The organism is Streptomyces sp. NPDC004667, assembly GCF_040609475.1.
In the GTDB taxonomy this organism is placed as follows: domain Bacteria; phylum Actinomycetota; class Actinomycetes; order Streptomycetales; family Streptomycetaceae; genus Streptomyces.
This window is the reverse complement of sequence record NZ_JBEXKC010000022.1, coordinates 1-109,905: the sequence shown is the minus strand read 5'-3', so window position 1 is coordinate 109,905 and position 109,905 is coordinate 1. Positions and strand designations below refer to the sequence as shown.

95 protein-coding genes and 4 pseudogenes are annotated in these 109,905 nt (G+C 72.3%); 29 read left to right on the top strand and 70 right to left on the bottom strand.

Annotation, left to right across the window (positions count from 1 at the left end; genetic code table 11):
- The 6 genes and pseudogenes from ABZW32_RS15580 to ABZW32_RS15555 form a co-directional block, all read right to left on the bottom strand.
- Positions 1-1,208, bottom strand: a pseudogene (locus tag ABZW32_RS15580) (hypothetical protein); the annotation flags it as partial.
- Between the two features lie 248 nt (positions 1,209-1,456).
- Positions 1,457-2,686, bottom strand: a complete 1,230-nt coding sequence (cbiE, locus tag ABZW32_RS15575) for a precorrin-6y C5,15-methyltransferase (decarboxylating) subunit CbiE (RefSeq protein ID WP_356215722.1) — start codon at positions 2,684-2,686, stop codon at positions 1,457-1,459.
- 76 nt (positions 2,687-2,762) lie between these two features.
- Complete coding sequence (locus tag ABZW32_RS15570; protein WP_356215719.1) at positions 2,763-3,479, bottom strand: GNAT family N-acetyltransferase; 717 nt, start codon at positions 3,477-3,479, stop codon at positions 2,763-2,765.
- Between the two features lie 203 nt (positions 3,480-3,682).
- The gene (locus ABZW32_RS15565) at positions 3,683-4,549 is read right to left on the bottom strand and encodes a MetQ/NlpA family ABC transporter substrate-binding protein (protein ID WP_356215716.1); all 867 of its coding nucleotides are present in this window, start codon (positions 4,547-4,549) and stop codon (positions 3,683-3,685) included.
- A gap of 92 nt (positions 4,550-4,641) precedes the next feature.
- On the bottom strand, positions 4,642-5,310 hold the full coding sequence (locus tag ABZW32_RS15560) for a methionine ABC transporter permease (RefSeq protein ID WP_030233804.1): 669 nt from the start codon (positions 5,308-5,310) through the stop codon (positions 4,642-4,644).
- Positions 5,307-6,371, bottom strand: coding sequence for an ATP-binding cassette domain-containing protein (locus ABZW32_RS15555; RefSeq protein ID WP_356215713.1), 1,065 nt, complete (start codon positions 6,369-6,371; stop codon positions 5,307-5,309). Before ABZW32_RS15555 ends, ABZW32_RS15560 begins: the two co-directional genes overlap by 4 nt.
- A gap of 575 nt (positions 6,372-6,946) precedes the next feature.
- Here ABZW32_RS15555 and ABZW32_RS15550 point away from each other — a divergent pair.
- Both ABZW32_RS15550 and ABZW32_RS15545 read left to right on the top strand, forming a co-directional pair.
- Positions 6,947-7,315 carry a hypothetical protein gene (locus ABZW32_RS15550; RefSeq protein ID WP_266838036.1) on the top strand — a complete coding sequence of 123 codons (369 nt, stop codon included), beginning with the start codon at positions 6,947-6,949 and terminating at the stop codon, positions 7,313-7,315.
- The gene (locus tag ABZW32_RS15545; protein ID WP_356215711.1) at positions 7,308-7,742 is read left to right on the top strand and encodes a hypothetical protein; all 435 of its coding nucleotides are present in this window, start codon (positions 7,308-7,310) and stop codon (positions 7,740-7,742) included. The genes ABZW32_RS15550 and ABZW32_RS15545 overlap by 8 nt, the downstream gene beginning before the upstream one ends.
- A gap of 93 nt (positions 7,743-7,835) precedes the next feature.
- Here the strand turns inward: ABZW32_RS15545 and ABZW32_RS15540 are convergent, their stop codons facing one another.
- The 3 genes from ABZW32_RS15540 to ABZW32_RS15530 form a co-directional block, all read right to left on the bottom strand.
- On the bottom strand, positions 7,836-8,342 hold the full coding sequence (locus tag ABZW32_RS15540) for a GNAT family N-acetyltransferase (RefSeq protein WP_030233793.1): 507 nt from the start codon (positions 8,340-8,342) through the stop codon (positions 7,836-7,838).
- Between the two features lie 37 nt (positions 8,343-8,379).
- Positions 8,380-8,940, bottom strand: coding sequence for a sigma-70 family RNA polymerase sigma factor (locus ABZW32_RS15535; protein ID WP_356215709.1), 561 nt, complete (start codon positions 8,938-8,940; stop codon positions 8,380-8,382).
- A gap of 73 nt (positions 8,941-9,013) precedes the next feature.
- Entirely contained in the window at positions 9,014-10,180 is a 1,167-nt protein-coding gene (locus ABZW32_RS15530) for a glycerophosphodiester phosphodiesterase (RefSeq protein WP_356215707.1), read from the bottom strand.
- Between the two features lie 304 nt (positions 10,181-10,484).
- Here ABZW32_RS15530 and ABZW32_RS15525 point away from each other — a divergent pair, with 304 nt between their 5' ends.
- On the top strand, positions 10,485-11,114 hold the full coding sequence (locus ABZW32_RS15525; RefSeq protein WP_037687788.1) for a lysophospholipid acyltransferase family protein: 630 nt from the start codon (positions 10,485-10,487) through the stop codon (positions 11,112-11,114).
- A 5-nt stretch (positions 11,115-11,119) separates the two neighbouring features.
- Here ABZW32_RS15525 and ABZW32_RS15520 read toward each other — a convergent pair whose 3' ends face one another.
- The 3 genes from ABZW32_RS15520 to ABZW32_RS15510 form a co-directional block, all read right to left on the bottom strand.
- The gene (locus ABZW32_RS15520) at positions 11,120-12,592 is read right to left on the bottom strand and encodes a membrane-associated oxidoreductase (RefSeq protein ID WP_356215705.1); all 1,473 of its coding nucleotides are present in this window, start codon (positions 12,590-12,592) and stop codon (positions 11,120-11,122) included.
- Between the two features lie 69 nt (positions 12,593-12,661).
- The gene (locus ABZW32_RS15515; RefSeq protein ID WP_356215703.1) at positions 12,662-14,206 is read right to left on the bottom strand and encodes an MFS transporter; all 1,545 of its coding nucleotides are present in this window, start codon (positions 14,204-14,206) and stop codon (positions 12,662-12,664) included.
- A complete protein-coding gene (locus ABZW32_RS15510; RefSeq protein WP_356215701.1) occupies positions 14,203-14,754 on the bottom strand; it encodes a helix-turn-helix domain-containing protein in 552 nt (183 codons plus the stop codon). Before ABZW32_RS15510 ends, ABZW32_RS15515 begins: the two co-directional genes overlap by 4 nt.
- Before the next feature lie 90 nt (positions 14,755-14,844).
- On the opposite strand from ABZW32_RS15510, the pseudogene ABZW32_RS15505 reads away from it, so the two are divergent.
- Positions 14,845-15,348, top strand: a pseudogene (locus ABZW32_RS15505) (HAD domain-containing protein); the annotation flags it as partial.
- Between the two features lie 282 nt (positions 15,349-15,630).
- On the top strand, positions 15,631-16,050 hold the full coding sequence (locus ABZW32_RS15500; protein ID WP_356215699.1) for a hypothetical protein: 420 nt from the start codon (positions 15,631-15,633) through the stop codon (positions 16,048-16,050).
- A 65-nt stretch (positions 16,051-16,115) separates the two neighbouring features.
- On the opposite strand, the gene argH is transcribed toward ABZW32_RS15500, so the two are convergent.
- Positions 16,116-17,543 (bottom strand): argininosuccinate lyase, encoded by a 1,428-nt coding sequence (gene argH / locus ABZW32_RS15495; protein WP_356215698.1) that lies wholly within the window; start codon positions 17,541-17,543, stop codon positions 16,116-16,118.
- Between the two features lie 303 nt (positions 17,544-17,846).
- Here argH and ABZW32_RS15490 point away from each other — a divergent pair, with 303 nt between their 5' ends.
- Positions 17,847-19,280 carry a hypothetical protein gene (locus tag ABZW32_RS15490; RefSeq protein WP_356215696.1) on the top strand — a complete coding sequence of 478 codons (1,434 nt, stop codon included), beginning with the start codon at positions 17,847-17,849 and terminating at the stop codon, positions 19,278-19,280.
- Positions 19,281-19,374: 94 nt separating this feature from the next.
- The gene (locus ABZW32_RS15485; protein ID WP_356215736.1) at positions 19,375-20,061 is read left to right on the top strand and encodes a L,D-transpeptidase family protein; all 687 of its coding nucleotides are present in this window, start codon (positions 19,375-19,377) and stop codon (positions 20,059-20,061) included.
- A gap of 21 nt (positions 20,062-20,082) precedes the next feature.
- Here the strand turns inward: ABZW32_RS15485 and ABZW32_RS15480 are convergent, their stop codons facing one another.
- From ABZW32_RS15480 to ABZW32_RS15455, 6 genes are all read right to left on the bottom strand, one after another.
- Entirely contained in the window at positions 20,083-20,622 is a 540-nt protein-coding gene (locus ABZW32_RS15480) for an arginine repressor (protein ID WP_030233768.1), read from the bottom strand.
- A 7-nt stretch (positions 20,623-20,629) separates the two neighbouring features.
- Entirely contained in the window at positions 20,630-21,820 is a 1,191-nt protein-coding gene (locus ABZW32_RS15475) for an acetylornithine transaminase (protein ID WP_356215694.1), read from the bottom strand.
- Positions 21,817-22,725: an acetylglutamate kinase gene (gene argB / locus ABZW32_RS15470; protein ID WP_266838065.1), complete on the bottom strand. Its 909-nt coding sequence runs from the start codon at positions 22,723-22,725 to the stop codon at positions 21,817-21,819. Before argB ends, ABZW32_RS15475 begins: the two co-directional genes overlap by 4 nt.
- A complete protein-coding gene (gene argJ / locus ABZW32_RS15465; RefSeq protein ID WP_356215692.1) occupies positions 22,722-23,879 on the bottom strand; it encodes a bifunctional glutamate N-acetyltransferase/amino-acid acetyltransferase ArgJ in 1,158 nt (385 codons plus the stop codon). The genes argB and argJ overlap by 4 nt, the downstream gene beginning before the upstream one ends.
- Positions 23,876-24,904 (bottom strand): N-acetyl-gamma-glutamyl-phosphate reductase, encoded by a 1,029-nt coding sequence (gene argC / locus ABZW32_RS15460; protein WP_356215690.1) that lies wholly within the window; start codon positions 24,902-24,904, stop codon positions 23,876-23,878. Before argC ends, argJ begins: the two co-directional genes overlap by 4 nt.
- Before the next feature lie 611 nt (positions 24,905-25,515).
- Entirely contained in the window at positions 25,516-25,731 is a 216-nt protein-coding gene (locus ABZW32_RS15455) for a hypothetical protein (RefSeq protein WP_356215688.1), read from the bottom strand.
- A 479-nt stretch (positions 25,732-26,210) separates the two neighbouring features.
- Here ABZW32_RS15455 and ABZW32_RS15450 point away from each other — a divergent pair, with 479 nt between their 5' ends.
- The 3 genes from ABZW32_RS15450 to ABZW32_RS15440 all read left to right on the top strand — a co-directional run bounded on the left by ABZW32_RS15450 (position 26,211) and on the right by ABZW32_RS15440 (position 32,444).
- On the top strand, positions 26,211-29,504 hold the full coding sequence (locus ABZW32_RS15450; RefSeq protein WP_356215686.1) for a hypothetical protein: 3,294 nt from the start codon (positions 26,211-26,213) through the stop codon (positions 29,502-29,504).
- A gap of 94 nt (positions 29,505-29,598) precedes the next feature.
- Positions 29,599-31,530 (top strand): DNA/RNA non-specific endonuclease, encoded by a 1,932-nt coding sequence (locus ABZW32_RS15445; RefSeq protein WP_356215684.1) that lies wholly within the window; start codon positions 29,599-29,601, stop codon positions 31,528-31,530.
- A 32-nt stretch (positions 31,531-31,562) separates the two neighbouring features.
- Positions 31,563-32,444: a hypothetical protein gene (locus tag ABZW32_RS15440; RefSeq protein WP_356215682.1), complete on the top strand. Its 882-nt coding sequence runs from the start codon at positions 31,563-31,565 to the stop codon at positions 32,442-32,444.
- Positions 32,445-32,557: 113 nt separating this feature from the next.
- Here ABZW32_RS15440 and ABZW32_RS15435 read toward each other — a convergent pair whose 3' ends face one another.
- Complete coding sequence (locus tag ABZW32_RS15435) at positions 32,558-33,127, bottom strand: CGNR zinc finger domain-containing protein (RefSeq protein ID WP_356215680.1); 570 nt, start codon at positions 33,125-33,127, stop codon at positions 32,558-32,560.
- Between the two features lie 89 nt (positions 33,128-33,216).
- Here ABZW32_RS15435 and ABZW32_RS15430 point away from each other — a divergent pair, with 89 nt between their 5' ends.
- Positions 33,217-34,446 (top strand): MFS transporter, encoded by a 1,230-nt coding sequence (locus ABZW32_RS15430; protein ID WP_356215678.1) that lies wholly within the window; start codon positions 33,217-33,219, stop codon positions 34,444-34,446.
- A gap of 9 nt (positions 34,447-34,455) precedes the next feature.
- On the opposite strand, the gene ABZW32_RS15425 is transcribed toward ABZW32_RS15430, so the two are convergent.
- On the bottom strand, positions 34,456-35,211 hold the full coding sequence (locus tag ABZW32_RS15425) for an N-acetyltransferase (protein WP_356215676.1): 756 nt from the start codon (positions 35,209-35,211) through the stop codon (positions 34,456-34,458).
- Positions 35,212-35,221: 10 nt separating this feature from the next.
- A complete protein-coding gene (locus ABZW32_RS15420; protein WP_356215674.1) occupies positions 35,222-36,688 on the bottom strand; it encodes a PLP-dependent aminotransferase family protein in 1,467 nt (488 codons plus the stop codon).
- Here ABZW32_RS15420 and ABZW32_RS15415 point away from each other — a divergent pair.
- A complete protein-coding gene (locus ABZW32_RS15415) occupies positions 36,687-37,712 on the top strand; it encodes a DMT family transporter (RefSeq protein ID WP_356215672.1) in 1,026 nt (341 codons plus the stop codon). The genes ABZW32_RS15420 and ABZW32_RS15415 overlap by 2 nt on opposite strands.
- Before the next feature lie 57 nt (positions 37,713-37,769).
- Positions 37,770-37,967, top strand: coding sequence for a DUF1918 domain-containing protein (locus ABZW32_RS15410; RefSeq protein ID WP_030233742.1), 198 nt, complete (start codon positions 37,770-37,772; stop codon positions 37,965-37,967).
- Positions 37,968-37,985: 18 nt separating this feature from the next.
- On the opposite strand, the gene ABZW32_RS15405 is transcribed toward ABZW32_RS15410, so the two are convergent.
- Positions 37,986-39,233 carry a family 10 glycosylhydrolase gene (locus ABZW32_RS15405; protein WP_356215670.1) on the bottom strand — a complete coding sequence of 416 codons (1,248 nt, stop codon included), beginning with the start codon at positions 39,231-39,233 and terminating at the stop codon, positions 37,986-37,988.
- A 153-nt stretch (positions 39,234-39,386) separates the two neighbouring features.
- On the opposite strand from ABZW32_RS15405, the gene ABZW32_RS15400 reads away from it, so the two are divergent.
- Positions 39,387-40,289 carry a 3-hydroxybutyryl-CoA dehydrogenase gene (locus ABZW32_RS15400; protein WP_356215669.1) on the top strand — a complete coding sequence of 301 codons (903 nt, stop codon included), beginning with the start codon at positions 39,387-39,389 and terminating at the stop codon, positions 40,287-40,289.
- 42 nt (positions 40,290-40,331) lie between these two features.
- Here ABZW32_RS15400 and ABZW32_RS15395 read toward each other — a convergent pair whose 3' ends face one another.
- From ABZW32_RS15395 to infC, 10 genes are all read right to left on the bottom strand, one after another.
- Complete coding sequence (locus tag ABZW32_RS15395; RefSeq protein ID WP_280914984.1) at positions 40,332-40,862, bottom strand: NUDIX hydrolase; 531 nt, start codon at positions 40,860-40,862, stop codon at positions 40,332-40,334.
- Between the two features lie 53 nt (positions 40,863-40,915).
- Positions 40,916-42,253: a transcriptional regulator gene (locus tag ABZW32_RS15390; protein WP_356215667.1), complete on the bottom strand. Its 1,338-nt coding sequence runs from the start codon at positions 42,251-42,253 to the stop codon at positions 40,916-40,918.
- A gap of 454 nt (positions 42,254-42,707) precedes the next feature.
- Entirely contained in the window at positions 42,708-43,730 is a 1,023-nt protein-coding gene (locus ABZW32_RS15385; RefSeq protein WP_356215665.1) for a PP2C family protein-serine/threonine phosphatase, read from the bottom strand.
- Positions 43,731-43,883: 153 nt separating this feature from the next.
- Positions 43,884-46,412: a phenylalanine--tRNA ligase subunit beta gene (pheT, locus tag ABZW32_RS15380; protein WP_356215663.1), complete on the bottom strand. Its 2,529-nt coding sequence runs from the start codon at positions 46,410-46,412 to the stop codon at positions 43,884-43,886.
- Complete coding sequence (gene pheS, locus ABZW32_RS15375; RefSeq protein ID WP_356215661.1) at positions 46,412-47,539, bottom strand: phenylalanine--tRNA ligase subunit alpha; 1,128 nt, start codon at positions 47,537-47,539, stop codon at positions 46,412-46,414. Before pheS ends, pheT begins: the two co-directional genes overlap by 1 nt.
- A gap of 151 nt (positions 47,540-47,690) precedes the next feature.
- Complete coding sequence (locus ABZW32_RS15370) at positions 47,691-48,755, bottom strand: ATP-binding protein (protein WP_356215733.1); 1,065 nt, start codon at positions 48,753-48,755, stop codon at positions 47,691-47,693.
- A gap of 458 nt (positions 48,756-49,213) precedes the next feature.
- Positions 49,214-50,071, bottom strand: coding sequence for an RNA methyltransferase (locus tag ABZW32_RS15365; RefSeq protein WP_356215659.1), 858 nt, complete (start codon positions 50,069-50,071; stop codon positions 49,214-49,216).
- Between the two features lie 118 nt (positions 50,072-50,189).
- The gene (gene rplT, locus ABZW32_RS15360) at positions 50,190-50,576 is read right to left on the bottom strand and encodes a 50S ribosomal protein L20 (RefSeq protein WP_007263143.1); all 387 of its coding nucleotides are present in this window, start codon (positions 50,574-50,576) and stop codon (positions 50,190-50,192) included.
- 105 nt (positions 50,577-50,681) lie between these two features.
- Positions 50,682-50,876 carry a 50S ribosomal protein L35 gene (gene rpmI, locus ABZW32_RS15355; RefSeq protein ID WP_030012385.1) on the bottom strand — a complete coding sequence of 65 codons (195 nt, stop codon included), beginning with the start codon at positions 50,874-50,876 and terminating at the stop codon, positions 50,682-50,684.
- Between the two features lie 102 nt (positions 50,877-50,978).
- Positions 50,979-51,701, bottom strand: a complete 723-nt coding sequence (gene infC / locus ABZW32_RS15350; RefSeq protein ID WP_037687754.1) for a translation initiation factor IF-3 — start codon at positions 51,699-51,701, stop codon at positions 50,979-50,981.
- A 325-nt stretch (positions 51,702-52,026) separates the two neighbouring features.
- Between infC and ABZW32_RS15345 the strand changes: the two genes are divergently transcribed.
- Complete coding sequence (locus ABZW32_RS15345) at positions 52,027-52,407, top strand: DUF1844 domain-containing protein (protein ID WP_030233712.1); 381 nt, start codon at positions 52,027-52,029, stop codon at positions 52,405-52,407.
- Between the two features lie 101 nt (positions 52,408-52,508).
- On the opposite strand, the gene ABZW32_RS15340 is transcribed toward ABZW32_RS15345, so the two are convergent.
- From ABZW32_RS15340 to ABZW32_RS15330, 3 genes are read right to left on the bottom strand one after another with little or no spacing between them, the layout of a single operon-like run.
- Positions 52,509-53,249 carry an SseB family protein gene (locus ABZW32_RS15340; protein WP_356215656.1) on the bottom strand — a complete coding sequence of 247 codons (741 nt, stop codon included), beginning with the start codon at positions 53,247-53,249 and terminating at the stop codon, positions 52,509-52,511.
- Between the two features lie 2 nt (positions 53,250-53,251).
- A complete protein-coding gene (mycP, locus tag ABZW32_RS15335) occupies positions 53,252-54,448 on the bottom strand; it encodes a type VII secretion-associated serine protease mycosin (protein ID WP_356215654.1) in 1,197 nt (398 codons plus the stop codon).
- Positions 54,445-55,239, bottom strand: a complete 795-nt coding sequence (locus ABZW32_RS15330; RefSeq protein WP_356215652.1) for a hypothetical protein — start codon at positions 55,237-55,239, stop codon at positions 54,445-54,447. The genes mycP and ABZW32_RS15330 overlap by 4 nt, the downstream gene beginning before the upstream one ends.
- A gap of 437 nt (positions 55,240-55,676) precedes the next feature.
- Here ABZW32_RS15330 and ABZW32_RS15325 point away from each other — a divergent pair, with 437 nt between their 5' ends.
- Entirely contained in the window at positions 55,677-56,870 is a 1,194-nt protein-coding gene (locus tag ABZW32_RS15325) for an amino acid deaminase/aldolase (protein WP_356215650.1), read from the top strand.
- Position 56,871: 1 nt separating this feature from the next.
- Here the strand turns inward: ABZW32_RS15325 and ABZW32_RS15320 are convergent, their stop codons facing one another.
- The 4 genes from ABZW32_RS15320 to ABZW32_RS15305 all read right to left on the bottom strand — a co-directional run bounded on the left by ABZW32_RS15320 (position 56,872) and on the right by ABZW32_RS15305 (position 61,859).
- Entirely contained in the window at positions 56,872-58,176 is a 1,305-nt protein-coding gene (locus ABZW32_RS15320) for a haloacid dehalogenase-like hydrolase (protein ID WP_356215648.1), read from the bottom strand.
- 108 nt (positions 58,177-58,284) lie between these two features.
- Positions 58,285-59,070, bottom strand: a complete 786-nt coding sequence (locus ABZW32_RS15315) for a 3-oxoacyl-ACP reductase (RefSeq protein WP_030233697.1) — start codon at positions 59,068-59,070, stop codon at positions 58,285-58,287.
- Positions 59,071-59,075: 5 nt separating this feature from the next.
- Positions 59,076-60,440: an aldehyde dehydrogenase family protein gene (locus tag ABZW32_RS15310; RefSeq protein WP_356215646.1), complete on the bottom strand. Its 1,365-nt coding sequence runs from the start codon at positions 60,438-60,440 to the stop codon at positions 59,076-59,078.
- Between the two features lie 54 nt (positions 60,441-60,494).
- Complete coding sequence (locus ABZW32_RS15305) at positions 60,495-61,859, bottom strand: glutamine synthetase family protein (protein ID WP_356215644.1); 1,365 nt, start codon at positions 61,857-61,859, stop codon at positions 60,495-60,497.
- 77 nt (positions 61,860-61,936) lie between these two features.
- Here ABZW32_RS15305 and ABZW32_RS15300 point away from each other — a divergent pair, with 77 nt between their 5' ends.
- The 4 genes from ABZW32_RS15300 (at position 61,937) to ABZW32_RS15285 (ending at position 66,002) form a co-directional block, all read left to right on the top strand.
- Positions 61,937-62,683 (top strand): FCD domain-containing protein, encoded by a 747-nt coding sequence (locus ABZW32_RS15300; protein WP_356215642.1) that lies wholly within the window; start codon positions 61,937-61,939, stop codon positions 62,681-62,683.
- Between the two features lie 138 nt (positions 62,684-62,821).
- Positions 62,822-64,279 (top strand): ethanolamine permease, encoded by a 1,458-nt coding sequence (eat, locus tag ABZW32_RS15295; protein WP_356215640.1) that lies wholly within the window; start codon positions 62,822-62,824, stop codon positions 64,277-64,279.
- 48 nt (positions 64,280-64,327) lie between these two features.
- The gene (locus ABZW32_RS15290; protein ID WP_356215638.1) at positions 64,328-65,056 is read left to right on the top strand and encodes a gamma-glutamyl-gamma-aminobutyrate hydrolase family protein; all 729 of its coding nucleotides are present in this window, start codon (positions 64,328-64,330) and stop codon (positions 65,054-65,056) included.
- A gap of 127 nt (positions 65,057-65,183) precedes the next feature.
- A complete protein-coding gene (locus tag ABZW32_RS15285; protein WP_356215636.1) occupies positions 65,184-66,002 on the top strand; it encodes a hypothetical protein in 819 nt (272 codons plus the stop codon).
- Positions 66,003-66,062: 60 nt separating this feature from the next.
- Here ABZW32_RS15285 and ABZW32_RS15280 read toward each other — a convergent pair whose 3' ends face one another.
- Positions 66,063-66,980 (bottom strand): LysR family transcriptional regulator, encoded by a 918-nt coding sequence (locus ABZW32_RS15280; RefSeq protein WP_356215634.1) that lies wholly within the window; start codon positions 66,978-66,980, stop codon positions 66,063-66,065.
- A 70-nt stretch (positions 66,981-67,050) separates the two neighbouring features.
- Here ABZW32_RS15280 and ABZW32_RS15275 point away from each other — a divergent pair, with 70 nt between their 5' ends.
- A complete protein-coding gene (locus ABZW32_RS15275) occupies positions 67,051-68,175 on the top strand; it encodes a TDT family transporter (protein ID WP_356215632.1) in 1,125 nt (374 codons plus the stop codon).
- Here the strand turns inward: ABZW32_RS15275 and ABZW32_RS15270 are convergent.
- The 3 genes and pseudogenes from ABZW32_RS15270 to ABZW32_RS15260 all read right to left on the bottom strand — a co-directional run bounded on the left by ABZW32_RS15270 (position 68,144) and on the right by ABZW32_RS15260 (position 71,579).
- Positions 68,144-68,876: pseudogene (locus tag ABZW32_RS15270) on the bottom strand (helical backbone metal receptor). The gene ABZW32_RS15275 and the pseudogene ABZW32_RS15270 sit on opposite strands and share 32 nt — an antisense overlap.
- A gap of 4 nt (positions 68,877-68,880) precedes the next feature.
- Complete coding sequence (locus tag ABZW32_RS15265; protein WP_356215731.1) at positions 68,881-69,486, bottom strand: XRE family transcriptional regulator; 606 nt, start codon at positions 69,484-69,486, stop codon at positions 68,881-68,883.
- 128 nt (positions 69,487-69,614) lie between these two features.
- The gene (locus tag ABZW32_RS15260) at positions 69,615-71,579 is read right to left on the bottom strand and encodes a peroxidase (protein WP_356215630.1); all 1,965 of its coding nucleotides are present in this window, start codon (positions 71,577-71,579) and stop codon (positions 69,615-69,617) included.
- Between the two features lie 1,042 nt (positions 71,580-72,621).
- Here ABZW32_RS15260 and ABZW32_RS15255 point away from each other — a divergent pair.
- From ABZW32_RS15255 to ABZW32_RS15240, 4 genes are all read left to right on the top strand, one after another.
- A complete protein-coding gene (locus ABZW32_RS15255) occupies positions 72,622-73,527 on the top strand; it encodes a 5'-3' exonuclease (protein ID WP_356215728.1) in 906 nt (301 codons plus the stop codon).
- 48 nt (positions 73,528-73,575) lie between these two features.
- A complete protein-coding gene (locus ABZW32_RS15250) occupies positions 73,576-74,421 on the top strand; it encodes a siderophore-interacting protein (protein ID WP_356215628.1) in 846 nt (281 codons plus the stop codon).
- Positions 74,422-74,755: 334 nt separating this feature from the next.
- Entirely contained in the window at positions 74,756-76,342 is a 1,587-nt protein-coding gene (locus ABZW32_RS15245) for a serine hydrolase (protein ID WP_356215627.1), read from the top strand.
- Positions 76,343-76,360: 18 nt separating this feature from the next.
- On the top strand, positions 76,361-77,344 hold the full coding sequence (locus tag ABZW32_RS15240; protein ID WP_356215625.1) for a pseudouridine synthase: 984 nt from the start codon (positions 76,361-76,363) through the stop codon (positions 77,342-77,344).
- Here the strand turns inward: ABZW32_RS15240 and ABZW32_RS15235 are convergent.
- From ABZW32_RS15235 to ABZW32_RS15175, 13 genes and pseudogenes are all read right to left on the bottom strand, one after another.
- Positions 77,274-77,984: a helix-turn-helix domain-containing protein gene (locus tag ABZW32_RS15235; protein ID WP_356215623.1), complete on the bottom strand. Its 711-nt coding sequence runs from the start codon at positions 77,982-77,984 to the stop codon at positions 77,274-77,276. The genes ABZW32_RS15240 and ABZW32_RS15235 overlap by 71 nt on opposite strands.
- A gap of 90 nt (positions 77,985-78,074) precedes the next feature.
- Entirely contained in the window at positions 78,075-80,927 is a 2,853-nt protein-coding gene (locus ABZW32_RS15230) for a DEAD/DEAH box helicase (protein WP_356215621.1), read from the bottom strand.
- 46 nt (positions 80,928-80,973) lie between these two features.
- Complete coding sequence (locus ABZW32_RS15225; protein ID WP_356215619.1) at positions 80,974-81,861, bottom strand: diacylglycerol kinase; 888 nt, start codon at positions 81,859-81,861, stop codon at positions 80,974-80,976.
- 80 nt (positions 81,862-81,941) lie between these two features.
- The gene (tatC, locus tag ABZW32_RS15220; protein WP_356215617.1) at positions 81,942-82,904 is read right to left on the bottom strand and encodes a twin-arginine translocase subunit TatC; all 963 of its coding nucleotides are present in this window, start codon (positions 82,902-82,904) and stop codon (positions 81,942-81,944) included.
- A gap of 54 nt (positions 82,905-82,958) precedes the next feature.
- Positions 82,959-83,255, bottom strand: coding sequence for a Sec-independent protein translocase subunit TatA (gene tatA, locus ABZW32_RS15215; RefSeq protein WP_030233644.1), 297 nt, complete (start codon positions 83,253-83,255; stop codon positions 82,959-82,961).
- Positions 83,256-83,471: 216 nt separating this feature from the next.
- On the bottom strand, positions 83,472-83,672 hold the full coding sequence (locus tag ABZW32_RS15210; RefSeq protein ID WP_356215615.1) for a hypothetical protein: 201 nt from the start codon (positions 83,670-83,672) through the stop codon (positions 83,472-83,474).
- A gap of 23 nt (positions 83,673-83,695) precedes the next feature.
- Positions 83,696-83,923 carry a hypothetical protein gene (locus ABZW32_RS15205; protein ID WP_356215613.1) on the bottom strand — a complete coding sequence of 76 codons (228 nt, stop codon included), beginning with the start codon at positions 83,921-83,923 and terminating at the stop codon, positions 83,696-83,698.
- Between the two features lie 15 nt (positions 83,924-83,938).
- Positions 83,939-84,907, bottom strand: coding sequence for a WYL domain-containing protein (locus tag ABZW32_RS15200; RefSeq protein WP_356215611.1), 969 nt, complete (start codon positions 84,905-84,907; stop codon positions 83,939-83,941).
- Positions 84,908-84,951: 44 nt separating this feature from the next.
- The gene (locus ABZW32_RS15195) at positions 84,952-85,908 is read right to left on the bottom strand and encodes a WYL domain-containing protein (RefSeq protein ID WP_356215609.1); all 957 of its coding nucleotides are present in this window, start codon (positions 85,906-85,908) and stop codon (positions 84,952-84,954) included.
- 123 nt (positions 85,909-86,031) lie between these two features.
- A complete protein-coding gene (locus tag ABZW32_RS15190) occupies positions 86,032-86,424 on the bottom strand; it encodes an FKBP-type peptidyl-prolyl cis-trans isomerase (protein WP_266838160.1) in 393 nt (130 codons plus the stop codon).
- A gap of 28 nt (positions 86,425-86,452) precedes the next feature.
- Positions 86,453-87,460 carry an FKBP-type peptidyl-prolyl cis-trans isomerase gene (locus ABZW32_RS15185; RefSeq protein ID WP_356215607.1) on the bottom strand — a complete coding sequence of 336 codons (1,008 nt, stop codon included), beginning with the start codon at positions 87,458-87,460 and terminating at the stop codon, positions 86,453-86,455.
- 129 nt (positions 87,461-87,589) lie between these two features.
- The gene (gene pafA, locus ABZW32_RS15180; RefSeq protein WP_030233622.1) at positions 87,590-88,951 is read right to left on the bottom strand and encodes a Pup--protein ligase; all 1,362 of its coding nucleotides are present in this window, start codon (positions 88,949-88,951) and stop codon (positions 87,590-87,592) included.
- Between the two features lie 9 nt (positions 88,952-88,960).
- Positions 88,961-90,272 (bottom strand): annotated as a pseudogene (locus ABZW32_RS15175) (MFS transporter).
- A 136-nt stretch (positions 90,273-90,408) separates the two neighbouring features.
- Between ABZW32_RS15175 and ABZW32_RS15170 the strand changes: the two are divergent.
- Positions 90,409-91,407, top strand: a complete 999-nt coding sequence (locus tag ABZW32_RS15170) for a LacI family DNA-binding transcriptional regulator (RefSeq protein ID WP_356215605.1) — start codon at positions 90,409-90,411, stop codon at positions 91,405-91,407.
- Between the two features lie 59 nt (positions 91,408-91,466).
- Here ABZW32_RS15170 and prcA read toward each other — a convergent pair whose 3' ends face one another.
- The 6 genes from prcA to arc form a co-directional block, all read right to left on the bottom strand.
- Entirely contained in the window at positions 91,467-92,231 is a 765-nt protein-coding gene (gene prcA / locus ABZW32_RS15165; RefSeq protein WP_356215603.1) for a proteasome subunit alpha, read from the bottom strand.
- A gap of 40 nt (positions 92,232-92,271) precedes the next feature.
- Entirely contained in the window at positions 92,272-93,111 is an 840-nt protein-coding gene (gene prcB / locus ABZW32_RS15160; protein WP_356215601.1) for a proteasome subunit beta, read from the bottom strand.
- Entirely contained in the window at positions 93,063-93,653 is a 591-nt protein-coding gene (locus ABZW32_RS15155; protein ID WP_356215599.1) for an endonuclease VII domain-containing protein, read from the bottom strand. Before ABZW32_RS15155 ends, prcB begins: the two co-directional genes overlap by 49 nt.
- 46 nt (positions 93,654-93,699) lie before the next feature.
- A complete protein-coding gene (locus tag ABZW32_RS15150; RefSeq protein WP_030016348.1) occupies positions 93,700-93,912 on the bottom strand; it encodes a ubiquitin-like protein Pup in 213 nt (70 codons plus the stop codon).
- Between the two features lie 184 nt (positions 93,913-94,096).
- A complete protein-coding gene (gene dop, locus ABZW32_RS15145; RefSeq protein WP_356215597.1) occupies positions 94,097-95,608 on the bottom strand; it encodes a depupylase/deamidase Dop in 1,512 nt (503 codons plus the stop codon).
- Positions 95,609-95,871: 263 nt separating this feature from the next.
- Entirely contained in the window at positions 95,872-97,638 is a 1,767-nt protein-coding gene (gene arc / locus ABZW32_RS15140) for a proteasome ATPase (RefSeq protein ID WP_030233602.1), read from the bottom strand.
- Positions 97,639-97,902: 264 nt separating this feature from the next.
- On the opposite strand from arc, the gene ABZW32_RS15135 reads away from it, so the two are divergent.
- Positions 97,903-98,223 (top strand): ferredoxin, encoded by a 321-nt coding sequence (locus ABZW32_RS15135; RefSeq protein ID WP_356215595.1) that lies wholly within the window; start codon positions 97,903-97,905, stop codon positions 98,221-98,223.
- A 4-nt stretch (positions 98,224-98,227) separates the two neighbouring features.
- Here the strand turns inward: ABZW32_RS15135 and ABZW32_RS15130 are convergent, their stop codons facing one another.
- The 3 genes from ABZW32_RS15130 to ABZW32_RS15120 all read right to left on the bottom strand — a co-directional run bounded on the left by ABZW32_RS15130 (position 98,228) and on the right by ABZW32_RS15120 (position 101,061).
- Positions 98,228-98,830 carry a hypothetical protein gene (locus ABZW32_RS15130; protein ID WP_356215593.1) on the bottom strand — a complete coding sequence of 201 codons (603 nt, stop codon included), beginning with the start codon at positions 98,828-98,830 and terminating at the stop codon, positions 98,228-98,230.
- Between the two features lie 182 nt (positions 98,831-99,012).
- On the bottom strand, positions 99,013-99,909 hold the full coding sequence (locus ABZW32_RS15125) for a tRNA (adenine-N1)-methyltransferase (RefSeq protein WP_030233594.1): 897 nt from the start codon (positions 99,907-99,909) through the stop codon (positions 99,013-99,015).
- Between the two features lie 18 nt (positions 99,910-99,927).
- The gene (locus ABZW32_RS15120) at positions 99,928-101,061 is read right to left on the bottom strand and encodes a site-2 protease family protein (RefSeq protein ID WP_356215725.1); all 1,134 of its coding nucleotides are present in this window, start codon (positions 101,059-101,061) and stop codon (positions 99,928-99,930) included.
- 224 nt (positions 101,062-101,285) lie between these two features.
- Between ABZW32_RS15120 and ABZW32_RS15115 the strand changes: the two genes are divergently transcribed.
- Both ABZW32_RS15115 and ABZW32_RS15110 read left to right on the top strand, forming a co-directional pair.
- Positions 101,286-102,161 carry a RecB family exonuclease gene (locus tag ABZW32_RS15115; RefSeq protein WP_356215591.1) on the top strand — a complete coding sequence of 292 codons (876 nt, stop codon included), beginning with the start codon at positions 101,286-101,288 and terminating at the stop codon, positions 102,159-102,161.
- 65 nt (positions 102,162-102,226) lie between these two features.
- On the top strand, positions 102,227-102,898 hold the full coding sequence (locus ABZW32_RS15110) for a response regulator transcription factor (protein WP_030233586.1): 672 nt from the start codon (positions 102,227-102,229) through the stop codon (positions 102,896-102,898).
- A 69-nt stretch (positions 102,899-102,967) separates the two neighbouring features.
- On the opposite strand, the gene ABZW32_RS15105 is transcribed toward ABZW32_RS15110, so the two are convergent.
- The 4 genes from ABZW32_RS15105 to ABZW32_RS15090 all read right to left on the bottom strand — a co-directional run.
- On the bottom strand, positions 102,968-104,551 hold the full coding sequence (locus ABZW32_RS15105) for an ABC transporter substrate-binding protein (protein WP_356215589.1): 1,584 nt from the start codon (positions 104,549-104,551) through the stop codon (positions 102,968-102,970).
- Positions 104,552-104,622: 71 nt separating this feature from the next.
- Positions 104,623-106,227: an ABC transporter substrate-binding protein gene (locus tag ABZW32_RS15100; protein ID WP_356215587.1), complete on the bottom strand. Its 1,605-nt coding sequence runs from the start codon at positions 106,225-106,227 to the stop codon at positions 104,623-104,625.
- A 480-nt stretch (positions 106,228-106,707) separates the two neighbouring features.
- The gene (locus tag ABZW32_RS15095; RefSeq protein ID WP_356215585.1) at positions 106,708-107,409 is read right to left on the bottom strand and encodes an HAD family phosphatase; all 702 of its coding nucleotides are present in this window, start codon (positions 107,407-107,409) and stop codon (positions 106,708-106,710) included.
- A gap of 111 nt (positions 107,410-107,520) precedes the next feature.
- Positions 107,521-109,905, bottom strand: a 2,385-nt coding sequence (locus ABZW32_RS15090; protein WP_356215583.1) for a vitamin B12 dependent-methionine synthase activation domain-containing protein, incomplete at its 5' end; no start/stop codon positions are given.

Sequence of the window (109,905 nt, the reverse complement as noted above, 5' to 3'; positions counted from 1 at the left end):
GCGGCTTCCCCGGCCGCCTCGGCGGCGACGGGCACGGCGACGGGCACCGCGGCGGGCTCGGGGGCCTGGGCGGCGGCCTCGGCGGACGGCTCGGCCTCCGGCTGCGCCACGGGCTCCGCGGGCTGCTCCGCGGGAGCGGGCGCGGCAGCGGCGGGGGCGGCGGCCGGCACGGGAGCGGGAGCGGCGGCCGGAACGGGCTCGGCCGTCCACGGCTCCCCGGGCTGCGCCGGGATCTCGGCGGCCTGCGCCGACGGCTGCGGGGCGTCCAGGTACTCGGGACCCGCGACCGGCGCACCGGGCTGCTGCACCGGGACGGCGACCGGCTCCTGCGCCACCGGCGCACCGGCGGCGTCGGGTACGGCCACGGCCACGGGTACGGCGGCCGGCTCGGCGACGGCGGCGGGCTCCGCAGCCGCCTCCACCACCGGCTCCACCACGGGCTCGGCGACGGGCTGCTGCGGCAGGGGCAGCGGCGCCGGCTCGGCGACGGGCTGCGCCGCCGCCACGGGGACCGGCTCGGGGACGGGCACGGGGGCCGGGGCCGCCACGGGCGCCGGAGCGGCGGCGGGACCCCGGTCCGCGAGGGAACGTACGACTCCCCCGGCCTCGGGCATGGGCGGGCCCATGTGCAGCGGACGGCGTGCCGGGATCACGGGCGACGCGGGCGGCACCTGGGCGGCCTGCGGGGCCACGAGGCCGCCGAGGTCCAGCGAGCCGGTGTCACGGCCGCCGGTCTCGTGCGCGCCCGCGCTGTACGCGGCGGGGTCCGCGTAGCCGTCGGGGAAGCCCGCGCCCACGGGGTACGAGGGGTCGGGGAAGCCGGGCTGCGCGGGCTGCTGCGGCACCGGGTAGCCGGCGTCCTGGTAGCCCGGCTCCGGGAAGCCGAGGTGGCCGGGTTCGGGGTAGCCGGCCGCGGGGGCCTGCGGGTACTCGGTGTAGACGGGCTCGGCGGGGAACTCGGCCGGGAAGGCCGGCACCTGCGGGACCACCTGGGGGTCGCTCCAGGAGCCCTGGCCGCTCGGCATCAGCAGCAGTTCCTCGTCCTCCGCCTCGGCGGGGTCGTCCACGAGGTCCTGGAAGGCGTAGCCCGCCGGGGGCTGCGGCGGAAGCGGCGGGAGCGGCGCAACCGGAGCGGGGATGCCCTGCTGATCCACCATGCCCCCGTTGTCCGGGTGACCCTCGCCCGGGACCTGGCCGGTGTCAGTCATGCGTACCCCTCGCCCATCGGTGTTGCCTCTTCGATCGCCCGGTCGCCCACACGACCGCCGGGCGGTGATGTGTGCGGGGTCGCCGTGCGGTGCGACGCCTCGCGTACGCCCGCACAACAACTCCTGAGCATTGTCGCGCTCGTCGGCCGCCGTGTCGGCCACAAACCGGCACGGTCCGCTGTGGACTGCGCCACGTCGCGCGTCCTGAGGGCGCCACGACGATCGGCCAGCCTACCCCGGCCTGCGCGCTAGCGGCTCACGGGGCGCTCGGCTGCCAGCAGGAACACCACGGAACGCTCCTGTTCCGCCCAGGTCCGGGTGTCGAGGCCGACCGACTGGAGGAGTGCGCACTCGACGGCGTACCCGTGTTCGCCGAGGGTGCGTCCGATGGCCTCGGCGTCGTCGCGCGTGGAGGCGTGGCTGACGATCCGTTCGGGGCGCCGGTCGGCGACGGCCGCGACGACCTCGGCGCCGCCCCCGCCGACGCGGACGACGTCGGGCTCGGGGAGGTTCTCCAGGACGTGCGGCGCGCGGCCGGCCACGACCTGGATCTGGACACCGCGCCGACGGGCGGCGGCCGTTACCCGTTCGCAGGCGCGGGGGTCGGCGTCCACCGCGATGACGGCCGCGCCGAGGGCGGCGGCGTCCACGGCGAGGGCCCCGGAGCCGGCCCCGATGTCCCAGACCAGGTCGCCGGCGCGGGGGCCGAGACGGGCGAGCTGGGCCGCGCGCAGCTGTGCGGACTCCCCCTCCCCCGCGGGCCCCTCCCCCGGGGACCCGTCCCCTTCGGGCCGGGGCCGGGCCCAGCCGCGGGTGGCGGTGAGGTGGGGGGGCTGGCCGAACAGCCAGCCGGGCTCGGCGGCGGAGACCTGGCCCGCGCCTCCGATGACGATGACCACGTTCGGGTCGCGCCAGCTGTGGTCGGCGGCCTTGTCGGAGGTCAGGACGGTGACGCGCTCGCGGTCGGTGCCCAGTTCCTCGCAGATGACGAAGGTGCGGTGCACTCCGTCGAGCAGCAGGGCGAGTTCGGCGGGGCCGGCTCCGGGCGAGGTGAGGACGGCGACCTTGCTGTGGGCCCGGCAGACGTTGACGGCCCGGCGCAGGGTGCGGGGGTGGGCGACGACCACCTGGGCGTCGTCCCAGGGCATCCCGGCGCGGGCGAAGGCCGCGGCGACAGCGGAGACGGCGGGGACGACCTCCACCTCCAGGCCGTGTTCCGGGGCGCGCAGGGTGCGTACGACGCCGAAGAATCCGGGGTCCCCGTCGGCGAGAACGACGGCGGTGCCGCGGTGGCCAGCGATGCGGCGGGCGGCGAGGTGGAGGCTGCCGAGGCGGATGCGTTCCGCGGTGGGCGGGACCTCGGGGAGCGCGAGGTGGTGGGCGGCGCCGGCCACGAGGGTGGCGGCGGCGAGCGCGGACCGGGCGGCCGAGGTCAGGGGCGAGCCGTCCCAGCCGATCACCGTGACCCGGTCGGCCATCGTCGTCAGTCTCCTGGGGTGGGGGCGGGCGAGCTTCGTCGGGGATCGCGCATCGTGAGACTACCTGGTCATCGGGTCAGTTCCAGTCGGCGGCGACGGCGTAGCCGGAGGCGTCGGCGGGCCGGCCGTAGGCGTATCCGGAGTCCCGGGCCGGGTATCCGCGGGTGCCGTCGTAGCCGCTGTAGCCGTCGTAGCCCTCGTACTCCTCGGCCTCGTCGAGGTCCTCGGGGACCAGGCTCCAGACGATGAGGTCGGTGCGGGTCTCGGTCCAGCCGCCGTCGGCCGTCTGGGTGCGCACTATCCACGCGTTGCGCAGGACGCCTTCGCTGATGCAACCGATCTTCTGGGCGACCTGCTGGGAGGCGGTGTTGTCGGCGGCGGTGCGGATTTCGAGGCGTTCGAAGCCCTGGTCGCGGAAGAGCCACTGGGCGACGGCGAGGACGGACTCGCTGGCGTAGCCCTCGCCCCGGGCCCAGGGGGCGGTGACGTATCCGACCTCGGTGGTGCGGGTGCGCCAGTCGGTGTTCTGGAGGTGGACGATGCCGACGAGGCGCTGGGTGAGGAACTCGGTGACGGCGAGGACGATGCCGCGGCCGTCGGTGCGTTCCGCGTGGGACCGCCGGGTGGCCCAGCCGTGGGCGTCGGCGTGGGTGTAGGGGTGCGGTACCCGGGTCCAGGCGGTGACGTGCTCGTCGTTCATCATCTCGGCGAGCGCCGTGACGTCGTCCTCCTCGAAGGCGCGCAGCACCAGCCGGTCCGTGCTGATGGTGACGTCCGGGAAGGTGGTAGTCATGCGCAGCTCCATGCCTGAGACCGTGGTGCGACCGTGGTGCGGGACCGTTCGAGGGGGACCGTCGTGCGGGTCGTAGGCCACAGCATGCAGCATCGGCCGGGTGATGTGCAGGGCCGGGCTGCCCGGATGCGGGCAGACCGCGGCCCCGCGTCCCCCGGAGGGGGCGCGGGGCCGGGAATCCGGCGTCTACCAGGCGGTTTTCGTCAGGAAGTGGCCGGGGCACCGAAGGCGGGGATGACCGAGCCCTGGTACTTGTCCTGGATGAACTTCTTGACCTCGTCGGAGTTCAGGAGCTTGGCGAGCTTCTGGACGCGCGGGTCGGTCTGCTTGCCGTCCTTGACCGCGAGGAAGTTGGCGTAGGGGTTGCCCTCGGCCTTCTCCAGGATCAGGGCGTCCTTGGCCGGGGAGAGGTCGGCCTCGATGGCGTAGTTGCCGTTGATGACGGCGGCGTCCACGTCGTTCAGGGCGCGCGGGACCGTGGCGGCCTCCAGCTCCTTGAACTCCAGGCCCTTCTTGTCGGTGATGTCGGAGAGCTTGGCGTTGGTGCCGACGCCGTCCTTGAGGGTGATCAGCTTGTTCGCGGCGAGCAGCTGGAGCGCGCGGCCCTCGTTGGTGGTGTCGTTGGGGACGGCGACGGTCTGGCCGGCCTTGATGTCGGAGAGGGCCTTGACCTTCTTGGAGTAGAGGCCGAGGGGCTCCAGGTGCACGTTGACGACGGGCACGATGTGGGTGCCGTTCTTCTTGTTGAAGTCGTCGAGGTACGGCTTGTGCTGGAAGTAGTTGCCGTCGACCTGGCCCTGCTCGGTGGCGGTGTTGGGCAGGACGTAGTCCGTGAACTCCTTCACCTCCAGCTTGAGGCCTTCCTTGGCGGCGAGGTTGTCCTTGACGAACTTCAGGATGTCGGCGTGCGGGGTCGGGGACGCCGCGATGACGAGGGGCTTGCTCTCGTCGACCTTGCCGCCGTCGGCCTTGGCCGTGGACGGGTCCGAGGAGCTGCCGCAGGCGGTGAGGCCGAGGGCGAGCGCGGCGGAGGTGGCGGCGATGGCGGTGAGCTTGACGTTCTTACGCACGAAGAGTGCCTTTCTTGCGGTACGGGTCCGGGTGGGGACCCGCTGGTGGTGGCCCAAGCACGACAAGTGCGGGCTTTTCTGTGGGGGAAGGTTCAGGCGGTCCGGCCGCGGCGGGCGAGGACGCGGACCACTCCGTCGCCGATCAGCTGGATCACCGTGACGAGGGCGATCAGCACGACGACGGTGGCGACCATGAAGCCGGTCTCGAAGCGCTGGAAGCCGTACGTGATGGCCTTGGAGCCGAGTCCCTCGCCGCCGACCGCGCCGGCCATGGCCGAGTAGCCGACCAGGGTGATCACGGTGGTGGTGACGGCGGCGACCAGCGAGGGCAGGGACTGCGGGAGCAGCACCTTGCCGACGAGGGTGGGGATGCCGCCGCCCATGGACTCGACGGCCTCGATGAGGCCGTGGTCGACCTCGCGGACGGCCGTCTCGACGAGGCGGGCGAAGAAGGGGATGGCGCCGATGGCGAGCGGGACGATCATCGCGGTGGGGCCGATGAAGGTGCCGACGACGGCGGTCGTGACCGGGATCAGGGCGATCAGCAGGATGATGAAGGGCAGCGAGCGGCCCACGTTCACTATCGCGCCGAGGACCTTGTTGAGCGGCCGGTTCTGCAGGAGGCCGCCCTTGTCGGTCAGGACGAGGAGGATGCCGACGGGCAGTCCGCCGAGGACGGTCACCAGGGTGGACCACAGCACCATGTACAGGGTGTCGTAGGTGCCCTGGGTGAGCAGGGGCTGCATCTCGGACCAGGTCACTTGGCACCATCCTTGACCAGTGCGGCCAGTTCGTCGTCGATTTCGTCGGCCGCGGCGTCGGCGTCGACCACGTCCACCTGGAGGCCCTGCTCGCGCAGGAAGCCGACGGGCACGACGTTGTCCTCGTAGCGGCCGGGCAGTTCGATGCGCATCCGGCCGATCTGGCGGCCGGCGACGGTGTCCATCGCGGCCCCGAGGATCGAGATGTCGATGTTGTACGTGCGCGACAGCTGGGAGATGACCGGCTGGGTGGCGGCCTCTCCGTGGAAGGTGACGTCGACGACGGTGCGGTCGGGGCCGGTGGCGGCGCCGCTGACCGGGAAGAGTTCGGCGGCGAGCTCGGAGCCGGGGGTGGCGAGCAGTTCCGCGACGGTGCCCGATTCGATGATCCGGCCCCGCTTCATCAGCGCGGCGGAGTCGCAGACGGCCTTGACCACGTCCATCTCGTGGGTGATGAGCAGGACGGTCAGGCCGAGCTGGCGGTTGAGGTCGCGCAGCAGCTGGAGGATCGAGCGGGTGGTCTCGGGGTCCAGGGCGCTGGTGGCCTCGTCGGAGAGCAGCACCTTGGGGTCGCCGGCCAGGGCGCGGGCGATGCCGACGCGCTGCTTCTGGCCGCCGGAGAGCTGGGTGGGGTAGGCCTTGGCCTTGTCGGCGAGGCCGACGAGGTCGAGGAGTTCCAGGGCCTTGCGGGAGCGCTCGCGGCCGGAGACGCCGAGGATCTCCAGGGGCAGCTCGATGTTGGCCTGCACGGTGCGCGAGGACAGCAGGTTGAAGTGCTGGAACACCATGCCGATGCGGCTGCGGGCCTCGCGCAGTTCCTTGCCTGCGCGGCGGCCGCGGCCGGCCAGCGCGGTGAGGTCGACGCCGTCGACGGTGACCGTGCCGGTGGTGGGGCGCTCCAGCAGGTTCACGCAGCGGATCAGGGAGGACTTGCCGGCGCCGCTCTGGCCGATGACTCCGTATACCTCGCCCTCGCGGACGTGCAGGTCGACGCCGTCCAGGGCGGTGACCTCACGGCCACGGGACTGGTAGACCTTCGTGAGGCCCGATGTGGTGATCACAGGAATTCCGTCGCTGTCGAGTGCACGGCGTGCGGGTGCCGTGCACGGGGCAAACATCTGGGGACGCGATACGGGTCGAACCGTCGGAAAGGGGATGGCGTCGACGCGTGCGCGGGGCAGGAGCGGTCCGTACGGCCCGTCAGGTGGTGACGGCTGCGGCGGAGCGGCTCGGCCGGTCTCGCTTCGGGGCGCGAGACTGCAGTGAAGGGGCCCTCAGAAGGCGCGCATTCGACACATACAACGAGCACCGGGCGTCATCGTCGCCTCGGTCGCAAGGGTGCGGTTGCTCGTCGTGGTCATGGGCCCCAGTAAAGCAGACATGGCGACTCATCGATCCACAGTGTCCGCATACCGGACGGATTCCGGCCGCATTACGGACATCATCGGTCACCTCCGCTCCCCCGTCCCAAGCGGCACTCGGGCGGCCCCGACCAGCGCGGACACGGCCGGGAGGTCCCCGACGGCGACGTCCTCGTCGGGTCCGGCGGCGGGGTGCGCTGTGGCCAAGGCCACGGTCCGGGGCCCGGGCGAGGGGCGAGCGCACCGGGTGCGGCGGCCCGTAATACCCTCGCTGCATGCTCGACGCCCTGACGGCCGCCATCGGTGTGGCCGCCCTCGCCCTCGCCGCCTGGTGCGGTCACGCCGTGTGGCGGGACCAGCCGACCAAGGACTGGCATTTCATCGGCATGGCCGTGGTGACCCTCCTGGTCCTGGCCCAGCTGGTGGTCGGCCTGGTGCAGCTGGCCCGGGGCGAGAAGCCCGCACAGGGCACGGTGCTCTTCGTCGCCTATCTGGTGGGCGCCTTCGCGGCGGTCCCGGCCGCCGGGATGCTCTCGCTGAGCGAACGGACCAAATGGGGTTCGGTGACGGTGGCCGCGGGCGCGGTCGTCCTCGCCGTCCTCGAAGTACGGCTCTACGACATCTGGGGAACCGCCGGTGCCTGACGACACGAATACCGCGACGGCGGAGGCCTCCGGGACCACCGGGCGCAAGCGGCTGGTCTCCGGGCCGGGGCTGCTGCTGGTGTGGCTCTACGGGGTGATGGTGGTCGGCGCGGTCTCGCGCTCGGCCTACCAGATCTCCACCGAGTTCGACCGGGCCCCGCTGGCGTACGCGCTGTCCGGGGCCGCGGCGCTGGCCTACGCGTTCATCACGTACTCGCTGGTGCGCGGCGGGGAGAAGGCCCGCAAGGCGGCGCTGGTCTGCTGCGCAGCCGAACTGGCGGGCGTGCTGGCCGTCGGCACCTGGACCCTGGTGCGGCCCGAGTCCTTCCCCGACGCCACCGTGTGGTCGGACTTCGGGATGGGCTACCTGTTCATCCCCGTGATCCTGCCGGTGACCGGGATGATCTGGCTCCGCTCGAAGCGCTGACGCCCTCGGCCGGCCGGGCCGGGCCGCCACCCCCGGTGCGGCGACGACGCGGCCCGGGCGCCGCACGGGACGCCCGGGCGCAGCGGCCGGAACCTACGCGCTGACGGCGAAGTCGGTGGCCTCCGCGGCCTCCTTCTCCAGGATCACCAGGTGCACGCCGTCGGAGGCGGTGCGGTTGCCGACCTGCGCGTAACCGGCCTTGCGGTACAGGCGCAGGTTCGACTCGCTCTTGACGCCCGTGTGCAGCCGGAAGCGGGTCGCGGCGCCGTGGCCCGCGAGGGCCTCCTCGACTCCGCGCAGCAGCCGCGCGCCCAGTCCGTGGCCCTGCAGGCGCGGGTGCACGCACAGCTTGGCGATGCTCGCGGTGCCGTCCTCGCCGATGCTGCCGCGCACCGTGCCCACCACCTCGTCGCCCAGCCGGGCCACCAGCACGGTGTCCGAGGCGAGCTCCGCCTTCAGGGAGTCCAGGGACTGGGTGAGCGGCTGGATGAGGTAGTTGCCGTACAGCTCGGCCTCCCGCTGGAACGCCAGATACTGCAGCTTGAAAATCTGCTCGGCGTCTTCGGCGGCCGCCGCCGAAATGGTCACGCTCATGCCCATGTGCGCATGCCTCCCGCTCACCTGGTAGCTCTCCGGTCTACCGCTCCTTTCCCCAAGGGCCAGGAGCCGCAACCTCTGCAGCGAGCATTCTGCGCAGACATCCCAGGCAACGGGAACGGACGGGTCCTAAACTTCCTTGTGAGATACCCAACTCTCCTGCGATTTCACGGTAAGTGAGGTCTCTGGGCGAGAGAAGTGCGCCTATGAGCTGGGGACAGCGTCCGGGCAATCGGGCGACCGCCGATCGGAGGGCCCGGTTCTCCTCCCCGTGCAGCAGGGCGTCCTCGGGCTCGCCGGCCGCGACGGCGGGCGTGGGCGCGGCGCCGTAGGGGACCTCGCGCCGGGCCCGCCTGCGGGCGAGCCGCGCCTCCGCGCGCACCGCCCGCCGCAGCCAGCGGGCACGGCCGCCCGGGTCGGGGGCGCACGGGCCGCGTTCCAGCAGCCTGACCCAGACGGCTTGTTCCAGGTCCGCGGCCTCCACCCCGGCGGCCGGGGCCTCCGCGGCCGCCTCGGCGGAGAGCAGCGGGCCCAGTTCCCGGAGCAGTTCGCTCTCCGGCCGCCCGGTCTCGGGCAGGTGCGGTTGCTTCAGCAGGTCCATGCCGGGCGGGACGAGCGGACGGGTCCCGGCGGTTTCCCCGCCGGGAGGGGCACACCCGTACGGGGAAGCGGGCCTAGCGGTTGACGCCGCGTCCGGGCCGGAAGGCCTCCGCCGCGAGGAGACCGGTGTCGGGGTTGTCGGTGAAGATGCCGTCGACGCCCAGTTCGAAGTACCGCTTGAAGGCGCCGAAGGCGTCCCCGTACGCGGCCGGATCGGTGCCCTTGCGGAACTCGGCGGGCAGGAAGCTGTTCTCGTTGCGCGCGGTGTAGGGGTGCAGCACCAGGCCCCGCGCGTGCGCGTCCTTGACCAGGGTGGTCGGCTCGCCGAGGCGGCCGTCGGCGGTGCGCGGCACGATCAGGTCCAGGGTCGGGCCGATGCCCTGGGCGAAGCCGGCGATCCACCGCAGTCCCTCGGGCTTGACCAGGTCCGCGACGGTACGGGGGTCCTTGGCCACCTCGAAGTCCCAGGGCCGGGTGTTCGCCGCGCCGAGCAGCGCCACGCGCGGCGCGGACACCAGGCGGGAGAGCCGCTGGAGGCTGGAGGGTTCGAAGGACTGGAGGAAGACGGCGGCGTCCCGGCCGTCGCGGCCGTAGCGGCGCAGCAGCTTCGCGAGGGGCTCCTCCAGGCCGAGGCCGAGGCCCCGGAAGTAGGTGGGGTGCTTGGTCTCGACGTGGAGCCAGACCCGCTTGTCACGCCGGCGGCTCTCGCGGGCGGCCCAGCGCAGCACCTCTTCGAAGGTGGGGACGGCCCAGCGGCCGTCGTAGAGGGTGTTGCGCTGGCGGACGGCGGGGATGCGCTCCTTGGCGCGCAGGGTCTTCAGCTCGGCGAGGGTGAAGTCCTCGGTGAACCAGCCCGTGACGGAGACCCCGTCGACGGTCTTGGTGGTGCGCCGGGCGGCGAACTCGGGGTGGTCGCCGACGTCGGTGGTGCCGCCGATCTCGTTCTCGTGACGGCACACCAGGTGGCCGTCCTTGGTGGGGACGAGGTCCTGTTCGATGACGTCTGCCCCCAGGTCGAGGGCGAGCTGGTAGGAGCCGAGGGTGTGCTCGGGCCGGTATCCGCTGGAGCCCCGGTGGCCGATGACCGTCGGGACGGGGAGGTCCCGGTAGCCGCCCTCGTCGTGTCCGCCGTCGGTGGTGTCGGCGGAGGCGGTGCCCGCCGCCAGTCCGGTGATTCCGGTTCCGGCCGCCAGGACCGCCGCTCCCAGGACCGTGCGCCGTGCTGCCCCACCCTGCGTCATGAGTGCTTCTCCTCATCGTGAAGCGGGCCCGCGGCCCCCGGGATCTCCGGGGGGTGTGCGGCCCGCAATCGGCGTGCCGATCGTAGGCAAGGAGGGATGGCGGGAGGGTGGGCGTGGCGGGAACACGACGGAAACGTGCGTCAACACGATGTATCTACCACGTGAACCCGATGTGCGATCAGCCGTGAGCCGAGAGTATCGTCCTCACCTGCACTACCGCCGTGTGGTGCGAAAGCCGCTTTTCGATGCCGGAGGGCTCACGTTGTTCCGTACCGCGCTCATCAAAGCCACTGTCGGACCGGTCATGCGCCTGATCATCCGCACCAGGGTGGAGGGCATCGAGAACATTCCGGGCACCGGTCCGGTGATCCTGGCGGGCAATCACCTCACCTTCATCGACTCGATGATCCTGCCGCTGGTGTGCGACCGCACGGTCCACTTCATCGGCAAGGACGAGTACGTGACGGGCAAGGGCCTCAAGGGCCGCCTGATGGCCTGGTTCTTCACCGGCGCCGGCATGATCCCCGTGGACCGCGACGGCGCGAACGGCGGAGTCGCCGCGCTGATGACGGGCCGCAGGATCCTGGAGGAGGGCAAGATCTTCGGCATCTACCCCGAGGGCACCCGCTCCCCCGACGGCCGTCTGTACCGGGGCCGCACCGGCATCGCCCGCCTCACGCTGATGACGGGCGCCCCCGTGGTCCCCTTCGCGATGATCGGCACCGACAAGCTCCAGCCGGGCGGCGCCGGCATGCCGCGGCCGGGCCGGGTCACCGTCCGCTTCGGCGAGCCGATGGAGTTCTCCCGCTACGAGGGCATGGACCGCGACCGCTACGTCCTGCGCGCCGTCACCGACTCGGTGATGGCGGAGGTCATGCGCCTGTCGGGCCAGGAGTACGTGGACATGTACGCCACCAAGGCGAAGGCCGCGTAGCGCCCCTACTGCCGTTGGAGTGACCGGCTGACGCCCGCCGCCGTGGTGGTGGCGAGGACCCAGCCGGTCACGATCAGCAGGTACGACAGCCACTGGTACCAGCCGGCCGGCGCGTAGGCGGACTCCTGGCCGAAGCCGATGATCGGCAGCATCAGGTCGATCGTGTAGAACACGGCGTTGAAGTCCGGCGCCTCCCCCGCCTTCAGCGGCCGGGGCGCGTGCAGGGCGTAGGCGATCGAGCCCACGAGCAGCAGTGCCAGCAGCCAGCCCGCCGCGCGCAGCGGCCGGAAGCCGTAGCCGACGGTGATGTCCTGGAGTTGTCCCCACAGCCTCCCGTGCGGGGGCAGGGTGCGGCGGTGGCGCCGCAGCTTGGCGAGCTGGACGGTCCGGGCGGCCGCCTCGTCCCCCGCCGTGCGGTAGGCCGCGGCGAGCTGTTCGTAGGCGTACGGGAGGTAGCCCGACTCCTCCCGTTCCAGCGCGGGCAGCCGTTCCTCGGCGGGCAGGTGGGGGGCGAGGGTGCGGTAGCTGAGGCCGTCGATGCGGATCTTCTCCGGCCAGGTGGCGCTCGGCACGTGCAGCATGTCGAACTGGGAGCGGCGCAGGTTGACCATCCCCTCGACGGGCGGGCAGTTGCGCAGCCACATCTCGCCGATGGCGCAGCTGGAGGCGCGCAGGGCGACGCCGTCGGGGTTGACGAAGACGGCGTACGCGAAGTTGAGCTGGCCCGGTATACGGGAGCCGGTGAGGTTGACCATGCCGTGGGCCTCCATGCGCTGGGCCCGAAGGTCCGTCCCGACGGTCAGCGTCTCGGCGTGCAGCGCGATCCCGCCGGGGGCGAGCAGGCGGGCCCGGTCCATGCTGACCTGGCCCCCGACGGTGGCGCCGTTGAGGCGCAGCTGGCCGTGGACGGTCAGGTCGTTCGCGATGATGTCGGTGCCGACCTCGACGTGGTTGAGCTGGAGCGGGGGCTCGTCCGCCTCGTCGCCCGCCGTCGGCCCGATCACGGCCCCCTGGAGGAAGAGGGCGGAGAGTTTGGCGCCCTGGAGCCGTACGGGGCCGGTGATCCGGCAGCAGGAGAGCCGCAGGACCACGTCGACGCGGACGGTGGCGGCGGTGAGGCCGGGGAGGGTGGAGTAGCCCAGGACGAGCGCCTTCAGCTGGGCCCCGTACAGCAGGGGTTTGCGTTCGAACCAGCAGTCGCGCAGCCGGATGGGGTGGTCGACGACCGCGTACCTGAGGTCGAGACTGCCGACGATCCGCGCGCCCTTGATCTTCAGTCCGGCGACCCGGCCCTCCTCGGTGGGGCACGCGCCGAGCAGCAGGGCCCGCAGCACCTCGGCCCGGACGGTGCGCTCCGGGCCCCATCCGGCCCCGTCCACGGAGCTGTCCTCGGGGTGTTCCCGGAAGTCGACGCCGTCGCCGCGCGGGAAGGCTTCCCACACGCGGCGTTCGGCCGGGGTCAGATCGGTGATCTCCATCGCGGGGATGGTGTCCCGGCCGTCGATGTCATGTCAACCACGGCCGGAAACACACCCCCTGGCGGAACGTCAGTGCTCGACGCCGTCCTGCAGCTCCTGGCCCCTGAGCAGGAACCAGGCGGCAGCGGCGGTGGCGAGCAGGACGGCCGCGCCGACGCCCGAGGCGAGCCGCAGCCCGTCCACGAAGGCGTCCTGGGCGGCGTCGACCATCTGCGCGCCCGTCTGCGGGTCGAGGGCCTTGGCGGCCTCCACGGCCCCGCCGAGGGATTCGTGCGCCGCGCCGGCCAGCGGGGCGGGCACGGAGGCGGGGGCGGTGAAGGACTGGTAGACGCCGGTCACCACGGAGCCGAGCAGGGCGATGCCGAGGGCGGCGCCGAGTTCGTACGCGGTCTCGGAGACGGCCGAGGCGGAACCGGCCTGCTCCTTGGGGACGCTGGAGAGGATCACGTCGGCGGTGACGGTGAAGGAGAAGCCCGCACCGAGGCCGACGACGAGCAGGGCCGCGCCGAGCAGCGGGTAGCCGGTCTCCTTGTGGAGCACCGTGAGGGCGCCCAGGGCCAGGCCTATCGCGGCGAGGCCGCCGGTGACGATGACGCGTACGGAGTACCGGCGGGCGTAGCGGCCCGCGACCAGGCCGGTGGCCACCGCGCCGATGGCGGCGGGCAGTTCGGCCAGTCCGGCCTCCAGCGGGTCGCGGCCCTGCACGAGCTGGAGGAACTGGGAGAGGAAGAAGACCAGTCCGGAGAGCCCGAACACGGTGAGCAGGTCGGCGAGGACCGCGCCGGAGAAGCCGCGGTGCCGGAAGAGCCGCATGTCGAGCAGCGGCGACGGCAGGCTGAACTGGCGCCGCACGAACGCGTACAGGCAGGCTCCGCCGATGACGGCGGCGGCCCAGACGCCCCAGGTCAGGCCGTGGGTGGCGACGTCCTTGACGGCGTAGACCACGCCGATGACGCCGATGAGGGACAGGGCGACGCTGACCAGGTCCCAGGGGCCGGCGACCGGGTTCTTGGACTCGGGCAGCAGCTTGATGCCGACGAGGACCAGGGCGATCATCACGGGGAGGTTGATGAGGAACACCGAGCCCCACCAGAAGTGCTGGAGCAGGACTCCGCCGACGACCGGCCCGACGGCCGCGCCGGCCGAGGCGGTGGCGCCCCAGATGCCGATGGCGAGGCTGCGCTCGCGGGGGTCCTGGAAGATGTTGCGGATCAGCGCGAGGGTGGACGGCATCAGGGTCGCGCCGGCCACGCCGAGCAGGGCGCGGGCCACGATCATCATCTCGGGGCTGCTCGCGTACGCGTTGAGGACGGAGACGGCGCCGAAGGCCGTGGCGCCGGCGAGCAGCAGCTTCTTGCGGCCTATGCGGTCGCCGAGGGAGCCCATGGAGACGAGCAGACCGGCGATGACGAAGGAGTAGATGTCGCCGATCCACAGCAGCTGGGTGCCGGACGGCTTGAGGTCCTCGCTGAGGGAGGGGGTGGCGAGACCGAGTACGGTGGCGTCCACCGCGACCAGCAGCACGGCCAGGACGAGCACGGAGAGTGCCAGCCACCGCCCGCGGCTCTGCCCCTCCACCTCCGTCTGCCGGTTCAGCTGTTCGGTACGGCTCATTGCTCCACGCTCCGTCGTGCGCCACCGAGCAGCAGCTCGGTGATCATGTACTGGAAGTCCTTGGCGGCGACCCGGCCGTCCATCACGGCCCAGGCGCAGGTGCCGATGAGGCCGTAGAGGGCCTCGGTGAGCCAGGCGGGACTCAGGTCGATCCGGATGTCGCCCTCCTGCTGGCCGCGCCGGAAGAGCGCGCCGACCCGGGCGTCGAGGCGGGCCCAGCCCTGGTTGACCTGGTCGCCCTCGAAGAGCTGGTTCTCGGTGACGAGGAAGGCCAGCAGTTCGGCGTTCGGCTCCGCCTGGGCGACGAGCCGCTTGAGCGCCTCCACCGCCGTGCCCTCGTCGAGGCGGGCGTTGTCGAAGGCCACCTCGAACTCGCGGATGCCGAGTTCCTCCAGGGCCCGCACGAGGGCGTCGCGCCCGGCGAAGTGCCGGTGCAGGGTCGCGCGGCCGATTCCGGCGGCGCGGGCGACCTCGTCCATCGTGGCGGTCGACTTGCGGGAAAGCAGGGCGGCCGCGTCGCGGAGCACCTGGTCACGATCCATGGGCATGAGACAAGCATACCCCTAATGAGACGTCAGTGTCTCATTGAATCGGAAAACGGGCTGCCGATCCGGCAGCCGGAGAGGAAGGCTGAGGACATGAAGCCCCTGCTGCTGATCGACGTCGACGGCCCCCTGAACCCCTACGCCGCCAAGGCCCAGCGCCGCCCGGAGGGGTACGCCACCCACCGGATGCGACCGACGGGCTGGCGGGAGGCGGAGAGCGCGAAGCCGCTGCGGGTATGGCTGAATCCGGCCCACGGAGCGCGGCTGCTCGCACTCGCGGACCGCTACGAGCTCGTCTGGGCCACGACCTGGAAGGACGAGGCGAACGACTGGATAGGCCCGCACCTGGGACTGCCCCGGCTGCCCTTCGTCGACTGGCCGGTGATGCACGGCCGGGCGCCGCGCGGGACCTTCTGGAAGACCCAGTACCTCCTGGAGTACGCGGGCGCGCGCCCCTTCGCCTGGATCGACGACGACATCACGGCCCTGGACCACGAGTACGTCGACCAGCGCCACCCGGCACGAGCCCTGCTGCTCCGCATCGACCCGCGGATCGGCCTGGTCGGCAGCGACTTCGAGCTGCTGGCGGACTGGGCCCCGCCCGCGCCCGACGGCGCCCGACGGCGAGCGACGGCAACCGACGGTGATTCGACCGCCCCTACCCGTGACCGAGTGCGACCATGCGGCCCGTCAACGGGCACCCGGCACGTCTAGCCCGTCGAGCGAGCGTACGCACGCGGGGCGGGCTTGATCATTTGGAGTGACTGTCGCCGTGAGGCCTTCTGCCGCCGGCCGGAGAGGGTGGAGAGTCCTCCCCGGTGAGCCCTCACCCGGGGTGGGCCACCCGCACCGATCCATTTCTTCGGCAGGGAGAGAACCATGAACGGATCCAGGAAGCTGGCCCTCGGGGCCGCGGTGACGGCCCTCACCATCGGCGGCGCGGTCGCCGTGTCCTCGGCGTCGGCCGAACCGCGCCGGTCCGCGCAGGCCGCGGCGGTCACCACCGCCTGGGCCAGGGTCGCCGCGAACGGGCAGGTCCTGGGCGGGCAGGGCATCACCGGGATCAACAAGTTCGGCATCGGCCGCTACAACATCACCACGTCCGGCAGCCTCAACGGGTGCGCCCTGCTGGGCACCATCAACACCAACGGCGGGAACGACCCCGGGCCGGGCAGCTCGTCCATCCTGGTCGGCCAGGTGAACGGGAACACCCTCTTCATCCGCACGGCCACGCCGTCCTCGGGCGGCACCGCCGCCGTCGACAGCGACCGGCCGTTCTCGGTCAACGTCGTCTGCTGATCCCCGCGACACCGCGGGGGCGGGGGAACCGGCCGGCTCCCCCGCCCCCGCGGGCACGGCCGGGACTACTGCTTGTGGATCGCCCAGGCGTGCTGGATGACCAGGTCGGCCTTGAGCTCGGTGAGCTGGACCGCGACCGCGGACGGGGCGGTGCCGCCGCGGCCGTTGCGGGAGGCCAGGGCGCCCTTGACGTTGAGGACGGTGCGGACCTCGGGAGTCAGGTGCTCCGAGATCTTCACGAACTGGTCGTCGGTGAGCTCGTCGAGCTCGATGCCCTCGGCCTCGCAGACCTTGACGCACTCGCCGGCCACCTCGTGCGCCACCCGGAAGGGCACGCCCTGCTTGACCAGCCACTCCGCGATGTCGGTGGCGAGGGAGAAGCCCGCCGGCGCCAGCTCCTCCATCCGCTCCCGGTTGACGGTGAGCGTCGCCATCATCCCGGTGAAGGCCGGCAGCAGCACCTCGAGGGTGTCGCAGGAGTCGAAGACGGGCTCCTTGTCCTCCTGGAGGTCCCGGTTGTAGGCGAGCGGCAGGGCCTTGAGCGTGGCGAGCAGGCCGGTCAGGTTGCCGATGAGGCGGCCCGACTTGCCGCGCGCCAGCTCCGCGATGTCCGGGTTCTTCTTCTGCGGCATGATCGACGAGCCGGTGGAGAAGGCGTCGTGGAGGGTGACGAAGGAGAACTCCTTCGTGTTCCACAGGATGATCTCCTCCGCGATCCGGGACAGGTTGATCCCGATCATCGCGGTGACGAAGGCGAACTCGGCGACGAAGTCGCGGGAGGCCGTCCCGTCGATCGAGTTGCCGACCGAACCCCGCTCGAAGCCCAGGTCCGCGGCCACCTGCTCCGGGTCCAGGCCGAGGGAGGAGCCGGCCAGGGCGCCCGAGCCGTACGGGGAGACCGCGGTCCGGGTGTCCCACTGCCGCAGCCGCTCGGCGTCCCGGGACAGGGACTGCACGTGGGCCAGTACGTGGTGCGCGAACAGCACCGGCTGCGCGTGCTGGAGGTGGGTCCGGCCCGGCATCGCCACGTCCGCGTGCGCCTCGGCCAGGCCGACCAGGGCGTCCTGGAGGTCGGCGATCAGGCCGCCGATGGTCCGCGCGTGGTCGCGCAGGTACATCCGGAAGAGGGTGGCCACCTGGTCGTTGCGCGAGCGGCCGGCCCGCAGCTTGCCTCCGAGTTCGGCGCCGAGCCGCTCCAGCAGACCCCGTTCCAGGGCCGTGTGGACGTCCTCGTCGGCGATGGTGCCGACGAAGGAGCCGTCGGCCACGTCGGCCTCCAGCCGGTCCAGCCCGTCGATCATGCGGTCGAGTTCCTCGGCCGTGAGCAGACCCGCCTTGGCGAGCACGCGGGCGTGGGCGCGCGAGCCGGCGATGTCGTAGGGCGCCAGGCGCCAGTCGAAGTGGACCGAGGCGGACAGCTTCGCGAGGGCCTCGGAGGGCCCGTCGGCGAACCGGCCGCCCCAGAGCCGGACGTCACCGTTGTTGCTGCTCACTGCTGCTCCTCATGGGGTGGATGTACGAGGGCCTCCCCGCCGCGGAGGTCACGGGGAGGCCGTCCCGGCGGCGCGTGGCGCCGCCTGTGTGAACGACCGGGCTCAGGCCTGGTCGCGCCGGGCGGCGATCTCCGGCACGATGCGGTCACTGATTGGCATAACTATGCATTACTCCGTATGTTTCGTCAATCACGAGCCCGGCCACCCGGCGCCGAGGGCGTCCGAGCTGCGGGAATATTCGAAGGCGGCCCATCCGGCCCAGGCCTACGATCAGGGCCGACACCGCGAGGGAGGGGTCCGCGAATGAGTACGGGAACGGTCACCGGGACACAGCCGGGTGCGGGGCCGGGGACGCGCCCCGGGCGGGCCGCCGCCGAAGCACTGGTCAACGGGAAGGGCACCGGGTCAACGGCGGAGCTCGCCTTCGCCCGGCCCGGGGACTGGACGGAGTTCGACCGGACCGTGCGCCTCCTGCACCGCCACCCCCGGGACGCGCCCGGCGACGCCCGGATCGGGGTCCGCCTCTGCCACCCCGACGGCTGGATCCGGCAGGCCGCCCTCAGGGCGGCCGACGCACCGCTGCCGCTGATCGCCGTCCGGACCGCCGACTGGGTCCCGGCCGTACGGGTACGGGCCCGGGAGCTGCTGGAGCAGGCACTGGCCGCCGATCCTCCGGGCACGCTGCGCGCGCTGACGCCCCTCGTACTGCGGCTGGGCCGCCGCGGGCAGGGCGCGTGGGCGCTGGAGCGCTTCGAGGCCGCGCTGCACGCGGAGCCGTCCGTACTTCCCGGCCTGTGCGGGGACGCGGACCCGCTCACCCGCCGGTTCGCCGCCCGGCTCAGCCTGCGCCGCGCGGAGCCGGACCCGCGGGACGCGGCGCGGCGGGCCGCCGCCGAGACGGATCCCGCGACCGCCCGGCTCTGGGCGGACGCCGCCCTCGCGGCCATGGCGGCCGGGGGCCCCGACGGCGGGGCGGTGGACGCCCTGCTCGGCGCCCGGATCCCGATGGTGCGGGCCGCCGGGGTCACCTGCCTGCGCCGGGCCGGCCGCTCCGCGGAGGCGGACCGGTACCTCGCCGACCGGTCGGGCCTGGTCCGGGCCTGCGCCCGCTGGCTCGTCCGCCAGGACGGGGGCGACCCGTACGCCCGCTGCCGCGCGCTGCTCGCCGACCCGGAGCGCGTCGTCCGGTACGCGGTGACCGGCTTCGCCGAGTGCGCCGGGCGGGGGGACGTACCGCTGCTGCGGTCCCTGGTGGGCCACCCGCTGGACGCGGTCCGGGCCGAGGCCCTCGCGGGGCTGCGCCTGCTGGACGGTACCGATCCGGCCCTGCTGCGCCCGCTGCTCGACGACCCGTCACCGGCCGTGGCCCGTCAGGCCTCCCTGGGTCTGTGCGGATCGGCCGAGGGGCTGCCCGTGGGGCCGCTCCTCGAACTGATCGCGCCCGGCCGGCCCGCGCACACCCGCCGGGCCGCGTACCGGGTGCTGCACGCGCGGGGCGGGGTCACCGGGCTGCGGGCGTCCGTGGAGCTGCTGACGGACCGTGACCCGGCGCTGCGCCGCATCGCCGGGCAGCGGATCCAGAACACCCTGATGTCCCCGCGCGGGCAGGCGGGTCTGCCGCTGCGGGACCCGGAGGTCGCAGGCCTGCTGGACCGGTGCGCGGACCTGTTCAGCGGCTGGGTCCTGGACCGGATCCGCAGAGCGCTCGCGCTTCCCCCCGGGGCCGTCGTCCGCTGATCCGCTGATCCGCTCACGGGAACACGCCCGAACGGGTCCCGTCGGCCTGCCTGCGCCGCCCCGGCCCCGGTGGGCCCTTACCGTCTGACGTGTGTTGCGTACCGCTCTGCTCACGGGCTCGCTGATCCTCGCCGGGCTCTTCCCGTACGGCCCGGACCCGCTGCCCGCCCGCCTCGCCGACACCGGCGGCGGCAGCCAGCTGATCACCGCCGTCGCGCCCGCGCCAGGATCCACGACGGGCCGGCTCACCTGGTGGGACCGGCGCGCGGGCCACTGGTTCGAGGCGGGCAGCGCGCCCGCCCGCTTCGGCTCGAACGGCCTGACCGAGGGCGGGAGCCGGATCCAGGGCACGGACACCACCCCGACGGGCCTGTTCGAGCTGCCGTACGCCTTCGGCACCGCGCACGCCCCGGCCGGAACGGCGTACCGCTACCGGCGGGTGACGGACCGCTCCTGGTGGTGCCAGGACAACGCCTCCGCCGCCTACAACCGCTGGGCCGAGCCGCTGCCCGCCGACTGCGCGCCCGGCGAGGCGGAGCACCTGATCACGTACCGGACGCAGTACGCGCACGCGCTGGTCATCGCCTTCAACTACGACCGGCCCGTGCGCGGCCGGGGCGCGGGCATCTTCCTGCACGTGAACGGCAAGGGCGCCACCGCCGGCTGCGTCTCCGTGCCGGCCCGCGAGATGCGCGCCCTGCTGCGCTGGGCGGACCCCCGCCGCCACCCCCACATCGCGATCGGCACCGGGTCCGGCGCCCTCGCCGTGACCCGGTACTAGCCGCCCCGGCCGGGCCTGGGCCTAGCCCTCCTTCTGCGCCAGGCGCAGGAGGTGGTCGGCCAGGGCCTGGCCGCCCGCCGGGTCGCGGCTGATCAGCATCAGGGTGTCGTCGCCCGCGATGGTGCCGAGGATGGCCTGGAGTTCGGCCTGGTCGATCGCCGAGGCGAGGAACTGGGCCGCGCCCGGCGGGGTGCGCAGGACCACGAGGTTCGCGGAGGCCTCCGCCGAGATCAGCAGTTCGCCGGAGAGGCGCCGCATGCGCTCCTCCTTCGCGGACTCGCCGAGCGGGGCCTGCGGGGTGCGGAAGCCGCCCTCGCTGGGGACCGCGTAGATCAGCTCGCCCCCGGTGTTGCGGATCTTGACCGCGCCCAGCTCGTCGAGGTCGCGGGAGAGCGTCGCCTGGGTGACGCTCAGCCCGTCGTCGGCGAGCAGTTTGGCCAGCTGGCTCTGGGAGCGGACCGGCTGCCGGTTGAGGATGTCCACGATCCGGCGGTGGCGGGCGGTGCGCGTCTGCGGGACGGACGGCCCACCCCCGTGCTCGGGTTCCTGCGCCTGGCTCATCGTCGTCTCATTCTCCGGATCGTCCCGCTTCGTCGAGGATGCCGGGCAGCGCCCGGACGAACGCGTCGACCTCGGCCTCGGTGATGACGAACGGGGGCATCAGCCGTACGACGTCGGGGGCGGGCGCGTTGACCAGGAATCCGGCTTCCTGAGCCGCGAGCTGCGCCTTCGGCGCGAGCGGCTCCGTCAGCACGATACCCAGCAGAAGGCCGGACCCGCGGACGTGGGAGACCAGGGGATGACCGGAGGATTCAATTCCGGAGCGCAGCCGTTCCCCCCGCGCCTTGACCCGGTCGAGCAGGCCGTCGGCGGCGATGGTGTCGATCACCGCGAGGCCGGCCGCGCAGGCGACCGGGTTGCCGCCGAAGGTGGTGCCGTGCTGGCCGGGCTGGAGCAGCTCGGCCGCCGGGCCGAAAGCGGCCACCGCGCCGATCGGGAGACCGCCGCCGAGCCCCTTCGCGAGCGTGACGAGGTCGGGTTCGACGCCCTCGTGGGCCTGGTGCTCGAACCACTGGCCGCAGCGGCCGATGCCGGTCTGCACCTCGTCGAGGACCAGCAGGGTGCCGGTCGCGCGGGTGATCTCGCGGGCGGCGGTGAGGTACCCGGCGGGCGGGACGACGACCCCGTTCTCGCCCTGGACCGGCTCGATGACGACGATCGCCGTCTCCTCGGTGACGGCGGCCCGCAGGGCCTCCGCGTCGCCGTACGGGACGTGGGTGACCTCGCCCGGCAGGGGCAGGAAGGGGGCCTGCTTCTTCGGCTGGCCGGTGAGCGCGAGGGCCCCCATGGTCCGGCCGTGGAAGCCGCCGTCGGTGGCGACCATGTGGGTCCGCCCGGTCAGCCGGCCGATCTTGAAGGCCGCCTCGACCGCCTCGGCCCCGGAGTTGCAGAAGAAAACCCGGCCCTCGCGGCCGAAGAGCTGGAGCAGCCGCTCTCCGAGCGCGATGACGGGCTCGGAGGCGTAGAGGTTGGAGACGTGGCCGAGGGTGGAGATCTGGGCGGTGACGGCCTCGACGATCGCCGGGTGGGCGTGGCCGAGGGCGTTGACCGCGATCCCGCCGACGTAGTCGGTGTACTGCTTGCCGTCCGCGTCCCAGACCTGGGCGCCCTCGCCCCGTACGAGGGCCAGCGGCGGGGTGCCGTAGTTGTTGGTCAGCGCATGCTGCCAGCGGGTGGCGTAGTCCTGGTTGCCCGTCATGTCCGTGCCCCTCCCTGGGCGTCGGGCACGACCATGGTGCCGATGCCCTCGTCGGTGAAGATCTCCAGCAGGATCGAGTGCTGGACCCGTCCGTCGATCACGCGGGCCGTGCCGACCCCGCCGCGCACCGCGTGCAGGCAGCCCTCCATCTTGGGGACCATGCCGCTGGACAGCTCCGGCAGCAGTTTCTCCAGCTCGCTGACGGTGAGCCGGCTGATGACCTCGTCGCTGTTGGGCCAGTCCGCGTAGAGGCCCTCCACATCGGTGAGGACCATCAGCGTCTCGGCGCCCAGCGCGGCGGCGAGCGCCGCGGCGGCCGTGTCGGCGTTGACGTTGTACACGTGGTGGTCGTCGGCGCTGCGCGCGATGGAGGAGATGACCGGGATCCGGCCGTCCGCCAGCAGCGCCTCGATCGCGCCGGTGTCGATGGCGGTGATCTCGCCGACCCGGCCGATGTCCACGAGCTCGCCCTCGATCTCGGGGCTGTGCTTGGTCGCGGTGATGGTGTGCGCGTCCTCGCCGGTCATGCCGACGGCGAGCGGCCCGTGCTGGTTGAGCAGCCCGACGAGCTCGCGCTGGACCTGGCCGGCCAGGACCATCCGGACGACGTCCATGGCCTCGGGGGTGGTGACCCGCAGACCGGCCTTGAACTCGCTGACCAGGCCCTGCTTGTCCAGCTGGGCGTTGATCTGCGGGCCGCCGCCGTGGACGACGACCGGCTTGAGGCCGGCCTGGCGCAGGAAGACCACGTCCTGGGCGAAGGCGGCCTTCAGGTCCTCGTCGATCATGGCGTTGCCGCCGAACTTGATGACGACGATCTTGCCGTTGTGCCGGGTGAGCCACGGCAGGGCCTCGATGAGGATCTCGGCCTTGGGCAGCGCGGTGTGCCTCCTCGCCGTGCTCATGAGCTGTACGCGCTGTTCTCGTGGACGTACTCGGCGGTCAGGTCGTTGCCCCAGATCACGGCGGACTCGCCGCCGTTGGCCAGGTCGGCGGTGATGCGGACCTCCCGGTCCTTCATGGAGACCAGGTCGCGGTCCTCGCCCACGGAGCCGTTCTTGCAGACCCACACGTCGTTGATGGCGACGTTCAGCCGGTCGGGGTCGAAGGAGGCCTTGGTGGTGCCGATGGCGGCGAGCACCCGGCCCCAGTTGGGGTCCTCCCCGTGGATGGCGCACTTGAGGAGGTTGTTGCGGGCGATGGAGCGCCCGACCTCGACGGCGTCGTCCTCGGTGAGCGCGCCGATGACCTCGATGCGGATGTCCTTGCTGGCGCCCTCGGCGTCGCCGATGAGCTGGCGCGCGAGGTCGTCGCAGACGGTCCGTACGGCCTCGGCGAACTCCTCGTACGCCGGGACCTCGCCCGAGGCCCCGGAGGCCAGCAGCAGCACGGTGTCGTTGGTGGACATGCACCCGTCGGAGTCGACCCGGTCGAAGGTGGTCCGGGTGGCGGCGCGCAGCGCCCGGTCGAGGGTGGCGCTGTCCAGGTCGGCGTCGGTGGTGAGGACGACGAGCATGGTGGCCAGGCCCGGGGCGAGCATGCCGGCACCCTTGGCCATGCCGCCGACGGTCCAGCCGCCCTGCGTGACGGTGGCCGTCTTGTGCACGGTGTCGGTGGTCTTGATGGCGATGGCCGCGGCCTCGCCGCCGTCGGCGGTGAGGGCGGCCGCGGCGGTGTCGATGCCCGGCAGCAGCTTGTCCATGGGGAGCAGGACGCCGATCAGGCCGGTGGACGCGACGGCGATCTCCCCGGCGTTGTGCCCGCCGCCCAGGGCGGTGGCCACCTTCTCGGCGGTCGCGTGGGTGTCCTGGAAGCCCCGGGGGCCGGTGCAGGCGTTGGCGCCGCCGGAGTTCAGGACGACGGCGCTGACGGCACCGCCGCGCAGGACCTGCTCGGACCACAGGACGGGCGCGGCCTTGACCCGGTTGGAGGTGAACACGCCCGCGGCGGCCAGACGCGGCCCGTCGTTGACCACGAGGGCCAGGTCGGGATTGCCGTTCGCCTTGATCCCGGCGGCGATGCCCGCCGCCGTGAACCCCTGTGCAGCCGTAACGCTCACGGCGCGACTCCAATCGTGGAAAGACCCAGCGTCTCGGGGAGCCCGAGCGCGATGTTCATGCTCTGCACCGCGCCGCCGGCGGTGCCCTTGGTCAGGTTGTCGATGGCGCTGATCGCGATGATCCGGCCGGCGGACTCGTCGTGGGCGACCTGGAGGTGGACGGCGTTGGATCCGTACACGGACTTGGTGGTCGGCCACACGCCCTCGGGGAGCAGCCGGACGAAGACCTCGTCCGCGTACGCCTTCTCGTACGCCGCGCGCAGGGACTCCGCGGTGGTGCCGGGGAGGGCCTTCGCCGAGCAGGTGGCGAGGATGCCGCGCGGCATGGGGACGAGGTTCGCGGTGAAGGAGACGGACACCCGCTCCCCGGCGAACGGCGAGAGGTTCTGCACCATCTCCGGGGTGTGCCGGTGGATGCCGCCGACCCCGTACGGGGTCACGGTGCCCATCACCTCGGAGCCGAGCAGGTGCGGCTTGAGGGCCTTGCCGGCGCCGGAGGTGCCGGTGGCGGCGACGATCACGGCCTCGGGCTCCGCGAGCCCCGCCGCGTAGGCGGGGTAGAGCGCGAGCGAGACGGCGGTGGGGAAGCAGCCGGGGACGGCGATCCGCTTGGCGCCGGCCAGCGCGGTGCGGTGCCCGGGCAGCTCGGGCAGGCCGTACGGCCAGGTCCCGGCGTGCGGGGCGCCGTAGAAGCGGTCCCAGTCGGCGGAGTCCTTGAGCCGGTGGTCGGCGCCCATGTCGATGACGAGCACGTCGTCGCCCAGCTGGGCGGCGACGGCCGCGGACTGCCCGTGGGGCAGGGCGAGGAACACGACATCGTGGCCCGCGAGGGCCTCCGGCGTGGTGGCCTCCAGGGTCCGCCCGGCGAGGGGGACGAGGTGGGGCTGCAGGCCGCCGAGGAGCTGTCCGGCGTTGGAGTGGCCGGTCAGCGTGCCGATCTCGACCTCGGGGTGCGAGAGCAGCAGGCGCAGGACCTCACCGCCCGCGTACCCGCTCGCTCCGGCCACCGCTACACGTACCACCATCGGACCTCCTCCTCGATGGCATGACTATACGTAGGCCTGCACTTTTATGCAATCGCCTCGCGATCACCCCCCGCCCTCGCGTTGCGACCGTGCAGCCGACCTGGCGGGTCCGGTCCGCCCGGACGGCGGGCCGGGCAGCGGCCCCGCCTCTCCACTGTGCGGCCTTCACGTGAAGCCACGCCAGCGAGAGACGACTGCACCGCGCTGGATCCATGAGCCCTTCGACCTGTTCACCGGAAAGACGCGTTGACCGCGGTCGCGGCCGTAGACCCGGCCGCAGACCCGGCCGTGATGGTGGCGACCGCGACGAGAGGTGTGGTCGATCGTGCGGGGCGGGGACGAATTCCAGGCACGATCTTCCTTCGGAGCCGGAAAGGCGGCGATTTCCGGGCGCCCGCCACTTCGACGGCCTGATCTCCAGGAGCATGGAATCGCATCCCTGGTCGTCCGCGGCCTCCCCGGCGGCCGTCCCGGTGTTCTTTCCGACGGTGAAGGTCTTCCGCTCGGCACCGGCCGAGATCTCGACCTGCGCCGCGTGATCATTTTCCTTGACCATCGAAAACGGCCGGAATCTCCAGACCGGGGCATCCCTCGTCCCCGGCGACCCGGAACTAGACCTTCCAATTCGCGCGGGAGAAGGCCTCCACGAGTTCCGGGGCGCCCGCGCATTCAGCGAGGACCATGCGGCCGTTCCCGCTCTTCGGCTCGATCTTCCCCTCGGCAAGGATCTTGTCGGCGTTCAGGCAGGAGCCGTCCCCGATCGCGCGACCCGGACCGGAGCTCCGGCGCCCAGCGTCGCGCCGACGGTCCGCAGGGCCGTATTGCATGCCTTCACGTTCGCCCCCCATGTCGACTCAGGTCGTTCGCGACCGCGCGACCGCGGGCCGCGAGGGAAAAGCAATGACCAAAGGCGCGCACACGTGAAATTCCACGCCTCCTTCCGGCAGTCGACGATCCTCTACAAGAAACCAGGACGAACACCTTCCAGCCAACGGGATAAAGATCCCCAGACTGGCACATCCTCCCTCACCGTAGGTGTGACTTGCGCCACTCGATTGAATGGTTGTGGCGATTTTTCGAAAATCCGTGGTCGAGATCCGGACATCTTTCCACTTTATCGTCGGTTGGGTTCCGGCCAGCTGTGTTCAGGGCGCGCGCGTGCTGCATATGGTCGGATCATCTCCGCCAGTCGGAAAACCCGGGCGGGTTTCCTTCCCGGCCTGGGGAAATCGCTGATCAGAGAGGTTATTCCGTGCAGGAAACTTTTTGGAGCCGGCGCCGCTTCGCGACCGCCTTGGCAGCGGGCATGGCAGCTGTCTCGACCCCGCTGTTATGGACGACTCCGGTCCGTGCGGCGCCCCGCGCCGCCGCCCCGGACGGCGACGCGCCGGCGCTTCCGGATACGGACCGGGCCAAGGTCGTCAAGGCGTGGATTCTGGGCGGCCGTTCGGTCAGGGAGGCGGCCGCCTACGCTCTCGGCGGCACCGATCAGGAGATCACGGCCTTCCTCGCCGAGCAATTGCCGAGGGCGACGCGGATCGACAACCGGGTGGCCGCGGTCACCTACCTCGGATACGGGGGCAAGAGCATCCGAAGGGACGTGACCTCCGCCCTGAACGGCGGCGACGACGCGATATCCGCGTACGTCAAGGACGGTTTCCGCGCATCGGTGACCGAGGACATGCGGGTCGCCACCCTCAGCGTCATGGCCAACGGCGGCAAGAGCATCAAGCGGGAGGGAAACACCGCGCTGAACGCCGGCACGGACGCGGCGATGGAGCAGTTCCTGCTCACCGGCCAGTTCAAGGCCCGGCTGGAGGACGCGCGGGTCGAGATCGCCCGCAGCCTCGCCACAGCGGGCCCGGAGCTCAAGAAGTACGCCAACCGCGCCCTGAGCGGGACGGCCGACGACGTGCAGTGGTACCTCGACACCGGGCAGCACATCGCGCGGGCCCGGGACCAGGAGGCCGCCACCATCGGGCAGTTGCTCGCCATCGTCGAGCGCGAGAGCGCGCGTGCGCGGGAGCAGACCGATCTGGCAGTCGAGGCCTCGGCACGCGCGACAGCGGCCGCGAGCAAGGCCAAGGAATCAGCCGAGAAGGCCGCAGCCGAAGCCGAGAAGGCCAGGGACGACGTGCGCCGGTCCGCCGAGGCCGCTCAGCAGGCCGCCACCGCCGCGAGCGGCGCGGCTTCCGCCGCCCGTACGGCCATCAACGCCTCGTCCGCCGCGGTCCAGGCATCGCAGCGCGCTTCCTGGGCGGCGACGGCCGCCTCACAGGCGGCCGCCGCCGCCGGATCGGCCGCCACGCGCGCCTACAACGCCGCGATCGCCGCGTCGAAGGACGCGTCGAAGACGAGCGAGGCGAAGGACGCGGCCGTCGCCGCCCGCGACGCCGCCGCGAAGGCCAACTCCGCGGCCAAGGCGGCCGATGACGCGGCCGTCGCGTCCGAACAGTCCGCGAACGCCGGCCTCGCGGCCGCCGACGCGGCACGCGACGCGGCTGCCGCCGCCAGGGCCTCCGCCCAGGCGGCCGAGGCCTCCGGCGCCGCCCAGGGCGAGGCGGCCGAGGCCAAGCGCCAGGCCGAGATCGCTTCCAGCGCCGCCAACCAGGCGACCAACGCAGCCTCCACGGCACAGGCGCTGGCCTCGACCGCCGCAAGATCCGCGCGTACCGCCAACAGCGCTGCCAAGTCCGCGGCCGGGCATGCCGAGAAGGCTGCGGACGCCGCCGAGGAAGCGGTCGCGTACGCGGGTCAGGCCATCGACTTCGCGAACAGGTCCACCGCCTACGCGGACGAGGCGGTCAAGGCCGCCAACCTCGCGACCCAGGCCGTCGCGGACGCGATCCTCGTGGAGAAGAACGCCCGGGACGCCGAAGCCGCCGCGCTGGCGACCGACAAGCTGCAAGGCATGAAGGAGGCCGCGCAGCTCGCCCTGCTGGACAAGAGCGAACGCGCGGCCAACCTGAACAAGCGCACTCAGGCACAGCGGACCGCCCAGGCCACCAAGGAGCTGATAGCCAAGGCGGAGCAGGCCCTCGCGAACGACGACCTGACCGCTGCCGCCGCCCTCGGCCGCCAGGCAGCCGTCGCGCTGATCAACTCCAGCGGCACGTGGACCCGTGCGGCCGCCCGTTTCGCACTCGCCGGGTCCGACTACGACGTCCACTCCTGGATCGACCTGGAGCGGCAGCTCGCACAGTCCCAGGACGACCGCGAGACCATCCTCTTCATCGCTCAGGTCTCCGAGCCGGCCGTCGCCAAGGCGGCGTTCCAGGCCCTCTCGGGCGGCATCCCCGCGGAGGGTGATTTCAACACCGGCGGTGTCATCAAGTCGCGTGCCGAGGACAACAGGGTCAACATCCTGAAGATCCTGAACTCGAAGCCCGGCAACGCCGTCGTCAAGGCCGCCAACGACGCGCTCAACAAGGACACGCCGGAGGCCCTCCAGAAGTTCTTCGACGAGGACCTGCCCAAGGCCGTCGAAGAGGACGACGCCGTCAGGACCATGAAGGTCATGGCCAATGGTGACGCGTACTCCAAGGCCTACGCGGAGGTCGCCATGTCGGGCCCCGCGTACATGCGCCGCAACTTCGTGGAAGCCGTCCAGCACCGTGCGGCCCAGCTCGACTACGACTCGCTCAGTCACGCCGCCGCCATGCAGGCGAGCATCGCCGCGGCGGCCAAAATCGCCCAGGAGGCCCAGAAGGACGCGGCCCTCGCCTCCCAGGTCGCGGCAGTGGCCCGGGACGCCGGCCAGCAGGCTCAGGAGTGGGCCCAGAAGGCGATCGATTCGGCGAACCAGGCCCAGGGCTTCGCGGACAAGGCCCGCCAGCACGCCGACGCGGCGGACAAGTCCGCCGCCGACGCCCAGGCATCTGCGAACAAGGCCAAGGACGCCGCCGCCACCGCCCAGAGCGCCTCCCGCGCGGCCAACTACTCGGCGAACCGCGCCGTCGACGCGGCCCGCAGCGCCCTGGCCTCCTCGTACAGTGCCCAGACCTCCGCCGCCAACGCCCACCAGGCCGAGCTCGCCGCCGGCAGGGACGCCAAGAGCGCCGCCAACGCCGCCGCCGAGGCACGCCAGACCGCCGCGGACAAGCGGACGGCCGAGGTGCGGGAAGCCGCGCGTGTGGCTGCCGAGCAGGCGCAGAAGGACCGCGACGCCAACCGCAACCCCTCCGACACGACGAACAACGACACGGTCAACCCCAAGGGAAGCCAGCCCGGCAAGGACGAATGGTGGAACGACGCCAAGTGGTGGGCTGACACCGCCGACAAGGTGAGCACGGCCGCCGGGCTCCTGGCAGCGGGATTCGCCGTCTCCTGCGTGTTCTTCCCCGCCGCGCCCGTTCTCGGCAGCATCGCCGCGATCTGCCTCGGCGTCTCGGTGGTGGCCGCCGGGGTCAGCGTCATCGCCAGCGGCATCGAATACGGCTTCACCAGCGGTGAGTTCGTGTCATCCGCCGGTCGCGCCGCACTGGGGCTGGTCACCCGCGGCGGCGGGAAGGCCGCCACCGCCGTGGCCAAGCCGGTCGTCCGCACCGTGGAGAAGGCCGCCGGAGCCGCGTCCAAGCTGCTCTACGACCTCGTCTCCTGAGCCCTCCTCGTCATCGTGACCAGCAGTCAGTGACCGTGCACGCACGCATACGTGCACGACCCGCCGCGCGCGCGGCCTCCCACAGAGAGAAGACATGACCTCACCACCACGCTGGAGACGCGTACTTCCCGGTCTCCTCCTCGTTCTGAGCCTCACCACGGCCGGCACCGCCGCCGCCGACGACGACCGAATACCCACCCCGGCCGCGGCCGGCAAGGCGCCGGTGGCGGCGTCCCCCGGCAAGACCCGGTCCATCACGGTGCCCGCCGGGGAGAAGTGCGAGCCCACGCGCGCCGGCTCCGGCGAGCGCAAGGCGGGCGCAGTGCAGGCCTGCGTGACCACGATCGCCACACCGGTGACCCCGGACGGGCGACGGGCCGGCCCCGTCGCGCCGCCGGCGACCGCGGCAGCCGACACGGGCGGTTGCGCACTGACGTCCAGCGGGAAGTGGTACTTCAACCGCTTCACCTACTGTGTGCGTGGCGTGACCGTGCTGTACACGCTCAGGGACGGAAACGGGAAGGTGATCGGCACCGGAACGCTCGACGTTTCGACCAGCGCCGTCCTGCCCGCCAAGGGCACGGCGTGGACCGAACTCGTCTCGGTGACCATGACCGGTGCGACCGATGCCGTCAAAGCCCTGAACCTGCGGTGGAAGGCCGGCTGCTCGGCCGGTTGCAAGGTCACCAAGTCGCCCCGGTGGACGGGCAAGACCATCGTCAAGGACCAGGTCCTCAACGGCGATGTGGCCTACGAATCCACTCCTGCTCCGGGCGCGAAGCTCGACTTCACGACGTCGTACGAGCTGTTCGTCTCCTCTCCCGGTGCCCAGATCACGGACCCGAGCGCATCCTGGAGCAACCCGGAGAAGATCCGCTGCGACGACGCCGTCCGGGACACCGCCACCACCGGCGCGCCGGACCCCGGCTGCGTCGTGCCCGGCATCATGCCGGTCGTCAGGATGAGTGACCAGCAGAGCCCGTCGGGCGCGGGGGCCGCGGCCGCCGCCTACCTGTGGGCCCAGGGCAGCCTCCCCGACGGCTGGGGACGCGCCAAGCCGCTGACCCGGACGAGGGATGACACAGCGGGCCGGGCCGCGCGGACATGCGGAACGTTCCAGGCCCGCACGGACCTCGTCGCGACCGACAACTGCGCCGATTTCCCCTTCTCGGAGACCCGCGAGGGAGGGACCGACGGCGCGCAGTGCACCGAACTCCTGCCCCGCCACAGCCCCGGCGGGTGGGTGGTCGACGTACTGGACGGCGGCACCGGCAGCCCCTGTGCCCGGGCTCATGTCCCGCTCGCGGACAGGCAGGCCGCGGAGGGTCAGCTGTCCGAAGGCTTCACGAACCAGCGAGTGGTGGCGGACGAGCAGTTCAACCTGGAGGTCTCCGGTTCGATCACCGAGCCGCTGGCCGTCTGCCGTCAGAACGCTCCGGCCGGGTCCTTCACCTCCGGCAACGGATGGATCAAGAACACCACCCAACCGGTCGCGCACGTCAACAAGTTCACCAGCCCGCCCGGCCCGCCCGGTGTCCGCGCCGCCGCGGCCCAGGCCTGCCTGGGTACGAACACACCGGAAGGCAGCACCGCGTCGGGGAACATCACCGGGTGGGAGGACGCCGATCTGTTCCGCCAGGCCAACTCCTCCACGGCCGGTCTGGCACGCTGCCACCTGATCGCCAACATCCTCGGTGGGACGGGGGCGGTACTGGACGGCGGACAGATCAACCTCGTCCCCTGCTGGCAGGCGGGGATGAACACCGGATCGCCCAGCATGCGGACCTATGAGACCGTTGCGCAACTGGCGGTGAGGCCCGTGGTGAAGGGCGGCATCCTTGGGCCGAACGACGCGGTCTTCTACCAGGTGACGCCCGACTACCAGGACGGCGACAGCACGATTCCGCGGGGCGTCACGATGACCGCCAGGGTCGAGCGTTCCGACGGAACGACGCAGCCGCTGTTCCCCGACGTCTACATCCCCAACACGTACAAGAACACCAACCAGCTGAACCTCGGAAACTAACCCCCGCTTGATGCGCGCCATCGGGAGCCAGAATGAGCCGTACCACCCCGCCGCGGCCGGTCGACGTCGCCGCGGTCTTTCCTCAACTGGCCCCGCTGGCACGCACGGCGACCCGGTTGCATCCCCGCCCCGGGTCTCCGGCACCGCACGACAGCTCGGTCGGCGGGCCACTGCTGTGGCCCGCCGACGAGCCCTGGCCGCACTGCGACGAGGGTCACGAGGGGGGCGGTCCGGTCGCCATGGTGCCCGTGGCCCAGCTGTACGTGCGCGACGTTCCCCTGCTGCGGGCGCCGGGAGGGACGGATCTGCTCCAGGTGCTGTGGTGTCCCTTCGATCACGAGCCGGACAACACACCGCTCACCGCCCTGTTCTGGCGATCCGAGGCCGAGGTCACGGAGGTGCTCACCGCGCCGCCCGAGCCCTACGCGGTGGAGTACGACGGCTATGTACCGCAGCCGTGCCTGCTCGCGCCGGAGCGGATCACCGAGTACCCCAACCGTATGGAACTGAACAGGGAGTTGCAGCAGCAGCTGGCGAACGGGAGCAGGTGGGAGGGAACCGGAATGGACGACTACTACCTGCCCGCCCCGGACGAGTTCTACTGGAACGAGCTGTCCGTCGCCCCCGGCTGGAAGGCCGGTGGCTGGACCCGTTGGGGCCTCACCGATCCCGTCGCCCGGCTCTGCCGCACGTGCGGCGCCGGGATGGACCCGCTGCTGACCATCGCCTCGTCCGAATGGGGATCCAACACCCGTGGCTGGATCCCGTACGAGGACCAGCCGCTCTCCACGCCGTCCGTCGACAACCATCAGCCGTGGAACCCGACCGGGCTCGACCTCGCCCGGGGCTACGATCTGCAGCTGCACGTCTGCCCCGTCTCCCCGGACCACCCGCACCTCGGCCTGATCCAGTGAGTGCCTGATCCAGTGAGTGCCCGATCCATGCCCCTGATCTCGATGTGTCCGGGGCCGTAGCTTCCGGGCTTCGTGTGCTCGGTCCGCCAGACAGTCCGCCCGGTCTCAGCACCTCAGGCCCGGCGGGCCCGGAAGGCCGCGGCCTTGGTGCGGTTCTGGCACGCGGTGGAGCAGAACTGGCGGGCGGCGTTGCGCGAGGTGTCCACGTACACCCGGTCGCAGCGGTCGGCCCGGCACACGCCCAGCCGGCCCGCGAGGCCGCCGCCCACCGCCAGGGCCAGCGCGGTGGCACTGCCCGCGTTGACGCCCGCGGCGAAGGAGTCGTCGGGGCCGTGGAAGTGCATCTGCCACGGTTCACCCCCGGTCCGGTCCAGCCTCGGCCGGGCCCCGGTGTCGCGCAGCAGGTCGTTCACGGTCACGGCCGCGGCGTCCACATCCCCGTCCTGCATCGCCCGGAAGACCTCGCGCATGCGCCGGGCCGCGCCGACGAAGTACTCCGCCTGCGCGGCGTCGACCGCGCGCGGCAGCGAGGCCGCGACGTGCGGGACCGCCCCTTCGATCGCGTCGGCCAGCTCCGCCCCGTGCGGCGCCGTGTACGGGCGGCCGCGCGCCTCTCCGTCCGTCAACGCGTTCACGAGCGCCACCGCCTGCTCCAGCAGCACCGCCACGTGACTGTCGAACATCACTTGACCAGTCACTCCTTCGATCGCTAGCGTTCATCGAGTTCGTAACTGACATTACTCGATTCGACAGTCACGACAGGGGTGCGTTCATGCCGCGGACCGTATGGATGCTGGTGGCGGCGCGGGCGATCAACCGGCTCGGCGCCTTCTCCCTCCCCTTCCTGACCGTCCTGATCGGCACCGAGTTCGGCGCGGGCACCACGACGGCGGGCCTGGTCTCGGCGGGCTTCGGCCTCGCGACGATCCCCTCCCGGGTGGCGGGCGGCCGGCTCGCGGGCCGGATCGGGCGCCGCCGCACCATCGTGCTGGGACTCGTCGGCTGCGCCCTCGCCCAGCTGGGCATCGCCGCCGCCGGCTCCCTCGCCGCGGTGGCCGTCTTCGCGGTCCTGCTCGGCCTGTCCTTCGAGCTGTACGAACCGCCGAGCCAGGCGCTGATCGCCGACGCCGTCGGCCCGGCCGACCGGGTGCGCGCCTACGGCGCCCTCAACGCCGCGCTGGCCGTCGGCGGCACCGGGGCCGGCCTGATCGCGGCGGGGCTGGGCCGGTGGGACCTGCGCTGGCTGTTCGTCGTCGACGCACTCACCTGCCTGGCCTGCGCGCTGACCCTGCGCCTGGCCCTGCCGGCCGACGGCCCCCGGGGCCCGTACGCCGCACGGGGCGACGGAACCGGCGGCGGCGCGGGCGGCGACGGCACGGGCGACGGCGGCGGGCCCGTGCAGCCGTGGCGGGACCGCGGGCTCTGGGCGATGTTCACGTCCGGGACCGCGTTCGCGCTCGTGTCCCTGCAGATCGTGATGGCGCTCCCGCTCACCCTCGGCCACCGCGGCCTGCGACCCTCAGACGCCGGGCTGCTGTTCACCGCCTCGGCCGTGACCGTCGTCGCGGCCCAGCCGGCGCTGCGCCTGCGCCGCCTGGCCGCCCTGCCCGACCCCGCGGCCATGGCCCTCGGCTACGCCCTGCTGGCGGCCGGTCTGGCCGGCTACGCCATGGCGCGGGGCCTGCCCGCCTTCCTGGCCGCCACCGCCGTGTGGAGCGTGGGCGAGGTGCTGGTCCTGGGCCGGGTGCTCGGCGTCGTGGCCGCACTGGCGCCGCCGGGCGGCACCGACCGCTACCTCGCCGCGTACGGCATCAGCTGGGGCATCGCCACGGTCGCCGCCCCGGTCACCGCCACCCAGCTGCTGGAACGGGCCGGCGCCGGCGTCCTGTGGGCGGCCACCGCCGCCCTGTGCCTCGTGCTCGCCGCCGCGCAGCCCCTGGTGGTGGGGCCGCTCACCAAGGGCCTGCCGGTGCGGGCGGGGGCGGGCGGACCGGCGTCGTAGTCCGCGGCCTCAGGAGCCGTCCAGCCGGTGGCGGACCCACACGTTCGGTTCGACGTAGACCGCGAAATCGCGTTCCGGTTCGCAGTGGACCGGAACGAGCGCGCCGGGCACGAGGACCGGGCCCTGGGTGTCGAAGGGCAGCCCGGTCCACTCCCGCCACTGCGCGAGCGTGCCGTTGATGGTCATGGAGAGCGGCGCCACCCCCTCGATGACCGCCCCGGCGCACACGTGGACCCTCAGCCACGGGTCGTACGGGAGGCCGTCCTCGCGGGTCCGGTACGCGTACTCAGCCATCGGAGTACCGGGCTCGGCCGGCTTCCCGCTGGGCCGGACCGGGGCCACCAGCTCCGCGAACCCGGCTGCGCGGGCGCCCTCGCGCATGGCGGCCAGCATCCGGCCGGAGAGGCCCTCGCCCTGCCGGCCGGTGGCGACGGAGATCTCGACGGCACTGACCGTGTCGGGCCGGATCCCGCGCCGCTGGTCGGAGAAGGCCCACATGAGGACCGCGTCCCAGCCCTGCGCGGGCAGCACGCCCGCCCGCTCGGGGGTGTGCAGGGCGAACGGCAGGCTGAAGCCCCGGGCCACCACCGCGTCCCCGTCGGTCGCGATCCAGACGTACTCGGGAAATTCGGCGGCCATGCGCGGGTAGAGCAGCCAGGCCAGGGAGTCATGGCCGGCGAACTCCGGCCAGGAGTCCTCCATGTCCCAGAGCCTGGCCGCCAGCTCGGGGCGGCGGGCGAGGGAAGTGATCACTACGGCGGTCATGCCCGGCAGGCTAGAACGCCTCCCCACCCGCCTCAACAGGGTTTACGGGCACGGCGGACAGCCCGCCCCGCATCCGCCGCACCGCCTCCACCAGCTCTCCCGGACCCGAGACCCCGGCGAAGCCCAGCCGGACGAAGGCGGCGGGCGGCTCGGCGCAGAAGAACGGCCGGCCCGGCGCGACCGCGACCCCGGCGCGCAGGGCCTCGGCGACGAAGGCCGCGTCATCGCCGCCCTCGCCGAGCCGGGTCCACAGCTGGTACCCGCCGGTCGGCAGCCGGACGGGCTCCAGTCCCGGCAGCTCCCGCCGCAGCGCGCCCGCGAGCACGTCCCGCCGGTGGCGCAACTCGGCCGCGACGGCCCGCAGATGGCGCGGCCAGGCGGGCGCGCCGACCAGTTCGAGGGCGGCCTCCTGGAGCGGCCGGGGCACGAAGAAGCTGTCCACCACCTGGATCGCGCGCAGCCGGTCCAGCACCGGGCCCCGGGCGGCCAGCGCGCCCACCCGCAGGCTCGGGGAGGTGACCTTGGTCAGCGAACGGACGTGCACCACCACCCCGTCGGCGTCCTCGGCGGCCAGGGTGGGCGGCGGCGGACCGGCGTCCTCGTGGGCCAGGGCCCGCGCGTAGTCGTCCTCGATCACGAAGGCCCCGGCGGCCCGCGCGATCCTGAGCACCTCGGGCCTGCGGGCGGCGGACAGCACCGCGCCCGTCGGGTTCTGGAACAGCGGCTGGCACACGAACACCCGCGCCCCGGTGGCCTCGAAGGCGGCCGCGAGCAGCTCCGGCCGGACCCCGTCCGTGTCCACCGGTACGGGTACGGGCCGGCAGCCGGAGGCGCGGGCGATGGCGAGCAGCCCGGGATACGTCGGGGACTCCACCAGGACCGGCGCCCCGGGCGGGGCCAGTGCCCGCAGGGCCGTGGTCAGCGCGCTCTGCCCGCCGGCGGTGACCAGCACGTCGGCGGCCCCCACGGCCCCGCCGATCTCGCGGGCGAACCAGTCGCGCAGCTCGGGCAGCCCCTCCACCGGCGGCCGCCCCCACGCCCCCGGACGGCGTCCGGCCCGGGCCAGGGCGGCGGCCATGGCCCGCTCCGGCTGGAGGGAGGCGTGCAGGTAGCCGCTGTTGAGTCCGATCACCCCGGGCGGGGGCGTGGTGAGGCAGACCATCACCCCGGAGGCGTCCACCGAGCGGGGAACCACCTCACCGGTCCCCTCCGCGCTGAGGGAGACCTCCTGCCAGGAGGTGTCGCCGGAGGCGTCGGCCTCCGTCCGCGGCGGGGACCGGAACACCCCGGCGCCGGGCCGGGTGACCACGAGCCCTTCGGCGGCGAGCAGGGCGAGGGCCCGGGAAACGGTGACGGGGCTGACCCGGTAGCGCTCGACCAGAGCCCGACTGGACGGGAGCTTTCCACCCACCGGATAGCGGTCGAGCTCCGACCGCAGGCTTTCCGCCAGTTCCGCCACACTGCTACGCTCGTACATGACAGCACAGAATAGCGCTACTCCCTCCGGCCCGATAGCGGTTCGGCCGACCGGTCACCATCTCGGCGCGCACGCCGTCGCGGGCGGGGTCGCGGGCGGCACCGCCGGCGTCACGGGCGGCACCACCGGCAGCGCTACGGAGGCGACGGCCACCGCCGGCCGGGCCGGCGGCACCCGCACCGGCACGGTCATGGCCCTCCTCGGCGTCGTCGCCTTCTCGCTGACCTTCCCCGCCACCGCCTGGGGCCTGGAGAGCTTCGGCCCCTGGTCGCTCGTCGCCCTGCGCAGTGTCCTCGCCGCCCTCATCGCGGGGGCCTTCCTGCTGGCCGGGCGGGTCCCCCTGCCGGCCCGCGCGCACTGGGCGGGGCTCGCGGTCGTGGCCGGCGGCGTGGTGGCCGGCTTCCCGATGCTGACCACCCTCGCCCTGCAGACCTCCACCACCTCGCACGCCGCCGTCGTGGTCGGGCTGCTCCCGCTGACCACCGCCTCCTTCTCCGCCCTGCGTACGGGCGCCCGGCCGTCCCCCCGCTTCTGGGCGGCGGCCGTCGCCGGAGCGGCGGTCGTCCTCGGCTTCACGCTCGCCCAGAGCGGGGGCGCCCTCTCCACCGGGGACGCCTACCTGTTCGGGGCGCTCGTGGTGTGCGCCGCCGGATACACCGAGGGCGGGCGGCTGGCCCGGCTGATGCCGGGCTGGCAGGTGATCGGCTGGGCCCTGGTGCTGTGCCTGCCGCTCACCGTGGCCGGCTCCGCCCTCGGGCTCGCGTACGAGCCGGTGCACCTGACCGCCCACGGGGTGGCGGGCCTGGTGTGGGCGGCGGCCGGTTCCACCTTCCTGGGCCTGTACGTCTGGTACCGCGGGATGGCCGAGATCGGCGCCCCGCGGGCCAGCCAGCTGCAGCTCGCCCAGCCCCTCCTGACCCTGGTCTGGTCGGTGGCGCTGCTGGGCGAGCACCTCTCCCCGGCGGCGCCCGCCGCCGCCTGCGCGGTACTGGTCTGCATCGCCGTGACCCAACGGGTCAAATAGCCGGTAATCGCCCTAAACTGCTAACACCGGATCGGACCGCCACCGAGGAGGTCAGCTATGCGCGCTACTGAGGGCGACCAGCTGGTGCAGCACGGCCGGGTCGTGGGACAACACGACAAGGTCGGCGAGATCACCCAGGTACTGGGCGAGAACGGAACCCCTCCCTACCGGGTCCGCTTCACGGACGGCCACGAGGCGGTCATGTCCCCCGGCCCCGACTGCGTCGTCAAGCACCCGTCCGAGCACACCCCCTGACCCGGGTGGCAGCCCGGCTCAACGCGGCGCCACCGTCGTCGGATAGTGGTCGGCGACGACCCTGGCCATCGCACCGTTGGGGTCCGCGGCAACCTGCTTCGCCGAGAAGTAGACGTGTCCGCGGACCTCGGCGTGCCGCGCCGCGAGGGTCAGGTGCCTCGACAGCTCCGCCGGATCCCGCCAGGCGGGCGTGGAGCTGTCGGCGTCGCAGCGGTACAGCGCCTCGCCCACGTACAGGGCCGCCCGCGTGCCCCTGACGGTGCCCGCCCACCACTCCACGATCGCGGCGTAGTCGGCGGACGGGTGGCCGATCTGCCAGTACGCCTGCGGCACGATCGAGTCGATCCAGCCCTCGCGGACCCACTTGCGGGTGTCCGCGTAGAGGTCGTCGTACGTCTGCACGCCCGCCCGGGTCCGCGAGCCGAGCGGGTCCCGGTCGCTGTTGCGCCACACCGCGAAGGGGCTGACCCCGAAGCGGGCCGCCGGGCGGACGCCCTTCAGCCGGTCCGACATCTCCTTCACCAGGGTGTCGGTGTTGTGGCGGCGCCAGTCCGCACGGGAGGCGAAGGCCCCGCCGTACCGCTCGTAGGCCTCGTCGTCGTCGAACTCCTCGCCGGCGACCGGGTACGGATAGAAGTAGTCGTCCCAGTGCACCCCGTCGAGCGGGTAGCGGGCGACGGCGTCGAGCATCGCCTCCTGCACGAAGGCCCGCACCTCGGGCAGCCCCGGGTTGTAGTAGAGCTTGCCCCCGTACGGCACGGCCCAGGCGGGGTTGCGGCGGGCCGGGTGCGCCGCGACGAGCCGCTGCGGATCGGTGTGGTTGGCCACCCGGTACGGGTTGAACCAGGCGTGCAGCTCCAGCCCCCGCGCGTGCGCCTCGGCCACCGCGGTGCCCAGCGGGTCCCAGCCGGGATCCTGCCCCTGCACCCCCGTCAGCCACTGCGACCAGGGCTCCTTCGTCGAGGGCCACAGGGCGTCGGCCGTCGGCCTGACCTGGAGGAACACGGCGTTCAGCCGCCGCTCCACGGCCGTGTCGAGGAGCCCGGTCAGCTCCGCGCGCTGCTCCCGCGCGGAGAGCCCGGCCTCGGACGGCCAGTCGACGTTCTCCACGGTGGCGATCCACATCCCCCTGAGTGCCGCGGCCGGCGCCCGCCCCCCTCCGGACCCCCGCACCGCCCCGCCCTCCCCCACCGGGGCGGCCGCCGCCGTCGTGGCCAGCACCCCCGCGGCCCCCGCCAGCAGCCCCCGCCGTCCGATGTGCGTCATGTGACGACTCCGTTCCGTTCCGTGACATCGCTCCGCGTGCGCCCAGCATGCCCGCCCCACCCCGCCACCGGCTGCAAGGACGGGGGTAACGTCGGGGGGCGTGGCGGGCGCCGGACGCAGTTACCACTGCCGAGTACGGGGGACCCGCGATGGATGAGCAGCGAAAGGCACGATGTGACGGACCTCTCTACCCTCCCGACCGACATCGCACGGGTCGGCGTGGTGGGCTGCGGCCAGATGGGCGCGGGCATCGCCGAGGTGTGCGCCCGCAGCGGTCTTGAGGTGATGGTCGCCGAGACCACGGGCGAGGCCCTGGAGATCGGACGCACCCGGCTGCACAACTCCCTGACCAAGGCCGCCGAACGCGGCAAGATCAGCGAGGAGGAACGGGACGCCACCCTGGCCCGCCTCACCTTCACCACCGACCTCGGCGAGTTCGCCGACCGCGACCTCGTCATCGAGGCCGTCGTCGAGAACGAGCAGGTCAAGACGGAGATCTTCCAGGTCCTCGACCAGGTGATCACCCGCCCGGACGCGATCCTCGCCTCCAACACCTCCTCGATCCCGCTGGTCAAGCTGGCCGTCGCGACCTCGCGGCCCGACCAGGTCATCGGCATCCACTTCTTCAACCCGGCCCCGGTGCAGAAGCTCGTCGAGCTGATCCCGGCGCTGACCACGGGCGAGGAGACCGTGAAGCGGGCCGAGGCCCTGGTGCGGAACGTGCTCGGCAAGCACGCGGTCCGCGCCCAGGACCGCTCCGGCTTCGTCGTCAACGCGCTCCTCGTCCCGTACCTGCTGTCCGCGATCCGGATGTTCGAGTCCGGCATCGCGAGCCGTGAGGACATCGACAACGGCATGGAGCTGGGCTGCGCCCACCCGATGGGCCCGCTCAAGCTGTCCGACCTGATCGGCCTGGACACCATCGCGTCGATCGCCGACTCGATGTACGCCGAGTACAAGGAGCCGCTGTACGCCGCTCCCCCGCTGCTCCAGCGGATGGTCGACGCGGGCCGCCTCGGCCGCAAGACCGGCTCGGGCTTCTACCCGTACGGCTGACGCCCCGCGCGGTCGGGCGGGGGCGGAGGGCCACCGGCCGGCCTAGCCGAGGCGCAGATGGTGCAGCAGGAGCAGCCCGGCCGCCATGTTGGCGGCCGGGACCTCGCCCCGCGCGATCATGTCCGGCACGAGCTTGAGCGGGACCCACTCGCGGCGCGAGGACTCGAAGTCGTCCTCCGGGTGACCGACGTACGTGGCCCCCTCCGCCCAGTAGAGGTGGTGGCGGGCGTCGGTCAGCCCGTTGGACGGCTCCACCGTCATCAGGTGGTGCAGCGGCCCCGGCCGCCAGCCCGACTCCTCCTCCATCTCCCGCGCGGCCGCCGTCTCGACGGCCTCGCCGTCCTCGACCACCCCGGCGGGCAGTTCCCAGCCCCAGCTGTCGGTGATGAACCGGTGCCGCCACAGCAGCAGCACCTCGTTGGCCTCGTTGACGGCCGTGGCCACGGCCACCGGGCGCAGCCGGATCACGAAGTGGTCCAGGTGCCGGCCGTCGGGGAGTTCCACGTCCGCGAGGTTCACGTCGAACCATCGGTTCTTGTACACGGTCTGCTCACTCAGGTTCGTCCACTGCACGGTTGTGCCACCTTTCGCATCCGTCGGTGGCAACATGGCAGCAGTTCCTGCCGTCACAGGGGAACGCGCAGCGCCCCGTCGATGAGCTGCGCGGTCTCCTCCGCGCCCGCGTACCCGCTGGTCAGCAGCTGTTCCCGGACCGCCCGCAGCCGGTCGCGCAGCCGCAGCGACTCCATCCCCTTGGCCCGTTCGGCCATTTCGGCCGCCGAGGCCACCGCCCGGTCCGCCTCGCCCTGGCGCAGCTGGATCTCGCACAGCATCGCGAGCCGGTGCACCCGCCCCCGGTCGTGCGCGGGGGTCCCCACGGCCTCCGCGGCCTGGGCGTGCGCCGCGTCGAGGTCCCCCAGGCTCAGCAGCGCCTCCGCCACCTGGACGTTGACCAGTCCGGGCTGTACGTAGCCCGTCTCGTCGGGCTCCGCGCCCGGCCGGATCCGCTCGGCGGCCGCCTCCGCGCTGCGGATGCAGGCCAACGCGGCCACCGGATCGCCGAGTTGGGCGTAGGCCTTGGCCTGCATCGCGTACAGGTCCGCGGCCAGAGCCGGGGTGGTGTGCCGTCCGGCGGCGCGCAGCGCGGCCTCCGCGAAGGCGACGGCCTGGCGGTACTCCCGCAGGTGCAGCGACTGGTTGACCAGCAGGGCGATCACGTAGGCGCCGAGCCCCCGGTCCCCGCTGGCCTTGGCGAGCCGCAGCGCCTGGTGGAAGTAGCGCTGGGCGAGCCCGTGGGCGTCGGAGTCGTACGCGCAGATCCCGGCGACCGCCACCAGGGACCCGGTGGCCCGGTGCAGGAGCCGGCCGATCCCGTCCGGGTAGCTGCCGCGGAGCATCGGAGCGGTCTCGCTGCCGAGGAAGCGGACGATCCGGGCGCGGGTGGCCATCCCCCCGGCCCGCCGGTACATCAGCTCGTAGTGCGCGCGGGCCGCCCGCAGGATCTCGATGTGCTCGGGCCCGATCCGGTGGGGGCCGGTGCGGGAGACGTCGGCGTCCTCCGGCGGGTTCTCCCACTCCCACACCGGGATCACGGCCGGGGTCCCGGTGACGGCCTCGGCGGTGAGCAGCGCGGGCCGGCCCAGCTCGTCGGAGCGCCACAGGGCGGTGGCGCGGTCGACGAAGCCGCCGATCCGGGTCGTGTGCGGGCTGTGCTGTCCCGGGATCCCGAGCCCGATGTCCTCCAGTGCGACGGGCCGTCGCAGGCGTCCGCCGAGCACCTCGCAGATCAGGTCGGGCACTTGGCCGCGGGGGCGCTGCCCCTTCAGCCAGCGCGAGACCGCGGTGTGCTCGTAGCGCAGCGCGAGTCCGCGCGACCGGCCCGCCTGGTTGACGTGCGCGGCGAGTCCTGCGTGGGACATGCCCGCCTCGGCGAGGAGGGCGTCGAGCAGGGCGTTGGGCTGCATGGCCCCTCCAAGGGCTCGTCGGATCCAGGCTAGTGGCTGGGGGCCCCGCGCGGGGTGCGGTGCGCTCGATTCACACGGGGTGTGAATCGAGTACGCGCATAAATGCGATGCGCACCCTGCCGCGGAGGGGCCCCGCGGGGTTTCACTTAAGAGCCTCGCCAAGGAGGCCGCTCGGGTCGTCGGCTCCCCCTCGTACAGTGCGACGACCCGGCACCGCGCCGCCCGCCCTGCTGTCTGCCCGACACTCCATGGCAGGCGGGCGGCGCACCACGGCTCCGCCGGGGCCCGGTTGGTCGCCGGGCGCCCGCCAGGAGCCGGGCCGCACCCGCACCGGGCCCGTCCACCGGCCCGGTGCGGAGTGGCTCCGCCGGTGGCGCGGAGACGGCCGGACCGGTGCAGGGCCGGTCCGGCTCCGCCGCCGGCGCGCACCCGGCCCGGCCGCGGGAGCGGCCCGTCAGGGGCGCTCGCCCCGGTCGCCGCGGTCGTTGCGGAGCACCAGCAGGGTCACGTCGTCCGTGAGCCGTCCCCTGGTGTGGCGCAGCAGTGCGGCGTGCACGCCCGCGACCAGCCGCGCGGGCGTGGGCGCCGGCGCCCGCGCGAGGACGCCCCGCAGCGGGAAGAAGCGGCCCCGGCGGTCCCGGGCGTCCTCGGCGCCGTCGGTGTACAGCACGAGGACCTCGCCGGGGCCGATCTCCCCGCAGGGCAGGGATCTGAGGTCCGCAGGCAGGGGGAGCACGCCGAGCGGCGGCAGCGTCTCGCCGCCCGCGAGCGGCCGTACCGTGTGCGCCCGCGGGCCGGGCGGGGCGGTCGCCGGTGCCGGGTCGAAGCGGTAGGGCCAGGGGTGGCCGCAGTTCAGGGCCTCCACCGAACCGTCCGCCGCGATCTGGAGCAGCAGCACCGTGACGAACTCCTCCGCCACCGGGGACCGCGGCCGCTGCGGTGGGACCGACGGGGGCTCGGCGCGGGCGCGTTCGCGCAGGTGCCGCTCCAGGGAGCGTTCCATCCGCCTCAGGACCCCGGCGGGCTCGGGCTCGTCGTGGGCCGCCTCGCGGAACGAGCCCAGTACCGCGGCGGCCGCCCCCAGTGCCGGGAGGCCGTGGCCCCGTACGTCCCCGATCAGCACCCGTACGCCGTACGCCGTGGCCACCGCTTCGTACAGGTCCCCGCCCACGGCCGCGCCCCGGCTCGCCGACAGCTGGGCCGCCGCGAGCGCCAGGCCGTCCATCCGCCCGGGCAGCGGTCTGAGCAGGACCTGCTGGGTGGCTCCGGCGATCTCCCGCGAGCGGCGCAGTTCGGCCACCAGCCCGTGGCGGACGCGCAGCGCGCAGCCCGTGGCGAGGAGCAGGAAGGCCGCGCAGGTGGTGAGGCTCGGCCCCGGCCGTCCGGGGGAGGAGAGCGGCTCCCAGGTCACCGGGACAGCGCCCCGGGCGAGGACGCACCCCCGGCGCATCCTGGGCATCTCCGCGCGCGTGATCATCCGTAGGACCCTCCCCCTCCGGCTCGACGGCCGGAACGATTGTGTCGACCTCCTGACGTACCGGACACCGGTCACCGTTGTTCTCACCCCAATGAGTGAGGGGCCCCTCCGGTGATCCGGAAGGGCCCCTCGATCGGGTTCTGCGGCGGGGCGCTACGCGCCGCGCAGCACCGCCCCGGTCCGCTCGCCGGCCAGGGCCACCGCCGCGTCGCGCGCGGCCGTGGACTCCTCGGCGGTCAGCGTGCGGTCGGTCGCACGGAAGCGCAGCGCGTACGCGAGGGACTTCTTGCCCTCGCCCACCTGCTCACCGGTGAACACGTCGAACAGCCGCAGGGACTCCAGCAGTTCGCCGGCTCCCTTGCGCAGCGCGCTCTCCACCTCGGAGGCCGGGACCGACGCGTCGACGATCAGCGCCACGTCCTGGGTCGCCACCGGGAAGGAGGAGATCCGGGGCGCCTGGAGGGCCTCGCCGCCGGCCGCCGCGAGAGCGTCCAGGTCGATCTCCATGGCGCTGGTACGGGCGGGCAGGCCCATCGCCTTGACCACGCGGGGGTGCAGCTCACCGGCGTGGCCGATGACCGTCTCCACGCCGTCCAGGACGACGACGAGCTCGGCGCACCGGCCCGGGTGCCAGGGGCCGTACTGGCCCTGGCGGACCACCAGCTCGGTACCGGCCTCGACGGCCAGCGCGCGGGCGGCCTGGACCGCGTCGGCCCAGTCGGCCGGACGGCCCTTGCCCCACCAGCCGGCCTGCTCGCGGGCGCCGGCCAGCACGACCGCGGCGTGGCGCGGCTGCGCGGGCAGGGCCGCGTTCAGGGTGGCGATCTCCTCGTCCGTGGGACGGCGGTCCACGGGCAGGCGTACGGCGACGCCCGGCCGGTCGCCGGCGAGGAAGACGGAGCCCGTCTCGAAGAGCGCGAGGTCGTGGCTGCCCCGGCTGTCGTTGCGGCGCAGCGCGCCGAGCAGACCCGGCAGCAGCGTGGTGCGCAGCGCCGGCTCCTCGTCGGAGATCGGGTTGACCAGCTTGACGACCTGGCGGGCGGCGTCGTGCGCCGGCAGCTGGAGCTGGTCGAAGACGCCCTCGCCGAGGAACGGGTAGCTCAGCGCCTCGACGTAGCCGGAGCCGGCCAGCGCGCGGCCCGCCCGGCGGTGCAGCTGCTGCCGGGCGGTCAGGCCGCGGCCGGAGGGCACCTGCGGGAGGGTGGACGGGAGGTTCCCGTAGCCCTCCAGCCGGATGACCTCCTCGGCGAGGTCGTTGGGCTCGGCGAGGTCGGGACGCCACGAGGGGACGGTGATGACGAGCTCGTCCTGGCCGTAGACGTCGCAGCCGACCTCCTGGAGGCGGCGCACGACGGTCTCGCGGCCGTAGTCCATGCCCGCGACCCGGTCCGGGTGGTCGGCGCGCATCGCGATGGTGCGCGGGGCGCCCGGGGCGGTCAGCTCGGTGACCCCGGCCTCGGCGGTGCCGCCCGCGAGCAGCACGAGCAGGTCGACGGTCCGCTGCGCGGCCGCGGCGGCGGCCTGCGGGTCGACGCCCCGCTCGAAGCGCTTGGAGGCCTCGGAGGAGAGCTTCAGACGGCGGGCGGTGCGCGAGATCGACACGGAGTCGAAGTGCGCGGCCTCGACGACCACGTCGGTGGTGCCGGTGACGGCGCCCGTCTCCGGGTCGGTGACGGAGTCGGCGATCTCGGTGTTGGCTCCGCCCATGACGCCGGCGAGCCCGATGGGGCCGCTGTTGTCGGTGATCACCAGGTCCTCGGCGTCGAGCGTGCGCTTGACCCCGTCGAGGGTGGTGAACTTCTCGCCCTGCTCGGCGCGCCGGACACCGATGGCGCCGTCGAGGCGCGAGCGGTCGTAGGCGTGCAGCGGCTGGCCGAGTTCGAGCATCACGTAGTTGGTGACGTCGACGGCGAGCGAGATCGGGCGCATGCCCGCCTTCTGCAGGCGGCGCGTGAGCCAGATCGGGGACCGTGCCTCGGGGTCGAGGCCGGTCACGGTGCGGGCGGTGAAGCGGTCGCAGCCGGCCGGGTCGTCGATCTTGACCAGGTAGCCGTACGAGTTCGGCGCGGGCACGTCGATCAGCGCCGGGTCGCGCAGCGGCAGGCCGTAGGCGGTGGCGGCCTCGCGGGCCACGCCGCGCATGGACATGCAGTAGCCGCGGTCCGGGGTGATGTCGATGTCGAGGACCTCGTCGACGAGCTGGAGCAGCTCGATCGCGTCGGTGCCGACCTCGTGCTCCGGCGGCAGCACGATGATGCCGTGCGTGCCGTCGTCGCCCATGCCCAGCTCGTCGCCGGAGCAGATCATGCCGTGCGAGGTGCGGCCGTAGGTCTTGCGCGAGGCGATCGCGAAGTCCCCGGGCAGGACGGCGCCGGGCAGGACCACGACGACCTTGTCGCCGACGGAGAAGTTCCGGGCGCCGCAGACGATCTCCTGCGGCTCGCCGGTGCCGTTGGCGCCGCCGACGTCGACCGTGCAGAAGCGGATCGGCTTGCGGAAGCCCTCCAGCTCCTCGATGGTCAGCACCTGTCCGACGACCAGGGGGCCCTTGAGCCCGGCGCCGAGCTGCTCGACGGTCTCGACCTCAAGGCCGGCGTCGACGAGCTTGGCCGCCACGTCACGGCCGGTCTCACCTGCGGGGAGGTCTACGTACTCCCGCAGCCACGAAAGCGGGACCCGCATCAGATCTCCATCCCGAAGGGCCGGGTGAAACGAACGTCACCCTCGACCATGTCTCGCATGTCTTCAACGTTGTGACGGAACATCAGCATCCGCTCGATGCCGAAGCCGAAGGCGAACCCGCTGTACTTCTCCGGGTCCACACCGCAGGCGGTCAGCACCTTGGGGTTGACCATGCCGCAGCCGCCGAGCTCGATCCAGCCCTCGCTGGAGCAGGTGCGGCAGGGGCGGTCGGGGTTGCCCACCGAGGCGCCGCGGCACACGTAGCACTGCATGTCCATCTCGGCGGACGGCTCGGTGAAGGGGAAGAAGTGCGGGCGCAGGCGCGTGGTGGTGCCCTCGCCGAACAGCTCCTGGACCATGTGGTCCATCGTGCCCTTGAGGTCCGCCATGGTCAGGCCCTCGTCCACGGCGAGCAGCTCGACCTGGTGGAAGACGGGCGTGTGCGTCGCGTCGAGCTCGTCGGTGCGGTAGACCCGCCCCGGGCACACGATGTAGACGGGGGGCTTGCGCTCCAGCAGCGAACGCGCCTGCACCGGGGAGGTGTGGGTGCGCAGCACCACGCCGGACTCGTCGCCCTCGGTGCCCTCGGGGCCCCGGACGAAGAACGTGTCCTGCATCTGGCGCGCCGGGTGGTCGGGCGTGAAGTTGAGGGCGTCGAAGTTGAACCACTCCGCCTCGACCTCGGGGCCTTCCGCGACCTCGTAGCCCATGGCCACGAAGATGTCCGCGATGCGGTCCATCAGCGTGGTCAGGGGGTGGCGGGCGCCGGCGGGCACGCGGTCGTAGGGCAGCGTGACGTCCACCGCCTCCTCGACCAGCACCCGCTCGTCGCGCTCGGCCTCGAGCGCCACGGTGCGGGCCCCGAAGGCCTTGTTCACGGCGCCGCGGGCCTGTCCGACGCGCTTGCCCGCCTCGGCCTTGGCCTGGGGCGGCAGGGCGCCGATCTCCCGGTTGGCGAGCGCCAGGGGCGAGCGGTCGCCCATGTGCGCGGTCTTCGCCTCGCGGAGCTCGTCGAGGTCGCCGGCGGACGCGAAGGCGGCGAGCGCCTCGTCCCGCATGCGCTCGATCTCTTCCGGTTTCAGTGCCTCGACCTCGACAGGGTCGTACGACTTGTTCGGTGCCGACATCTCTTCCCGTACTTCCGATGGCTGGCTGGTGGGTCCCCGTACGGCACGATCAGACCGATCGACGCAGAGACACAAAGGTGCCAAAGGACGATTCTAAGGGCCGTCTGGGGTGGAGGAGCCCGTGGGCCGCCTGGCGAGACGCTCCGCAGGGTTACTGCGCGAGGTAGGCCGGTGCGCTCACGGGCAGGATAAATCGGAACTCTGCCCCGCCGCCGGGGCCGCGGCCGACCGTGATGGCGCCGCCGTGGGCCTCCACGATGCCCTTGACGATGTACAGGCCCAGGCCGGTGCCGCCGCGCTTGCTCCCCCGCCAGAAGCGGGTGAAGACGCGGGCCATCGATTCCTCGGGGATCCCGGGGCCTTCGTCGGTCACGGTGACGGCGGTTCCCTTCTCGTGCGGCGCCACGTCGATGGTGACCGTTCCGTCACCGTGGCGCACCGCATTTTCGAGGAGGTTGCCGAGGATCTGGTCGATCTTGTCCGGGTCGGCCCAGCAGTCGGGCAGCGGACGGCTGACGCGTACGAGGAACCGCTCGGGGGCCTGGCCGTTCGCGGTGAGCGCCTGGACGTGGCGGCCGACGGCGGCGGCGAGGTCGACCGGCTGGCGGCGCACCTCCAGGCGGCCGGAGTCGATGCGGGAGATGTCGAGCAGCTCGGCGATCAGGCGGGTGACGCGGTTGGCGTCGGCGTCGACGGTCTCCAGCATCAGCCGCTTCTGGTCGTCGGTGAACCGCTCCCACTTGGCGAGCAGGGTCGCCGTGAAGCCCTTCACCGAGGTCAGCGGGGAGCGCAGCTCGTGCGCGACGGTGGCGATCAGCTCGGCGTGGCTGCGTTCGGTGCGGCGGCGGGCCTCGGTGCCGCGCAGGGTGACCACGAGGCGGCACAGCGGGCCGGTGGGGTGGCTGCGGACGTAGCGGGCGGAGACGAGGACCTCGCGGCCGCCGGGCAGGAGCAGGTTCCGCTCGGGCTGGCCCCGGCGGGTGGCGAGGCCCCCGTACGGGTCGGTCAGGGCCCACCAGCGGCGGCCTTCGAGGTCTTCGAGCGGCAGCGCCCGGTCGATGCGGGCGCCCAGGGCCCGGCCGGGGTCGGTGGCGGTCATCCGGGCGGCGGCCCGGTTGAAGCAGATCACCCGGCCGGTGTGGTCGGCGACGACGAGCCCGTCGGGCAGCTCGTCGGGGTCGATGCCGAACCCGGCCCACGCGGGGGCGTCGTCCACGCTCCCCGGGCCGGCGGACGGGACGCCCGGGGCACGGCCCCCGGTCCCCTGGCCCGCGGACGGGACGCCCGGGCCGGAGCGCCCGGTGACGACCGACGGGCCGGATCCGCGGGCCGGTCCGGGGCCGGGGGTCGGGGTGGGGCCGGAAGCCGGGGTACGGCCGGAAGCCGGGGTGCCGGCGGAAGCCTGGCGGGGAGCCGCGAGGCGGCCGCCCCGGGCGGACGAGGCTGCCTGGGGTGGTACGCCGCGCAGGCCGTCCACGGCCTGGGGTGGTACGCCGCGCAGGCCGTCCACGGCGGGCACGGATGCCGCCGGGCCGGGGCCCACGGACCCGGGGACGTCCCGCAGCCGCTCCTCGGCCGCGCCCGCGGCCCCCTGCGAGCTGTTCGTACCGACGGTCATTTCCCCGTACCCCACATCTCCGAGTAGCGCAGTGGGCCCCCCGGGCGGCCACATTACTAGCTGGGGGTCACGGAGCGGCACCCTCCGGGCGCCCGCTGTGCACGCGCGGACGCGTACAGGCACACGGCGGCGGCCGTGGCGAGGTTCAGGCTCTCGGCCTTGCCGTGGATCGGGACCCGTACGACGGCGTCCGCGAGCGCGCGGGTCTCCTCGGGCAGGCCCCAGGCCTCGTTGCCGAAGACCCAGGCCGAGGGGGTGCCCATGGTGCCCGCGTCCAGCTCGGAGTCGAGGTCGTCCGTACCGGCCCCGTCGGCCGCGAGGATCCGTACGCCCGCCGCCCGCAGCCCCTCCACCGCCTGCTCCACCGGGACGCCGACGGCCACCGGGAGGTGGAAGAGGGAGCCCACGGAGGCCCGTACCGACTTCGGGTTGTACAGGTCGACGGAAGCGTCGGTCAGCACCACCGCGTCGGCGCCCGCGGCGTCCGCGCAGCGCAGCACCGTGCCGGCGTTGCCGGGGTCGCGGACGTGCGCGAGGACGGCCACCAGGCGGGGGCGCGCCTTGAGGATCTCCTCGAAGGGCGAGTCGAGGAAGTGGCAGACGCCCACCAGGCCCTGGGGGGTGACCGTCTGCGAGACCTCGGCCAGCACCTCGTCGGAGGCGTGGTGCACGCGCGCGCCGGCCAGCAGGGCGGCCTCGACGATGTCGGCGTAGCGCTCGGCGGCCTCGACGGTGGCGAACAGCTCGATCAGGGTCGCGCCCTGGGATCCCCGGTGCTCGACGGCCTCGCGGACCGCCTGCGGACCCTCGGCGATGAACCGGCGCTCCTTGGTGCGGAAGTTGCGCCGCGCCAGGCGCCTGGCGGCGGCCACCCGCGGGGATCGGGGGGAGATCAGCTCGTCGGGGTAACCCATGGTGTCTGCGGTTCTCTCTGGGGGTTCCGGGGGCGGGCGGGGTGAAAGCACACGGACCCGCAGGCGAATCGCCTGCGGGTCCGTGGGGGCCGGCCGCGTGGAGCGGGCCGGCTAGCCCTTAGGCAGCGGCCTTGGGGGCGTTGACGTCGGCCGGAAGCGCCTTCTGGGCGACCTCGACGAGCGCGGCGAAGGCGTTGGCGTCGTTGACGGCCAGCTCCGCGAGGATCTTGCGGTCCACCTCGATGTTGGCGGCCTTCAGACCCTGGATGAGGCGGTTGTACGTCATGCCGTTCTGGCGGGCAGCGGCGTTGATGCGCTGGATCCACAGCTGACGGAAGTCGCCCTTGCGCTTCTTGCGGTCGTTGAAGTTGTAGACCAGCGAGTGGGTGACCTGCTCCTTGGCCTTGCGGTACAGGCGCGAACGCTGACCGCGGTAGCCGGAGGCCGCCTCGAGGATCGCCCGGCGCTTCTTGTGGGCGTTTACTGCCCGCTTGACGCGTGCCACTTTTTAACTCCTTGTAGCGGGGCCGTGGATGTCTTCACACGGCCCGAATTCGATGGGGTCCCGGTCTTGACGTCCGTCCGCTCCCGGCGAGGGGAGCGGAGGGCATCAGATGCCGAGAAGCTTCTTGATCTTCGCGGCGTCGCCGGGGGCCATCTCCGCGTTGCCGGTGAGGCGACGGGTGACACGGGACGACTTGTGCTCGAGCAGGTGGCGCTTGCCGGCGCGCTCGCGGAGCACCTTGCCGGAGCCGGTGACCTTGAAGCGCTTCTTGGTACCGCTGTGCGTCTTGTTCTTCGGCATGGCGCCGTTATCTCCTCGTCGGTGGCGCTCCCACCGGCCCCTGGGGACCGGCTTGCGGGAGCGTCATGTTGTGTCGGTGATCCGAGACGGGCTGCCCCGGAATCAGGCCTCGGCGTTCGCCTCGTCGGCGGCGGCCTCGGTGACCTCAGCGGCCTCAGCGGCCTCGGTGGTCTCCGCCTCGACCGGGGCGGCCTCCTCGGAAGGAGCCTCCTCGTCGGTGGCGGCGACACCCTGGCGCTCGGCCTTGCGGGCGGCCTGCGCCTCGCGGGCTTCGGCCATCGCCTCGGTCTTCTTCTTGTGCGGACCGAGGACCATGATCATGTTGCGGCCGTCCTGCTTCGGGTTCGACTCGATGAACCCGAGGTCCTCGACGTCCGAAGCGAGGCGCTGGAGCAGGCGGTAGCCGAGCTCCGGTCGCGACTGCTCGCGACCACGGAACATGATCGTGATCTTGACCTTGTCGCCCTGCTTGAGGAACCGAACGACGTGACCCTTCTTGGTGTCATAGTCGTGCGGGTCGATCTTCGGCCGGAGCTTCATTTCCTTGATGACCGTGTGCGCCTGGTTCTTGCGCGCCTCACGGGCCTTCATGGCCGACTCGTACTTGAACTTGCCGTAGTCCATGAGCTTGCAGACCGGCGGGCGTGCGGAGGCCGCGACCTCGACCAGGTCCAGGTCGTACTCCTGCGCGAGCTCAAGCGCCTTCGCAAGCGGGACGATGCCCACCTGTTCGCCGCTGGGACCGACGAGTCGCACCTCAGGGACACGAATCCGATCGTTGATGCGGGGCTCGGTGCTGATGGATCCTCCTCGGTAGCACCACACGGCTGCCTGGCAGACAGCCGCTGACGTCTTCTGTCGTCAGACCTACCGCGGCGGAGAATGAAAAAAGCCCCGCCGGGCACAGGCAGGGGCTCCAAAACAACCGGAGCACCGCCGCGTGCGAACCGCGGGGCGCAGACTCGGGCAGCTTTCCATCGTCCGTACGGAACGATGGATACCACCTGACCGGATGACCCGCCTCCCCGGAGGGTGGTCGGGTGGGAGATCGGAGCCTCCACTTGTGGGCCGGGCACACAGGTGTCCGGCCGGTCGAAGTACATACTAGCACCCGCGTTGCAAGCCCGCCGCACGGCATATCGTGGGACGCATGACTGAAGCGACGCCCTCCGATTCCCCCTCCTCCGCCCCGGACGCTCCCGACTACGACGACATGACCCGCGACATCGCGGACGTGCCCGCCGTCGAGGTCATCACCACGGTGGCCGTCCACCTGCTGAGCGCCGCCGCGGTCAACCTGGGCCTGGACAAGCCCGACTCCGAGCACAAGGACCTCGACGAGGCCCGCAAGCTGATCACCGCCCTGGCCGGTCTGGTCACCGCCAGCGCCACCGAGATCAGCTCCTTCCACGCGGCGCCGCTGCGCGACGGCCTGAAGTCGCTCCAGCTCGCCTTCCGCGAGGCCTCCCTCGTCCAGGACGAGCCGGGCCAGGGACCGGGCGAGAAGTTCACGGGTCCGGTCTACGCCTAGGTCCGGTTCCGGTACGCCGCTCGGCGGCGTACCCCGTACGTACGTGAAGGGGCGCCCGCCGACCACCGGCGGGCGCCCCTTCGCGTACGCGCGTACGCGTCTCAGCGCGTGAAGAGCGGTTCGCCCGGCGGGAGCGGGGCGTCGGCCGGGAGCAGGGCCATGTTCAGGCCCCGGACCAGGCGGGCCCGGAGGGTCTCGTCGGCCGCGAGGGCCTCGGCGATCCGCCGGGCCGCGGGGGCCGGGTCCGCGTCGGCCGCCAGGAGCACGGCGAGGGTCCCGTCGGCGCCGGAACCGCCCGGGACCAGGTGCGCGCGCAGCACGGCCGGCTCCGCCACGACGGCGGCCCGTACCGCTTCCCGTACCGCCGGCGCGGCCAGCGGGTCCGCGTCCGTACGGCCCTCGGCGAGCGCGAGCAGCGCCGGGCCGGTCAGCTGGTAGGGAACGGGGCCGGCCAGGTCGAGGACGATCGTGTCGGCCTTCTCGTGCGCGGCGGCGGCCAGGGCCTGGTGCAGCGGGACGGCGACGGGGCGGGCGGCCGGGTCCCACAGGGCCAGCGAGGCGATCGAGGTGAAGGCGGGCAGGGCCCGCCGGTCGCCCGCCGTCAGGGTCGGCACGGCCATGTCGCTGGTCTTCTCGCGCTTGAGGCCGGTCTCCGGGTCCGTCTCGACCTCGCCGAGCACCGCCACGACGGGCACCAGCAGGCGGGCCTCCTTGAGGGCCGCGAGCAGCTGCGGTTCGGCCGCGCGGTCGGCGGCCCAGGCGGCGAGGGCCGCGCTCAGCCGGGGGTCGGCGGTGCCGTCGTCGTCGGAGAAACCGGGGTCTGGAATGTTCTTGGTGGCCACAGTTACCCGACCCTATCCCGGCGGGCGCCGCGGGGACGCCGGGCCAGTACGCCGGCCAGCACCAGCAGCGCCGCTCCCCCGGCGGCGGCCGCCCCGGCTCCCAGCCGGGCCCGCCGCTCCGGCGGCCGTACGGGGTCGGGGCCCGCGCCGAAGTACTGCCGCCCGGCCGCGACGGGCGCCGGGGCCGCCGGCTCGGGGCGCAGCGCGTCGGCGGCCTGGAGCGCGGCGACGGGGTCCACGGTGCCGTGGCCCCGGGAGTCGTCGCGGCCGCCGGCCGGGCGGTCGGTGGCGGTGTCCTCCAGCAGCCTCTTGATCTGCGCCGGGGAGAGGCCGGGGTGGGCCGCCTTGACCAGGGCGACGGCGCCGGAGACGAAGGCGGCGGCCGCGCTGGTGCCCCAGCCCTCGTAGTAGGCCCGGTCGGGGTCGGCGATGACCACGTCGACGCCCGGGGCGCTGACGTCCGCGTACCAGTGGCGGGTGGAGAAGGGCGCCTTGCGGCCCTGGCGGTCGACGGCGGCGACGGCGATCACCCCGGGGTAGGCGGCGGGGTAGGAGGTGTGGTCGCCGCGTTCGCCGCCGTTGCCCGAGGAGGCGACGACGACCACGCCCCTGCCGAGGGCGTACTGGACGGCCTCGTCCTCCGCGGGCTCGTGGTGGGCCGTGTCGCTGTCGTCCCCGAGCGACAGGTTGATCACGTCGGCGCCGTGATCGGCGGCCCAGCGGATGCCCTCGGCGAGGGCGCCGGACTTGCTGTCGCGGGCCTGTTCGCGGCCCGGGTCGCCCTCTTCCAGGATCACGCGGACCGGGAGGATCCGTGCGTGGGGGGCGATCCCGAGGACGCCCTGGGAGCGGTCGGGGCCGTGGCCGTGGCCGGCGATGATGCTCGCCATCGCGGTGCCGTGCCGGGCCCAGGCGCGGTCGCCGCGGGCGGCGCCCATGCCGACGAGGTCGGTGCCGTCGAGGACCTGGCCGGCGAGGTCGGGGTGGGTGGCGTCGACGCCGGTGTCGAGGACGGCCACGGTGATCCCGTCGCCCTGGGTGGTGCCCCAGGCCTCCTCGGCGCGCAGGGCCAGCAGGCCCCACTGGCGGTCGCGGATGGTGTCGGCGGCGGCCGGGGGTGCGGCGACCGCGGTGAACAGGGCGGCCAGGGCGATACCGCTGGTGACGGTGGTGGCGGTGGCTCGGCGGGTGGAGGTCATCGGCGGGGCTCCGGGCGCGGGGTGGCCGTGGGGGCGGGCGGGGCCGCGAGCGCGCCCAGGGCGCGGCCGACCCGGTCGGCCACGGCCTGGGCCGCGTGGCCCAGGCCCGCTTCGGCGACCGTTCCGGTGGCGCCCTGACGGACCGCGTCGGCGGCCGGGAGCGGGGCGTCCATGGTGCGGCCGTCGGCGAAGGCGGAGACCGCGTAGACCACGGCCGGGGCCCGGTCGGTGACGGTCGCCGTCCAGGCGGCGCGGCGGGAGTCGGCGTACTCGTAGGCGGGCGGGGCGGGCAGGCGGCCCCGCAGGCCGGCCATCGCGGTGGCGTCGGCGGGGGTGAAGACCAGGCCCACGGTGACCAGGGAGCTGCGGGTGGTGTCGGTGTAGGTGGCGCGGAGCACGCGGGTGCAGCCGGCCGCGGCGAGCGCGGCGCGCCACTCGGGGGTGAGTGCGGCGGCGCAGTCGGCGTCGGGTGCCAGTGCGATGCGGGTCCAGCGGCGGTCGGCGCCGCCGGGGCCGGTGTCGGGGGCGTCGAGCACGGGCGGCAGGAGGCGGTCCACGGGGGCCGAGTGCCAGAGCGAGGCCGCTTCGCGGTAGGCGGCGTCGGGGGGCAACGGGCGGTGCGCGGCGCGGTGTTCGCTCCAGGCGGTGGTGGCCGCGCCGGCGAGGAGGCCGGTGCCGAGGAGGGCGCTGAGGGTGGCGGCGAGGACCCGGCCGGGGTGGCGGCGGGGGGCCGGGGGCGGGGGCGGTCCGTGCTCGCCCAGGACCGCGGTCCCTGGTGTCGACGTGGTCATCCGGCGGCTCCGCCCCCCGTTCCGTACGGCTGCCTGCCCGTACTCTACGGGGCGCTTGCCGTTGCCCTGGCCGGGCCTTTGCCCTGGGCGGGCGGGGTCGGGGGTGGCCGTGGTCGGTGCCGGGGTGGGGTGTCGTCCGGGACTGCATGATTTATGGCGCCCTGTCCGGGCCTCCAGTGGCCCATCGGCACCGCGCGCCAACAAATCACGTTTTACGTCCCGGCCAACACCCCACCCCGTCCCCGCCCCCGGCCGCGGCACATTGCCGCCCCGGTCGGCACAATCCAGCCCCGCCGGCGTTTGAGGCGCGGGGTCTGGGGCGGAGCCCCAGGGTCTTTCAGCCCCGCCGGCGTTCGAGGCGCGGGGGTGCGGGGGCGGAGCGCCAGGGGGTCGCGTACCCCTACCCACCGGTACACCGTTCTGGCAAGCTGCCGCCCATGACTTCCGACCGGGCTCGGTACGACCGGGCGACCGCGCATCTCGACGCGCCCCTGGCCATCGTGGACCTCGACGCCTTCGACGCCAACGCCGACGACCTCGTGCGGCGGGCGGGCGGCAAGCCGGTGCGGGTGGCCAGCAAGTCGGTGCGGTGCCGGGCACTGCTCGAACGGGTGCTGGAGCGGCCCGGGTTCGCCGGGATCATGTCGTACACGCTCGCCGAGTCGCTGTGGCTGGCCCGGTCCGGGTTCGAGGACGTGCTGCTCGCCTATCCGTCGGCGGACCGGGCGGGATTCGGGGAGCTGGCGCACGACGCGAAGCTGGCGGCGGCCGTCACGGTGATGGTGGACGATCCCGCGCAGCTGGACCTGATCCAGGGGGCGCGGGGCGGGGGCGCGGAGGAGATCCGGGTCTGCCTGGAGCTGGACACGGCCCTGCACCTGTTCGGGGGCCGGGTACGGGTGGGCGCGCGGCGCTCGCCGCTGCGGGAGCCCGCCGAGCTGGCCGCGCTGGCGCGGGCGGTGCAGGAGCGGCCCGGGTTCCGGGTGGTGGGGCTGATGGGCTACGAGGGCCACATCGCCGGGGTCGGGGACGCCCTGGCCGGCCGGCCGCTGCGCTCGCGGGTGATCCGGCTGATGCAGGCGACGGCCCGCCGGGAGCTGGCCGAGCGCCGGGCCGAGGCGGTACGGGCGGTGCGGGCGGTGGTGCCGGACCTGGAGTTCGTCAACGGCGGCGGCACCGGCAGCGTGGCCGAGACGGCGGCCGAGGACGCGGTGACGGAGATCGCCGCCGGGTCGGGGCTGTACGTGCCGCGGCTGTTCGACAACTACACCTCCTTCCGCGGGCGGCCGGCGGCGCTTTTCGCCCTGCCGGTGGTGCGCAGGCCCGGGGTGGGTGTGGTGACCGTGCTGGGCGGGGGCTATCCGGCTTCGGGCGCGGCGGGCGCCGACCGGCTGCCGGTGCCGTACCTGCCCGCGGGGCTGCGCTACGACCCCCAGGAGGGGGCGGGCGAGGTGCAGACGCCGCTGCTGGGGAGCGCGGCCGACGATCTGCTGATCGGCGACCGGGTGTGGTTCCGGCACGCGAAGGCCGGTGAACTGTGCGAGCGCTTCGAGACGTTGCACCTGGTCGAGGGCGACCGGGTGACGGCCACCGCCCCGACGTACCGGGGCGAGGGCCGCACGTTCCTCTGACTCAGTTCTGGAAGACGGTGTCCGTCTGGTCGGGGATGACACTCGTGTCGCCCCGGCGGACGGGTCCGGCCGTGCCGTCGTGGTCGGTGTAGCCGGTGGTGGAGCAGGGGTAGGGGCTGGTCTTCTGCTTCTTGGGCTCGATGAACATCGGGTTCACGATCCACTTGCCGTCGCTGTTGTCGTACGCGCGGCACATCAGCTCGTTCTTGTTGCGGTTGACGACCAGGCGCAGGGCCGTCGCGTCGCGCAGGAAGGAGATGTCGGTGTCGGAGTCGCCGGCGGCGAAGACCTGGCGGCGGGAGGCGGGCTGGACCTTCTCGGCGGCCGGGCCGCGTACGCCGAAGACCTCCTTGTTGATCCAGCAGCGCTTGCCGTCGATGTAGGTGATCATCGTGTCGGCGCCGTCCTTGACGGAGCCGCAGCCCTGGAGGTGGGCGGTCAGCTTGCCGTTGCGGGTGGTGTTGCGGATGCCGATGACGTGGTCGGCCTTGACGCCGACGCCCTGGGCCCAGACCTCGACGACGGGCTGCGGGGAGGCGGAGCTGATCCACACGTCGAAGCCGGCCTTCTGGAGGCCCTTGATGAGGTCCTGCTGCTGGTCGTAGTAGCGGACCCAGCCGGTGGCGGTGGTGGTGCCGACCTGCTGCTTGGTGCCGACGGGTGCGGCGAGGTTCTCGGTGCGGGCGGCGGCGGCGAAGCCCCGGACCTCGCTCGCGGTCCAGCCCTGCGTGAGCTGCGGCAGCCAGGCGTAGGCGGGTTCGATCGTACGGTGGTCCCAGCCGGCGAAGGCGGCGGCGCCGGCGCGGGTGGCGGCGGTGCCGTAGACGGCGTTCAGTTCGTCGGCGCAGGGCGCGCCGGCGGGGGTGCCGGTGGGCAGCGGGGCGCCGGGGCGGGCGAGGGGGCCGCAGGCGGCGGCCAGGGCCTGTGCGGCGGCCGGGGTGAGGTAGCGGCTGGTGGTGGTCCAGTCGCCGCCGGCGGGCTGGCGGATCTTGCCGTTGCGCAGCAGCCAGAACATGGTGGCGTCGCCGACGTCGTTCTTGACGACGGTGTTGTCCCAGTCGAAGACGGCGACGGGCTTCTCGCGGCTCGGGCGGTACGGGTTGCAGCTGCCGTACTGGTCGATGAGCTGCTGGAGGCGGGCCTGGTTGTCGCCGTACCAGCCGGCCGCGAGCCTGGGGGTGGTGCAGTGCGCGCCGGGGTGGGCGGCCTGGGCGGCGGGGGCGGCGGCGACGAGGGTGGCGGCGGCTGTCGCGGCGGCGGCGACGGCCGCGGCCTGGAGCCGCCGGGTGGGGCTGAGTCGGGTCACTGGGATGGTCGCTCCTGATTCCGATGAAGATCGTCGGGGACGGTAGAGCACGACAGCCGGGCGTCGTGCGACGCCCGGCTGTCGTGGGGGTGGTGCGGAGGTGAACGTTTAGAGAGGAGTCACGTACGCGCCGGAGATGCCGCCGTCGACGAGGAAGTCGGTGGCGTTGATGAAGGAGGAGTCGTCGCTGGCGAGGAAGGCCACGGCGGCGGCGATCTCGGTGGGCTCTGCGAACCGGCCGAGGGGGATGTGCACGAGGCGGCGGGCGGCCCGCTCGGGGTCCTTGGCGAACAGTTCCTGGAGCAGGGGGGTGTTGACCGGTCCCGGGCACAGGGCGTTGACGCGGATGCCCTCGCGGGCGAACTGGACGCCGAGTTCGCGGGACATGGCCAGGACTCCGCCCTTGGAGGCGGTGTAGGAGATCTGGGAGGTGGCCGCGCCCATGATGGCCACGAAGGAGGCGGTGTTGATGATGGAGCCGCGGCCCTGGCGCTGCATGTAGGGCAGGGCGGCCTTGCAGCACAGGTAGACGGAGGTGAGGTTGACGTCCTGGACGCGGCGCCAGGCGTCGAGCCCGGTGGTGAGGATGGAGTCGTCGTCCGGGGGCGAGATGCCCGCGTTGTTGAAGGCGATGTCCACGGAGCCGTAGGTGTCGAAGGCGGTCTTGAAGAGGGCTTCGACCTGCTCCTGGTCGGTGACGTCCACCTGGACGAAGGTGCCGCCGACCTCCTCGGCGGCGGCCTTGCCGGCGGCGGGGTCGATGTCGGCGCAGACGACGTTGGCCCCTTCGGAGGCCAGGCGGCGGGCGGTGGCGAGGCCGATGCCGCTGCCGGCTCCGGTGATGACGGCGGTGCGGCCGACGAGGCGGCGGCAGATGATCTCTTCGTTCGACATGCTGGTCAGGCCTCCGTGCTGATGAAGACGTTCTTGGTCTCGGTGAAAGCGGTGAGGGCGTCCGGTCCGAGCTCGCGGCCGAGCCCGGACTGCTTGTAGCCGCCGAAGGGGGTCCAGTAGCGGACGCTGGAGTGGGAGTTGACGGAGAGGTTGCCCGCCTGGACCGCGCGGGAGACGCGCAGGGCGCGGCCGAGGTCGCGGGTCCAGAGGGAGCCGGAGAGGCCGTACTCGGTCGCGTTGGCCAGGCGTACGGCGTCCTCCTCGTCCTCGAAGGGCAGGACGACGGCGACCGGCCCGAAGACCTCCTCGACGGCGACGGGCGCGGTGGGGGCGGCGCCGGTCACGAGGGTGGGCGGGTACCAGAAGCCGGGGCCTTCGGGGGCCTTGCCCCGCAGGGTGGTGAGGTCGTCGGTGACGTATCCGCGCACCCGCTCCAGCTGGGTGCGGGAGATGAGCGGGCCCATCTGGGTCTTCTCGTCCAGCGGGTCGCCGACGGCGATGGACTCGATGACGGGGGCGACGAGTTCGAGGAAGCGGTCGTAGGCACCGCGCTGGACCAGGATCCGGGTGCGGGCGCAGCAGTCCTGACCGGTGTTGTCGAGGTAGGCCATGGGGGCCGCGGCCGCGGCCGCCTCGATGTCGGCGTCGGCGAAGACGATGTTGGGGCTCTTGCCGCCGAGTTCGAGGGTGACCCGCTTCACCCGGTCGGCGCACTTGGACATGATCTGCTTGCCGACGCGGGTGGAGCCGGTGAAGACGATCTTCGCGACTCCGGGGTGCTCGACCAGGGCGTCCCCGGCGACCGCTCCGTGGCCGGGGAGCACCTGGAAGAGGTGTTCGGGGATCCCGGCTTCGAGGGCGAGTTCGGCGAGGCGCAGGGCGGTGAGCGGGGTGGTCTCGGCGGGCTTGAGGATGACGGCGTTGCCCGCGGCGAGGGCGGGGGCCAGGCCCCAGGCGGCGATCGGCATGGGGAAGTTCCAGGGGGCGATCACGCCGATGACGCCGAGGGGTTCGAGGAAGGTGACGTCGATGCCGCCCGCGACGGGGATCTGCCGGCCGGAGAGGCGCTCCACTCCCCCTGCGGCGAATTCCAGCAGGTCGCGTACGTTGCCCGCTTCCCAGCGGGCGTTGCCGATGGTGTGGCCGGCCTCGCGGACCTCCAGCCGTGCCAGTTCCTCCAGGTGTCCGTCGACGGCCGCGGCGAAGCGGCGCAGAAGTTTGGCCCGGTCGGCGGGGGCGAGTGCCGCCCATCCCCGCTGGGCCGTTGCGGCCCGCCCGACGGCCGCGTCGACGTCGTCCCGTGTGGCGGCCGGGACGGTGGCGACGAGTTCCTCGGTGGCCGGGTTCAGGACTTCCAACACGTCGGACAACGTGGTGCCTCTCTGGTGTGCGGTGCGGTGCGGTGCGGTGGGTGGGCGTGGGTTCTACAGGCGTTCGAAGGAGCGGCGCAGTTCCCAGTCGGTGACGGCGGAGTCGTAGGCGTCGAGTTCGACGCGGGCCATGTTGCGGTAGTGGGCGACGACTTCGGGGCCGAAGGCCGCCTTGGCGATCTCGCTGTTCTCCCAGAGTTCCGCGGCCTCGCGCAGGGTGGCCGGGACGTGGGCGTAGTCGGCGGTGTAGGCGTTGCCGGCGCAGGCGTCGGGGAGTTCCAGGCGGTTCTCGATGCCGTAGAGGCCGGCCGCGACCAGGCCGGCGACGGCGAGGTAGGGGTTGACGTCGCCGCCGGGGAGGCGGTTCTCGAAGCGGGTGGAGCGACCGTGGCCGACGACGCGCAGGGCGCAGGTGCGGTTGTCGAAGCCCCAGGCGACGGCGGTCGGGGCGAAGGATCCGGGGCGGAAACGCTTGTACGAGTTGATGTTGGGGGCGTAGAGAAGGGAGAAGTCGCGCAGGGCGGCGAGCTGGCCGGCCAGGAAGTGGCGCATCACGGGCGACATGCCGTCCGGGCCGTCACCGGCCATGGCGTTGTTGCCGTCGGCGTCACCGAGTGAGAGGTGGATGTGACAGGAGTTGCCTTCGCGCTCGTCGTACTTGGCCATGAAGGTGAGCGAGACGCCCTCCTGGGCGGCGATCTCCTTGGCGCCGGTCTTGTAGACGGCGTGCTGGTCGCAGGTGGTGAGCGCCTCGTCGTAGCGGAAGGCGATCTCGTGCTGCCCGAGGTTGCACTCGCCCTTGGCGGACTCCACGACCAGTCCGGCGGCCTGCATCTCGTTGCGGATGCGGCGCAGCAGGGGTTCGACGCGGCCGGTGCCGAGGACGGAGTAGTCGATGTTGTACTGGTTGGCCGGGGTCAGGCCGCGGTAGTTGGAGTTCCAGGCCGCCTCGTAGGTGTCCTGGAAGACCATGAACTCCAGCTCGGTGCCGACCATCGCCGTGTAGCCGTGTTCGGCGAGGCGTTCCAGTTGGCGGCGCAGGATCTGGCGGGGGGCGGCGACGACGGGCGAGGCGTCGTTCCAGGCGAGGTCGGCGAGGACGAAGGCGCTGCCGGGGTTCCAGGGGATGCGGCGCAGCGTGGCGAGGTCGGGGTGCATGGCGAAGTCGCCGTAGCCGCGGTCCCAGGAGGACATCTCGTAGCCGTCGACGGTGTTCATGTCGGTGTCGACGGCGAGGAGGTAGTTGCAGCCCTCGGTGCCGTGGGCGAGGACCTCGTCGAGGAAGAACTGTGCGGCGAACCGCTTGCCCTGGAGGCGTCCCTGCATGTCGGGGAAGGCCAGGACGACGGTGTCGATCTCACCGCTCGCTACGAGGGCGCGGAGCTCCTCGGGGGCGAGCGGGGGCTTGCGGTCTACCACTGGAATCTCTCCTTCGGTGAGCCGAGGGGGCCTAAGGTATTGAATAGAACCATTGCTTGGGAAGGGGAGGAGCCGAGATGACCGACACGGCGGGTGAGGGTGGCGCGATCGCGCGGCTGAATCCCGTACTGCGACAGGTGCGGGCGGGCAACGGTTTCGAGGAGGCCCTGGAGCAGATCCTCCAGGTGGTCCGGCTGGGTCTGGTGCCGGGCGGGGAACGGCTGCCGCCCGAACGGGAGCTGGCGGAGCGCATGGGGATCAGCCGGGTGACCCTGCGCGAGGTGCTCAAGGTGCTCCAGGACCAGGGCCTGGTGGAGGCCCGGCGCGGCCGGTACGGGGGGACGTTCGTGCTGTCCCGGCCCGACACCCCGGCCGGCGGGGCCGAGGAGGAGCTGCGGCGCCGGGTCGCGGGGGTCGACATCGAGGACGTCCTGCGCTTCCGCGAGGTACTGGAGGTGGGCGCGGCCGGACTGTGCGCCACGCACGGTCTGAACGAGGAGGGCACCGAACGGCTGCTGCGCGCGCTCACCGCCACCCATGACGCACCCCTGCCCGACTACCGCCGCCAGGACACCCTCTTCCACCTCACCCTGAGCGAACTCGCCGGCTCCGCCTCCCTGACGGCCCAGTACGCGGCCGTCCGGGCCACCGTGAACGACCTGCTCGACTGCATCCCGCTGCTGGTGCGCAACCTCGAACACTCGCAGCAGCAGCACACGGCCCTGGTGGAGGCGGTGCTGGAGCGGGACGCCGAGGGGGCGCGGGCGGTGATGCGCGAGCACTGCTGCGGGACGGCGGCCCTGCTGCGCGGCTTCCTGGCCTGAAGGGGCGCGATCGGGCCCGATCGGTGGGGCGGGAGAGGTTTTCGTAACCCCTGTTTAACGCACGGGTCTTGCGCCCGCCACACCCAGGACGCAAAGGTACGCCTCACAACCATTGCATTGCCCTAGGCAGGAGCGCACATGGCCGACGACACCGCACCCGTATCCGCACCGCCCTCCCCCGGGGACGCGGACGCCGAGTACCTCCAGCGCCGCACCCTGCGCCGCGGCAGCGCCGGCTGGCTGCTGCTGACCGGCCTCGGCGTCGCCTACGTGGTCTCCGGGGACTACTCCGGCTGGAACGTGGGCCTGGCCAAGGGCGGCTTCGGCGGCCTGGCCATCGCCACCGTGCTCATGGGCGCCATGTACGCCTGCCTGGTCTTCTCCCTCGCCGAGCTGTCGACCATCCTGCCCACGGCGGGCGGCGGCTACGGCTTCGCCCGCCGCGCGCTGGGCCCCTGGGGCGGTTTCCTGACGGGCACGGCCATCCTCATCGAGTACATCCTGGCGCCGGCCGCGATCGTCATCTTCATCGGCGACTACGTCGAATCCCTGGGCCTGTTCGGGCTCACCTCCAGCTGGCCCGTCTACCTCGGCTGCTTCGTGATCTTCATCGGCGTGCACCTGTGGGGCGTCGGCGAGGCCCTGCGCTTCAGCCTCGTCGTCACCGCCATAGCGGTGGCCGCGCTGCTGATCTTCGCGTTCGGGGCGCTCTCGGACTTCGACGCGGGCGCGCTGGACAACATCCCGGCGGACCCGCAGGCCTTCGGCTCCGGCTCCTGGCTGCCCTTCGGCGTCCTCGGCATCTGGGCCGCGTTCCCCTTCGGCATGTGGTTCTTCCTCGGTGTCGAGGGCGTCCCGCTGGCCGCCGAGGAGGCCAAGGACCCGGTCCGGTCCATGCCGAAGGCCCTGGCCATCTCCATGGGCATCCTCGCCCTGCTCGCCCTGATCACCTTCTTCGCCGCCACCGGCGCCCAGGGCGCCGACGCGGTCAAGGCCGCCGGGAACCCCCTCGTCGTGGCGCTGGAGGGCGACGGCGGGCCCACCGCCCTCAGCCGCTTCGTCAACTACGCCGGACTCGCGGGGCTGGTCGCCTCCTTCTTCTCCCTCATCTACGCCGGCTCCCGCCAGTTGTTCGCCCTCTCCCGGGCCGGCTACCTGCCGCGCTTCCTCTCCCTCACCTCGAAGCGCAAGGCCCCGTACCTCGGCCTGGTCATTCCGGGCGCGATCGGCTTCGCCCTGGCGGCGGCCACCGGCAACGGCGCGCGGATGCTGAACATCGCCGTCTTCGGCGCGACCATCTCCTACGCCCTGATGGCCCTCTCCCACATCGTGCTGCGCCGCCGCGAGCCCGGCCTGGAGCGGCCCTACCGCACCCCCGGCGGGGTGCTGACCTCGTCCGTCGCCTTCGTCCTCGCCCTGTCGGCGCTGGTCGCCACCTTCCTGGTCGACAAGGACGCCGCGTTCATCGCGCTCGGCGTGTACGCCGTCGCCCTCGCGTACTTCGCCTTCTACAGCCGCCACCACCTCGTCGCCTCCGCTCCGGAGGAGGAGTTCGCCGCGCTGGCCGAAGCCGAGGCGGAGTTGACCCGCGACTGAAATCCTGATCCCCGCACCGCTGTCCAGCACCACCCTGGAGGTATCACCGTGCCCAGGCCGCTCATCGGCATCAGCACCTACGTGGAGGCGTCCACCCGCTACGGCGTGTGGGACCTGCCCACGTCCCTCGTCCCGTCCGGGTACTACGAGCTCGTCCAGGCGGCGGGCGGCGCGGCCGTCCTGCTGCCACCGGACGAACCGGAGCGGGCGGCGGAGGTGCTGGGCCGGCTCGACGGCCTGATCATCTCCGGCGGCCCGGACGTGGACCCCGTCCGCTACGGGGCCGCGCGCGACCCCCGTACGGGCGCCCCCGCGACCGTGCGCGACGAGTGGGAGCTGGCGCTCATCGGGGCGGCCCTCGACGCGGACCTGCCGCTGCTGGGCATCTGCCGGGGCATGCAGGCCCTCAACGTGGCGCTGGGCGGGACGCTCGTCCAGCACATCGACGGCCACGTCGACACCCCGGGCGTCACCTCCTGGCACCCGGTCCGGCCGGTCGCGGGCACCCGGTACGCGGAGCTGGTCCCGGAGGTGGCGGACGTGCCGACCTACCACCACCAGGCCGTGGAGCGGCTCGGGCGCGGCCTGGTCGTCTCGGCGTACGCCGAGGACGGCACGGTGGAGGCCATCGAGGACCCCGACCGCTCGAAGTGGGTCGTCGGCGTCCAGTGGCACCCGGAGCGGGACAAGGACACCCGGGTGATGGCGGACCTGATCGAGGCGGCCGCCGCCCGCCGGGCGGTCCCGGTCGCCCGTCAGGCGGTGCCGGTCTCCTGAGGCCCCTCCCGTGGTCGGGCCCCGGCGCCTTCTCCCCGGCGCCGGGGCCCTTCCGCGTCCGCCGCCGGTGACGCGCCGCCCTCCCCGCCGAATGGCCGGGGCCGGGCCGGGCGGGCACGCTGGAACCATGCGGACCGAGGCGCACGGCACGGCCTCCGGCCCGGTGTCCGGGATCCTGGAGAGCCCGGTCGTCGGGATGGCGCCGTGGATCATCTTCTCGCTGCTCGTCGGCCCGGGACGGTTCGAGATCGCGGTCGGGATCGCCCTGGCCTCGGCCGTGACGCTGGTCGTGCTGGGGCGGGTCGTCCACCGGGGCAGCTCGTGGAAGCTCCTCGAAGTGGCCGACGTGGTGTTCTTCGCGGCCATGGCGGTCGTCGGCGCCCTGGCGAGCGCGGGCACGCTGCGCTGGCTGGAGACGTACGCGGGCGAGGTCGCGAACCTCACCCTGACGGTGATCGCCTTCGGCTCGATGGCCGTGGGGATGCCGTTCACCCTGCAGTACGCGCGGGAGCAGGTCGACCCGTCGCTCTGGCACTCGCCCGCCTTCCTGCGGACCAACTACGTGATCACCGGGGTGTGGGGGCTGGCCTTCCTGGTGGCGGCCCTCGCGGGCGCCTACGGGGACCTGGTGCTGCACAACCCCAACAACATCTGGACGGGGTGGATCATCCAGATCCTCGCGATCGTCGCGGCCCTGCGGTTCACCGCCTGGTACCCGGGGGTCGTCCGCGCCCGCGCCCGCGGCGAGGCCACGCAGGGCGGGGCCTCGCTGCTGCTGCCCCTGGCGGGCCTCCTGGTGCCGATCGGCATCGCGGTGCTGGTGTTCGACGGCGGCATGTGGTGGCTGGGCGTGGCCCTGATCGTCGCGGGCGGACTGCTCACGAAGGCCCTCCGGGCCCGCACCGGGCCCGACCGCGCCCGTCCCGCCCCTCCCCCGCCCGGCTGAGGACGACCGCGCCCGTCGCCCCGGAGGCGGGCGGTGCGGGCCCGGCTCCGCGCGGCGGCGCTACCGCCGGGTCAGCGACAGCAGGTCGCGGGCCGGGCCCGCCGGGCGGGCCCCGGTGGGCCACACCGCGCGCAGGGCCCGGGCGAGCGCGGCCCCCGCCACGGGAACCTCCACGAGGCGGCGGGCCGCCAACTCGTCCACCAGCGCCAGCTCCGACAGCACGCACGGCCCGGCCCCGCTGACCGCCGCCGCCTTCACGGCGGTGGTGGAGGCCAGCTCCAGCAGCGGGGCCGCCACTCCCCCGGACCGGGCCAGCGCCGCGTCCAGGACCTGCCGGGTCCCCGAGCCCCGCTCGCGCAGGATCAGGGCGGTCCCGGCCAGTTCCTCCGCCGCGACCCCCTTGGACCGCCGGGCCCACGGGTGCGTCGGGGCGACCGCCACCACGAGCCGGTCCTGCGCGATGACGGCGGAGTCCAGGCCCTCCGGTACCGACAGGCCCTCCACGAAGCCGAGGTCCGCCTCGTGGGCCAGGACCCGCTGGGCCACGTCCGCGGAGTTCCCGGCGTGCAGGGAGACCGCCGTGTCCGGACGGTCCCCGCGCAGGGCGATCAGCCAGCCCGGCAGCAGGTACTCCGCGATGGTCATGCTGGCCGCGACCCGCAGCCGGGAGTCGCGCCGGCCCCGCAGCGCCTGGGCCCCCGCGTCGAAGGCCTCGGCCGCCTCCACGACCCGCCGGGCCCAGTCCGTGACGAGCGCGCCCTCGGCCGTCAGGGTCGAGCCGCGCGGGGAGCGGTCCACCAGGGCCACCCCCAGCCGCGCCTCCATCGCCCTGATCCGGCTGCTCGCCGCGGGCTGGGTGATCCCCAGCCGGCGCGCGGCCCCGCTCAGGCTGCCGACCCGCGCGACCGTGAGCAGCAGCTCCATCGCACCCAGGTCCGGCACGCGGTGCGCCAGCGGGACCGTCTCCTCATCACCCATAACATCAGTTTATGGCCTTATAGGCAGGCGATCCCTGCCGTACGGTGCCGGGCGACGGGAGGCTGGACCCATGGCCACCACCCTCGTGCGACCCCGCACCGTCATCGACATCGCGCCCCGGACCCACAAGGTCCCCGCGCTGCGCCACCTCGGCCCCAACTGGTACGCCTCCGTCATGGGCACGGCCATCATCGCCAACGCGGGCGCCGCCCTCCCGTACCAGGTCCCGGGCCAGCGCGTGGCCTGCCAGGTCGTCTGGGCGCTGTCGGCCGTGGCCCTCGCCGTCCTGCTGACCGCTCGCGCCGGACACTGGCTCCACCACCGCGACCAGGCCCGCGCCCACCTGCTCGACCCCGCCGTGGCCCCCTTCTACGGGTGTCTGGCGATGGCCCTGCTGGCCGTCGGGGCCGGCACCCTGACCGTCGGGAAGGACATCGTCGGAACCGGCGCCGCCGTCGCCGCGGACACCGTGCTCTTCACCGCCGGCACCGCCATAGGCCTGGTCATGGCCGTGCTGGTGCCCTACCTGATGGTGGTCCGGCACAAGGTGGAGGCCTCGCAGGCCAGCCCCGTCTGGCTGCTGCCCGTGGTCTCCCCCATGGTCTCCGCCGCCGTCGGACCCCTGCTCGTGCCCCACCTGCCCGCCGGTCAGCCCCGCGAGGCGCTGCTGCTGGCCTGCTACGCCATGTTCGGCATCAGCCTGCTGGCCACGCTGCTGCTGCTCCCCCTGCTCTTCGGCCGGCTGATCGTGAGCGGCCCCCTGCCCCTGGCGCTGACCCCGGCCCTGTTCCTGGTGCTCGGCCCCCTCGGCCAGTCCACCACCGCCGTGAACCAGCTCGCGGACGTGGCCCCCGGCGCCATCGACGCCCCCTACGCCGACGCGCTGGCCGCCTTCGCCGTGGTCTACGGGGTGCCCGTGATGGGCTTCGCCCTGCTGTGGCTGGCCCTGGCGGCCTCGATGCTGGTCCGGGCCGCCCGGGGCGGCATGGGCTTCGCGATGACCTGGTGGGCGCTGACCTTCCCCGTCGGCACCTGTGTCACCGGTGCCGCCGGACTGGCCCGGCACACCGGCCTGGACGCCTTCGCCTGGCTGGCCACCGCCCTGTTCCTCGGCCTGGTCGCCGCCTGGCTGCTGACCGCCGCCCACACCCTGCGCGGCCTGTTCACCGGCCGGCTGCTCCCCACGACCCGCTGAGCGCCCTGCCCAGCACCTGCGGAGCCTCGGCCAGCGAGGGCCCGTACCAGGTCAGGTGGCGTCCGCTGACGAGGGCGGCCGGGAGGCCCGGAAAGGCCTCCCGGCCGTCCTCCGCGGTGAAGGCGTAGGGCTCGTCCGGGAGCACCACCAGATCGCAGCCGCTCGCCGCCAGCTCGGCGAGCGGCACTTTCGGGTACCGCTCGGGGTGGTCCCCGTAGGCGTTGCGGACCCCCAGCCGGGCGAGGAGGTCGCCCGCGAAGGTGTTGCGGCCGAGCACCATCCAGGGCCGGCGCCAGACGGGCACGAAGGCCCTCAGCTCCCCGGGCGGCTCCACCGCCGCCCAGGCCGCCTCCGCCCGGTCCAGCCACTCGGGCCGCTCCAGCCCCAGCGCCCCCACCAGTACCCGGTCCAGCTCCGCGAAGGCCTGTGGGAGGTCCCGGACCTCGGTCACCAGCACCTCCGCCCCGGTCGCGCGCAGGGCGTCGAGGTCCGGGAGCCGGTTCTCCTCCTCGTTGGCGATCACCAGGTCCGGGCGCAGGCCGGCGATCCTGCGCACGTCGGGGTTCTTCGTCCCCCCGATCCGCACCGCGGCCCCGAAGTCCGCCGGGTGCGTGCACCAGTCCGTCACCCCCACGAGCAGCCCCGGGCGCGGTCACCGCGACCGCCTCGGTCAGCGAGGGCACGAGCGAGACGACGCGCACCGGCTCAGTGCTCCGGCGAGGGGGGCTCGGAGGTGGCGTGGATGTGGTCGCCGACCGCGACGACCAGGAGCTTGGTGTCCTCGCTCGTGGCCCGCCAGCGGTGGCGCACCCCGCCGGAGAGGAACAGCGCGTCCCCGCTCTCCAGCCGGTAGGCCCGTCCCTCGGCCTCCACCTGGCAGGCGCCCGAAACCACGTACATCAGCTCGTCGTTGCGGTGCTGGTACTCGCGTCCGGCGTCCTGGTCCCCGGTGAACTCCAGCGCGTGCAGCTGGTGGTGCCCGCGCACGAGGGGCCGTACGCCCATCACCGGGCTCAGCCCGGACTCGTCACCGCACCGTACGAGGTCCACCGTGCGGGCCGTGTCGGAGGCGGCCAGCAGCTCGACCGCGGTGGTTTCCAGCGCGTCGGCCACCCGCTCCAGCGACCGCATGCTGGGGCGGGCCCGTTCGTTCTCTATCTGGCTCAGGAAGGGGACGGACAGGCCGCTGCGCGCCGACACGGCGGCGAGGGTCAGGTGGAGCGCGCGGCGCCGTTTGCGCACGGCCACGCCCACCCGCAGCGGCTCCTTGGAGTCCCTCTCCTTGTCGTTGCCGTCTTCCTTGTCGTTCATCTCGGGGCTGCCCTCCCCTGTCCTGGTGCACATCGGTGTGCTGTAAGCACCTTACGCAGCAACCGCCCCCGGATTCGCCCGCACGGGCCCACCGGGCCCCACCCCGGTGGTGTCCCGTGGTCCCCCGGTCACCCTACGTGGCCCCCGGGCGCGCGCCACAGCACACGGTCGACGTCGAGGATCACTACGTCACCTGACGGCTTGACCAACAGCCGGGCTCCGGGGTGGCCGGCGGTGCCGCTCGTCCAGACGGAGGCGCCCGCCTCGGTGCGCACGGTCAGCTCGCCGTCGCGGGAGAAGAGGGCGTCGTGGCCGGTGCCCGCCGTGCCGGCGCTCCACCGGTGGGCCCCCGAGCGGTCGAGGACGACGAGGTCCCCGTCGGCGTCGAGGGTCAGCCGGACCGCGCCGGCGTCGAGGACGTCGCCGGCCCGCAGGACGGTGCCGGGGTGGACCTCGACGGAGTCGTCGAGGGCGCCCCGGGAGAGGGCCAGCAGGGTGGGAAGGGAGGGTGTGAAGGCGTACAGGGCGCCCTGGGTGCGCACGTAGCGGCCGAAGCGCAGGGTGGTGGCCCGGCTGCCGCCGTCCGACTCGGTCTCGAAGGTGACGGGTGAGTCCGGGCCGATCACCGGGTCGCCGCCGACGCGCGGGTTGCGGCCGGCCGGGAAGTCCGACTCGTTGATCCATTTCTTGGCGACGAACTCGAACTGCTGGACCAGGTCGGCCTGGTAGCCGATGAACACCAGTCCGCGCGGGGTGTCGGGGCCGCCCGCGCCCTCGGGGCGCTGGGGGTCGTAGGCGGGGCCGAAGGGGATGCCGCGCCGGATGATGCGGCGGTTGTCGAGGACGCCGGGGTCGAGCGGGGGCCGGCCGGGGCCGGGGACGAGGCCGTCGCGCGGGTTGCCCTTGCGGATGTGGGCGAACAGCGGGGTGTGCCAGCCCTGCCCGTCCTCGTGGTAGGTCAGGCGGGCGTCCGGGTCGGTGCCCACCGGACCCGGCACCTCGGCGAGCGGGCAGCCCGCGATGGGGGTTCCGCCGGGCCAGCGGCCGACCAGCCGGGCCGCGACCCACGTCGCGGTCGCGTCCGCCGGCGCGGCCCCGGCCTTCTTCAGTTCCTCCAGCCGCCGCCGGGCCTGCTCCCACCAGCCGGGGACGTCCTGCGCGAGGCGGCGCACCACCTGGAACGACCCTCCGGTGGCCCAGGCGGGCAGCCCGGCGGGCCGCTGCCCGGCCTTCTCCTGTCCTACGAGGAACTCCCCGGCCGGCACCAGCCGCGTCCCGGGCTTGCCCTGCACGGTGGTCCCGGTCTCCGGGTCGGGCGCGTGGAAGCCGCGGACGCCGGGCTGGCTGATGCCGTCGGTGAACCCGAAGTGCTCGTGGCCGCGCAGGGCTCCGGGCAGCGTGCCGGCGTCCTGCCGGAAGACGATCGTGGCCCCGGCGGTGGCGAGGGCCTCCCGGTGGCGGGTGACGGTCCTCGCGAGCCGGTCGGGGTCGTCCGCGGAGAGGCTGAGGACCGCGTGCACGGCGCGCCGCGGTTCCTCGGCGCCGAACAGCCAGGACGCGGGGGCGCTGGCGCCGGTGTCCCCGAGCGCCTCCGCGCGGAGGGCGGCGCCCTGCGTGAACGCCTCGGCGGTGCTGCCGGCCGGCACCGCGGGGAAGGGGTCCCGGCCCGCGAACAGCCGCAGCCCGGGGTAGGTCAGGGAGAGTCCGGTCCACAGGGCCGACAGGGAGGCCGGGTCGGTGCCCCCGGCCTTGACCCGGGCCGCGCTGAAGAGGGCGTTGAAGCGGGCCATCTCCTCGGTGGTGGAGAGCTCGGGGACCAGCCGGGCGAGCCAGCGGCGGGCCAGGACCACGTCCCGGAAGTGCAGGAGCAGCAGGCAGGCCTGGTCCTTGCGGGAGCCGGCCAGGACGTCGCCCTGGGTGGTGCGGTCGGCGCGCAGGGGCAGCTCGGCGGCCTCGGCCGGCCGGTCCGCGAGGGACGCCGGAGCGGCCGTCGCGGCCGCGGCGGCGCGGGGACACACCGCGAGTGCGGCGGCCCCCGCGCCGGCCAGGATCACGGTCCGGCGGGCGGGGGCGGAGGAGGGGACGGCATCCATGGGAACTCCTGGGTGGGGAACGAACGGAACGCCTCTGCGCCGCGCGGCCGGGGCAGGGGGTACGGATCCCGGCCCCGGCCCGGCCCGAAACCGATCCGCCTCCGGTCCGGGCCGGGTGGGGTCGGGTGCGGGGCCGGAGCGGGGCGGGTGCGGGGTGGGAGCGGGGTGGGAGCGGGTCGGGTCGGGCCGACGGCAAGGCCGAGTCCGGGCTGGCCAGGCCAGGCCGGGCCAGTCCGGGTCGGGCCAGTCCGGGTCGGGCCAGGTCGGGTCGGGCCAGGTCGGGTCCAGCCGGATCGGCGGGAGGCCGAACCGGGTCGGGTCGGGTCAGGTCGGGTGGGTCCAGCCGGGCCAGGCCTGGGCCAGGCCGAGCCGGGTCGGGTCCAGCCGGATCGGGTCCAGCCGGATCGGCGGGAGGCCGAACCGGGTCGGCGGGAGGCCGGGTCGGGTCGGGTCGGCGGGATCGGGCAGGGCCCGGGGCGGGGCCCAGCTCCGGTGCAGGGCGCGGCCGGGCCGCGCGGAAGCCGGGTCGGCCGGGTGAGGCCGGGTCGGGCCCGGGGCGGGGTCCCGGTTCGGGCCGGTGATGGGTGGGCCGTGGTCTGCGACCCGACCGCACGGAAGCGGAGGCCCTCGGCGGGACGAGGGCGCAACGGCGTCCGGGGCTCAGCCGCGGGTGCGGGGCGGGGCCGCCCCGGCCGGGCGGCGGCCCGTGGACGGCCCCGTCACCCGATCAGGACCGCACCTATGAGCCGGCCACCTGCCGGAGCGGCACGGACGGCGACGACGACGGAAGCGGCGGCGGCGAATGCGGCGGCGGCGATGAGGGCGACCATGGGCGTCCGAGACTCCTCGCATGGGGGACCGGGCGGGCAGAACGTCCTGCCAGTGATCAACACCCTCCGCGAAAGCCCGCCCCCGCGCGCGCCGGACGCACTGTTGGAGTGACGACGGGAGTGACGGCGCCGCCGCAACCGCCGGCCCCGTCGGCCCCACCGGCCCCCACCGCCCGTGCGGCATCATCGTCTCCGTGACGACACGACGCCTGATGCTCCTGGACACCGCCTCCCTCTACTACCGCGCCTACTTCGGCGTGCCGGACTCCGTGAAGGCCCCCGACGGCACCCCCGTCAACGCGGTGCGCGGGCTGCTCGACTTCATCGGACGCCTGGTCCAGGACCACCGCCCGGACGACCTGGTGGCCTGCATGGACGCCGACTGGCGGCCCCACTGGCGGGTGGAGCTGATCCCCTCCTACAAGGCGCACCGGGTCGCGGTGGAGACGGAGACCGGCCCCGACGTGGAGGAGACCCCGGACACCCTCGCCCCGCAGGTGCCGATCATCGAAGCGGCCCTGGACGCCTTCGGCATCGCCCGGGTCGGCGTCGCCGGGTACGAGGCGGACGACGTGATCGGCACGCTCACCGCACGGGCGACCGGCCCGGTGGACATCGTCACCGGCGACCGGGACCTCTACCAGCTGGTGGACGACGCCCGGCAGCGGCGCGTCCTGTACCCCCTCAAGGGCGTCGGCACCCTCCAGGTCACGGACGAGGCCTGGCTGCGCGAGAAGTACGGGGTGGACGGCCCCGGCTACGCGGACCTCGCACTGCTGCGCGGCGACCCGAGCGACGGCCTGCCGGGCGTTCCCGGCATCGGCGAGAAGACGGCGGCGAAGCTGCTGGACGCGTACGGGGACCTCGCGGGGATCCTGGCCGCGGTCGGCGACCCGAAGTCGAAGCTGACCCCCACCCAGCGCAAGCGGCTGGAGGAATCCCGGCCGTATCTGGCGGTGGCGCCCAAGGTCGTCAAGGTGGCCTCCGACGTGCCGCTCCCGGCCTTCGACCCGGCCCTTCCGCACCTTCCGGCACAGCCGGAACTGGTTGAGGCACTCGCCCATCGGTGGGGTCTGGGAGGAGCCGTGTCTCGTCTGAGCAGCGCACTGCGCCCATGAGGTGCTAACTTAGGTAATCCTAAGCTTCGTAAGTTCCAGGGAGACGCCGTGGCAGAAGGACGCGCCCGCACTGTCGGCACCGCTGTCGTCGTACGCACCGAGCGGCTGACGCCGCACATGGTCCGGCTCGTGCTGGGCGGTGACGGGCTGGCCCACTTCGGCGCGGGCGTGTACACCGACCACTACGTGAAGCTGCTGTTCGCCCCCGAGGGCGTGCGCTACGCGGAGCCGTGGGACCTGGACCGGATCCGCGCGACGCACCACCGCGAGGCCTGGCCGCGCCAGCGCGCGTACACGGTCCGCGCGTGGGACCCGACGCACCGGGAGCTGACCCTGGACTTCGTCGTCCACGGCGACGAGGGCCTGGCCGGCCCCTGGGCGGCCCGCGTCCAGCCGGGCGAAACGGTCCACTTCCTCGGCCCCGGCGGCGCCTACGCCCCCGACCCGCTGGCCGGCTGGCACCTCCTGGCGGGCGACGAGAGCGCGCTTCCGGCGATCGCCGCCGCCATGGAACGGATGCCGGCGGGCGCGCGGGTGCACGCCTTCATCGAGATCGACGGCCCGGCCGACGAGCAGAAGATCGCCACGCCGGACGGGATCGCCCCGGTCTGGCTGCACCGCGGGGACCGGCCGGTGGGCGCGGCCCTCGTGGAGGCCGTCACCTCGCTGGAGTTCCCCTCCCCGGACGTCCACGCCTTCGTCCACGGCGAGGCGGGCTTCGTGAAGGAGCTCCGCCGCCACCTCCGCCTGGACCGCGGGGTCACGCGCGACCGCCTGTCGATCTCGGGCTACTGGCGCCAGGGCGAGACGGACGAGGGCTGGCGCGCGATCAAGCGCGACTGGAACGCCACGGTGGAGGCCGAACAGGACCTCACCACAGCTGCGGCAGCCTGACCGGCCGCCACCGGCTTCCGGCGGACGGTGCCGCACCCCAAACACCCTCCGGCGCCCCCGCCCGGCCACGATCCACCCCCGCCGACACCTGAGGCACGGGCGCCCGGGCACGGCATACCCGGCAGCAGCACCGTGCCCGGCGCGGCCCCGCCCGAATCCAGCCCCGCCGGCGTTTGAGGCGCGGGGGTTCGGGGTCGGCGCCGCCGCCCCCGAAGCAGCTCCGGCCCCGCCGACCGGGCCACCCGCCCCCTCCCCTCGACCGGCGGAGCCGACCGGCGGCGCCGACCGGTGGAGCCGACGGGCGGGGTCCCCGGGTCGGCGTGACAATGACCCCATGCGTACGCTCCGCGCCGCGGGACTGGCCGGAGCCGCGTTCCTCCTCGCCTCGGCGGCGGCCACCGCCGCCCCCGCGGGAGCCTCGGCGGCCCCGGCCCCGTCACCGGCCCCCTCGCCGTCACCGCCCCCGCCGCCGAAACCCCTGCTGAGCGACTCCGCCGTCGCCGCCGCCGTGGCCCGTCTCGACGCCACCGTCACCGACGGCATGCGCCGCACCGGCGTGCCCGGCCTCTCCGTCGCGGTGGTCCACGACGACCGGGTCGTCTACCTCAAGGGCTTCGGCCTCCGCCGCACCGGGGACCCGGCGAAGGTCGGCCCCGACACCGTCTTCCAGCTGGCCTCCCTCTCGAAGCCGATCTCCTCCACCGTCGTGGCCGGTGCCCTCACCGACCCCGCCGCCTGGGACGAACCGCTGGGCGACGCCCTGCCCGGCTTCGCGCTCAAGGACCCCTGGGTCACCGCGCACGTCTCCACCGCCGACCTCTTCTCACACCGCAGCGGCCTCCCCGACCACGCCGGGGACCTCCTCGAAGACCTCGGCTACGACCGCCCGTACATCCTCGGCCACCTGCGCCTGGAGCCCCTCTCCCCGTTCCGCGCGAGCTACGCGTACACCAACTTCGGCCTCACCGCCGCCGCCGAGGCCGTCGCCCGCGCGCACGGCGTCAGCTGGCAGAAGCTGAGCGAGGACACCCTCTTCAAGCCCGCCGGGATGACCCGTACCAGCACCGAGTTCTCCGCCTACGCCCACGCCGCCGACCGCGCCTACGGCCACGTCGAGAACCCCGACGGCACCTGGAGCCCCCGATACGTGCGCGACGCCGACGCCCAGGCCCCGGCGGGCGGGGTCAGCTCCACCGCCCGCGACATGTCCCGCTGGCTGCGCCTCCAGCTCGCCGACGGCACCCTCGACGGAAAGCGGATCGTCCCCGCCGACACCCTGAACCGCACCCGCGTCCCCGAGATCGTCGCCCAGGCGCGGAAGCCCGGCGGCACCCCGCAGTTCTACGGCCTCGGCTGGAACGTCGGCTACGACGACGCCGGCCGGCTGCGCCTGAGCCACTCCGGCGCCTTCGAGCTCGGCGCCAACTCCAACGTGACCATGCTCCCCCTGGAACGGCTCGGCATCGTCGTCCTGACCAACGGCGCCCCCGTCGGTCTCGCCGACGCCGTGGCCCTGGACTTCTTCGACACCGCCGAGCACGGCCGGCCCACCACCGACTGGCTGGCCCTGACGGCCTCCGTCTACGCGGGGCTCGCCGACGCGGACCGCTCCCCCACCGACTACGCGCACCCGCCCGCCGGCGCGAAGCCCGCCCGCGACCCGTCCGCGTACACCGGCACTTACCGCAACCCGTACTACGGCCCCCTCACCGTCACCACGGCCCCCGACGGCCGGAGCCTGGTCCTCTCCCTGGGCCCCCGGCCGCTGCGCTTCCCCCTCACCCACTACGACGGCGACACCTTCAGCTTCGTGACCACCGGCGAGAACGCCGTCGGCCGCACCGGCGTCACCTTCTCGAACGGCACCGTCCGCGTCGAGTACCTGGACGGGAACCACCTCGGCACCTTCACCCCGGAATAGCCCCCTACCCTGGTCCCGATGAGCCGCAGATCCCACATCCCGCCCGCACCGCTCCCCCAGATCGCCGGCATCGACCCGGTCCGCATGCGCCTGCCCCCCGACCCGGACGGGCGGTGGCGGCTCCTCGGCGACTACCTGACCGAGCGCTACGCCGGCACGCGCGGGGCCGAATCGATGGCACGGCTGCTGTCCGGCGGCCGGGTGCTCGGCCCGGGCGGCCGGGTGCTGCGCCCGCAGGACCCGTACGAGCCGGGCGGCTGGCTCTGGTTCCACCGGGACATGCCCCCCGAGCCGCGCGTACCGTTCCCCATCGGCGTCGTGTACCGCGACCGGCACCTGCTGGTGGTGGACAAGCCGCACTTCCTGGCGACCATCCCGCGCGGCAGCCACGTCACGCAGACCGCCCTGGCCCGGCTGCGCGAGGAACTGGACCTGCCGGCGCTGAGCCCGGCGCACCGGCTGGACCGGATGACGGCGGGTCTGGTGATGTTCAGCGTCCGTCCCGAGGACCGCGGCGCCTACCAGCTGCTGTTCCAGGAGCGCCGGGTCCGCAAGGAGTACGAGGCGATCGCCCGCCACGACCCGGCGGTGGAGCTCCCCCGCGTGGTGCGCAGCCACATCGAGAAGGTGCGCGGGGTGATGGCGGCGGTCGAGGTCCCGGACGCCGAACCGAACGCCGAGAGCCTGGTCGAGCTCACCGGCACCAGGGGCCCCCTGGGCCGCTACCGGCTGACCCCCCACACCGGCCGCACCCACCAGCTGCGGGTGCACATGAACGCGCTGGGTCTGCCCCTGCTCGGCGATCCGGTCTACCCGGTGGTGGCCGCGGCGGCCGACCCGGCGGACTACCGCCGTCCGCTCCAGCTGCTGGCCCGGACCCTGTCCTTCACCGATCCGGTGACCGGCCTGGAGCACCGTCTGGAGTCGAACCTCACCCTGCGGGCCTGGGAGGACCCGGAAGGCTGGGAACGGGATCCGGGGCCGGGGCAGGCGACGGCGTGAGGCCCGCGATCCGCAGGGCGGCGTCGGCGGCCGCCTCGGCGAAGGCCGCCACCGGGCGGCCCGGAGCGGACCGGTGGATCAGCATGACGCCCTCGATCAGGCCGAACACCAGGTCGTTGCGGAGCGTCAGGCCCTCGGCGTCCCCGGCGAGTTCGGCGCCCACGGACGTGGCGTGCAGCAACGTCCGGTAGGCGTCGCGCAGTTCGTCGCGCATCCGCCGGAACGGCGCGAAGCGCGGACCCCGCAGCTCCGGCAGCAGGTACAGGGCGCCGAGGTCGTACGGCCCCCCGCACAGCAGCAGCACGTCCGAGCGGCACAGCTCCCACAGCCGGTGCGCGGCGGGCCGGCCGGCGTCGGCCAGCAGCCGCCGGGACAGGGCCAGGGAGGGCGTGACCGTGGACTCCAGGAGTTCGGCGAGGAGTTCCTCCTTGCCGGCGAAGTAGTGGTACATCGTGGCCTGGCGCAGTCCGGCCCGTTCGGCCACCGCCCGCGTGGTGGTGGCCGCGTACCCGCGTACCGTGAAGAGCTCGGCCGCCGCGCAGAGGAGCTCCTCGCGCGGCGGCCGGCCGCTGTACGGTCTCAGCTGGTCGGCGCGTGGCCGACCGACCCGTCTCGGTCCTGCGTCCGTTCCACCGGTCATGCGCCGATCGTCGCACAGGACACGCGCTAACGATCATGGCAAGAGATGAGATCCGGCCATCCCGACCTTTAGAGGAAGACCCAAATGGGCCTATCCGACCGAGCTGTAGGCCACTACACCCCGAAGTAGGGCGTCCACGGCCTTACGGGCATTGCGCGCCACCGTGCTCCCGCCCGCCGAGGACGCCGGGGCCGAGGAGCCCGGAGCCGCCGCGGCGATCTGCCCCAGGACGTCGATGACCTGCTTGCACCAGCGCACGAAGTCACCGGCCGGCATCTCCGCCTCGCGCAGCACCTCGTCCAGGCTCTTGTCGGAGGCCCACTGGTACGCCGCCCACGCGAAGCCGAGGTCCGGCTCGCGCTGGCCCACGCCCTCCGCCTGGTTGATGCGGTGCTCCTCCTCCAGCGCGTCGAGCCGGCCCCAGATCCGGACCATCTCGCCGAGCGCCGCCTTGGCCGGACCGTTCGGCACCTTCGGCGGTACGGCGTCGTCCGACTGCCGGGCCTCGAAGACCAACGCCGAGACGCACGCCGCCAGTTCGGCCGGGCTGAGCCCCTCCCAGACCCCCTCGCGCAGACACTCCGACGCCAGCAGGTCGAGCTCGCCGTAGAGCCGGGCGAGCCGCTTGCCGTGCACGGTGACCTCGTCCTCGCGCAGGTAGTCCAGCTCGGTCAGCAGCGCGTGGATCCGGTCGAAGGTGCGGGCGATGGTGTTCGTCCGGCCCTCGATGCGCCGCTCCAGCTGCTGGGTGTCCCGCTTGAGCCGGTGGAAGCGCTCCGCCCAACGGGCGTGGTCCTCACGCTCGTCACAGCCGTGGCAGGGGTGCGCGCGCAGCTCGGCCCGCAGCCGGGCGATCTCGCGGTCGTCGGCCGCCGCCGCCCGGCCCGGACGGCGGCGCTCGGGAGCGATGTGACCGGCCTTGTTGCGCAGCGCCGTCGCCAGGTCCCTGCGGGACTGCGGCGAACGGGCGTTGAACGTCTTGGGGATCCGCATCCGGTCGATGGCCTCGACCGGCACCGGGAAGTCGATCGCGGCGAGCCGCTTGACCTGCCGCTCCGCGGTCAGCACCAGCGGGCGCGGGCCCTCGGCGTACTCCTGCCCGCGGTGACCGTGGACCCGCCCCGCCGGCACGCCCGGGTCCAGCACCAGCGCGAGCCCGGCGAACTTGCCCGTCGGCACGTGGATGACGTCGCCCGGCTTGAGCCGCTCCAGCGAACTGGCCGCCTGCGCCCGGCGCTGCGCCGCGCCCTGCTTGGCCAGGTCCGTCTCACGGTCCTTCAGATCGCGGCGCAGCCGCGCGTACTCCTCGAAGTCCCCCAGGTGGCAGGTCATGCCCTCGCGGTAGCCCGTCAGGCCCTCCTCGTTGCGCTGGACCTGCCGGGAGATGCCCACGACGGAGCGGTCGGCCTGGAACTGCGCGAAGGAGGTCTCCAGGAGCTCGCGCGAGCGGTGCCGCCCGAACTGCTGGACCAGGTTCACGGCCATGTTGTACGAGGGCTTGAAGCTCGAACGCAGCGGATAGGTACGGGTACCCGCGAGCCCCGCCAGCCCCACCGGGTCCATGCCGCGCTGCCAGAGCACCACCGCGTGGCCCTCGACGTCGATGCCGCGCCGCCCGGCCCGGCCGGTCAGCTGCGTGTACTCGCCGGGGGTGATGTCGGCGTGCTGCTCGCCGTTCCACTTGACCAGCTTCTCCAGGATGACCGTGCGCGCGGGCATGTTGATGCCCAGCGCGAGGGTCTCGGTGGCGAAGACGGCCTTGACCAGACCGCGGACGAAGAGCTCCTCCACGACCTCCTTGAAGGTGGGCAGCATGCCCGCGTGGTGCGCGGCGATGCCCCGCTCCAGGCCTTCGAGCCACTCGTAGTAGCCCAGGACGTGCAGGTCCTCGGCCGGGATGGAGGCGGTCCGCTCCTCGACGATCTCGCGGACCTTCAGCCGCGCGGTGTCGTCGTTGAGCCGCAGGCCCGCGTAGAGGCACTGCTGGACGGCGGCCTCGCAGCCCGCCCGGCTGAAGATGAAGTTGATGGCGGGCAGCAGGTTGTCGCCGTCCAGGCGGGCGATGACCTCGGGCCTGCTGGGGGTCCAGATCCGGCCGCGTGAGCGGCGCTCGCGCTCGCGGTCGGCCTCGCGGACCATCTTGCCGCGCCGCCGGTCCTTGGGACTGTAGGTACGGGTGTTCTCCTCGCGGGCCATGCGCAGCAGGTCGGGGTTGACCTCGCGGCGCGCGGAGCCGCGGCCGCCGTGGTCGGACTCCTCCTCGAAGAGGTCGTAGACCCGCCGGCCGGCCATCACGTGCTGCCACAGCGGTACGGGCCGCTCCTCGGAGACGATCACCTCGGTGTCGCCGCGCACGGTGTCGAGCCAGTCGCCGAACTCCTCGGCGTTGGAGACGGTGGCGGACAGCGACACCAAGGTCACCGACTCGGGGAGGTGGATGATCACTTCCTCCCAGACGGCTCCGCGGAACCGGTCGGAGAGGTAGTGCACCTCGTCCATCACGACGTAGCCCAGGCCCAGGAGCGACTGGGAGCCCGCGTAGAGCATGTTGCGGAGCACCTCGGTGGTCATCACGACCACCGGCGCCTCGGAGTTGACGCTGTTGTCGCCGGTCAGCAGGCCCACCTTGGAGGCGCCGTAGCGCTTGACGAGGTCGGCGTACTTCTGGTTCGACAGGGCCTTGATCGGCGTCGTGTAGAAGCACTTGCGCCCTTGTTGGAGCGCGAGGTGCACGGCGAACTCGCCGACGATGGTCTTTCCGGAACCGGTCGGGGCGGCGACCAGGACGCCCTTGCCGGCCTCCAGTGCCTTGCAGGCCTCGACCTGGTACGGGTCCAGGTCGAATTCGTACATCTCGCGGAAGGGGGCCAGGGCGGTGGCCTCTTCGGCGGCGCGGATCCGGGCAGCGGCGTACCGCTCGGCGGGGGAGAGTTCTTCGGTCATCTTGCTGTCGAGCCTACCCGCCCCCTCCGACAACAGTCGCGATCATTTAAGTGAGCAGCCGCAGGGCTCCGGGGACGCACCGCGCGGTCACCGGCAGCGGGCCCAGCCGCTCCCCGTCGGCGTAGGCGGTGAGCGCGGCCGACTCCAGGGTGACCTCGGCGGCCCGGTACACGGTGACCTTGGGGTGGGAGAGGTGCGTTCCCTTGTAGACCTGCGGAAACACCTTCAGCAGGGTGCCGCGGCCGCAGTCGCCGACCACCGTGACGTCGAAGAGGCCGTCGTCCGGTTCGGCGTCCGCGCAGATGCGCATCCCGCCGCCGTACGAGGACCCGTTGCCGACGGCCACGAGCGTGGCCTGCGTCTCGATCACCCGGTCCCCGTCGAGGGTGATCCGGTACGGGAAGGGCCTGAAGGCGGCCAGCTCCGCGAGGATGGCCAGGTCGTACTTGAACCGGCCGAGCGGGAGCCGCATCCGGTTGCCCCGGTCGTTGACCCGCGAGTCGAAGCCGGAGCACAGCACGGTCCCGTACCAGGTGTCACCGGCGCGGCCGAGGTCGATCTCCCGTATCCGGCCCTCCTTGAGGGCCTCGGCGGCGAGGTGCCCCGCCCGCTCGGGCTCCCGTACGGGCAGTCCCATCGAGCGGGCGAAGTCGTTGCCGGTGCCGGCCGCGACCACGCCGAGGGGGACGGCCGTCCCGGCCAGTGCCTGGAGGGCGAGGGAGACCACCCCGTCACCGCCGACGGCGATCACCGCGCCGGTGCCGTCGCGGACGTCCGCGCGCAGCCGGGCCAGGGCGTCGGCCGCGTCGGTGCCGACCACGGTCCGGACGGAGAATCCGGCCTCCCGGAGCGCGGAAGCGGCCGGCTGCGCGGCGTGCGCGCCCCGGCCGCGTCCCGCGGTGGGATTGACGAAGAGGGTGATCTCGGAGGACACCCCGGGAATGTACCCGAGGGTGATCTCCGCGCTCACCGGTTTCCCGGAGGCGCCCCCGGCCGCGGCCGGGGGCGTGCCCGTCAGGTGGCGTCGTCGTAGCCGTTGATCTGCCTGCGTCCGCCGTCGGCCTGCTCGGGGAACGTGGAGGCGGCCGGGGCCTGCTCGGTCGCGCCGATCGGGGCCGGGGTCAGGTCGACGTCGGAGGCCTCGTCGTCGTCGAGGTCGGCGTCGGGGTTGGCGCGCTTGCGGCGCCGGTCGTTCATGAGGCAGATCCCCAGGGCGATGAAGTACAGGGCCACGATCGGGGAGGCCAGCGTCAGCATGGTGAGCGGGTCGCCCGTGGGCGTCGCGAAGGCCGCGAAGATCGTGATGCCGAGGACCATGCCGCGCCACCAGCTGCCCAGCCGCTTGGCGCTGAGCACACCGGTGAAGTTCAGCAGCACCAGCATCAGCGGCAGCTCGAAGGCCAGGCCGAAGACCACGACCATGCGCGTGACGAGGTCGAGGTAGTCGTCGACCGGCAGCAGGTTCTTGACGTGGTCCGGCGTGAAGCCGAGGAGGATCTCCGCCGTCTGCGGCAGGATCTTGTACGCGAGCACCGCGCCGGCGAGGAACAGCGGGGCGCCGACCGCGACGAAGCTCAGCGCGTACTTCTTCTCGTTGCGGTGCAGGCCCGGGGCGGCGAACGCCCACAGCTGGTAGAGCCAGACGGGCGCGGACATCACGATGCCCGCGGACAGGCCCACCTTCAGCGCGATGGAGAAGGGAGCGGTCAGGCCGTTCGTCGTCATCTCGGCGCAGGGGGCACCGTTGCGCTGGTGCGTGGCCCCGTTGGTGCAGCCGACGGACGAGAGCATCGGCTCCAGCAGGAAGTCGATGATCGGCCGGTAGAAGTAGGCCGCGACGATGGTCACCACGACGATCGCCAGCACCGACTTCAGCAGGCGGTTTCTCAGCTCACGCAGGTGCTCGACCAGCGGCATGCGCCCTTCGGCGTCCTTGGCCCGGTCCTTGTTCCCCTGCTTGCGGGCAGACTTGAGCAACCCACGTCCCTTGTCTCGTTACAGATGACTCGTACGGCGGGCGACCGCCGGATGTCAGGCCTGGGTGGTGCGGTTCGGCTCGCTGACCGGGCGGGCGCTGGTGACGTCGCCCGGAGCGGCCTGGATGGTGCGCGGGGCGACGGGCTGGGCCGGGGCCTGGTCGGCGACCGGAGCGGTGGCCGCGGCGTCCTCGGACTCGCCGTCCTTCTTCATGGCCTTCGCCTCGCTCTTGAGGATCCGGGCCGACTTGCCGAGGGAGCGGGCCATCTCGGGAAGCTTCTTGGCGCCGAACAGCAGCACGATGACAGCGATGATCAGAAGGATCTCGAGGGGCTTCAGATTGCCGATCATGTGTGTCTTCCTTCTCACCGAAACGGCTGGTTGTGGTGGCCCGGCGCCTCCGGACGGAGCTCCGGCACCTCTCTGACAAGGATCGTAACCCCCGAGGGTTAACGCCCGGCAATCCCCCGGGGTATCCCCGCATGCTTACCGCACCGACGGTACGGGTCCTCCTCCACGGATTCCATACGCGCGGGCCGACGTACCGCGGGCCGACGTACCGCGCGCCTACGGCCGCAGTCCCTGCCCGGCCCGCGCCAGGTCGGCCGCCGCCTGTTCCAGGTCCCCCGAGGCCTGGGTGATCCGGCGGCTGGCCAGGGCCACCTGCCCGGAGAGCCGCCGCACCTCCAGGAAGACCCGCACGGCCAGCACGGCGAGGACGGCGACCCCGAGGAAGCCCAGGACAATTGCGAGCATCGGCCACAGCATGGGACGAGCCTAGCGCGCCCGCCTCACACGCTGCGCAGCGTGCTCACCCCTCCGCCGGTCAACAGCTCCACAATGCGCTCACCTGCGGGTTTACGGACCGAGGCCGAGCACTGGGGGCAGGTGAAGGAGTAGAAGGTGGCCCGTCTGCCGATCGCCAGCCGCAGCGCGTCCGCGGCCAGCTCGAAACGGGCCCGGCACTCGGGGCAGGCCGCCTTGAAGGTGACGGCCGCCTGCCCGGATGATGGCGACATCGCTGCCCGCTCCCCCTAGATCCGTTCCCCGTACCCCGCGAGTGCCTCCGCGGCGGCCTTCCGCGCGCTCTGTGCCAGTTCCGGAGGCGACACGATCCGGCCGTCCCGGCCCAGGCGCAGCGCCAGCCGGCGCAGGGAGGCCGGGTCGGGGCTGCGCAGGGTGATCCGCAGGCCGCCGTCGGGCCGCTCCTCGGCACTGTCGTGCGGGTAGTACTCGGCGACCCAGCGCCCGCCGGGCCCCACCTCGACCACCACCTCCGGGTCCTCGGCGGCCGGCTGGACCAGCCCCTCGGACAGGTCCCGGGGCTCGATCGCGGGCGGCTCGGCCCGCTCGTCGAGCAGTCGGATCTCGGCCACCCGGTCGAGCCGGAAGGTGCGGCGGGCCTCCGAGAGGTGGCACCACCCCTCCATGTAGGTGTGCCCCACGGCGAACAGCCGGATCGGGTCGACGGTGCGCTCGGTCAGCTCGTCACGGGCGGGCGAGTAGTAGCGCAGCCACAGCCGCCGCCGCTCCGCGATGGCCCGGTCGACGTCCGCGAAGACCCCGCCCTCGGACTCGAAGGTCACCGACAGCCGGGAGCTGGCCCCGGCCGCCTCCCCGGCGGCCGCCTCCAGCTTCGCGGTGGCGCGCAGCAGCGCGTCCCGGTCGCTCTCGCGCAGCCCCGGCAGGGTCGCCACCGCACGGGCGGCGACCAGCAGGGCCGTCGCCTCGTCGGCGGCCAGCCGCAGCGGCTCGGCCGTGGACTCCCCGGAGGCGTCGGGATTGCGCCACCAGATGCGCTCCCCGTCTGTGTCGATGTCGAGCAGGTCCCCGCCGCGGAAGCTGGTGCCGCACATGGGCAGCACGTCGAGGTCCGAGATCAGCTCGTCCTCGGTGATCCCGAAGGCGCGGGCGACGTCGGCGACGTGCGCGCCCGGCCGCTCGCGCAGGTAGGTCACCAGGGACAGCATCCGGCGGGTCTGGTCGATGGCGTTGGCAGCCATGCTGGTACGTCTCCCCCTCAGGGCGTTGCTACGGATGGTGCGGTTCAGCCCCGGGCGACGGCGCGCAGCCGGTCGACCACGTCGGCCCGCAGATCGGCCGGCTCCACCACGACGACGTCCGGGCCGAACTCCACGAGCCAGGCGTCGAGCCCGTGCCCGTACGGGACCTCCAGCTCGTCCCAGCCGTCGGCGCCCTCGCGCACGGCGGTGGCCTTGGCCCGCAGCGGGTACCCGGCCCCGGCCCGCAGGCGGATCACCGCGGAACGCTCGCCGCCCTCCCCGGCCCAGCTCGCCACGGTCTCCCGCACGGTCACCACGTCGGGCACCTCGGCGCTGTACTTCCCGGCCCGGGAACGGACCTTCCCGGTGATCCGGGAGAGCCGGAACACGCGCTCCGCCCCGCGGTCGCGGTCGTACCCGGCCAGGTACCAGTGACCGCGCCAGCACTCCAGGGCCCACGGCTCGACCTGACGGGGTTCGGGCCGGGCGGCGTTGGACTTGCGGTACTCGAAGACCACCGGCCGCCGGTCGCGGCAGGCCAGCATCAGCGGCTCGAAGGCCGCCTCGTGGACCGGGATGCGCGGCTCGATGGCACTGTGCTGGCCCTCGTACGGGTCACCGGCCTCCGGCATCCCGCCGGCCCGCAGCTTCTGCAGGGCTCCGCTGGCCGCCCCGGCGAGCCGGGCCTGCTGCCACACCTTGGCCGCCAGCCCCAGGGCGGCGGCCTCCTCGGCGTCCAGCGAGACGGGAGGCAGCCGGTTGCTGTCCCGGCGGGCCAGGTACCCGGTCTCCCCCTCCAGGTTCTCCACCGTCTCGATCACCAGACCGAGTTCGCGCAGATCGTCCTTGTCCCGCTCGAACATCCGGTTGAAGGATTCGTCGTTCCCGGCTTCCAGGTAAGCCTCGATGGAACCGCGCAGCTCGCGCTTGCTGAGGGGACGACGGGTCCCCAGCAGACACAGCGCCAGATTCATCAGCCGCTCGGCCTTGGCAATCGCCATCGACGCCGTTCCCCCGCTCCTCGACACACACCCGTGACCGTTGACCGTACCGCCCCGGCCGTCCCGGACAAAAGCGAGGGCCCCCGCCTCACGGCGGGGGCCCTCACGGTGACTGCCGGTGAATCAGGCGGCCATCAGGTCACAGACGAAGATCAGCGTCTCGCCCGGGGCGATCGCGTCACCCGCGCCGCGGTCACCGTAGGCCATGTGCGCCGGGATCGTCAGCTTGCGACGGCCGCCGACCTTCATGCCCGCGATGCCCAGGTCCCAGCCCGCGATGACGCGGCCGGCACCGAGCGGGAACTGCAGCGCGGAGCCGCGGTTCCACGAGGCGTCGAACTCCTCGCCGGTGGAGAAGGCCACGCCCACGTAGTGGACGGAGACCATGGAACCGGCCTTGGCCTCGGCGCCGTCGCCCTCCCAGATGTCCTCGATGACGAGGTCGGTCGGAACCGGGCCCTCGGGGAAGTCGATCTCGGGCTTCTCGAGCTTCTGGCTCACGGAACTGCTCCTCATACGTACGAAACGGTCAACCGGAACAGTCTTACACTGCCCCGACGATGTCCACGACGAAGACCAGCGTCGAGTTGGCCGGCAGGTCCTCACCCTTGGCCTGATCCTTGTACGCCTGCTCCGGCGGGATCACCAGCAGCACGCGGCTGCCGACCTTCTTGCCCACCAGACCCTTGTCCCAGCCCTCGATGACCTGGCCCTGACCGATCACCGTCGAGAACGGCGCCCCGGTCTTCCAGGACGTGTCGAACAGCTTCGCCGCGTCCTTGCCCTGGTTCGGCGCCCACGCCGCACCGCTGTACTGCATGTACACGGTCTGGCCGGACTTGACCTCCGGACCCTTGCCCTCGATCAGGACCTTGTCGACCAGCTCCTTCGGAGGGTCGTTCTTCGGGATCGTGATCGTCGCGGCCTCGTCCTTGTCCGCCTTCACCTGCGGCAGGTCCGACGGGATCGGCGCCTGCGTGCCCTCGGCCTTCTTCGGCATCACCGAATCCAGGTCCAGCACGAACACCAGGTTGTCGGTCGGACCGACCCCCAGCTGGGGCTGGCCCTGGGCACCGAAAGCCGCCGCCGGCGGGGCGACGACCAGCACACGGCTGCCGACCTTCTTGCCCACCACCGAGTCGCTGAACAGCGGCAGGATCGACTGCGAACCGGCCGGCACGACCAGCGGCTGGCCGTCCTTGTCATAGGAACCCTGCAGGTCCTTGCCGCTCTTCCAGACCTTGCCCGTGTACTTCGTCAGGACGAGGTCGTCCTTCTTGATCACCGGGCCACTGCCCTCGGTGACCGTGTGCACCACGAACTTGCCGCTCGGCTCGCCCTTGGGGACGGTGATCTCCGCCTTCTTCCCCGCCTCACCCGCCACCGACGGCATCGGATCCGCGGAGTCCACCGGCTTCGGAACCTCAGCGGGCTTCGAGGCGTCGGCCGACGGAGACGCGGAGTCCTTCTTCCCGGAGTCGTCGCCCCCTCCGCAGGCCGCGGTGAGCATCAGAGCCGGCACGATGAGCGCGGCAGCAAGTCGGCGTCGCACAATGGTCCTCAGGGTCGCTGGAATGGTCCGTCCTAGCGGCCCACTCTACGGGCTGCCCCCTCCGCGACAAGGCGGTGGCGTGCGAAGACCCCGCACGCCACCGCGCACGGGGTCCCCGGCCCACCGGCCTCACATGCCGGCGATGAGCTTCTCCACCCGGTCGTCCACCGACCGGAACGGGTCCTTGCACAGCACCGTCCGCTGCGCCTGGTCGTTCAGCTTCAGGTGCACCCAGTCGACGGTGAAGTCCCGCCGCTGCTCCTGCGCCCTGCGGATGAAGTCGCCGCGCAGCCTGGCCCGCGTCGTCTGCGGGGGCACCGACTTGCCCTCGAAGATCTTCAGGTCGTTGCAGACCCGCGCCGCCTGCCCCTTGCGCTCCAGCAGGTAGTACAGCCCCCGCCGGCGGTGGATGTCGTGGTACGCGAGGTCTATCTGCGCGACCCGCGGATTGGACATCGTCATGTTGTGCTTGGCCCGGTACCGCTCGATCAGCTGGTACTTCATGACCCAGTCGATCTCCGTACCGATCCGGTCCAGGTCCTCCGCCTCCACGGCGTCCAGGGTCCGGCCCCACAGCTCCAGGACCTGCTCCACCACCCCGGTGCGGATGCCCCGCCGCTCGGCGAAGTCCAGCGCCTTCTCGTAGTACTCCCGCTGGATCTCCAGCGCCGACGCCTCGCGACCACTGGCCAGGCGCACCTTGCGCTGACCGGTGATGTCGTGGCTGACCTCCCGGATCGCCCGGATCGGGTTCTCCAGGGTCAGGTCCCGCATCACCGTGCCCGCCTCGATCATGCGCAGCACCAGGTCGGTGGCCCCGACCTTGAGCAGCATGGTCGTCTCGGACATGTTCGAATCCCCGACGATCACGTGCAGGCGCCGGTAGCGCTCGGCGTCCGCGTGGGGCTCGTCCCGGGTGTTGATGATCGGCCGCGACCGGGTCGTCGCGGAGCTGACCCCCTCCCAGATGTGCTCCGCCCGCTGGCTGACGCAGTAGACCGCGCCCCGCGGGGTCTGGAGCACCTTGCCCGCGCCACAGATCAGCTGGCGCGTGACGAGGAAGGGAATCAGGATGTCCGCCAGGCGCGAGAATTCTCCGTGCCGGGCCACGAGGTAGTTCTCGTGACAACCGTACGAATTGCCCGCCGAGTCGGTGTTGTTCTTGAAGAGGTAGACGTCGCCCGCGATTCCCTCCTCGTGCAGGCGACGTTCTGCGTCGACGAGCAGGCCTTCGAGAATGCGCTCGCCGGCCTTGTCGTGGGTGACCAGTTCGATCAGGTTGTCGCATTCGGGAGTTGCATATTCCGGATGCGATCCCACGTCGAGGTACAGACGGGCGCCGTTCCGCAGGAAGACATTGCTGCTGCGGCCCCATGACACAACACGGCGGAAGAGGTAGCGCGCCACTTCGTCAGGAGACAGTCGGCGCTGTCCCCTGAACGTGCACGTGACGCCGTACTCGTTCTCCAGCCCGAAAATGCGGCGGTCCATGACTGAACATTACGCCTTCTGCCCTCTTCTGAAACCGGGTTCGAGAGCGGCGTTCCGATCAGTTTTTGACCACCGGCTCCACGACGCCCCCCACGACACCCTCCACCGGCACCGTCGAGGACCCCGCCACGGCACGGCTGCGACCCCCGCCGGACAGCGCCCGCTGAGTGACCGTCAGCACCAGCAGCGCCGCGACACCCGCCCCGCACGCCACCGCGTAGCCCGCCACCGTGCCACCCGCCTCCACCGCCGGACCGGCCGCCGCCGTACCGATCGCCGCACCCACCCCGAAGAACGTCACCAGCCAGGAGAACGCCTCCGTCAGGGTGCCCGCCGGAGCATGCCGGTCCACCACCACGAACGCACACGCCAGCGACGGAGCCAGGAACACCCCCGCCAACGCCGACAACCCCACCATCGCCACCGTGCCCACCGGCACCATCAGCGGCAGATAACACACCGCCAGCAACGCCACCAGCAGCCGCAGCCGCCGCTCCGGCGCACCCGCCCACTGCCGCGCCCCGTAGAACACACCACCGAACAGCGCACCCAGCCCCAGCGCCGCCAGCAGCCAGCCGTACACCGCCTGACCACCGTGACCGTCCGCGTACGACACCGCGGCCACCGTGATCGCCCCCAGCGCCATCCCCACGAAGAAGAACGCCCCCAGCAGCGCCAGCAGCCCGCGCGAACGCAGCGCCCCCAGCCAGTGCGCCTCACGCGGCTCCGAACGCCACGTACGCGAAGGCTCCGACACCACCACCGACAGCGCGCCCAGCACCCCCAGCGCGTTCAGCGCCAGCAGCGCCACCGCCGGCGACCACAGCGCCACGAACAGCGTCACCAGCAGCGGCCCGACCGTGTACATGACCTCCTGCGCCACCGCGTCCATGGCGTACGCGGCGTGCACCCGCTCCTCCTTGCCGCCCAGCACCTTGGGCCACAGCGCCCGCAGCCCGCCCTCCAGCGGCGGCGTGAACAGACCCGCGATCACCACCGCCGCATAGGCCACGGCAGCCGACCCCGTACCCGCCAGAGCCAGCCACACCATGCCCAGCGCCGAGACCACGGCCGCCGGCAACTGCACGCGCGGCTGCCCGTACAGGTCCACCGCCCGGCCCAGCAACGGCTGACCCACCGCGTTGGCCAGCCCGTACGCCGCCGCGAGCGCGCCCGCCAGGCTGTAGCTGCCCCCCTCCGCCCGGGTGAAGAGCACGATCGCGATCGGCCCGGTACCGTTCGGCAGCCGGCCCATCAGCGTCCCCGCCAGCAGCCTCGCCGCGTGCCGGGTCCTGAGCAGCTCCGCGTATCCCGCGGCCATGTCCGCCCCCTTCTGCCCGGACCCTGCCGGAGTAATACGTATAACTTGACCCGTCATACGTACCATGGCCGCAGTCCACAGGTCCAACCGCCCCACCACCCCCACCCCCTCCCACCTCGCACTTCAGGAGCACCGTGTGACGAGACCCACCAGCCGCGACGTGGCCACCGCCGCCGGGGTCTCCCAGGCCACCGTCTCCCTCGTCCTCGGCGACAAATGGCGCGGCCGCGTCTCCGAACGCACCGCCACCCTCGTCCGCGAAGCCGCCACCGCACTCGGCTACCGCCCCAACCTCGCCGCCCGCAACCTCCGCCTCGGCAGCACCCGCACCGCCCTCCTCGTCGTCCCCGCCCTCACCAACGAATTCTTCGCCCGCGTCTACACCGGCGCCGCCCGCGTCGCCGCCGACCACGGCTTCGGCGTCGTCCTCTACCCCTCCCCCGACGGCACCGGCCCCGCCCGCGACCCCTTCGCCTCCGCCCGCGCCGCCCTCGACGGAGTCATCGCCTCCTCCATGGCAGCCGACGCCCTCGCCGCCATCGGCGGCGACGACCTCCCCCTCGTCATGCTCGACAGCGACCCCACCTCCCCCGGCGCCGCCGCCCACGTCAACCTCGCCATGGCCGACGGAGTCCGCCAGATCTGCACCCACCTCCTCGACCACGGCCACCGCGACATCCTCCACCTCGCCTCCGCCATCGACTCCTGGACCTTCGAGGTCCGCGCCGACACCCTCGCCGCCCTCCTGGGCCCCGCCACCCGGCTGCGCACCGTACGAGCCGAACTCACCGTCGAAGCCGCCCGCACCGCCATGGAGACGGCCCTCGCCGCCCCCCACGACCGCCCCACCGCCATCGTCTGCGACGACGACATCCTGGCCGCCGGCGCCTGCAAGGCCGCCCGCCGCCTCGGCCTGCGCATCCCCGAGGACCTCTCCGTCACCGGCTTCGACGACCTCGCCCTCGCCACCGCCGTCGAACCCGAACTCACCACCGTCCACCTCCCCGCCGAACAGGTCGGCGAACAGGGCATGACCGCCCTCCTCGCCGTCCTCGACGGCACCCCCTGGACCGCCCCCGACATCCCCGTCGACCTGATCGTCCGCGACTCCTCGGGCCCCGCCCCCACCCCCTGAACGCACGGGGGCCCCGGCCCGCCGAAACGGCGGACCGGGGCCCCACACACGCACACGCCCTACTCGGCGTCGTCCTCCGGCGCCTCGTCGTTCGACACCGCATCCGCCTGGGCAGCCGCCGGAACGTCCGCCTCCAGCAGCCGCGACAGCTGCCGGCCGCGGATCCGCTTGAACTTGCGCTGCTGCGACCGCGTACGGTCCAGCACCGCCACCTCCAGCCGCTCCGCCGGAATCGCCTTGTCCGCACCGTTCGCCTGGGCGGACAGCGCCTGCACCGCCAGCTTCAACGCCTCGGACAGGGTCATCCCGTCCTGGTGCCGCTGGTCGAGGAAGGTACTGATCTGCTCCGCGTTCCCGCCGACCGCGACCGAGCCGTGCTCGTCCACGATCGAGCCGTCGTGCGGCAACCGGTAGATCTGGTCCCCGGCCGCCGTGGCACCCACCTCGGCGACCACCAGCTCCACCTCGTACGGCTTCTCACCGGCCGACGAGAAGATCGTGCCGAGCGTCTGCGCGTACACGTTCGCCAGCCCACGGGCCGTCACGTCGTCACGGTCATAGGTGTATCCGCGCAGATCCGCGTACCGCACACCGCCGATCCGCAGGTTCTCGTACTCGTTGTACTTGCCGGCGGCCGCGAAGCCGATCCGGTCGTAGATCTCGCTGAACTTGTGCAGCGCGCGGGACGGGTTCTCACCGACGAACACGATGCCGTCGGCGTACTGCAGCACGACAAGGCTGCGACCGCGGGCGATGCCCTTCCGGGCGTATTCCGCCCGGTCGGCCATGGCCTGCTGGGGTGACACATAGAACGGAGTCGACACCGGCTTTCCGTCCCTTTCTTCTGGGCGACGAGCGGACTGGTCAGAGCAGGGCGGCGCGCGGACCGTCGGGCTCCTGGAGCCGACGGTCCGTCACCTTGCGGGCGAGGGACTGCGACTCGTCCTCGGTCAGCCTGCGGAAGCCCTCGTCGGTGATGACGGTGACGATGGGATAGATGTGCCGGTACAGGTCCGGACCGCCGGTCGCCGAGTCGTCGTCGGCGGCGTCGTACAGCGCCTGCACGACCAGCGTGGTGGCCTGCTCCTCCGTCAGATCGGGACGGAACAGCTTCTTCATCGAGCCCCGGGCGAAGATCGAACCCGAACCGGTGGCGGCGTAGCCGTGCTCCTCGGAGCGGCCGCCGGTCACGTCGTAGGAGAAGATCCGGCCCTTCTCCTTGGCCTCGTCGTACCCCGCGAACAGCGGCACGACGGCCAGCCCCTGCATCGCCATGCCGAGGTTGCTCCGGATCATGGTGGAGAGCCGGTTGGCCTTGCCCTCCAGGGAGAGGGTCGTCCCCTCCACCTTCTCGAAGTGCTCCAGCTCCAGCTGGAACAGCTTGACCATCTCCACGGCCAGACCGGCCGTACCGGCGATGCCCACCGCGGAGTACTCGTCGGCCGGGAACACCTTCTCGATGTCCCGCTGCGCGATCATGTTCCCCATGGTCGCCCGCCGGTCACCGGCGAGCACGACCCCGCCGGGGAAGGTGGCGGCCACGATGGTCGTCCCGTGCGGCGCCTCGACGACGCCCTCGGGCAGCTTGCGGTTGCCCGGCAGCATCTCGGGCGAGTGCGCGCCCAGGAAGTCCATGAAGGACGACGACCCCGGCGTCAGGAAGGCTGCCGGTAGACGCCCTGTGCTACGAGTGTTGGGTTCCACAGGTTTCCTTCCACGTAAGCGGCTGCACGCCGTATGACGTCCGGCCGATCCTTGAACTGCCCCAAGGCCGCGTTGCAGCTGAAGCACAGTACGCCTCGGACCTTACCCGTCTGATGATCGTGATCAACATGCTCCGCGGGTGCCTCCTGGCAGAGCAGGCAGATCCCGCCTTGAGCCGCGATCATGTGATCACGCTCGGCTTCGGTGATGCCGTAGTGGCGCTTGAAGTACGACGCCCGGTTGCGTTGTGCTCGGCACTCTCGGCAGTAGCTGGCCCAGCCGTCCGAACTGGTCCTGTTCCGCTCCCACTCGGAATGGGGCTTGATCTCACCGCACTGGGGACACCGCTTGTGCCCGGACGGCACGGGAACCTTCGCCCGCACCGTCCGCCCCTTGGCCTCTTGTCTCAGTTTGTAGTGCTCGGCCTGGCATTCACGGCAGTACGCCTGCAGGCCGTCGCGCATCGCCCGATTGCTCGCGAAGGCCTCACACGGTTGAACGCGCTTGCAGCGCGAGCAACGCTTCGTTCCCTCCCCGGCCATCCCGCCCCCAACCTTCAATCCGAAGGTCAAATGGCCCCGGGCGACCTTACTGGCCACCCTTTTGCACGAATGACCTCACGAAATCCTCGGCGTTCTCTTCCAAGACGTCGTCAATTTCGTCGAGTACGGAGTCGACGTCGTCGGAGAGCTTTTCCTGCCGCTCCTTGAGGTCGGTCGATTCCTCGACCGCCGCCTCCTCGACCTCCTCGGTCGAGCGCGTCGCCTTCTGCTGTCCGCCGCCGGTGTCCTTGGTCGCCATGTCTACCTCACCCCGCTCGGTTCGCACGCCCACATGGAAAGACCCCGGGATTCGGGACCTCTCAAGATCAGACCCTACGTCGGACCCTACAAGGAGGGTCCGACATTCGTCCCCGCACTTTCATAACGTCCGGGTTTTCTCATGATTCCCGGAAGCGGGCCCTTTCAGGCCCCCATGGGCCGCCTCACTGCCCCGAGAGCACCCGTACCAGGTCCTCCGCCGTCCGGCAGCGGTCCAGCAGCTCCTTGACGTGGTTGCGGGTCCCCCGCAGCGGCTCCAGGGTCGGGACCCGCTGGAGCGAGTCGCGGCCCGGGAGGTCGAAGATCACCGAGTCCCAGGAGGCCGCCGCCACGTCGTCCGCGTACTGCTCCAGGCAGCGCCCGCGGAAGTACGCCCGGGTGTCCTCCGGGGGCTTGCTCTCGGCCCGCTCCACGGCCGGCTCCTCCAGGAGCCGCTTCATCTTCCCGCGGGCGACCAGCCGGTTGTACAGGCCCTTCTCGGGGCGGACGTCCGCGTACTGGAGGTCCACCAGGTGCAGCCGGGCCGCGTCCCAGCCCAGTCCGTCGCGCCTGCGGTAGCCCTCCAGGATCTCCCGCTTGGCGATCCAGTCGAGCTCTCCCGACAGGCTCATCGGGTCGGTCTCCAGCCGGCCGAGTACGTCCTCCCACCGAGTGAGGACATCCTTGGTCTGCTCGTCCGCGTCCGACCCGAAACGTTCGTCCACGTACTTCCTGGCCAGCTCGAAGTACTCCATCTGGAGTTGTACGGCGGTCAGGGTGCGCCCGCTGCGCAGGGTGATGAGGTGCCGGAGGTCCGGGTCGTGGGAGACCTGGTGCAGGGTGCGCACCGGCTGGTCCACGGCCAGGTCGACGTTGATGAACCCGTCCTCGATCATGGACAGGACCAGGGCGGTCGTGCCGAGCTTGAGGTAGGTGGAGATCTCCGAGAGGTTCGCGTCGCCGATGATCACGTGGAGCCGGCGGTACTTCTCGGCGTCGGAGTGGGGTTCGTCCCGGGTGTTGATGATGGGCCGCTTGAGGGTGGTCTCCAGCCCCACCTCGACCTCGAAGTAGTCCGCGCGCTGGCTGATCTGGAAGCCGTGCTCGCGGCCGTCCTGGCCGATGCCGATGCGGCCCGCGCCGGTGACGACCTGGCGGGAGACGAAGAAGGGCGTCAGGTGGCGCACGATCTCCGAGAAGGGGGTCTCCCGCTTCATCAGGTAGTTCTCGTGCGTGCCGTAGGAGGCGCCCTTGTTGTCGGTGTTGTTCTTGTAGAGGTGGATGGGCTGGGCGCCGGGCAGCTGGGCGGCCCGCTCGGCGGCCTCGGCCATGATCCGTTCGCCGGCCTTGTCCCAGAGGACGGCGTCGAGCGGATTGGTGACCTCCGGCGAGCTGTACTCGGGGTGCGCGTGGTCGACGTAGAGCCGTGCGCCGTTGGTGAGGATGACGTTGGCGAGGCCGATGTCCTCGTCGGTCAGCTGGCTGTTGTCGGCGGCCTCGCGGGCGAGGTCGAAGCCGCGGGCGTCCCGCAGCGGATTCTCCTCCTCGAAGTCCCAGCGGGCGCGTCGCGCCCGGTGCATCGCCGCCGCGTAGGCGTTGACGATCTGGGACGAGGTGAGCATGGCATTGGCGTTCGGGTGCCCCGGAACGGAGATCCCGTACTCCGTTTCGATCCCCATTACTCGCCGTACGGTCATGCGGCCCTCCTTGCCCGGCGGCGCTCCCGTTCGGGAGCGGCGCTCAAGTACCGCTTGTTCTCCGGTGGGTCATGTGCGGTGTCCGTCCCCGCACTGCGGAGGAGGCGGTACGGAAGAGCCTAGAACCACTCCGCGCTGGTGGGGAGATCATTTCAGTCATTGGCTTTGCCCTGTCACCGGCCGAAAAGGGCGGGCGGCAATGCCGGGGGTAAAGCAGTCGGCTGCGGGTGCCCGGTGAGGGCATCCGCAGCCGCCCCGCTCGGTCAGAGGTACTGGCCGGTATTCGCCACCGTGTCGATGGAGCGTCCGGTGTCCGCGCCCTGCTTTCCGGTGACGAGGGTGCGGATGAATACGATCCGCTCGCCCTTCTTTCCGGAGATACGGGCCCAGTCGTCCGGGTTGGTGGTGTTCGGCAGGTCCTCGTTCTCCTTGAACTCGTCCACGCAGGCCTGGAGGAGGTGGGAGACGCGCAGGCCCTTCTGGTTGTGCTCCAGGAAGGCCTTGATCGCCATTTTCTTCGCGCGGTCCACGATGTTCTGGATCATCGCGCCCGAGTTGAAGTCCTTGAAGTAAAGGACTTCCTTGTCGCCGTTGGCGTACGTGACCTCGAGGAAGCGGTTTTCCTCGGTTTCGGCGTACATCTGCTCGACGACGGTCTGGATCATGCTGTGGACGGTGCCGGCCGTGGAGCCCTGGTGTTCGGACAGGTCGTCCGTGTGCAGGGGCAGCGAGGCCTTGAGGTACTTGGCGAAGATGTCCTTCGCGGCCTCCGCGTCCGGGCGCTCGATCTTGATCTTCACGTCGAGGCGGCCGGGGCGCAGGATGGCCGGGTCGATCATGTCCTCGCGGTTGGAGGCGCCGATGACGATGACGTTCTCCAGGCCCTCCACGCCGTCGATCTCGGCGAGCAGCTGGGGGACGATGGTGTTCTCCACGTCCGAGCTGACGCCGGATCCGCGGGTGCGGAAGAGGGATTCCATCTCGTCGAAGAAGACGATGACGGGGGTGCCCTCGCTGGCCTTTTCACGGGCCCGCTGGAAGACGAGGCGGATGTGCCGCTCGGTCTCGCCGACGTACTTGTTGAGGAGTTCGGGGCCCTTGATGTTCAGGAAGTAGGACTTCCCGGCGGGCTGGCCGGTCACCTCGGCGACCTTCTTGGCAAGGGAGTTGGCGACGGCCTTGGCGATGAGCGTCTTGCCGCAGCCGGGGGGGCCGTACAGCAGGATGCCCTTCGGGGGCCGCAGTTCGTGCTCCTTGAAGAGGTCGGGGTAGAGGTAGGGGAGCTCGACGGCGTCGCGGATCAGCTCGATCTGGTCGCCCAGGCCGCCGATCTTGTCGTAGTCGATGTCCGGGACCTCTTCGAGGACGAGTTCTTCGACCTCGCTCTTGGGGACCACTTCGTAGACGTAGCCGGAGCGGGGCTCCAGGAGCAGGGCGTCGCCGGGGCGGATGGTGATGTCCAGGAGCGGCTCGGCGAGCCTCACCACCCTTTCCTCGTCGGTGTGCCCGACCACCAGGGCGCGCTCGCCGTCCTCCAGGATCTCCTTGAGGGTGACGATGTCGCCGGCGCGCTCGAACTCCATGGCCTCGACCACGTTGAGCGCTTCGTTGAGCATGACCTCCTGGCCGCGCCGGAGGTCTTCCGGGTCGACGCTGGGGCTGACGTTCACGCGGAGCTTGCGGCCCCCGGTGAAGATGTCGACGGTGCCGTCCTCGTTGGCCTGCAGGAAGACACCGAAGCCGGCCGGCGGCTGTGCGAGCCGGTCGACCTCTTCTTTGAGGGCCACGATCTGGTCGCGGGCCTCACGGAGGGTGTTCGCCAGTCGTTCGTTCTGCGCGGAGACGCCTGCCAGATTCGTCTGGAGCTCGACGATCCGCTCTTCGAGAATCCTCGTGTGACGCGGAGAGTCGGCGAGCTTGCGTCGCAGGACGGCGATTTCCTGCTCTAGATAGGCAACCTGGCCAGCGGGGTCCTCAGACCCTCGCCCGGGCCGGATGCCGCGGTTGATGTCGTCGTCGTGGGCTGCCACGGTCCTCACCTCCTCCAAGGGGAGCTGGACGCTTCCTGACCCTACCTGGGCTGGTGGTGATTGAAACCCCTAGATCACAAAGACGGTAGAGGTGTGTCCGATCTTCACCCTTGCGTACTCCCTCACGCCAGGGAAATACCCACCCTTCAACATCGGAAAGCAGCCGGTTGTAAGGTCGAACTGTTCAACACCCGTCAGGGCTCGCGCGACTTGTCGCGAGTTGTGTCCGGGACGGATCACTCAGGGCAGGAAACGGCGGGAGATATGAGCGTGCAGCAGGAGGCCCCGACGGGCGGTGCCGGCGAGGCCGGGGAGCCGCTGGAGGTCTGGATCGACCAGGACCTCTGTACCGGGGACGGCATCTGCGTGCAGTACGCGCCGGAGGTGTTCGAGCTGGACATCGATGGTCTGGCGTATGTGAAGAGCCCGGAGGACGAGCTCCTGCAGGACGTGGGGGCGACCACTCCGGTTCCGCTGACGCTGCTCCAGGACGTGGTCGACTCGGCGAAGGAATGTCCGGGTGACTGTATTCACGTAAGGCGCGTTTCGGACAGGGTCGAGGTATACGGCCCGGACGCGGAGTGACGCTTCAAACACGTGTGGCGGCCGAGTCCGTCAGCTCCTGGCGGAATTTCCCGCCGGTCCAGCGCCACTTGGCGAGCTGCTTCACGTCCGGGCTGTAGCGCGGTACCGAGGGCGAGGAGTAGCCGAGGAGGCGTGCGGTGACGGTCCTGTCGCTCACGGTGAGCTCGGTGGCGGTCTGCCGGCGGGCGGCGTCGAGGAGGGTGGCGACGACGCGGGGGGCGGCGCCCTGTTGCCCGCCGCGGGCGAGTACGTAGATCGCGTGGGGCGGGGTGCCGGAGCCGGCGTCGCAGCGTACGGCGGCGACCGTCTCGGGGTTGCCGTCGCCGTCGAGGTCGCCTTCGGCGGTGTCCGTGACGGCTTGTGGGGCCCCCTTGCAGTCGAGGGGGTACGTGACGGCGTGCGCGTCGGGGGCGGGTGCGGGGGCCGGCGGGCCGCTCGCCGCGGTGGGTCCGGGGGTGGCTCCGGTGGCCCGGTCCGGCTGGAGCAGTCCGGCGCCGGCTATGACGGCGGCCATGGCGCAGGCGGTGGCGACCCAGTGGACGGGTCGGGTGTGGTGGTGCGCCAGGACGTCCAGTGCCGGGTTCGGCGGGGTGGGGCTGTGCAGCACGCGGGGTGTCTCCTGTGCGAAGGGTGACGGGGAGCCAGCATCGTGCCATACCTCACACGGGGGTGGAACGGCCGGGTCCGGGCGGGTTTCCCCGGTGCAACGAAAAGGCGCTGTGGCGCAGTTCCCCGGGTTGGCCGGGGAACTGCGCCACAGCGCTTTCGTGTTGGGCGTGCGGGCGGGTCCTAGGCGGAGCGGTCGCTGCCGGGGCCGTCGTAGTCCTCGCCGTAGGCGCCCTTGGAGGGGCGGCGGCGGCGCATGGGGGGCTCGACGCCGTCCGCGAGGCGGCGGGCGGTGACGAGGAAGCCGGTGTGGCCGATCATCCGGTGGTCCGGGCGGACGGCGAGGCCCTCGACGTGCCAGTTGCGGATCATCGATTCCCAGGGCTGCGGTTCGGCGTAGCAGCCGAATTCGCGGATGGATTCGACGGTGCGCGAGAGCTGGGTGGTGGTGGCCACGTAGCAGCAGAGGATGCCGCCGGGGACGAGGGCCTTGGAGACGGCCTCCAGGCACTCCCAGGGGGCGAGCATGTCGAGGATCACGCGGTCGACGTCGGTGTCGGACAGGTTGTCCTGGAGGTCGCCGACGGTCAGCTGCCACGCGGGGTGGGGGCCGCCGAAGTAGCGTTCGACGTTGGCCGTGGCGATCTCGGCGAAGTCCGCGCGGCGCTCGTAGCTGTGGAGCATGCCCTGGTCGCCGATGGCGCGCAGCAGGAAGCTGCTCAGGGAGCCGGAGCCCACTCCTGCTTCCACGACGCGGGCGCCGGGGAAGATGTCGGCGAAGGCCAGGATCTGGCCCGCGTCCTTGGGGTAGACCACGGCGGCGCCGCGGGGCATGGACAGGACATAGTCGGGGAGCAGGGGGCGCAGCGCGAGGTACGCGACGTTGCCCGTGGTGCGGACAACACTGCCCTCGGGAGCACCGATCAGCTCGTCGTGCGGGAAGGAACCCTTGTGGGTGTGGAAATTCTTCCCGGCTTCGAGCGTGAACGTGTAGTGGCGGCCCTTGGGGTCGGTGAGCTGAACCTGGTCCCCGACCTCGAAGGGCCCGCGTCGGCGGGCGGCACCGGTCGGTTCGGACATGTGACCAGTGTATTGGCTTCAGGACTGGGGCCGCGCCATGGCCTTCACGAAGGCTTTTTCGACGTCGAGGGTGGACAGGACGCCGTAGATCTCGCCGGTGGTTTCGAGGACGAGGTATTCGCTGGCGGGGGTGGCGCGGAGGTGGTCGAGGAGTTCTTCGCCGGTGAGCTCGGCTGAAACCTTCATGCCGTCGGTGAGGTCCTGGGCGAGGGTGCTGACGGCGACCCAGGGGCGGCGGTGTTCGGGGACGGAGGCGATGGCGGTTTCGCGGACGATGGCGGTGGGGTCGCCGTGGCCGTCGACGACGACGAGGGCGCGGGCTCCGGCTTCGTTGGCGCGGCGGAGGGCTTCGGAGAGGGGGGTGGTGTTCTCGACGGGGATGGCGCGGCGGGTGAGGGCGCGGGCCTGGAGTTCGGGGAGGTGTTCGCGCAGGCGGGCGAGGCGGAGGCTGTTGCCGGCGCCGGTCCAGATGATGGCGGCGAGGATGGCGGCGAGGAGGGCGTCCATGACGGTGTCCATGCCGCCGATCTCCTGGGTGCGGTTGCCGAGGAGTCCGGTGTGGGTGAGGAGGGGGAGGCCGAGGAGGACGGTGACGGCGAGGCCGCGGCCGACCCAGGCGGCGGCGACGGTGCCGGTCATGGGTTTGCCGGTGATGCCCCAGATGACGGCGCGGAGCATGCGTCCTCCGTCGAGGGGGAGGCCGGGCAGGAGGTTGAAGGCGGCGACGAGGAGGTTGGAGATCATGAGGCCGGCGAGGAGGACGCCGGGGACGGTGGCGGGGTCGACGGCCTTCATGCCGAGGTAGAAGAGTCCGGCGAGGACGAGGGAGAGGAGGGGGCCGACGAAGGCGAGGACGAATTCGCGGCCGGGCGTCTCGGATTCCTTCTCGATCTCGGAGACTCCGCCGAAGAACTGGAGCTGGATGCGGCGCACGGGGAGTTTGAAGCGGAGTGCGGCGATGGTGTGCGCGAGTTCGTGGACGAGGACGGAGGCGTAGAAGGCGACGGCGAAGAAGAGGGAGACGAGGTAGCGGGCGGGGCCGAGGTCGGGCAGGACCTGGTCGAGCCGGTCGCCGAAGACCCAGGTGATGAGGGCGGCGACGAGGAACCAGCTGGGCGAGACGTAGACGGGTACGCCGAAGGGGCGGCCCATGAGGATCCCGCCGCCCGGGTCGGAGCGCTTGGCCGTGCGCTCGCCGGTTTCGTCGGTGTCTGCCACGGTTGTCCTTCGTTCGGTGCCGGTGGTTCCAGTGTGGTCCACGTCGGGTGTTCGCCGCTGGTGGGGTAGCGCGGTGTGATGCTCCGATCATGCAGTGCGAGGGCGCCGGAGTCGATGGTATGCGCGTGCTGTCGGCGGTGGGCCGTAGGGTTTCACGCATGACGACGATCCCCGGTGCCGATCCTTCCCCGGCTGCTGCCCGGCCCACCTCGCTGTCGCCTTCGCGGGCGGGTGATTTCATGCAGTGTCCGCTGCTGTACCGGTTCCGGGTGATCGACAAGCTGCCGGAGAAGCCGAGTGCGGCGGCGACGCGGGGGACGCTGGTGCACGCGGTGCTGGAGCGGCTCTTCGATCATCCGGCGGCGGAGCGGACGGCGCCGGTGGCGAAGGCGCTGGTCCCGGGGCAGTGGGACCGGTTGCTGGCGGCGAAGCCGGAGCTGGCGGAGCTGTTCCCCGAGGGGGACGAGGGGGCGGGGCTGGCGCGCTGGCTGACGGAGGCCGAGGCGCTGGTGGAGCGGTGGTTCACGCTGGAGGACCCGACGCGGCTGGAGCCGGTGGAGCGGGAGTTCTTCGTGGAGACGGAGCTGGAGTCGGGGCTGCGTCTGCGGGGGATCATCGACCGGGTGGACGTGGCGCCGTCGGGTGAGGTGCGGATCGTCGACTACAAGACGGGGAAGGCGCCGCGGCCTGAGTACGCCGAGGGTGCGCTGTTCCAGATGAAGTTCTACGCACTGGTGGTGTGGCGGTTGAAGCGGGTGGTGCCGCGGCGGCTGCAGCTGGTGTACCTGGGCAGTGGGGACGTGCTGACGTACGACCCGGTGGTGGCGGATCTGGAGCGGGTGGAGCGCAAGCTGCACGCGTTGTGGGAGGCCATTCGTGAGGCGACGGAGACGGGTGACTGGCGGCCGCGGCCGACGAAGCTGTGCGGCTGGTGTGATCATCAGGCGGTGTGTCCGGAGTTCGGGGGGACTCCCCCGGCGTATCCGCTGGTGATCACTCCGAGGCCGGGGGCGGACCGGCCGGCCGGTTCCTGATCGTCCGGTCAGGGCACAATGGGCGGGGTCCGCCGATGCCGTCCGACGAATTCGAGGTACACCCCGTGGCGATCCGCGTCCTGCTGGTCGACGACCAGCCACTGCTGCGCACCGGTTTCCGGATGATCCTGGAGGCCGAGCAGGACCTGGTGGTGGTGGGTGAGGCCGGGGACGGTCTGCAGGCGCTGGACCAGGTGCGGGCGCTGCAGCCCGATGTGGTGCTGATGGACATCCGGATGCCGCGGATGGACGGGGTGGAGGCGACGCGGCAGATCACGGGTCCGGAGCGGAACGGGCCGGCGAAGGTGCTGGTGCTGACGACGTTCGATCTGGACGAGTACGTGGTGGAGGCGCTGCGGGCGGGGGCGAGCGGCTTCCTGCTGAAGGACGCTCCGGCGAACGAGCTGGTGCAGGCGATCCGGGTGGTCGCGGGGGGTGAGGCGATGCTGGCGCCGAGCATCACGCGGCGGCTGCTGGACAAGTACGCGGGGCACCTGCCGTCGGGTGAGGAGAGCCTGCCGGACACGCTGGGGACGCTGACGGAGCGCGAGGTGGAGGTGCTCAAGCTGGTGGCCCGGGGGTTGTCGAACGCGGAGATCGCGGCGGACCTGTTCGTGAGCGAGACGACGGTCAAGACGCACGTGGGTCATGTGCTGACGAAGCTGGGGCTGCGGGACCGGGTGCAGGCGGCGGTGTACGCGTACGAGAGCGGGCTGGTGCGTCCGGGCGCCCAGTGAGCGGGGGAATGGCGGAAGGGCCGGCGGCCGCGTGAGCGGCTGCCGGCCCTTCGTCGTGCGCGGGGCGGGTCAGCCCTTGCTGATCTCCCAGAAGCGGAAGACCGTGGAGGCGTCCAGGGACCACTGGAGGCCGGTGACGTTCTGGCGGGTGACGGCGTACTGCTTGCCCTGCCAGAGCGGGATGAGCGGGAGTTCGTCGGCGACGATGTCCTGGAGACGGGTGTAATCCGTGTTGGCCGCGGTGCGGTCGGACTTGGTGTTGGTCGCCGGGATGAGCGTCCCGGTGATCTCCTTGTTGTCGTAGTTGTTGTGGAGGACGTTGTCCGGGCCGAAGAACGGCTGCGTGAAGTTGTCGGCGTCCGGGTAGTCGGGGACCCAGCCCTTGACGTAGACGCCGTACTTGCCGTCCTGGATGTCCTTCTCGTACTGCTCGTACTCGACGGACTTCATGTCGGCTTCGAAGAGGCCGCTGTCGTTGAGCTGCTTGGCGATGACCTGGAACTGCTGGTCGGTGGAGGGGCCGTAGCGGGACGGCGTGGAGTACAGGGTGAGCTTGATCTTGCCGGTGATGTTGGCGGCCTTCAGGACGGCCTTGGCCTTCTCGACCTGGGGGCTGCCGCCGTAGCGGTCGAAGAAGGGGGTGGTGTGTCCGGCGATGCCCGCGGGGACGATGGAGTAGAGCGGGGCTGCGGTGCCCGCGTACACGTCCTTGACGAGCGCTTCGCGGTCGATGAGGTAGGCGATGGCCTTGCGCACGGGGAGCTTGCCGACGACGGGGTCGTTGACGTTGAAGACCATGTGCTCGACTTCGGCGCCGGTGCCCTGGACGACGTCGACCTTGTTGTCGCCGGTCTTGACGGCGGCGAGGGCGGCGATGTCCTTGGCGGCGAGGCCGCGGAAGGCGAAGTCGACGTCGCCGCTCTCCAGGACCGTCTTGAGGCCGGCCTGGTCGCCGTTGAAGAACTTCAGCGTGACGCCGGTGTTCTTGGCCTTGGCCTTGCCGTTGTAGGACTCGTTGACGGAGAAGCTGGCGCTCTTCTCGTTGATGGAGTCCAGCTTGTAGACGCCGGAGCCGATGGCCTTGCCGTCGGTGCGGAGCTTGTTCGCCGGGTACTCGGCGTGGTCGACGATGGAGCCCGCGCCCGATGCGATCTTGCTGGGGAAGGTCGCGTCGGACGTCTTGAGGCGGAAGACGACGGTCTTCTCGTCGGGGGTGTCGATGCCGGCGATCGAGGACAGCATGATGGCCGGGCCGGCCTCGTCGTTGATCTTCAGCGTGCGCTCGAAGGAGAACTTGACGTCCTTCGAGGTGAGGCTGTGGCCGTTGCTGAACTTCAGGCCGGTGCGCAGGACGCACTTGAACTGCTTGCTGTCCGCGCCTTCGAAGGCGCAGGACTGGGCGGCGTCGGGCTCGGGGGTGGTGCCGCCCTTGGGGAAGCTGAGCAGCGACTGGAAGACGTTGTTGAAGAGCAGCCAGGAACCCGGGTCGTAGCCCGCCGCCGGGTCGGTCGACTTCACCTTGTCGGATATCCCCATGACCACGCCCTTGCCGCTGCCGGCGTTGGCGCCATCGGTCGAACCGCAACCGCTGAGCAGCGCGGCGGCGGTGGCCGCGCCGAGCGGGGCCGCCAACCACTGGTTACGTCTCTTCACGCGAATGTCCTTCACAGTCTTGTCTGGTCGTTGCGCCGGCCTGCGACGTCCGCCGCCGGTTGCTGCCGGTCTCAGCCGCTGACACCCCGGCCGAGTTCCCACAGCTGGAGGTCGGAGATGGCGTTGACCGACCACTCCACCCCGGTGATCCCGTCGCGTGCGGCGACGTACTGCTTGCCCTGCCACAGGGGCAGGACGGGTACGTCCTCGGCGACGATGTCCTGCATGTCCGCGATCGCGGGTGCGGCGGTGTTGCGGTCGGCCGCGCGCCGGGAGTCGGGGATGAGCCTGGTGCGCACCGTGCTGTTGGCGTACGGCGTGCCCAGGAAGTTGTCGGCCTCCAGGAAGGGGGCGAGGAAGTTGTCGGCGTCCGGGTAGTCGGGGAACCAGCCGAGCCCGTAGGCGGCGTAGTCGCCCTTCTTCTGCGCGGGCCGGAAGTCGGACCAGTCGTTGCCCTGGACGGTGATGTCGAACAGCTGGGTGGAGTTCAGCTGGGTCTTGAGGGCCTCGAACTCGGCGGCGGTGCCGTCGCCGTAGTGGTCCTTGGTGTAGTTCAGGGTGAGCTTGACGGGGGTCTTGATCCCGGCGTCCTTGAGCAGGCCCGCGGCCTTGGCGGTGTTGGCCTCGCCGTACTTGTTGAAGAACGAGTTGACGTGGCCGGTGACGGTGGTGGGGACCAGCGAGTACAGGGGCTGCGCGGCCTTGCCGTAGACCTTGGAGATGACGTTGTTGCGGTCGACGGCGGCGGCGAGGGCCTGGCGTACGGCCTTGTCCTTGACGACGGGGGCGTCGGTGTTGAAGCCGAGGTAGCGGATCTCCAGGCCGGGCATGGGGACGAGCTTGACGCCCTTGGGCGGCTTCGCGGAGAAGTCGGCGATCTGGGCGGGCGCCAGGGTGCGGGAGACCATGTGGACGGAGCCGTCGGCAAGGGCCTTGCCCATGGAGGCGGAGTCGGCGAAGGTGCGCAGTTCGACCTTGTCGTTCTGCAGCTTGATGTCGCCCTTGTAGTGCGGGTTCTTGGTGAAGACGGCCCGGACGAGGTGGTCGTCCTTGACCTCGGCCTTCATCGTGTAGGGGCCGGAGCCGTCGACGGTGAAGCCGGGGCGGAGCTTCTTGGCGTCGTAGTTCTTCTCGCTGACGATGCCGGCGGCGGGGGTGGAGAGCTTGTACGGGAAGGTCGCGTCGGCGGTCTTCAGGTGGAAGACGACGGTGTCGGCGCCCTTGACCTCGACGGTGTCGAGGGTGGAGAGGAGGGAGGAGGGGCCGTTCTCGGCCTTGATCGCGAGGACGCGGTCGATGGAGAACTTGACGTCCTTGGCGGTGAGCGGGTCGCCGTTCGCGAACTTCAGTTCGGGCCGCAGGACGCAGCGGTAGCTTTCGTTGCCCGTGTCGGTGAAGCGGCAGTCGGACGCGGCTTCGGGGACGGGCTGGCCGCCGCCTCGCGGGGTGTGCATCAGCGTCTGGACGGTCTGGCGCAGGACGTTCCACGCGCCGGCGTCGTAGGCGTAGGCGGGGTCGAAGGGGGCGGGGGCGTAGTCGGCGGCTTCGAACCGGTCGGTGGTTCCGACGACGATCGCTCCGGACGCTGCTCCTCCGCCACTCGCGCTGCCGCATGCGGACAGCGCGGGGGTGAGCAGGCCGATCGCGGCCGTCAGCACCATGGTCTTGCGGTTCATGCTGGAAGTACTCCCTCACCCGGCACTTGGTCAAAGCGGCGTAGAGGGCACTTCGCGGCGGTCGCCCGTTCAGGGCGGAACGATCGGGCCGGTGTTTGACGATCGGTCCACGCGGTACCGGCGCAGGGGTGTGCGGCCGGTGCGGCAGAGGTGCGTGCGGAGTGCCCGGATCGACATTAGTGGCCCGGGACGGGATGGCTTGAACCGGCAGGAGTTGGGGCGTAATCGCACCGTGATGGGAGCGGACTGACCGCTTATGCCGGAGTCTTCGCAGATGTGGTCAGGAGATGATCAATCCGGACACATGGGAAGGGCTCGGGGCACTCCGACGGGCCCCTCCGGGCCTCTCCGGGTGACCAAGGTCACCCGTTGCGACGCTCCTCGGCAGGATGGAATTTCGGCCTCCGGGGGTGGGGGCGGAAGATCCTCTCGTGGGACCTTCACCCCACCCCCGATCCGTTCGGTACGGAGCGTGCGCGCTCAGTTCAGCGGAGTGATGAGGGACCGCAGGAACGGCAGGTCGACCTCTTCGAGCGAGGCCACGACGGTGCGGCCCGGGGCCGGCTCGATCAGGCCGACGGAGGGCACGGCCACGACCCGGCAGCCGGCGGCCTCGGCGGCCGCGACCCCGGTGGCGGTGTCCTCGATGACCGCGCACCGCGACGGGTGCGCGCCCAGGGTGCTGGCGGCCAGCAGGTACGGGTCGGGGTGCGGCTTGGTGCGCGGCACCTCGTCCCCGGCGACCGTCATGGTGAACCGGTCGCGGCCGAGGGTGAGCAGCACCTGGTCGATGACCCGGCGGTGGGAGGCGGAGACCAGGGCGGTGGGCACGTTGTGCCGGGCCAGCTCGCTCAGCAGCCGCTCGGCACCGGGCATCAGCGGGACCCGGTCGGCGATGCGGGCCTCGAAGCGCTCGTTGAGCAGCACGCTCAGCTCGGCGAGGCCGATGGCGGCGCCGGTGGCCTCGATGAGGAAGGACGCGCTGCGGCTCATGGGGCCGCCGACGACGATGTCGCGCCAGGAGTCGTCGAGCCGGTGGCCGAGTTCCCGGAAGATCTCCGCCTCGATCTCCCACCAGAAGCCCTCGGTGTCCACGAGGGTGCCGTCCATGTCGAGGAGCACCGCCTGCAGGGCGTGCCCGTCAGCCGTACGGGCGACGGGAGCGGGAACGGTGCTGGTCATGCGTACGCCTCTCGTAGGGGACGACAAGGCCGGTCACCTCGCCGTGGGGGGCAACCCCTCGGTACCAGGTGACCGGCCTGTATGGGACCGACCAGTGTACGCCGGTCCGCGTCAGCGTGCGTTGAAATACTTCGCTTCGGGGTGGTGAATCACGATGGCGTCGGTGGACTGTTCGGGGTGGAGCTGGAACTCCTCCGAGAGGTGGACGCCGATCCGCTCCGGCTGGAGGAGGTCGGCGATCTTCGCCCGGTCCTCCAGGTCGGGGCAGGCGCCGTAGCCGAGGGAGAAGCGGGCCCCCCGGTACTTGAGGTCGAACATGTCCTCCACGGCGGCCGGGTCCTCGCCGCCGAAGCCGAGCTCGGCGCGGACGCGGGCGTGCCAGTACTCGGCCATGGCCTCGGCGAGCTGGACGGAGAGGCCGTGCAGTTCCAGGTACTCGCGGTAGGAGTCGGACTCGAACAGCTTGGCCGTGGCCTCGCCGATCTTCGAGCCGACGGTGACCACCTGGAGGCCGACCACGTCCGTCTCGCCGGACTCCTCGGCGCGGAAGAAGTCCGCGAGGCACAGGCGGCGGCCGCGGCGCTGGCGCGGGAAGGTGAAGCGGGTCCGCTCGTTGCCCTGCTCGTCCAGGATGATCAGGTCGTCGCCCTTGGACACGCAGGGGAAGTAGCCGTAGACCACGGCCGCTTCGAGGAGGTTCTCGGTGTGCAGCTTCTCCAGGAGGCCGCGCAGGCGCGGACGGCCCTCGCTCTCGACGAGCTCCTCGTACGTGGCTCCGCCCGCGCGGGCCTGCTTGAGGCCCCACTGGCCCTTGAACAGGGCGCCCTCGTCCAGCCAGGAGGCGTAGTCCTTGAGCGGGATGCCCTTGACCACGCGGGTGCCCCAGAAGGGAGGGGTCGGGACGGGGTTGTCGACGGACACGTCGGAACGGCCGCCCGGCTCCTGCGGCTCCTCCACCTGGAGCGCCGGGGTGTCCCGCTTGGCGACGCGGCGCTGCTTCAGTTCGGGCAGCGAGGCGCCGGGGACGCCGCGCTTGACGGCGATGAGGGCGTCCATGAGGCGCAGGCCTTCGAAGGCGTCGCGGGCGTAGCGGACTTCGCCTTCGTAGATTTCGTGGAGGTCTTGTTCGACGTAGGCGCGGGTGAGGGCGGCGCCGCCGAGGATGACCGGGTAGTCGGCTGCCAGCTTGCGCTGGTTGAGCTCTTCCAGGTTCTCCTTCATGATCACGGTGGACTTGACCAGGAGACCCGACATGCCGATGACGTCGGCCTTGTGTTCCTGGGCGGCTTCCAGGATCGCGGAGACCGGCTGCTTGATGCCGATGTTGACGACGTTGTAGCCGTTGTTGGTCAGAATGATGTCGACGAGGTTCTTGCCGATGTCGTGGACGTCCCCGCGGACCGTGGCCAGCACGATCGTGCCCTTGCCCTCGTCATCCGTCTTCTCCATGTGCGGCTCCAGATAGGCCACCGCCGTCTTCATCACCTCCGCCGACTGCAGCACGAACGGCAGCTGCATCTGGCCCGAGCCGAACAGCTCGCCGACGACCTTCATGCCCTCCAGGAGCGTGTCGTTGACGATGTCCAGAGCCGGACGCGAGACCAGGGCCTCGTCGAGGTCGGCCTCCAGGCCGTTCTTCTCACCGTCGATGATCCGCCGCTGGAGCCGCTCGTCCAGCGGCAGGGCCAGGAGCTCCTCGGCCCGGCCGGCCTTCAGCGACTTCGTGTTGACGCCCTCGAAGAGGGCCATCAGCTTCTGCAGCGGGTCGTAGTCCCCCTCACGCCGGTCGTAGATCAGGTCCAGGGCAGTGGTGACCTGCTCCTCGTCGAACCGGGCGATCGGCAGGATCTTCGACGCGTGCACGATCGCCGAGTCCAGACCCGCCTTGACACACTCGTCGAGGAAGACGGAGTTCAGCAGGACCCGGGCCGCCGGGTTCAGCCCGAAGGAGATGTTCGACAGGCCCAGAGTGGTCTGCACGTCCGGGTGGCGGCGCTTGAGCTCACGGATCGACTCGATCGTCGCGATCCCGTCCTTGCGGGACTCCTCCTGCCCCGTGCAGATCGTGAACGTGAGGGTGTCGATGAGGATGTCCGACTCCCGGATCCCCCAGTTGTCCGTCAGATCCGCGATCAGCCGCTGCGCGATGGCGACCTTGTGCTCGACGGTGCGGGCCTGGCCCTCCTCGTCGATCGTCAGGGCGATCAGCGCGGCGCCGTGCTCCCGCGCCAGAGCGGTGACCTTCGCGAAACGCGACTCGGGACCGTCACCGTCCTCGTAGTTCACCGAGTTGATGACCGCGCGCCCGCCGAGCTTCTCCAGACCCGCCTGGATGACGGGGACCTCGGTGGAGTCCAGCACCACCGGCAGCGTCGAGGCGGTCGCGAAACGCCCGGCGAGTTCCTGCATGTCCGCGACACCGTCACGGCCCACGTAGTCCACACACAGGTCGAGCATGTGCGCGCCCTCACGGATCTGGTCCCGGGCCATCTCCAC

Coding starts and splice junctions, on each gene's coding strand:
- ABZW32_RS15550 (WP_266838036.1), top strand. CDS start 6,947: ATGCTCGACGCCCTGACGGCCGCCATCGGTGTGGCCGCCCTCGCCCTC.
- ABZW32_RS15210 (WP_356215615.1), bottom strand. CDS start 83,672: ATGCTGTGGCCGATGCTCGCAATTGTCCTGGGCTTCCTCGGGGTCGCC.
- ABZW32_RS15535 (WP_356215709.1), bottom strand. CDS start 8,940: ATGGACCTGCTGAAGCAACCGCACCTGCCCGAGACCGGGCGGCCGGAG.
- ABZW32_RS15155 (WP_356215599.1), bottom strand. CDS start 93,653: ATGGCCGGGGAGGGAACGAAGCGTTGCTCGCGCTGCAAGCGCGTTCAA.
- pheT (WP_356215663.1), bottom strand. CDS start 46,412: ATGCGGGTCCCGCTTTCGTGGCTGCGGGAGTACGTAGACCTCCCCGCA.
- ABZW32_RS15275 (WP_356215632.1), top strand. CDS start 67,051: ATGGCCACCACCCTCGTGCGACCCCGCACCGTCATCGACATCGCGCCC.
- ABZW32_RS15445 (WP_356215684.1), top strand. CDS start 29,599: ATGACCTCACCACCACGCTGGAGACGCGTACTTCCCGGTCTCCTCCTC.
- ABZW32_RS15410 (WP_030233742.1), top strand. CDS start 37,770: ATGCGCGCTACTGAGGGCGACCAGCTGGTGCAGCACGGCCGGGTCGTG.
- argB (WP_266838065.1), bottom strand. CDS start 22,725: ATGAGCACGGCGAGGAGGCACACCGCGCTGCCCAAGGCCGAGATCCTC.
- eat (WP_356215640.1), top strand. CDS start 62,822: ATGGCCGACGACACCGCACCCGTATCCGCACCGCCCTCCCCCGGGGAC.
- ABZW32_RS15390 (WP_356215667.1), bottom strand. CDS start 42,253: ATGCAGCCCAACGCCCTGCTCGACGCCCTCCTCGCCGAGGCGGGCATG.
- ABZW32_RS15525 (WP_037687788.1), top strand. CDS start 10,485: ATGCGCCTGATCATCCGCACCAGGGTGGAGGGCATCGAGAACATTCCG.
- ABZW32_RS15405 (WP_356215670.1), bottom strand. CDS start 39,233: ATGACGCACATCGGACGGCGGGGGCTGCTGGCGGGGGCCGCGGGGGTG.
- ABZW32_RS15540 (WP_030233793.1), bottom strand. CDS start 8,342: ATGGGCATGAGCGTGACCATTTCGGCGGCGGCCGCCGAAGACGCCGAG.
- ABZW32_RS15195 (WP_356215609.1), bottom strand. CDS start 85,908: ATGGCGATTGCCAAGGCCGAGCGGCTGATGAATCTGGCGCTGTGTCTG.
- pheS (WP_356215661.1), bottom strand. CDS start 47,539: ATGTCGGCACCGAACAAGTCGTACGACCCTGTCGAGGTCGAGGCACTG.
- ABZW32_RS15420 (WP_356215674.1), bottom strand. CDS start 36,688: ATGTACGAGCGTAGCAGTGTGGCGGAACTGGCGGAAAGCCTGCGGTCG.
- ABZW32_RS15425 (WP_356215676.1), bottom strand. CDS start 35,211: ATGACCGCCGTAGTGATCACTTCCCTCGCCCGCCGCCCCGAGCTGGCG.
- ABZW32_RS15500 (WP_356215699.1), top strand. CDS start 15,631: ATGAACGGATCCAGGAAGCTGGCCCTCGGGGCCGCGGTGACGGCCCTC.
- ABZW32_RS15115 (WP_356215591.1), top strand. CDS start 101,286: ATGACGACGATCCCCGGTGCCGATCCTTCCCCGGCTGCTGCCCGGCCC.
- ABZW32_RS15265 (WP_356215731.1), bottom strand. CDS start 69,486: ATGAACGACAAGGAAGACGGCAACGACAAGGAGAGGGACTCCAAGGAG.
- ABZW32_RS15435 (WP_356215680.1), bottom strand. CDS start 33,127: ATGTTCGACAGTCACGTGGCGGTGCTGCTGGAGCAGGCGGTGGCGCTC.
- ABZW32_RS15570 (WP_356215719.1), bottom strand. CDS start 3,479: ATGACTACCACCTTCCCGGACGTCACCATCAGCACGGACCGGCTGGTG.
- ABZW32_RS15285 (WP_356215636.1), top strand. CDS start 65,184: ATGCGGACCGAGGCGCACGGCACGGCCTCCGGCCCGGTGTCCGGGATC.
- ABZW32_RS15515 (WP_356215703.1), bottom strand. CDS start 14,206: ATGAGCCGTACCGAACAGCTGAACCGGCAGACGGAGGTGGAGGGGCAG.
- ABZW32_RS15385 (WP_356215665.1), bottom strand. CDS start 43,730: ATGATCACGCGCGCGGAGATGCCCAGGATGCGCCGGGGGTGCGTCCTC.
- ABZW32_RS15235 (WP_356215623.1), bottom strand. CDS start 77,984: ATGACCGGTGGAACGGACGCAGGACCGAGACGGGTCGGTCGGCCACGC.
- ABZW32_RS15325 (WP_356215650.1), top strand. CDS start 55,677: ATGACTTCCGACCGGGCTCGGTACGACCGGGCGACCGCGCATCTCGAC.
- ABZW32_RS15300 (WP_356215642.1), top strand. CDS start 61,937: ATGACCGACACGGCGGGTGAGGGTGGCGCGATCGCGCGGCTGAATCCC.
- ABZW32_RS15455 (WP_356215688.1), bottom strand. CDS start 25,731: ATGCAATACGGCCCTGCGGACCGTCGGCGCGACGCTGGGCGCCGGAGC.
- ABZW32_RS15190 (WP_266838160.1), bottom strand. CDS start 86,424: ATGAGGAGCAGTTCCGTGAGCCAGAAGCTCGAGAAGCCCGAGATCGAC.
- ABZW32_RS15095 (WP_356215585.1), bottom strand. CDS start 107,409: ATGACCAGCACCGTTCCCGCTCCCGTCGCCCGTACGGCTGACGGGCAC.
- ABZW32_RS15490 (WP_356215696.1), top strand. CDS start 17,847: ATGAGTACGGGAACGGTCACCGGGACACAGCCGGGTGCGGGGCCGGGG.
- ABZW32_RS15280 (WP_356215634.1), bottom strand. CDS start 66,980: ATGGGTGATGAGGAGACGGTCCCGCTGGCGCACCGCGTGCCGGACCTG.
- rpmI (WP_030012385.1), bottom strand. CDS start 50,876: ATGCCGAAGAACAAGACGCACAGCGGTACCAAGAAGCGCTTCAAGGTC.
- pafA (WP_030233622.1), bottom strand. CDS start 88,951: ATGGACCGCCGCATTTTCGGGCTGGAGAACGAGTACGGCGTCACGTGC.
- ABZW32_RS15430 (WP_356215678.1), top strand. CDS start 33,217: ATGCCGCGGACCGTATGGATGCTGGTGGCGGCGCGGGCGATCAACCGG.
- ABZW32_RS15530 (WP_356215707.1), bottom strand. CDS start 10,180: ATGACGCAGGGTGGGGCAGCACGGCGCACGGTCCTGGGAGCGGCGGTC.
- ABZW32_RS15400 (WP_356215669.1), top strand. CDS start 39,387: ATGAGCAGCGAAAGGCACGATGTGACGGACCTCTCTACCCTCCCGACC.
- ABZW32_RS15475 (WP_356215694.1), bottom strand. CDS start 21,820: ATGACGGGCAACCAGGACTACGCCACCCGCTGGCAGCATGCGCTGACC.
- ABZW32_RS15260 (WP_356215630.1), bottom strand. CDS start 71,579: ATGGATGCCGTCCCCTCCTCCGCCCCCGCCCGCCGGACCGTGATCCTG.
- mycP (WP_356215654.1), bottom strand. CDS start 54,448: ATGACCTCCACCCGCCGAGCCACCGCCACCACCGTCACCAGCGGTATC.
- ABZW32_RS15150 (WP_030016348.1), bottom strand. CDS start 93,912: ATGGCGACCAAGGACACCGGCGGCGGACAGCAGAAGGCGACGCGCTCG.
- ABZW32_RS15450 (WP_356215686.1), top strand. CDS start 26,211: ATGGCAGCTGTCTCGACCCCGCTGTTATGGACGACTCCGGTCCGTGCG.
- ABZW32_RS15415 (WP_356215672.1), top strand. CDS start 36,687: ATGACAGCACAGAATAGCGCTACTCCCTCCGGCCCGATAGCGGTTCGG.
- ABZW32_RS15520 (WP_356215705.1), bottom strand. CDS start 12,592: ATGGAGATCACCGATCTGACCCCGGCCGAACGCCGCGTGTGGGAAGCC.
- ABZW32_RS15240 (WP_356215625.1), top strand. CDS start 76,361: ATGAGCCGCAGATCCCACATCCCGCCCGCACCGCTCCCCCAGATCGCC.
- ABZW32_RS15315 (WP_030233697.1), bottom strand. CDS start 59,070: ATGTCGAACGAAGAGATCATCTGCCGCCGCCTCGTCGGCCGCACCGCC.
- ABZW32_RS15480 (WP_030233768.1), bottom strand. CDS start 20,622: ATGAGCCAGGCGCAGGAACCCGAGCACGGGGGTGGGCCGTCCGTCCCG.
- ABZW32_RS15230 (WP_356215621.1), bottom strand. CDS start 80,927: ATGACCGAAGAACTCTCCCCCGCCGAGCGGTACGCCGCTGCCCGGATC.
- ABZW32_RS15120 (WP_356215725.1), bottom strand. CDS start 101,061: ATGGGCCGCCCCTTCGGCGTACCCGTCTACGTCTCGCCCAGCTGGTTC.
- ABZW32_RS15365 (WP_356215659.1), bottom strand. CDS start 50,071: ATGGGTTACCCCGACGAGCTGATCTCCCCCCGATCCCCGCGGGTGGCC.
- ABZW32_RS15135 (WP_356215595.1), top strand. CDS start 97,903: ATGAGCGTGCAGCAGGAGGCCCCGACGGGCGGTGCCGGCGAGGCCGGG.
- ABZW32_RS15245 (WP_356215627.1), top strand. CDS start 74,756: ATGCGTACGCTCCGCGCCGCGGGACTGGCCGGAGCCGCGTTCCTCCTC.
- ABZW32_RS15100 (WP_356215587.1), bottom strand. CDS start 106,227: ATGAACCGCAAGACCATGGTGCTGACGGCCGCGATCGGCCTGCTCACC.
- ABZW32_RS15200 (WP_356215611.1), bottom strand. CDS start 84,907: ATGGCTGCCAACGCCATCGACCAGACCCGCCGGATGCTGTCCCTGGTG.
- argC (WP_356215690.1), bottom strand. CDS start 24,904: ATGGTGGTACGTGTAGCGGTGGCCGGAGCGAGCGGGTACGCGGGCGGT.
- tatA (WP_030233644.1), bottom strand. CDS start 83,255: ATGATCGGCAATCTGAAGCCCCTCGAGATCCTTCTGATCATCGCTGTC.
- ABZW32_RS15510 (WP_356215701.1), bottom strand. CDS start 14,754: ATGCCCATGGATCGTGACCAGGTGCTCCGCGACGCGGCCGCCCTGCTT.
- cbiE (WP_356215722.1), bottom strand. CDS start 2,686: ATGGCCGACCGGGTCACGGTGATCGGCTGGGACGGCTCGCCCCTGACC.
- ABZW32_RS15125 (WP_030233594.1), bottom strand. CDS start 99,909: ATGTCCGAACCGACCGGTGCCGCCCGCCGACGCGGGCCCTTCGAGGTC.
- ABZW32_RS15440 (WP_356215682.1), top strand. CDS start 31,563: ATGAGCCGTACCACCCCGCCGCGGCCGGTCGACGTCGCCGCGGTCTTT.
- ABZW32_RS15345 (WP_030233712.1), top strand. CDS start 52,027: ATGACTGAAGCGACGCCCTCCGATTCCCCCTCCTCCGCCCCGGACGCT.
- ABZW32_RS15255 (WP_356215728.1), top strand. CDS start 72,622: ATGCTCCTGGACACCGCCTCCCTCTACTACCGCGCCTACTTCGGCGTG.
- ABZW32_RS15330 (WP_356215652.1), bottom strand. CDS start 55,239: ATGACCACGTCGACACCAGGGACCGCGGTCCTGGGCGAGCACGGACCG.
- dop (WP_356215597.1), bottom strand. CDS start 95,608: ATGACCGTACGGCGAGTAATGGGGATCGAAACGGAGTACGGGATCTCC.
- ABZW32_RS15205 (WP_356215613.1), bottom strand. CDS start 83,923: ATGTCGCCATCATCCGGGCAGGCGGCCGTCACCTTCAAGGCGGCCTGC.